At 37.9% G+C, this 115,343-nt stretch carries 103 protein-coding genes, 2 tRNA genes and 1 pseudogene (1 of these 106 running past the window's edge); 32 read left to right on the top strand and 74 right to left on the bottom strand.

Features of this window, described 5'->3' with window-relative positions; translation table 11 throughout:
• The 17 genes from I6F40_RS09280 to I6F40_RS09200 all read right to left on the bottom strand — a co-directional run.
• Positions 1 to 2,038, bottom strand: the 5' portion of a protein-coding gene (locus tag I6F40_RS09280; RefSeq protein WP_197192809.1) for a hypothetical protein. The gene continues 17 nt to the left of window position 1, outside the view; only the first 2,038 of its 2,055 coding nucleotides appear in the window; the start codon lies at positions 2,036 to 2,038; the stop codon falls past the left edge of the window.
• A 138-nt stretch (positions 2,039 to 2,176) separates the two neighbouring features.
• Entirely contained in the window at positions 2,177 to 2,374 is a 198-nt protein-coding gene (locus I6F40_RS09275; protein WP_197192808.1) for a hypothetical protein, read from the bottom strand.
• Positions 2,375 to 2,452: 78 nt separating this feature from the next.
• Positions 2,453 to 3,172, bottom strand: a complete 720-nt coding sequence (locus I6F40_RS09270) for a hypothetical protein (protein WP_197192807.1) — start codon at positions 3,170 to 3,172, stop codon at positions 2,453 to 2,455.
• A gap of 79 nt (positions 3,173 to 3,251) precedes the next feature.
• A complete protein-coding gene (locus I6F40_RS09265; RefSeq protein WP_197192806.1) occupies positions 3,252 to 3,719 on the bottom strand; it encodes a hypothetical protein in 468 nt (155 codons plus the stop codon).
• A 29-nt stretch (positions 3,720 to 3,748) separates the two neighbouring features.
• On the bottom strand, positions 3,749 to 4,084 hold the full coding sequence (locus I6F40_RS09260; RefSeq protein WP_197192805.1) for an IPT/TIG domain-containing protein: 336 nt from the start codon (positions 4,082 to 4,084) through the stop codon (positions 3,749 to 3,751).
• Positions 4,085 to 4,371: 287 nt separating this feature from the next.
• Positions 4,372 to 5,346 (bottom strand): transposase, encoded by a 975-nt coding sequence (locus I6F40_RS09255; protein WP_197192804.1) that lies wholly within the window; start codon positions 5,344 to 5,346, stop codon positions 4,372 to 4,374.
• A gap of 135 nt (positions 5,347 to 5,481) precedes the next feature.
• Positions 5,482 to 5,784: a hypothetical protein gene (locus I6F40_RS09250; RefSeq protein ID WP_197192803.1), complete on the bottom strand. Its 303-nt coding sequence runs from the start codon at positions 5,782 to 5,784 to the stop codon at positions 5,482 to 5,484.
• Positions 5,785 to 5,913: 129 nt separating this feature from the next.
• A complete protein-coding gene (locus I6F40_RS09245) occupies positions 5,914 to 6,699 on the bottom strand; it encodes a hypothetical protein (protein WP_197192802.1) in 786 nt (261 codons plus the stop codon).
• 314 nt (positions 6,700 to 7,013) lie between these two features.
• Positions 7,014 to 7,454, bottom strand: coding sequence for a hypothetical protein (locus tag I6F40_RS09240; RefSeq protein ID WP_197192801.1), 441 nt, complete (start codon positions 7,452 to 7,454; stop codon positions 7,014 to 7,016).
• A 73-nt stretch (positions 7,455 to 7,527) separates the two neighbouring features.
• Positions 7,528 to 8,220 carry a hypothetical protein gene (locus tag I6F40_RS09235; RefSeq protein WP_197192800.1) on the bottom strand — a complete coding sequence of 231 codons (693 nt, stop codon included), beginning with the start codon at positions 8,218 to 8,220 and terminating at the stop codon, positions 7,528 to 7,530.
• Positions 8,221 to 8,258: 38 nt separating this feature from the next.
• Positions 8,259 to 8,882 carry a hypothetical protein gene (locus tag I6F40_RS09230; protein WP_197192799.1) on the bottom strand — a complete coding sequence of 208 codons (624 nt, stop codon included), beginning with the start codon at positions 8,880 to 8,882 and terminating at the stop codon, positions 8,259 to 8,261.
• Positions 8,883 to 8,942: 60 nt separating this feature from the next.
• Entirely contained in the window at positions 8,943 to 9,245 is a 303-nt protein-coding gene (locus I6F40_RS09225) for a hypothetical protein (protein WP_197192798.1), read from the bottom strand.
• 218 nt (positions 9,246 to 9,463) lie between these two features.
• Complete coding sequence (locus tag I6F40_RS09220; protein WP_197192797.1) at positions 9,464 to 9,886, bottom strand: hypothetical protein; 423 nt, start codon at positions 9,884 to 9,886, stop codon at positions 9,464 to 9,466.
• 65 nt (positions 9,887 to 9,951) lie between these two features.
• Positions 9,952 to 11,967, bottom strand: coding sequence for an IPT/TIG domain-containing protein (locus tag I6F40_RS09215; protein WP_197192796.1), 2,016 nt, complete (start codon positions 11,965 to 11,967; stop codon positions 9,952 to 9,954).
• A 139-nt stretch (positions 11,968 to 12,106) separates the two neighbouring features.
• Complete coding sequence (locus I6F40_RS09210) at positions 12,107 to 13,315, bottom strand: ABC transporter permease (protein ID WP_197192823.1); 1,209 nt, start codon at positions 13,313 to 13,315, stop codon at positions 12,107 to 12,109.
• Positions 13,308 to 14,096: an ABC transporter ATP-binding protein gene (locus tag I6F40_RS09205; protein WP_197192795.1), complete on the bottom strand. Its 789-nt coding sequence runs from the start codon at positions 14,094 to 14,096 to the stop codon at positions 13,308 to 13,310. Before I6F40_RS09205 ends, I6F40_RS09210 begins: the two co-directional genes overlap by 8 nt.
• Entirely contained in the window at positions 14,093 to 14,905 is an 813-nt protein-coding gene (locus I6F40_RS09200) for a DUF3025 domain-containing protein (protein WP_166376856.1), read from the bottom strand. The genes I6F40_RS09205 and I6F40_RS09200 overlap by 4 nt, the downstream gene beginning before the upstream one ends.
• A 113-nt stretch (positions 14,906 to 15,018) precedes the next feature.
• Between I6F40_RS09200 and I6F40_RS09195 the strand changes: the two genes are divergently transcribed.
• Both I6F40_RS09195 and I6F40_RS09190 read left to right on the top strand, forming a co-directional pair.
• Complete coding sequence (locus tag I6F40_RS09195) at positions 15,019 to 16,644, top strand: M28 family metallopeptidase (RefSeq protein WP_166376855.1); 1,626 nt, start codon at positions 15,019 to 15,021, stop codon at positions 16,642 to 16,644.
• Positions 16,645 to 16,804: 160 nt separating this feature from the next.
• Positions 16,805 to 17,980 (top strand): putative manganese transporter, encoded by a 1,176-nt coding sequence (locus I6F40_RS09190; protein ID WP_166376854.1) that lies wholly within the window; start codon positions 16,805 to 16,807, stop codon positions 17,978 to 17,980.
• A gap of 70 nt (positions 17,981 to 18,050) precedes the next feature.
• Here the strand turns inward: I6F40_RS09190 and I6F40_RS09185 are convergent, their stop codons facing one another.
• From I6F40_RS09185 to seqA, 7 genes are all read right to left on the bottom strand, one after another.
• Entirely contained in the window at positions 18,051 to 18,416 is a 366-nt protein-coding gene (locus tag I6F40_RS09185; RefSeq protein WP_166376853.1) for a DUF805 domain-containing protein, read from the bottom strand.
• A gap of 148 nt (positions 18,417 to 18,564) precedes the next feature.
• A complete protein-coding gene (locus I6F40_RS09180; RefSeq protein ID WP_166376852.1) occupies positions 18,565 to 20,148 on the bottom strand; it encodes a dihydrolipoyllysine-residue acetyltransferase in 1,584 nt (527 codons plus the stop codon).
• A gap of 8 nt (positions 20,149 to 20,156) precedes the next feature.
• Positions 20,157 to 21,134: an alpha-ketoacid dehydrogenase subunit beta gene (locus tag I6F40_RS09175; protein ID WP_166376851.1), complete on the bottom strand. Its 978-nt coding sequence runs from the start codon at positions 21,132 to 21,134 to the stop codon at positions 20,157 to 20,159.
• On the bottom strand, positions 21,134 to 22,348 hold the full coding sequence (locus I6F40_RS09170) for a thiamine pyrophosphate-dependent dehydrogenase E1 component subunit alpha (protein WP_197192794.1): 1,215 nt from the start codon (positions 22,346 to 22,348) through the stop codon (positions 21,134 to 21,136). The genes I6F40_RS09175 and I6F40_RS09170 overlap by 1 nt, the downstream gene beginning before the upstream one ends.
• Before the next feature lie 264 nt (positions 22,349 to 22,612).
• Positions 22,613 to 23,665 carry a succinylglutamate desuccinylase gene (gene astE / locus I6F40_RS09165; RefSeq protein ID WP_197192793.1) on the bottom strand — a complete coding sequence of 351 codons (1,053 nt, stop codon included), beginning with the start codon at positions 23,663 to 23,665 and terminating at the stop codon, positions 22,613 to 22,615.
• A gap of 121 nt (positions 23,666 to 23,786) precedes the next feature.
• The gene (pgm, locus tag I6F40_RS09160) at positions 23,787 to 25,424 is read right to left on the bottom strand and encodes a phosphoglucomutase (alpha-D-glucose-1,6-bisphosphate-dependent) (RefSeq protein WP_197192792.1); all 1,638 of its coding nucleotides are present in this window, start codon (positions 25,422 to 25,424) and stop codon (positions 23,787 to 23,789) included.
• Positions 25,425 to 25,433: 9 nt separating this feature from the next.
• Positions 25,434 to 26,030, bottom strand: coding sequence for a replication initiation negative regulator SeqA (gene seqA / locus I6F40_RS09155; RefSeq protein ID WP_024589204.1), 597 nt, complete (start codon positions 26,028 to 26,030; stop codon positions 25,434 to 25,436).
• A 220-nt stretch (positions 26,031 to 26,250) separates the two neighbouring features.
• On the opposite strand from seqA, the gene I6F40_RS09150 reads away from it, so the two are divergent.
• From I6F40_RS09150 to fur, 5 genes are all read left to right on the top strand, one after another.
• Positions 26,251 to 27,018: an alpha/beta fold hydrolase gene (locus I6F40_RS09150; protein ID WP_197192791.1), complete on the top strand. Its 768-nt coding sequence runs from the start codon at positions 26,251 to 26,253 to the stop codon at positions 27,016 to 27,018.
• A 95-nt stretch (positions 27,019 to 27,113) separates the two neighbouring features.
• Positions 27,114 to 27,335 carry a DUF2788 domain-containing protein gene (locus I6F40_RS09145; RefSeq protein WP_197192790.1) on the top strand — a complete coding sequence of 74 codons (222 nt, stop codon included), beginning with the start codon at positions 27,114 to 27,116 and terminating at the stop codon, positions 27,333 to 27,335.
• A gap of 2 nt (positions 27,336 to 27,337) precedes the next feature.
• Entirely contained in the window at positions 27,338 to 27,616 is a 279-nt protein-coding gene (gene ybfE / locus I6F40_RS09140) for a LexA regulated protein (RefSeq protein WP_002962928.1), read from the top strand.
• 14 nt (positions 27,617 to 27,630) lie between these two features.
• Positions 27,631 to 28,158 (top strand): flavodoxin FldA, encoded by a 528-nt coding sequence (gene fldA / locus I6F40_RS09135; protein ID WP_007586856.1) that lies wholly within the window; start codon positions 27,631 to 27,633, stop codon positions 28,156 to 28,158.
• Positions 28,159 to 28,344: 186 nt separating this feature from the next.
• On the top strand, positions 28,345 to 28,788 hold the full coding sequence (gene fur / locus I6F40_RS09130; RefSeq protein ID WP_007586857.1) for a ferric iron uptake transcriptional regulator: 444 nt from the start codon (positions 28,345 to 28,347) through the stop codon (positions 28,786 to 28,788).
• A gap of 307 nt (positions 28,789 to 29,095) precedes the next feature.
• On the opposite strand, the gene glnS is transcribed toward fur, so the two are convergent.
• On the bottom strand, positions 29,096 to 30,754 hold the full coding sequence (glnS, locus tag I6F40_RS09125; RefSeq protein ID WP_165721945.1) for a glutamine--tRNA ligase: 1,659 nt from the start codon (positions 30,752 to 30,754) through the stop codon (positions 29,096 to 29,098).
• A 218-nt stretch (positions 30,755 to 30,972) separates the two neighbouring features.
• Here glnS and I6F40_RS09120 point away from each other — a divergent pair, with 218 nt between their 5' ends.
• Entirely contained in the window at positions 30,973 to 32,043 is a 1,071-nt protein-coding gene (locus I6F40_RS09120) for a DUF3083 family protein (protein WP_010552675.1), read from the top strand.
• A gap of 59 nt (positions 32,044 to 32,102) precedes the next feature.
• Here I6F40_RS09120 and sucD read toward each other — a convergent pair whose 3' ends face one another.
• From sucD to sdhC, 8 genes are all read right to left on the bottom strand, one after another.
• Positions 32,103 to 32,975: a succinate--CoA ligase subunit alpha gene (gene sucD, locus I6F40_RS09115; RefSeq protein WP_010552674.1), complete on the bottom strand. Its 873-nt coding sequence runs from the start codon at positions 32,973 to 32,975 to the stop codon at positions 32,103 to 32,105.
• Complete coding sequence (gene sucC / locus I6F40_RS09110; RefSeq protein WP_007586870.1) at positions 32,975 to 34,141, bottom strand: ADP-forming succinate--CoA ligase subunit beta; 1,167 nt, start codon at positions 34,139 to 34,141, stop codon at positions 32,975 to 32,977. Before sucC ends, sucD begins: the two co-directional genes overlap by 1 nt.
• A 177-nt stretch (positions 34,142 to 34,318) precedes the next feature.
• Positions 34,319 to 35,830 (bottom strand): 2-oxoglutarate dehydrogenase complex dihydrolipoyllysine-residue succinyltransferase, encoded by a 1,512-nt coding sequence (gene odhB, locus I6F40_RS09105; RefSeq protein ID WP_166376848.1) that lies wholly within the window; start codon positions 35,828 to 35,830, stop codon positions 34,319 to 34,321.
• 3 nt (positions 35,831 to 35,833) lie between these two features.
• On the bottom strand, positions 35,834 to 38,653 hold the full coding sequence (gene sucA / locus I6F40_RS09100) for a 2-oxoglutarate dehydrogenase E1 component (RefSeq protein WP_010552673.1): 2,820 nt from the start codon (positions 38,651 to 38,653) through the stop codon (positions 35,834 to 35,836).
• Between the two features lie 94 nt (positions 38,654 to 38,747).
• Positions 38,748 to 39,464, bottom strand: coding sequence for a succinate dehydrogenase iron-sulfur subunit (locus I6F40_RS09095; protein ID WP_007375751.1), 717 nt, complete (start codon positions 39,462 to 39,464; stop codon positions 38,748 to 38,750).
• 10 nt (positions 39,465 to 39,474) lie between these two features.
• A complete protein-coding gene (gene sdhA / locus I6F40_RS09090) occupies positions 39,475 to 41,247 on the bottom strand; it encodes a succinate dehydrogenase flavoprotein subunit (protein WP_166376847.1) in 1,773 nt (590 codons plus the stop codon).
• Positions 41,248 to 41,595 carry a succinate dehydrogenase, hydrophobic membrane anchor protein gene (gene sdhD / locus I6F40_RS09085; protein ID WP_007586873.1) on the bottom strand — a complete coding sequence of 116 codons (348 nt, stop codon included), beginning with the start codon at positions 41,593 to 41,595 and terminating at the stop codon, positions 41,248 to 41,250. It lies immediately after the preceding gene.
• A complete protein-coding gene (gene sdhC / locus I6F40_RS09080; protein ID WP_076914908.1) occupies positions 41,586 to 41,963 on the bottom strand; it encodes a succinate dehydrogenase, cytochrome b556 subunit in 378 nt (125 codons plus the stop codon). The genes sdhD and sdhC overlap by 10 nt, the downstream gene beginning before the upstream one ends.
• A 420-nt stretch (positions 41,964 to 42,383) precedes the next feature.
• Between sdhC and I6F40_RS09075 the strand changes: the two genes are divergently transcribed.
• The 3 genes from I6F40_RS09075 (at position 42,384) to I6F40_RS09065 (ending at position 45,462) form a co-directional block, all read left to right on the top strand.
• Positions 42,384 to 43,670 (top strand): citrate synthase, encoded by a 1,287-nt coding sequence (locus I6F40_RS09075; RefSeq protein WP_166376846.1) that lies wholly within the window; start codon positions 42,384 to 42,386, stop codon positions 43,668 to 43,670.
• Between the two features lie 115 nt (positions 43,671 to 43,785).
• Entirely contained in the window at positions 43,786 to 45,012 is a 1,227-nt protein-coding gene (locus I6F40_RS09070) for a SufS family cysteine desulfurase (RefSeq protein WP_197192789.1), read from the top strand.
• A 33-nt stretch (positions 45,013 to 45,045) separates the two neighbouring features.
• Positions 45,046 to 45,462, top strand: coding sequence for a SufE family protein (locus tag I6F40_RS09065; RefSeq protein ID WP_007586879.1), 417 nt, complete (start codon positions 45,046 to 45,048; stop codon positions 45,460 to 45,462).
• 6 nt (positions 45,463 to 45,468) lie between these two features.
• Here I6F40_RS09065 and tcdA read toward each other — a convergent pair whose 3' ends face one another.
• Genes tcdA through I6F40_RS09030 form a run of 7 tightly spaced genes read right to left on the bottom strand, consistent with a single transcriptional unit; the run spans position 45,469 to position 52,930 of the window.
• Positions 45,469 to 46,266: a tRNA cyclic N6-threonylcarbamoyladenosine(37) synthase TcdA gene (gene tcdA, locus I6F40_RS09060; protein ID WP_166376844.1), complete on the bottom strand. Its 798-nt coding sequence runs from the start codon at positions 46,264 to 46,266 to the stop codon at positions 45,469 to 45,471.
• Positions 46,267 to 46,947, bottom strand: coding sequence for a TIGR01621 family pseudouridine synthase (locus I6F40_RS09055; RefSeq protein WP_166376843.1), 681 nt, complete (start codon positions 46,945 to 46,947; stop codon positions 46,267 to 46,269).
• The gene (gene kdsB / locus I6F40_RS09050) at positions 46,944 to 47,705 is read right to left on the bottom strand and encodes a 3-deoxy-manno-octulosonate cytidylyltransferase (protein ID WP_166376842.1); all 762 of its coding nucleotides are present in this window, start codon (positions 47,703 to 47,705) and stop codon (positions 46,944 to 46,946) included. The genes I6F40_RS09055 and kdsB overlap by 4 nt, the downstream gene beginning before the upstream one ends.
• Positions 47,693 to 47,890, bottom strand: a complete 198-nt coding sequence (locus tag I6F40_RS09045) for a Trm112 family protein (protein ID WP_002961789.1) — start codon at positions 47,888 to 47,890, stop codon at positions 47,693 to 47,695. Before I6F40_RS09045 ends, kdsB begins: the two co-directional genes overlap by 13 nt.
• Positions 47,880 to 48,860: a tetraacyldisaccharide 4'-kinase gene (lpxK, locus tag I6F40_RS09040; protein WP_166376841.1), complete on the bottom strand. Its 981-nt coding sequence runs from the start codon at positions 48,858 to 48,860 to the stop codon at positions 47,880 to 47,882. Before lpxK ends, I6F40_RS09045 begins: the two co-directional genes overlap by 11 nt.
• Positions 48,857 to 50,602, bottom strand: coding sequence for a lipid A export permease/ATP-binding protein MsbA (gene msbA / locus I6F40_RS09035; protein ID WP_197192788.1), 1,746 nt, complete (start codon positions 50,600 to 50,602; stop codon positions 48,857 to 48,859). Before msbA ends, lpxK begins: the two co-directional genes overlap by 4 nt.
• A 60-nt stretch (positions 50,603 to 50,662) precedes the next feature.
• On the bottom strand, positions 50,663 to 52,930 hold the full coding sequence (locus I6F40_RS09030) for a DNA internalization-related competence protein ComEC/Rec2 (protein ID WP_197192787.1): 2,268 nt from the start codon (positions 52,928 to 52,930) through the stop codon (positions 50,663 to 50,665).
• Here I6F40_RS09030 and I6F40_RS09025 point away from each other — a divergent pair.
• Positions 52,910 to 53,416, top strand: coding sequence for a DUF2062 domain-containing protein (locus I6F40_RS09025; RefSeq protein ID WP_010552663.1), 507 nt, complete (start codon positions 52,910 to 52,912; stop codon positions 53,414 to 53,416). The two genes, I6F40_RS09030 and I6F40_RS09025, sit on opposite strands and share 21 nt — an antisense overlap.
• Before the next feature lie 119 nt (positions 53,417 to 53,535).
• On the opposite strand, the gene I6F40_RS09020 is transcribed toward I6F40_RS09025, so the two are convergent.
• The 24 genes from I6F40_RS09020 to I6F40_RS08905 form a co-directional block, all read right to left on the bottom strand.
• Complete coding sequence (locus tag I6F40_RS09020) at positions 53,536 to 55,281, bottom strand: DUF3466 family protein (RefSeq protein ID WP_197192786.1); 1,746 nt, start codon at positions 55,279 to 55,281, stop codon at positions 53,536 to 53,538.
• A gap of 11 nt (positions 55,282 to 55,292) precedes the next feature.
• The gene (gene uup / locus I6F40_RS09015) at positions 55,293 to 57,206 is read right to left on the bottom strand and encodes an ATP-binding cassette ATPase Uup (protein WP_010552661.1); all 1,914 of its coding nucleotides are present in this window, start codon (positions 57,204 to 57,206) and stop codon (positions 55,293 to 55,295) included.
• A gap of 15 nt (positions 57,207 to 57,221) precedes the next feature.
• Complete coding sequence (locus I6F40_RS09010; RefSeq protein WP_007586898.1) at positions 57,222 to 57,461, bottom strand: glutaredoxin family protein; 240 nt, start codon at positions 57,459 to 57,461, stop codon at positions 57,222 to 57,224.
• Positions 57,454 to 59,571: a bifunctional 23S rRNA (guanine(2069)-N(7))-methyltransferase RlmK/23S rRNA (guanine(2445)-N(2))-methyltransferase RlmL gene (gene rlmKL, locus I6F40_RS09005; RefSeq protein WP_007586899.1), complete on the bottom strand. Its 2,118-nt coding sequence runs from the start codon at positions 59,569 to 59,571 to the stop codon at positions 57,454 to 57,456. The genes I6F40_RS09010 and rlmKL overlap by 8 nt, the downstream gene beginning before the upstream one ends.
• A gap of 91 nt (positions 59,572 to 59,662) precedes the next feature.
• On the bottom strand, positions 59,663 to 60,193 hold the full coding sequence (locus I6F40_RS09000) for a cell division protein ZapC (protein WP_197192785.1): 531 nt from the start codon (positions 60,191 to 60,193) through the stop codon (positions 59,663 to 59,665).
• 117 nt (positions 60,194 to 60,310) lie between these two features.
• The gene (gene pyrD, locus I6F40_RS08995) at positions 60,311 to 61,321 is read right to left on the bottom strand and encodes a quinone-dependent dihydroorotate dehydrogenase (RefSeq protein WP_010552659.1); all 1,011 of its coding nucleotides are present in this window, start codon (positions 61,319 to 61,321) and stop codon (positions 60,311 to 60,313) included.
• Positions 61,322 to 61,441: 120 nt separating this feature from the next.
• Positions 61,442 to 66,283: an NAD-glutamate dehydrogenase gene (locus I6F40_RS08990; protein ID WP_197192784.1), complete on the bottom strand. Its 4,842-nt coding sequence runs from the start codon at positions 66,281 to 66,283 to the stop codon at positions 61,442 to 61,444.
• Between the two features lie 208 nt (positions 66,284 to 66,491).
• Positions 66,492 to 68,813 (bottom strand): efflux RND transporter permease subunit, encoded by a 2,322-nt coding sequence (locus I6F40_RS08985; protein WP_197192783.1) that lies wholly within the window; start codon positions 68,811 to 68,813, stop codon positions 66,492 to 66,494.
• A complete protein-coding gene (locus tag I6F40_RS08980) occupies positions 68,813 to 69,808 on the bottom strand; it encodes a WD40/YVTN/BNR-like repeat-containing protein (protein ID WP_007586906.1) in 996 nt (331 codons plus the stop codon). Before I6F40_RS08980 ends, I6F40_RS08985 begins: the two co-directional genes overlap by 1 nt.
• 126 nt (positions 69,809 to 69,934) lie before the next feature.
• Positions 69,935 to 71,299: a DUF1329 domain-containing protein gene (locus I6F40_RS08975; RefSeq protein ID WP_024592567.1), complete on the bottom strand. Its 1,365-nt coding sequence runs from the start codon at positions 71,297 to 71,299 to the stop codon at positions 69,935 to 69,937.
• Positions 71,300 to 71,312: 13 nt separating this feature from the next.
• On the bottom strand, positions 71,313 to 73,412 hold the full coding sequence (locus tag I6F40_RS08970) for a DUF1302 domain-containing protein (RefSeq protein WP_197192782.1): 2,100 nt from the start codon (positions 73,410 to 73,412) through the stop codon (positions 71,313 to 71,315).
• A 252-nt stretch (positions 73,413 to 73,664) separates the two neighbouring features.
• The gene (locus tag I6F40_RS08965) at positions 73,665 to 73,886 is read right to left on the bottom strand and encodes a DUF2835 family protein (RefSeq protein ID WP_010552655.1); all 222 of its coding nucleotides are present in this window, start codon (positions 73,884 to 73,886) and stop codon (positions 73,665 to 73,667) included.
• Positions 73,887 to 76,481 (bottom strand): aminopeptidase N, encoded by a 2,595-nt coding sequence (gene pepN / locus I6F40_RS08960; RefSeq protein WP_197192781.1) that lies wholly within the window; start codon positions 76,479 to 76,481, stop codon positions 73,887 to 73,889.
• Between the two features lie 47 nt (positions 76,482 to 76,528).
• Positions 76,529 to 77,992 (bottom strand): Na+/H+ antiporter NhaC, encoded by a 1,464-nt coding sequence (nhaC, locus tag I6F40_RS08955; protein ID WP_007586912.1) that lies wholly within the window; start codon positions 77,990 to 77,992, stop codon positions 76,529 to 76,531.
• 181 nt (positions 77,993 to 78,173) lie between these two features.
• Positions 78,174 to 80,198, bottom strand: a complete 2,025-nt coding sequence (prc, locus tag I6F40_RS08950) for a carboxy terminal-processing peptidase (RefSeq protein WP_165726183.1) — start codon at positions 80,196 to 80,198, stop codon at positions 78,174 to 78,176.
• Positions 80,199 to 80,224: 26 nt separating this feature from the next.
• Positions 80,225 to 80,875: an RNA chaperone ProQ gene (proQ, locus tag I6F40_RS08945; protein WP_197192780.1), complete on the bottom strand. Its 651-nt coding sequence runs from the start codon at positions 80,873 to 80,875 to the stop codon at positions 80,225 to 80,227.
• Between the two features lie 15 nt (positions 80,876 to 80,890).
• Positions 80,891 to 81,169: a hypothetical protein gene (locus I6F40_RS08940; protein WP_002961910.1), complete on the bottom strand. Its 279-nt coding sequence runs from the start codon at positions 81,167 to 81,169 to the stop codon at positions 80,891 to 80,893.
• On the bottom strand, positions 81,169 to 81,627 hold the full coding sequence (locus I6F40_RS08935) for a GAF domain-containing protein (RefSeq protein ID WP_007586917.1): 459 nt from the start codon (positions 81,625 to 81,627) through the stop codon (positions 81,169 to 81,171). Before I6F40_RS08935 ends, I6F40_RS08940 begins: the two co-directional genes overlap by 1 nt.
• Before the next feature lie 128 nt (positions 81,628 to 81,755).
• Positions 81,756 to 82,136 (bottom strand): hypothetical protein, encoded by a 381-nt coding sequence (locus tag I6F40_RS08930; RefSeq protein WP_007586920.1) that lies wholly within the window; start codon positions 82,134 to 82,136, stop codon positions 81,756 to 81,758.
• Positions 82,137 to 82,310: 174 nt separating this feature from the next.
• Complete coding sequence (locus I6F40_RS08925; protein ID WP_165727867.1) at positions 82,311 to 82,556, bottom strand: hypothetical protein; 246 nt, start codon at positions 82,554 to 82,556, stop codon at positions 82,311 to 82,313.
• A 13-nt stretch (positions 82,557 to 82,569) separates the two neighbouring features.
• A complete protein-coding gene (locus tag I6F40_RS08920) occupies positions 82,570 to 83,382 on the bottom strand; it encodes a CPBP family intramembrane glutamic endopeptidase (RefSeq protein WP_007586924.1) in 813 nt (270 codons plus the stop codon).
• A gap of 118 nt (positions 83,383 to 83,500) precedes the next feature.
• Positions 83,501 to 84,349, bottom strand: coding sequence for a LytR/AlgR family response regulator transcription factor (locus I6F40_RS08915; protein WP_231609336.1), 849 nt, complete (start codon positions 84,347 to 84,349; stop codon positions 83,501 to 83,503).
• Positions 84,350 to 84,768: 419 nt separating this feature from the next.
• Positions 84,769 to 84,859, bottom strand: a tRNA-Ser gene (locus I6F40_RS08910).
• An 83-nt stretch (positions 84,860 to 84,942) separates the two neighbouring features.
• A tRNA-Ser gene (locus I6F40_RS08905) sits at positions 84,943 to 85,033 on the bottom strand.
• Positions 85,034 to 85,284: 251 nt separating this feature from the next.
• Between I6F40_RS08905 and I6F40_RS08900 the strand changes: the two genes are divergently transcribed.
• From I6F40_RS08900 to I6F40_RS08870, 7 genes are read left to right on the top strand one after another with little or no spacing between them, the layout of a single operon-like run.
• Positions 85,285 to 85,950, top strand: a complete 666-nt coding sequence (locus I6F40_RS08900) for a Bax inhibitor-1/YccA family protein (RefSeq protein ID WP_007580214.1) — start codon at positions 85,285 to 85,287, stop codon at positions 85,948 to 85,950.
• 55 nt (positions 85,951 to 86,005) lie between these two features.
• Entirely contained in the window at positions 86,006 to 86,359 is a 354-nt protein-coding gene (gene tusD, locus I6F40_RS08895) for a sulfurtransferase complex subunit TusD (protein WP_197192779.1), read from the top strand.
• On the top strand, positions 86,356 to 86,712 hold the full coding sequence (gene tusC / locus I6F40_RS08890; RefSeq protein ID WP_007580210.1) for a sulfurtransferase complex subunit TusC: 357 nt from the start codon (positions 86,356 to 86,358) through the stop codon (positions 86,710 to 86,712). Before tusD ends, tusC begins: the two co-directional genes overlap by 4 nt.
• Positions 86,709 to 86,975: a DsrH/TusB family sulfur metabolism protein gene (locus tag I6F40_RS08885; protein WP_007580209.1), complete on the top strand. Its 267-nt coding sequence runs from the start codon at positions 86,709 to 86,711 to the stop codon at positions 86,973 to 86,975. Before tusC ends, I6F40_RS08885 begins: the two co-directional genes overlap by 4 nt.
• 3 nt (positions 86,976 to 86,978) lie before the next feature.
• A complete protein-coding gene (locus I6F40_RS08880) occupies positions 86,979 to 87,308 on the top strand; it encodes a TusE/DsrC/DsvC family sulfur relay protein (protein ID WP_007580207.1) in 330 nt (109 codons plus the stop codon).
• On the top strand, positions 87,308 to 87,994 hold the full coding sequence (locus tag I6F40_RS08875) for a pseudouridine synthase (RefSeq protein ID WP_007580204.1): 687 nt from the start codon (positions 87,308 to 87,310) through the stop codon (positions 87,992 to 87,994). The genes I6F40_RS08880 and I6F40_RS08875 overlap by 1 nt, the downstream gene beginning before the upstream one ends.
• Positions 87,987 to 88,424 (top strand): NUDIX domain-containing protein, encoded by a 438-nt coding sequence (locus tag I6F40_RS08870; protein WP_197192778.1) that lies wholly within the window; start codon positions 87,987 to 87,989, stop codon positions 88,422 to 88,424. Before I6F40_RS08875 ends, I6F40_RS08870 begins: the two co-directional genes overlap by 8 nt.
• A gap of 45 nt (positions 88,425 to 88,469) precedes the next feature.
• On the opposite strand, the gene I6F40_RS08865 is transcribed toward I6F40_RS08870, so the two are convergent.
• Positions 88,470 to 89,741, bottom strand: a complete 1,272-nt coding sequence (locus I6F40_RS08865) for a sensor domain-containing diguanylate cyclase (RefSeq protein WP_024592557.1) — start codon at positions 89,739 to 89,741, stop codon at positions 88,470 to 88,472.
• A 360-nt stretch (positions 89,742 to 90,101) separates the two neighbouring features.
• Between I6F40_RS08865 and mnmA the strand changes: the two genes are divergently transcribed.
• The 5 genes from mnmA (at position 90,102) to I6F40_RS08840 (ending at position 95,065) form a co-directional block, all read left to right on the top strand.
• Positions 90,102 to 91,202, top strand: coding sequence for a tRNA 2-thiouridine(34) synthase MnmA (gene mnmA / locus I6F40_RS08860; RefSeq protein WP_007580201.1), 1,101 nt, complete (start codon positions 90,102 to 90,104; stop codon positions 91,200 to 91,202).
• On the top strand, positions 91,202 to 91,804 hold the full coding sequence (hflD, locus tag I6F40_RS08855; protein WP_024589171.1) for a high frequency lysogenization protein HflD: 603 nt from the start codon (positions 91,202 to 91,204) through the stop codon (positions 91,802 to 91,804). Before mnmA ends, hflD begins: the two co-directional genes overlap by 1 nt.
• A gap of 31 nt (positions 91,805 to 91,835) precedes the next feature.
• Entirely contained in the window at positions 91,836 to 93,206 is a 1,371-nt protein-coding gene (gene purB / locus I6F40_RS08850; RefSeq protein WP_024589170.1) for an adenylosuccinate lyase, read from the top strand.
• 88 nt (positions 93,207 to 93,294) lie between these two features.
• Positions 93,295 to 94,452 (top strand): ribosomal protein uL16 3-hydroxylase, encoded by a 1,158-nt coding sequence (locus I6F40_RS08845; RefSeq protein ID WP_197192777.1) that lies wholly within the window; start codon positions 93,295 to 93,297, stop codon positions 94,450 to 94,452.
• Positions 94,453 to 94,606: 154 nt separating this feature from the next.
• Positions 94,607 to 95,065 carry a GNAT family N-acetyltransferase gene (locus I6F40_RS08840; RefSeq protein WP_010552647.1) on the top strand — a complete coding sequence of 153 codons (459 nt, stop codon included), beginning with the start codon at positions 94,607 to 94,609 and terminating at the stop codon, positions 95,063 to 95,065.
• A gap of 62 nt (positions 95,066 to 95,127) precedes the next feature.
• On the opposite strand, the gene I6F40_RS08835 is transcribed toward I6F40_RS08840, so the two are convergent.
• The 3 genes and pseudogenes from I6F40_RS08835 to I6F40_RS08825 form a co-directional block, all read right to left on the bottom strand.
• The gene (locus I6F40_RS08835; protein ID WP_007580192.1) at positions 95,128 to 95,574 is read right to left on the bottom strand and encodes a DUF4826 family protein; all 447 of its coding nucleotides are present in this window, start codon (positions 95,572 to 95,574) and stop codon (positions 95,128 to 95,130) included.
• A 117-nt stretch (positions 95,575 to 95,691) separates the two neighbouring features.
• A pseudogene (locus I6F40_RS08830) lies at positions 95,692 to 97,103 on the bottom strand (M28 family peptidase).
• 118 nt (positions 97,104 to 97,221) lie between these two features.
• Positions 97,222 to 97,614: a hypothetical protein gene (locus I6F40_RS08825; protein ID WP_197192776.1), complete on the bottom strand. Its 393-nt coding sequence runs from the start codon at positions 97,612 to 97,614 to the stop codon at positions 97,222 to 97,224.
• Between the two features lie 148 nt (positions 97,615 to 97,762).
• Between I6F40_RS08825 and I6F40_RS08820 the strand changes: the two genes are divergently transcribed.
• On the top strand, positions 97,763 to 98,560 hold the full coding sequence (locus I6F40_RS08820) for a hypothetical protein (protein WP_197192775.1): 798 nt from the start codon (positions 97,763 to 97,765) through the stop codon (positions 98,558 to 98,560).
• Positions 98,561 to 98,566: 6 nt separating this feature from the next.
• On the opposite strand, the gene I6F40_RS08815 is transcribed toward I6F40_RS08820, so the two are convergent.
• Positions 98,567 to 98,971 carry a GFA family protein gene (locus I6F40_RS08815; RefSeq protein WP_165727856.1) on the bottom strand — a complete coding sequence of 135 codons (405 nt, stop codon included), beginning with the start codon at positions 98,969 to 98,971 and terminating at the stop codon, positions 98,567 to 98,569.
• 247 nt (positions 98,972 to 99,218) lie between these two features.
• Here I6F40_RS08815 and I6F40_RS08810 point away from each other — a divergent pair, with 247 nt between their 5' ends.
• On the top strand, positions 99,219 to 100,055 hold the full coding sequence (locus I6F40_RS08810) for a hypothetical protein (protein WP_197192774.1): 837 nt from the start codon (positions 99,219 to 99,221) through the stop codon (positions 100,053 to 100,055).
• Positions 100,056 to 100,204: 149 nt separating this feature from the next.
• Positions 100,205 to 102,052: an ABC transporter ATP-binding protein gene (locus I6F40_RS08805; protein ID WP_165727854.1), complete on the top strand. Its 1,848-nt coding sequence runs from the start codon at positions 100,205 to 100,207 to the stop codon at positions 102,050 to 102,052.
• A 130-nt stretch (positions 102,053 to 102,182) separates the two neighbouring features.
• Here I6F40_RS08805 and I6F40_RS08800 read toward each other — a convergent pair whose 3' ends face one another.
• The 3 genes from I6F40_RS08800 to I6F40_RS08790 all read right to left on the bottom strand — a co-directional run bounded on the left by I6F40_RS08800 (position 102,183) and on the right by I6F40_RS08790 (position 106,518).
• Complete coding sequence (locus tag I6F40_RS08800; protein ID WP_197192773.1) at positions 102,183 to 102,602, bottom strand: MAPEG family protein; 420 nt, start codon at positions 102,600 to 102,602, stop codon at positions 102,183 to 102,185.
• Positions 102,603 to 102,791: 189 nt separating this feature from the next.
• Positions 102,792 to 105,116, bottom strand: coding sequence for a tetratricopeptide repeat-containing diguanylate cyclase (locus tag I6F40_RS08795; RefSeq protein WP_331460300.1), 2,325 nt, complete (start codon positions 105,114 to 105,116; stop codon positions 102,792 to 102,794).
• 292 nt (positions 105,117 to 105,408) lie between these two features.
• Positions 105,409 to 106,518 (bottom strand): endonuclease/exonuclease/phosphatase family protein, encoded by a 1,110-nt coding sequence (locus tag I6F40_RS08790; protein ID WP_197192821.1) that lies wholly within the window; start codon positions 106,516 to 106,518, stop codon positions 105,409 to 105,411.
• Positions 106,519 to 106,814: 296 nt separating this feature from the next.
• Between I6F40_RS08790 and I6F40_RS08785 the strand changes: the two genes are divergently transcribed.
• From I6F40_RS08785 to I6F40_RS08770, 4 genes are all read left to right on the top strand, one after another.
• Entirely contained in the window at positions 106,815 to 109,106 is a 2,292-nt protein-coding gene (locus I6F40_RS08785; RefSeq protein ID WP_197192771.1) for a peptidase U32 family protein, read from the top strand.
• A 13-nt stretch (positions 109,107 to 109,119) separates the two neighbouring features.
• Positions 109,120 to 109,779: a glutathione S-transferase gene (locus tag I6F40_RS08780; protein ID WP_197192770.1), complete on the top strand. Its 660-nt coding sequence runs from the start codon at positions 109,120 to 109,122 to the stop codon at positions 109,777 to 109,779.
• 135 nt (positions 109,780 to 109,914) lie between these two features.
• The gene (locus I6F40_RS08775; protein ID WP_197192769.1) at positions 109,915 to 111,177 is read left to right on the top strand and encodes a valine--pyruvate transaminase; all 1,263 of its coding nucleotides are present in this window, start codon (positions 109,915 to 109,917) and stop codon (positions 111,175 to 111,177) included.
• 456 nt (positions 111,178 to 111,633) lie between these two features.
• On the top strand, positions 111,634 to 112,833 hold the full coding sequence (locus tag I6F40_RS08770; protein WP_197192768.1) for an Nramp family divalent metal transporter: 1,200 nt from the start codon (positions 111,634 to 111,636) through the stop codon (positions 112,831 to 112,833).
• Positions 112,834 to 112,932: 99 nt separating this feature from the next.
• Here I6F40_RS08770 and I6F40_RS08765 read toward each other — a convergent pair whose 3' ends face one another.
• Entirely contained in the window at positions 112,933 to 113,385 is a 453-nt protein-coding gene (locus I6F40_RS08765; RefSeq protein ID WP_197192767.1) for a hypothetical protein, read from the bottom strand.
• Here I6F40_RS08765 and I6F40_RS08760 point away from each other — a divergent pair.
• Positions 113,370 to 114,560, top strand: coding sequence for a PQQ-dependent sugar dehydrogenase (locus I6F40_RS08760; protein WP_197192766.1), 1,191 nt, complete (start codon positions 113,370 to 113,372; stop codon positions 114,558 to 114,560). The two genes, I6F40_RS08765 and I6F40_RS08760, sit on opposite strands and share 16 nt — an antisense overlap.
• A gap of 196 nt (positions 114,561 to 114,756) precedes the next feature.
• Here the strand turns inward: I6F40_RS08760 and I6F40_RS08755 are convergent, their stop codons facing one another.
• The gene (locus tag I6F40_RS08755) at positions 114,757 to 115,188 is read right to left on the bottom strand and encodes a hypothetical protein (protein ID WP_197192765.1); all 432 of its coding nucleotides are present in this window, start codon (positions 115,186 to 115,188) and stop codon (positions 114,757 to 114,759) included.
• Between the last annotated feature and the right edge of the window lie 155 nt (positions 115,189 to 115,343).

The following is a 115,343-nucleotide window of genomic DNA, read 5'->3' as shown; positions in this document are numbered from 1 at the left end:
GTTCACTTTTTAGCTTTTTATATAAATTATCTGCCACTACTGTGGCCTTACCGATAATGCTATAAGAGTCATCTTTTAAAAATACATCAAGCGAGTCTTGCCGCAAATTTTCTTCGTACCAATATTTAAACTCTTTGTATGATACTAAATCACTTATTTTATTTTTTAACTGCGGCACGTCGTCAACTTTATTTTGATACCCAAAAGCACGTAAAACAAAAGATTTAAGCGTACTATCAACACTTAGCTCTATTTGGCTATCATCGGTTATGTAACTTTGAAATAATCGAATGCCGTCTTTGTAATAAAGAGATATATATTCAGTAGTTGAGCTTATTTTTACCTGTGTGTTATTAAAGGCATTTATATCATTAAACTCTCCGTCTAAATTATCTACATAAAAAGGCCCTTTAATATTTAAGTAATCTGGTATAACAACCTTTAGCGATATAACCTGCTCTTTTTTGATACTTGAGTAGTTACTTTCACCATATACATTTTGTAAGCTAAACCAGCCTGTACCAACATCGCTAGGTACAATAAAACTAGCATTAGTATCATTTATATAATCCAACTTTATTGTTGGGCCATCTGCAAAAACTAATGAAGTTCCACTCTCTAATTTTCCACCTATTATTAGTGCTTTATCGCCTTCAACTACATTTCTAGACGGGATATCTGTAATGATTGGTGTTTTTGGATGTAGTAACGTCGCATCAATACTATTGGTTTTATAGCCATCTATAGCTAGAAAAAATGTAATTGGTTCGCCACCTAGGGCAACCTTTGGATAATTACGTATAACAAATTCAATTTTACTATCTGATGTAATCGTCACTGGTAAATTAACGACTGGCTGTTTGTCGTCACCTTTTAAAATTACCAAATGTGCCACATTACCTTTTAAGTTTACTGTGTTTAAATTAGCAGGAAAAAACGGCCTAACTTTGTTAATAAATACTGCTTGTTCACTATGGGAATATGTTGCAGTGCTAATGGCCGGGGTATTTGATGGGTATAAGTTACTTATTTCAATTAGTTTTTGTAGTGGCTGTGGATCATTTTCATCAAACAGAAAATCTCCATCATCGTCAGTATCTAAAAAGTTAGGGATTCCATCACCATCAAGGTCATAACGGATAAATTCAACTAAGTTTAATTCTTCTGAATCTAAAACAGCATTATTGTCACTATCTAAGTCTATAAATGCTGGCTTTTTATCGCCATCTAAATCGTAGGTTGATTCTATATTATCAGTAATGCCATCATCATCGCTGTCTAAATCATGCCAATTTGGAACACCATCATTGTCGACATCGTGGCTAAAGTTAAAGTTAGATGTATAAATATGGTACTCATTACCATCTGGGACTTTATCACTATCGGTATGCTGACCTAGGTAATTCATTTCTAAGGCCTGCTCTTTATTATTAGGGACTCCATCTTTATCAATATCAATAAATGCATGCACTGAATACGTAAAGCTATCTGCACCTAAGTTATTTCTATCAGTAATACTTAAATTATATTCACCCGCTTGCTTAGGTGAGAAAGTAATAGCTTGCCCCACTTTACCAACATGCTCAATGTTGGTTGGTATAGTAGAAATAACATCGCCATAATTATTAATGATGGTTAAAGACGGTGTAAAACGTGAATCATCTTTAAAAAGTACAAACGTCACAGATAAGTTTTCAAATAATATAGAACTAGGTATAACAAATTTAAAATCATCTATATCTACATTTTCAGAAATAACCCCCGCAGCCTTAAAGGGTATATTCCCAACTGGATTTGCTTGGCCAACGTTATTATTAAACTCTTGTTCTTGAACAACCGTAATTGTGGTTTTATCCGCATCAAACGGATAGTCATCCTGTTCATCAGGCACGCCATCGCCGTCTTCATCTTTGTTTTGCCACGTACCTACATGGGAAGTTGATTGAATAGTATTTGCGTGTGATGGTGTTGTATAGGTTAGCGAACTAAAAGCACAAATGGCGCTTAGTAATGAGAGGGAAAATAGTGGTATTTTCAAGAATCCATCCTTGTTGGTTTATCCATAAAACATTTACAGTTATAAACTGTACCTAATTTATATAAAGTATGCAATTTAATCAAAAGTGATTCTTAGAGTAATCAACTGTATATACTTTAAGCTAAATTAAAGTCATATTTAATATGAGTTTTTTGTAAGTCCTTTATAAAATAGTGATAGCAAACCGTACATACTTAAAAGTCCGCCACCAATCATTAACCCAAAAGTAATTGTTTGTGAAAATTCAGGCTGAATTGCAAACCGATATAACCCTACACTTAATAGCGTGATCCCCAATACGGCAATTAAAATAATACTTACAAACCCTTTAATCATAACGTTCCCTCTGTTTTAAACTTTGTGTATTGATGAATACTTTTTAAATAATCATTTAAGCTAAAATTTCTGCTTGAGCTAAAAAATTGACTTCAAATACCCTGCCCCCATCCAATACAAATAAAGGCCTATCATTACAAAGTTTCCACCCATTGACATAACCCGCAGCAAAATGAACACAACACTGCCACCGCCATCAGTAAGGCTATACTTGTAACTCACGGGGTAGTCAAAATAAATGCAAAGATAAAGCAAGTTTAATGTTGCGATGGTATTTGGTTTAATTGTATAGAGTTCATTGTTTTTTAAAACTACAACAGCTTGGGAAATATGTGATTGTTTTGATTGATAGCCTTGCCCGTTTGAGCGCATATACCCGTAGCTAAATTGTATGTAATCTATATCTGCTTTAGCCATAGTTATATGTTGCTGTTTAGATAATGGCTCTGTAACTATAGTTAATTCATCTTTACTTACTTCAAACGCGGCTTTGTAATTAAAGCCATACCGTTGCCAAATTAACACCTTTCGTAAAAGCCATAGCCCTAGAAATAAAGGAATATATATATAAAATAACCCACTAACCCAGTCCTCTTCAACCCAAACATGGCTATACAACGCAAGCGCTACTAATGCGATTGCAAATAAAAGCTCAATTCCTAAATTTAGCCTAAATAATTTAGTCACTACCGGCGTAGTAATTTTACTTGTAGGGGTAAGGGCGTCTTTTTCTGGTAAATTTACGAGCCTAAACCAAAATTTGTCATCTAATTGTATATCTAACTTTTCGCTTTGCATTACCAATCTCAACAGTAAATTATAAAAAAGAGCACGTAATATCAATTACATGCTCTTCTACTTTTAACATGCGCTACAACTAATCTTGCAGTAAATTAACCATATACCAATTGCCGTCTTTTAAACCAAAACGGCATTTGTCATACACTGTGCGCTGCTCTTTAAGTCTTTTGTCATAGGCATCAAATTTGTAATATATAAATGCTTGCTCTTTATATCCCCACCTTTCATACGTTTCTTCTACAACACTATACTTAGTGTCCTCAGAGTAGTTAACAAGCTTTGATTCAACAAGACGAAAGTTTTTTATACCATCGTACTCTTTTCCGAAGTATTTTTTATGTGTACTGTCAATCAGTTTTGTGATTTCCTTATCAGCATTAGGGATTTGGTCAACGGGTGTAAACAGCTGCTTAAATAGCTGTTTATCTTTATTTTTTACTATTTCTACCGCTTTAAAGCAGTTTTCTTTTGGGATTGTTAAATCAAGCTCGGCTTGGCAAGTAAAGCTTGCTAATAACGACAGTGGAATTAGGTATTTATTCATTATTTATCCTTAAAACATTAGGGCCTGAGCTATTCGATTGAGAAGCTAACCGTGTTACTTTTCCCAAACTGGTTACTTACCCAGTAGCGCCAGCCACTTAGTTGACGTGGCGTTTTAACTTTAATAGTTTTTTCATCTATATAAATGCTATTAACAGTCACATTATTAAAATGAACAACCGTCTGCTCATTAAAATTTTCACCTATAAGAGTAATTGTTTCTCCAGCACTGATGCTTCGCTTTTCAGTCCCTAAAAGTGGGGTTTTACTCTGGTTAACTTCAATCGGTAGGGGATCAGTAATAACCTCATCATGAGCTAAATATACATAAGCCTCGCCTATTTTACTTGGTAGCTCTACACTCATATATGTTTTGTTTGCTTCAATTCTAGCTATGGTAGGTTTTAAGTTAATAAGATCATCAGGGTATTGAAAAATAAAAAATTAAACAAAATTAAACTGGACAGCCACTCTAATTGTGCAAGCTAAACTGTGCCATAAAATCTACTTTTTAGGTTAAAAAACTTACCTTTCTTTATCTATTTCTTTTATTTAATTCATTAAATAAAACATTACCGCTGTCAAACCTAAATTACATGCATGAAAATAACTGCATAATTACAGTTTTAATTTTTTACTAAGTAGTTTAAGTTTTATGCGAGTAGCTTTAGGCAGTTACTGATATTCGCTCGCCGCTTTCGGTTTAAGTTTTCACTATAACCCTCCTGTGAGGCTGGCCTGCCCACTGCACCATGAAATACGCGCGAAAACTGGGTTGTAAGCTTTAACCAGTTTTCTGGAGATATATTCACCCTTTCCAGTAAAGGCAAGTGTGTACTTTCAATATACCCTCGCTTGTCTTCTCGTATACAACGTCCTGTTAATTCAACAAGTTCAAGGTACGATTTAAGCTCAAACGGTAATCCTTTTGGCATTATTTGACGAGACATTCCTGCAAAGCGAAGTAGCTGTTTTGGCTGCTTGCCTTCTTTTGCGCATATTAAGCGTACTTGAGCGCTGGTATGGTCTGACTCTTCTGGTGTGTCAGCCATCTTGGCTCTAATGGGGTTTAAATCGACATACGCCATACAGGCGGCAAGTGCTGCTTCATCTAGTAATGCTTGTGACGTAAAACGTCCTTCCCAAAATCTACCTGTGCAGTTATCTTCTTTATTTGCTCTGCGAGCAATGTTTTCATTTAACAACCGCATAAACCAGCTAATACTTGATAGGCGCTCTCGGTATTGCTTAACCGTTTGATTGAAAAAGATGAGTTCAACTTTACTTAGCTTTTCCCCCTGTATGTACTTTTGCGTAAGTACGGTCCCTTTACACAGTTTATGCCAGCGAATAACAATCGCTTTATCATTTAGCCTATTCGCTTTTTTATCATCAACATACAGTACTAAATGGGTATGGTTACTCATTACGGCATAAGCACACACGTCAATACAAAATATCTTGGCTAACTCAAGCAGTTTATTTTCAACCCAGCCTCGTCGATGCTCGTAAGACTTACCTGTAAAGTGGTCTTCACCACATAAAAATGCACGGCGCACGCAACGTGAAATACAGTGATAATATTTTGTATCAACCAAACTTATTTGTCGTTTTCTTGCAATTGCCATGTGATATTCTGCTTACTTTTTACACTACACAAAGGCTAGCCTCTAACTTCGAAAAGTGCAAAATTTAGGATGGGTGTCTTGTTAATAGTTGTATTACACAAAGCTATATAGAAAAAAGTTTAAAAAACTTTATTTTTAATTATCAAAAAGAGGCCGCTGGATAAAGTGGGGATCCCTCAGCCCCTCGGGTACAATCGTAGCTACATCATTATTGTTATTAAACTCTTCTTCTTGGACAACCGTAATTGTGGTTTTATCCGCATCAAACGGATAATCATCCTGGTCATCAAGTACCCCATCACCGTCTTCATCTTTGTTTTGCCACGTACCTACATGTGATGATTGGACTGTTTTTGCGTGAACGTCTGTTGTATATGTTAGCGAGCTAAAAGCGCTGCCTAAGCTCAATAATGAGAGGTGAAATAGAGGTATTTTCAAGAATCCATCCTTGTTTGGTTAGTCCATTAAAATAATAATTACTAGCCTAAAATTTATTCTGTTTTAGTTAATAAGGTCATCGTATCTAATTAATGTCAGGCATTCAAACTTTCACATCTATATAGGTACCTATTTATTGATAGATTTCGCAAACCAATCATGAATTGCAATACTGTATTTTCTTAGTAAGTTGTATCCTAAACAAATCGCGCCAGATTTAGTTAACAGGTAAGTCCTTCGCGCGACTTTGGCAGCGCCCCACACATCGTCTAGCTTTATAACTTTGTTTTTGGCCCCTGTAGCTTTAACTATTAAGTCGCCATTACTGACTTTAAACCGTTTCCGGCCCATAACTAACGTACTTAAATACCCCCCTAACACAATTAATATTACTGATAAAACTGACTGAAAAAATACTGGTAAATATTGAGCCCCTACAAGGTGTTCATGATTAAATAAAAACCAAATAGTAAATAGTGTAAACAACCAAATTAGCATTATGAGCGAGTAAAATTGCGGTGATGTTACGGGTCTGGCCGTTATTATTAACTCACCACCGTTACTTTGTTTTAAGTAACGGTCATTAGGAATATCAGCTGACTCTGTGCTTTTAGTTTTTAAACCATCAATACTTAATTTATGCCTACGATTACCAGCTACTAGCGCCAAATCAGTATCAAAATGCGCCTCTAAAAAAGCAACTGATTTTAAAATATCTGAAAGTGTCGCAATGTTCATTGTGAGCTCTGGATAACTAAAAAATTTCATTGAAAAATGCTCTAGTATCGGTTTTTCTGGATCAAAGAATTTTTCAAACTCACCGGTTGTAAAACCACTTACTTCAACAAGGGATAACTGTGAATTAATAATGTGCTTTTTTTTAGTAACAAAGCCAAGCCAAGAGCGTGTACTCACAATATCTTTATTTTTTGCGTTTAGTATTACTTTATTGACTTTTAACACGGGCGTGCACAGCACCAGGCCCAATAAAATTATTATACTGGACCAAACTAGCTCACCTGTTTCATATATACCTATTACACTAATATAAATTAGCCATGCGCCTAAGCACATCAACAAATAGTGAAATATAACCCCTGAGACACCGCCATTATCTGTAAATATTAGCTGCTCATTGCATTGTTTTTGTAATTTATAACTCATTGATACACCAAAACGACAAATGAATTTTCATGATAAAAAGGAAGGCTAAACCTTCCTTATTGAGTTTAAGGTTTTTGACCTAAATACCAACGGCCATTTTCTGATTGCTTAAAATAACAGAGACTTCTTTTAGACTTATCCATTTCCCCAGCTTTAAATTCAAGCCTAATAGTTTTTGTGGCTTTTCCTTTATAACTGCCTTTTTCTATATTATTACTGATCTCTAAAAATTCATACTCAGTGATTGGCTCGTCACCAAACTTTTTGGTATGGTCGTCGAACCAGCTTTTCTCGATTTTATCTTCCATATTTTTTACTGATTCAGGTAATAAATAAAAAAACAGTGCGGGGTCATTTTTTAAATAACTGTTTACCATATAATCTTTACATACTGATTTTAAATTTTCATCTGAACCATCTTCAAGTCCATGAAAACGTTCCATAGCTACAGTTGATGCACTAAATAAACACCCTACTATGGCCGTTATTAATGTTTTATTTTTCACGTTTATTCCTTGTGTTTATTGTTTTATAATCGTTATGTCAATTTAACTCAGTTACCGTAACGATAAACGCCTATCAACCTAAGTATGTTTGCACAATAACTACGCTTGAAAGTACAGTTAAAAACTGTGCTGCAAACATAATTGCAATAACCTTTATAACCGGTGGGAACAAATAAGATACTTCTACAGGTGTTCTTTTAGTCATGACTTCTACCATTTCAGGTAGCATAAAAAGGTTTATTCGATTAATAGTCAACGTGTCTTTATTAGTAAATAAAAATGTAGCATGAGTAAAAAATGGGAGCTTAATATTTTCATGGCGACTTATCGTTCCGCGGATACGCTTAACTATGGTGTAATCAAACTTACCGACTGTTACTCCTTCAATATCCCGATAGTAAAATTTCTTATTTACATTGCCAGTATCTTTAAATTCAAAATAGTCTTGATACAGAGTAATTGATTGTTTACTGCCACGTTTAAAAAACAAAATAGCGAATAAAAAAGCAAAGTAAAAGCCGGTAAAATAAAGTACAACATATTCAGCTCTTATATTGGTATCAAACACCCCACCTTCGCTTATAAAAAAACAGGTTAATAAAAGACCAACAATGTAAGCTATTACACTGTGTAGGTAGAGTTGTTTTTTAGTGAAATTTTTTAATAAAGGGTACGTTGTTAAATCGGCCTTACTATCTTTCTTAAGGCGTTCATCCGCACAATACGAGTTAGTAAATCGCCTAAATTTATTACACAAAAAGTCCATAAAGCCTCTTTTATAAAATCAAATATCCCTTTGACGGGTTAGATAAAAAATAACAAAATCATTAAGCAAAAAATGGTCAACAATAAAAAATAGAGAGGGAGCTTTGTAATTAAAGATGTTTTAAATTCAATACTTACATCATGCTTTTCTTTTAACCAGTCTACAAATTCAGGAAGCTGTAATATCGATAAGCGATTAAAAACCTGTTTTTGATTGTTTTGGTATTCAACTACCGCCCCGGTAATAATTTTAAATTGAGTACTTTTAGTCGGAAATACTTTTACCGTAACTTTAACTGGCTTCGTTAATTCAATGGGTTCTACACAGCCTGTATGTTTATCAACGGTTAAATCTTTGGCACATTTAATACTATGGTTAACCCATATAACAAAGCGGATTGTATTTATGAGTAATAAATTTAAAACTATTGATTGGATTAGTTGTGGATCTGAATAGGTAGGATACTTGTTAGGGGTAAGGTCTATACCGATTAATCCAAGAATAACGGCAACAAGTGTATTTATTAAAAAAAACATTAGCCACTGTTTAGTCGTTTTTTGTGGCCAGCGCCCCGTATTTTTTAGTTTATAATTATCATTATGTGCAAAAACAGGCATGTTTTTTACATTATTATAAACATATTGCGAGAGTGAGTCTTTCACGTTTTAAAAGCTCCTTTTTTCAATCATACTACTATGTAGTCAGCTATTTAGTAAAACAATTTACAATGAATATTCAAACTCTACAGGGCCAACAGTTCTTGCTTCATAACTTACACCATGATCCGCCACTAATTCACCATGAAAATTAAGCGTGGCTTTATTTCCACCAATAAATTTAAGTGTTGTATTAAAGTACTCTGATGTTATTGGCATGCCGACATTTTTATAGCCATCAAACGAACACCCTATCAATAAGTTGTTAATACCCGGACCATCTATCTCAGTTTTATTTTCAAGGATTTTACCGGGGAAGCTTATTTCACAGTATTCTTGTTTATTATCTCTTTCTAAATCAAAAAACACACTATGGAAAGGGTGACCTTTATTATCAGCTGGTTTAAAATTTTTAAAATGAAGTTATTTTAATTTCATCATTGGTACAACCTGTTAATAAAACTAAAATGACGGTAGCTACTATAATAAAAAAATTTCATATTATTCCTTTTAAAAAATAATATTTTTAAGAATTACAAAGCACCTTACTTATTAATCTTAAGTAAGGTGCTAAATAAATATTCTTATTAAATGCTCGTTTTATACCATTTTTTTGTATCTTTATCCAAACCGAACTCACAAAGAAAATGAGAACGGCCAGTTTTTATATTTAAAAAGCCAATTCCCACTTGAACTTTTTTTTCTATATTAAACAAAAAATTATTTTCTTCTTTATTTATAATTATGAATTCTTCAGGTTCATAACCTGCTGTTTTAATAGACTCATTATACTTAGCTGCTTTTTTTAAAAACATTTTATTTAAGTACTTTTTAGCTTTTTCTTTAGCTTCAGCATTGGGGTGAAAGTCCTTTATATATGAGTCAAAGTCCTTGTTCACAATTTTTATGGCGTTGTCGTAACACTTTTCAACAAAAAATTGTTTATCGGGTACCGCACTCGCGGAGTAAGAAAAAAATAAAAACATTGGTAAAAATTTATAGAGTTTCATAATTATCCTTAACTAAGTTTTGGTTTTACTGTTTTCAAAATAAATAACTTATTGATGCTTGCTTATTAGTTATATATTGAGTTTTTTGAACTCGCTATTGCTTTATTTAACAAAGATTGATATTTGGATGAATTATCATCAATGAAACGAGGGTTACTTAAGTTAGATTCAATAAAGTTAGCAAATACTTTAACGTCTTCGTTCAAAGTTATTGTTTTAAAGGACTCCTTCCACCTTCTCTGATCTATGTTATTTCCTAAAGCACCACTATACCAAACTGAAGATGCGGCTATATGAATTGGCGTAATCACAACGCTTTTATCTGCTTGAAAAACAACTGTATTAAGAAATTCACGAGGATAATCATTTTCATTTTTATCAATATAAAGTGACATAACTACATCGCTTTCGCCACCAAAAGTAAAATTAACACTTAAGTCTTCGCCAAGCAGTTCTTCTTGGTTTATAGGTGTTTTTAAGGAGGTAACTAATAATGATGCTAATGTCTTAGTAGGCATTTTTAATTGGCTATAATCTAAGAACACCTCATCACCAATATTAATTGCAACTGAATTGCTTGTCCCATAGGTTGTTTTGGCTGTTAATTTAGCTTCAGAGCTAGCTCCATCAGGGACAACAAAGGTCAACTTTTCTTCATTTGTAATTGAAGGTTTAACTTCTATATCATTAATAAAAACAAGCGTATCATCAGAAAAATGTTGCCCTGTTAGACTTACAGTGTCACCCACCGAATAGTAATCAAATTCAGGTTTTAATATTAAAGGAAGATTACGGTTTGATTTATTCACATTAATTGAGTTGGAACGCTTACCGTTAGAAAAATAAAACAGAGATTGGGTATACTCTGGGAGTACAAAGGGAGCATCTTGCATTGATGATACTTTTTTATTGATAGGCGGTAAATTTTTAGCTCGTTTGAATACGAGCATACCCTCGTTATCAAGTCCTTTACCCTTTATTTTGTGCGTCCCATTCTCTACAAAAAGCCCATTATACGACTGGCCCTTAAAAATATAATTTATAGTGCTTATTTCTTTATAATCAGCTTCGCCAGGGAAAGTTGAGTCGACTATTTTTAATGGGTTAGCATCATTTAAGTCAAGTAACCCATCGTTATCGTCATCAACATCGGCATAATTTGGTACTCTGTCTCCATCAGTATCGGCTGGGAAAGAAATAAGGATATCCTTAACTTCATTTTTATCGACATTTCCATTGCCATCTGAGTCAAGGTCTACAAAGTTGCCCAAACCATCTTGATCCTGGTCTGAAACACCTTCGATTTTATCTGGTATGCCATCTGCATCACTATCATCATCCAGCCAATTAGGAATACCATCCAAGTCAACATCATGTGAATATGTATTAATATCTAAATAAACATAAAACTCTGTACCGTCGAAAATTCTGTCTTTATCAGAGTCTATATCGTCCACAATTAAGCCAAAAGCAGGCTCTAGACCATCATCTATGTAATCTATATCTACATCAAAAAAGAGTTTTGCTTTATATGAAAAGTCCGTATTTCCTCGCGCATCATCATCCGTAATAGCTAAGTAATAAGTACCTGCAGCTGGAAGTGTAAAATTAGATGCAGCTCCAATATTACCAATAGCAGTAAAGTTTGATTTAATTTCTTCTACCGACGAACCAGTTGAATTGAATATAAAAATGTTAGGCCTGAAAATTGAGTTAGTCGTGTTTAGTACAACAGATACACGCTCAGCCTTATTTGTTGTGAATTTAAATAAATCTAAATCAGCTGTATGCTGCACTACACCTGAAACAAAGTATGGGATCTCTGAAGTCAGGTTTTCTGCTTTGGCTAAATTGTCGTTTAACTCCGTTTCTTGATAGTACTTCGCTTTAGCTAAGTTTGCATCAAACGGGTAATCATCTTGTTCATCAGGCACACCATCGCCGTCTTCATCTTTATTTAGCCAAGTACCTACGTGGGGGGCTGGCTGAATTGTTTTTACTTGTGAAGGTGTTGCAAACGTAAGTAAACTAAAAGTACTGCTTACACTAAATAGTGAGATATATAATAGGTGTGCTTTCAAGAATCCATCCTTGTTTTATAATCCATAGTTCAGCCCATAAATTTAAACTATTTAATCACCGAATACAAACCACTTTAAAAATTGGCTTCAAAAACAAAAAAGCATCACTAAAGTGATGCTTTTTATTACCAATAAATTCTTACCTAAATAATACATCTTCTCGGTTAAACCATTTAACGCAAAATGCCAGTAGCCCTGCAGCAATGATTGCTGTTGCTAAAAATATTAAGCCTACAAAGGTGTAATCAACAGTCCCTTTTACTATTTCTTTAATTGCTAATGCTACGTTTGTAACAGGAATGAATGCTGTTTTAGCAGTAAGCTCCATATTTGGCATTATTGAAATAATAATAGGGAAAAACACGCCCATGCTAAGTGGAGCCATATAGTTTTGTGCTTCTTTAAACGTACGTGCGTAGATAGATATAGCCAAGGCTAAAGCCGAAAATATAGCTGCTACAGGTAATAGCAGTACAAATATCATCAGTAAATCGGTTACCGCTAATGTACTAAATGCCGCTTTAATAAAATCAAGATCAGCAAATGCTAATGCCAGTGCTATCCAACAGCCCATACTTAAGACCGTTATGGTTGTGGAGGCAATGGATGTAGTTAACAAGGTTATAAACTTACCAAGCACGAGCTCTGTACGCGTAATAGGTGTAAGCAGAAGTGTTTCTAGTGTGCCACGTTCTTTTTCGCCTGCGCCTAAATCAATAGCCGGATAAGTTGCTCCCATTAATACCAGAGGAATAAGTAAGTAAGGTAGGAAGCCGCCAATTTTTTCGCCTAGGTTTTCACGTTTATCGGCTGTATCTACTTTTATTACTTCAATTGGGTTAAGAATAGATTTTTGAACAGACTCTTCAATACCAAAACTGATTAGCTTTTGAGTTTGCAGCACGTCACTGTATTCTTTTGCGAGCTCTTTAACGCGTTCGAATAAAAAGTTGATAGATTTTGAATCGTTAAACACAACCTGCCACTGGCTTTGTTCACCGCTATCTAAAGTTTGCTCAGCATGGCTTGGTAAATAAATACCCATATCAATATCGCCAGCTATAACGCCTGCTTTAAGATCTTCAATGTTATTAAAGGTTTTAGCACCTTTATAAAGCTCAAAACTTTTGTGATAAAACACTTTGTCAGTAAATTCTTGTGCGTATTCACCGTTAATAATAGCGTATGTATTTACTTTTTGTTCTGCGTCCATTGCTGCTTGTGAGCTTATAAATGCCATTACGGCAAACAATAATGGAAATATAGCAACAGGTAGCGCTACAACAAACAGTAGCGTTTTTTTATCGCGAAGGAGTTCTCTTAATTCCTTTTTAAATACTTCAAACATCATGTTTCTCCGTTAATATATTCATAAAGGCTTGGTTTAGCTCTTCGCTATTACCTGCTTGTTTAAATTCTTCTACTGTCCCGTCAAAGCAGCTAACGCCTTCGTTGATTACAGCAACTCGGTCACATAAAAGTGCAACTTCATCTAAATGATGGGTAGAAAAAATAACAGGAGTACCTTGCGCCTTTAAACCCTTAATAAATTGAATAACGGTTTGCGTGGTCATTATATCGAGACCCGTTGTTGGCTCATCAAGCACCACTACTGCTGGGCGATGTACAACAGCACGCGCTATATTTGCTTTTTGCTTCATACCTGTTGATAGGTTTTCTGCGCGTTTATCTACAAACTTACGCATATCAAGCAATGTAAATAGCTCATCACAACGCGATGCAATATCGCTTTTGCTCATACCGTGGAGCTTTGCAAAATACTCTATGTTTTCTTTTACAGTTAAGCGGCCATACAAACCGGTAGAGCCCGATAAAAAACCGATAGACTTACGCCCCAGTAGCGGTTTTTTTACAATGTCGTTTCCGGCAATTGTTATTGAACCTTCATCGGGCTTTAACGCGGTTGAAATCATTCTAAGTGTCGTTGTTTTACCCGCACCATTTGGGCCTAGCAACCCAAGTACTTCACCCTTTGCGCAGCTAAAACTCACATCTCGTACTGAGTGAAAGTAATCTTTATCTTCACGAGGGTCGATGTCGTCTATTTTATTTTTTTTGTGATCTTTAGTTAGCTTAAATTTCTTTTTAAGCCCAGCAACTTCTATCATGTTCGTATCCTTCGTTTCGCTCTAAAATAATCTGTATTGTTGTAAAATGAGTCGTCTTTGTTTTCGTCATACCAGCCCGGCACACCTAATAAAGGCAATGGCGAAAGTTTTTTGTTATCAGCTAAGCAGTTGTCTGTATTAATCATCTCATAAAGGGCTTGGTCAAGGTACTGGTATTGCGTTACTAAATCTTTACAAAATATTTCATTAGGTACACAAACAAATAACGCTTTACCTGTTAAGCCTATATAAGGTTTAGTAAGCATTTCGTAATTTGCATGACCAAACATAAAAGGCTTTATTGTTTTACCCCACTCATGTTTGTGTTCAACAAATGCTGTTTTCCATTGATGATCGCAAAGCCACTGCTGCCATTTACTCTCACTTATAGCTAATACAACACCACATTCATCAAAGAGCGTTAGCGCATTACGATGCTTAGTACGCTGTTGTATTCCATGTTCAGCTATATCTTGCACATGACGCTGGTTAATAAGTGCTTTGGTTTTAGGAAATAAACACCAAATAAAGCCACCAAATAAGTCATGCCAATTCTCATTGCGTGTAGGTACAACACCCGTTTCAAAAATAACCTGTTCGTAATAACGATCGCCAAAATCTACCTTTGCATCATCTTCAAAAGTAATAGGTATATTATTCGCATTAATAGCGGTTAAAAATGGAGTAAACCACTGCGGCGCAGGCCAATCTGTTAGCTCGTTAACTTTAAACAGCTCACGTAAGTGCGAAAATGCACCGGTTTCTAAACTGCTGATTTGCCACTGCTCGGGGGGAGTAAAACGCTTCATTTAAACCTTTAACAATTTATGCCTATAATTTACGAGAAGTTTACCGCAAAAACTGGTTCTACTTAATAGAAGTTAATATACTAATCACAACTTAAAACAAGAAAAGAGCTGACATGAAACATTATTTCTCTCTCACACTCCTTGCCACTGCTGTTTTAGCAGGCTGTGCAACAACAAGTATTACGCCTACTGATGTAACCAATGGTTATAACAGTATTCAAGCTGATGAACTGGCTAAACATGTAAAAGTACTCGCTTCAGACGAATTTGGTGGCCGTGCTCCTTCATCGCCTGGCGAAAAGCTAACGCTTGATTATTTAACTGCGCAGTTTAAAGCTTTAGGTTTGGCTCCTGGTAACGGCGATAGTTACTTACAAGAAGTGCCACTGGTTTCACTTGAAGCAGATGCGAACATGGTGCTTAGTATTGGTGGTAAAGACTATCAATATAAAAAAGACATGGTTATGGGCAGTAGCCGCATAAGCGCACAAGAAGGCATAGAAAACTCTGAACTTGTATTTGTGGGGTATGGCGTTAATGCACCTGAATACAACTGGAATGACTACGAAGGCTTAGACGTTAAAGGCAAAACAGTGGTAATGCTGGTTAACGATCCGGGCTTTGCAACAAAAGATCCCGCTTTATTTACTGGCGATGCGATGACCTATTATGGTCGTTGGACATACAAATACGAAGAAGCGAGTCGCCAAGGTGCCGCTGGTGCAATTATTATTCATGAAACAGCACCTGCATCTTACCCTTGGTCGGTTGTTGAAAACTCTTGGAGCGGCGAGCAGTTTGGTTTTCAAAAAGAAAACAACAATATGGACCGCGTTGCAGTTGAAGGCTGGGTTACAACTGACGTAGCAAAAGAACTTTTTACTAAAGCCGGTTTAGATTTTGATACTGCGAAAGTAAACGCAGCTAAAGGTGCTTACCATGTTGATATGGGTGACTTAACCGCTTCTGTTAGTATTAAAAACACAATTAAAAAATCAGTGTCGTACAACTTTATCGCCACTTTACCTGGTAGTGAAAAACCAGATGAGCATGTTATTTACTCGGCTCATTGGGATCACTTAGGTACAGACAAAACACGTAAAGGTGATCAAATTTATAACGGTGCACACGACAATGCAACGGGTACCGCTGGGCTAATTGAAGTAGCCGAAGCTTTTACTAAATTACCAAAGCACCCTAGCCGCTCAATGACTTTTTTAGCGGTAACTGCTGAAGAGCAAGGTTTATTAGGTTCTAAATATTATGCGGCAAATCCAGTGATCTCAGCTAATAAAACAGTGGCTAACATAAACATGGATAGCTTAAATTTATTAGGCAAAGTAAAAGACATGAATGTGGTTGGTATTGGTAAATCACAAATGGATGAGTTTTTAGAAACTGCGGCTAAAGAGCAAGGCAGAACAATATCTGGCGATCCTAAACCATCATCAGGTGGCTATTACCGCTCTGATCACTTTGCATTTGCTAACATGGGTATTCCAGCCATGTACGCAGGTGGCGGTACTGTTGCTGCTGATGAAGAAACAGCTAACTACCGTAAACGTATGAGCTTAGTACTTCGCGGTTGTTACCATCAACCATGTGACCGTTACCGCGATGAATGGGATTTATCGGGTGCGGTTCAAGACTTGCAGTTGTTTTATAAAGTAGGTTTTGATATTTCTGAGCAAGCGCAATGGCCAACATGGAATGCAAACTCTGAATTTCAGCGTAAGTAGCACTATTTAATCACAGTCTTAAATTCAAGTTTAAAGCAACTTGAGTTTAGCTATCGAAAAACTCAAACAGAGTAATCGATTTAAATAAATGTAAATGATATTGATTATCATTTAATTAAAATATACAGTGTGACCTAGTTAATTTATTAGGTCGCATTGTATGATTTCACTCCCTCACATTGGTTTTATTACTCCTGCCTCAAAACGATTTTTGAGCCAAAATAAACGCTTACTGCTGCCTTTATTTATTTTAACTTGCCTTGCAATACCGCAATTACGTGAAATAACAATGACCGCACTGAGTGATGCCTTTTTTCAAGTGAGTGTATTTGTTGCTGCAACCCTTTTAATTTATTACTACGCTATAGAACACTTACCTCAATTAGAGCTTAGTTATTTAAGCGCAAAATCACCGGTTCTAGAAATAAGCTTTGCCGCTATTTTAGGGGCATTACCAGGCTGTGGTGGTGCAATTATTGTGGTAACTCAATTTACAAAAGGCCAAGCAAGCTTTGGTGCTATTGTTGCCGTATTAACAGCCACAATGGGCGATGCTGCATTTTTATTACTTGCTACCCGCCCCACTGAAGGCCTGTTAATTATGGGAATAGGGTTAGTTGTTGGTACATTTAGTGGTTTACTGGTTAATGCAATTCACAAAAGTGATTTTTTACGCCCTACAGCGCAAGAACAAAAGCACCAAATTAAAATACTCTCAACTAATATTATTAAAATCAGTAAACCAGTTTGGATGATAGCAATTATCCCAAGCCTTATTATTGCCTTTTTAATCGCCTTTAATATTGATTTTAGTCAGTTTGGTAAGTACACAAATACAACTATTAGTATTTTTGGCGCTGCTATGGCTTTGTTTATTGTTAGTATTTGGGCACTTTCGTCAAGAGGTGAAAGCTATCAAGAAGTAACGTCAGAAGACGATGCATGTAACCCCACCTCTAAAATAATAAAAGTATTACAAGATACCCATTTTGTAACGGCATGGGTTGTAGCCTCTTTTATGCTATTTGAGATTTTGGTTAACATTGCAGGACTTGATTTAAAAACGTGGTTTGTACATTACGCCTATTTAGCCCCATTAATTGCAGTGCTTATTGGATTTTTACCCGGCTGTGGCCCGCAAATAATTGTTACAACGCTTTATATTCAAGGCATTATTCCCTTTAGTGCTTTAGCAGGAAACGCAATTTCTAACGATGGTGATGCGTTATTTCCAGCAATAGCAATGGCGCCCAAAGCTGCAGTTATAGCTACACTTTATACGTCTATTCCCGCATTAATAGTTGGTTATGGGTTGTATTTTTTTGCTGAAATTTAAAAGAATGAGAAATAAAAAAACAAAAAAGCTCAGCAATTGCTGAGCTTTTAACATGTTAAGTTATTCTTACTTATACAGTAGTTGGTTCTACTGCTAATTCTTTTGGATTTGGACCAAAATCGTTCTCACCTTCGTGCGAATCTTGCGCAAGGAAAACAATTAAAACAATCCAGCCAATTACTGGCACTAACCAAAGTAGTTGCCACCAGCCTGAACGGCCTGTGTCATGAAGACGACGAGCACCAGCACTTAAGCCAGGAATTAATAGCGCTAAGCTATAAATAGAGCCAATGAACATTGTACCTAGTGCACCATCAATCACATTACAAACTACTGAAAAAATAGTATTAAACAATACAAACATCCAATATGCTTTACGACGATTACGACCTGAAAAATCTGCGTAGCTGCGCAACGCGTTCATATAATGTTCCATGAAATTTCCTTAGTGTTATTTTTTATATTCCCTAACGGGGTTAATCTAATTACTTTTAGTAACATTTGTATCTTAATTAAAAACAGCTGACATTAAAACAAAAAACCAGCTAAAAGCTGGTTTTTATTACATATTAACAATTTAGCTATTAACTCATAGCCATCATCATTGCCGATGGGTTTTCTAAGTACGACTTCCATAGGTTATTAAAACGAGCAATAGTGCCCCCATCAATAACACGATGATCGCCAGACCAACTCACTTGCATAATAGCTTTACTTACAACCTGCCCACTTTCATCAAAACGCGGTAGATGCTGCAGTTTACCTAGCGCAACAATAGCCACTTCTGGTTTATTAATTATAGGGGACGCGATAGTGCCGCCAATAGCACCAATGTTAGAGATGCTAATTGTCCCACCTTTTAAATCATCCGGTGCAACACGGCCTTCTCGCGCTGAATGAGTTAAGCGGGTTAAATCATTTGCCACATCAACAATGCTTTTACTCTGGCATGATTTAATATTAGGCACTAACAAGCCAATTTTTGAATCAACCGCTATACCGATATTATGATCGTTATAATAGGTAAGCTCTGAACATTCATCGTTCACTTTTGAATTAAGTACTGGGTACTCTTTCATTGCTAGCGAGAGTGCTTTTACAAAAAATGGCATCATGGTGAGCTTAACGCCTTGTGCTTTGTACTGCTCTTTTAAAGCGCTACGCAAAGCTATAAGCTGTGTTAAGTCTATTTCATCACTAAACGTAAAGTGCGGAATAGTTGAAACCGAAGCTACCATTTGCTTGGCCATGGCCGCTTTAATGCCTTTAATTTGCTCTACTCGTACGCCACCGCTTTGATTCTGTGTTTGGTTTTGCACTGCACTTTGAGAAGCATCGCTATTAAGCGGTGAAGTATCAATAGTATTTGGCACTTCGCCTTTTACATACTCTTCAATATCTTGCTTGTAAATACGGCCATTTTTACCACTACCTGGTACACAGGTTAAATCAACATCTAGCTCACGAGCTTTACGACGAACCGCGGGGGATGCAACCGCTTTTTGATTGATAACTTTAGCAGTTTGCTGTGTTTTAACAGGGGCAACTTTTTCCGCGACGGCATTAGTTTGAGCCTTTACGACCGCTTGGTTTATATCAACATTTGGTTTTGCTGCACTGCCTGCAATTGTCATTTGAAACAACGGGCTATGTACTTTTGCTATTTCACCTTTCTGGTAATATAGTTTTTTTACTGTGCCTGTATATTTTGCCGGAATTTGTACTAATGCTTTGTCGGTCATTACGTCACAAACCGCTTGGTCTTCTTCTATTTCGTCGCCTTCAGCAACTAACCAATCAACAATCTCACACTCAACAATACCTTCACCAATATCCGGTAATATAAAGTCCTCAACCACATCAGCTGCATCATTAGTTTTATTTTCAGCTTGTACTGGCTCTTGTACTACTTCATTGCTAATGCTTTCACCTGCTACATCCATAGCGAATAAAGGGGCATGTACTTTAGCAATCTCACCTTTTAGATAATATAGCTTTGAAATAACGCCATCATGCACTGCCGGAATTTGTACTAATGCTTTGTCTGTCATAACATCGCAAATTGGCTGATCCTCAGATACGGTATCGCCTTCTTGTACTAGCCATTCAACTACTTCGCATTCAACAATGCCTTCACCAATATCGGGTAATATAAAATCTTTAGCCATGGTAACCCCTAAAAATCCAATGATTGTTTAATTGCAGCCAACACTTTTAGTGCATCCGGTACGTATTCTTTTTCAAGTGCCAGCGGGTATGGCGTATCTAGACCACATACACGTAAAATTGGCGACTCTAAATGCAAGAAACACTCTTGTTGTATTGTCGCGGCTATCTCTGCACCAAAGCCATTGGTTATAGGCGCTTCATGACTCACGATTAAACGGCCGGTTTTAATAACCGATTTAGCAATCGTTTCAACATCCCATGGTAAAATACTACGAAGGTCAATAACTTCACAGCTTATACCTTGCTCACTTGCTTGCTTTGCTGCATCTTCAATAATCTCCATTTGAGCACCCCACGCTAAGAGCGTAATATCGGCACCCTCTTGCACTACTTCAGCCGTGCCTAATTCAATGCTGTAATCTTCTTCTGGCACTTCGCCAATTGATGCACGATATAAACGCTTAGGCTCAAAAAATATGACCGGGTTATCGTCTTTAATTGATGCACGTAATAAACCTTTAGCTTGATAAGGGTTACGCGGTACAACTACTTTCAAACCCGGTGTGTGCGCAAAATACGCTTCGGGTGATTGTGAATGGTATAAACCACCGGCAATACCGCCACCATAAGGTGTACGAATAGTTAAGTTACCTACATTAAATTCATTACCACTGCGATAACGAAATTTAGCGGCTTCATTTACTATTTGATCAAACGCTGGGAAAATATAATCCGCAAATTGAATTTCTGCCAATGCAGGTGCACCAAATGCCGCTAAACCATTAGCAAAGCCTAAAATACCTTGCTCGGTTAAAGGCGTATTAAAAACACGATGTTTACCGTACTTCTCTTGCAAGCCCGATGTTGCTCTAAATACACCACCAAAGTAACCAACATCCTCACCAAAAATACAGGCTTGAGGGTGTTCATTCATCGTAATATCGAGAGCAGAGTTAATTGCGTGGAGCATGTTCATTTTAGCCATTACTTAATTCTCCCTGCGGTTACTGGGTAAGCATCTGGATGCTGTTTTATATGTTCTTTTAGTTGCTCGTACTGGCGTTGCAATAATGGAATTGGTGTATCGTAAACGTCAGATACCAGTTCTTCTAAAGCGGGCTTTGCAACAACTTCAGCACGTTTAAGCGCTGCTAAAATGTCTTCACGAATCGACTCTTTTGCTTTTATATCGTCTTCTTCGTTTAACCAGTCTTGCTTGACCAACCATTTTCTAAATTTATCAATAGGGCACGTTTGATGATTAGCTTCTTCATCTTTAGAGCGATAACCACTTGGATCGTCTGACGTAGAGTGCGCACCCAAACGATAAGCAATCGATTCAATGAGTACAGGCTCACCTTGTGTTGAGGCTATTTCGCGTGCTTTTTTAGTTGCCGCATACACAGCAAGTGCATCTGTGCCATCAACACGAATTGTTTTAATGCCATAACCCACACCACGCGAGGCAATACCATCGCCTTTAAATTGCTCATCAGCAGGGGTTGATATTGCATAGCCGTTATTACGTGCAAAAAATATAACCGGCGCTCTGTGAACAGCAGCCATATTTAAGCCAGCATGAAAGTCACCTTCCGATGCAGCTCCTTCACCAAAGTAACAAATAGTCACATTATCAATCGTGCTGGCAAGCTCACCTGTTTTAGTGTCGATGTGCTTTATTTTTTGGCCATATGCATAACCCGTTGCCTGTGGTATTTGCGTACCCAATGGCGATGAAATAGTCATGTAGTTTAGCGCTTTAGAACCATAGTGAATTGGCATTTGACGACCTTTGCCTAAATCCAATTCATTTGAAAACATTTGGTTCATAAATTGATCAAGCGTAAAGCCACGATAATGCAGGGCTGCCTGTTCACGATATTGAGCCATGATCATATCGTCTTGATCAAGTGCAGCAGCAGAGGCTGTAACTGCGGCTTCTTCGCCTAGGCATTGCATATAAAAACTTACGCGGCCTTGGCGTTGTGCGCCTTGCATACGTTCATCTAGCAAGCGAATAAAACGCATGGTTTCGTATAATTTAAGTGCGGTATGTTTTGAAATGTCAGGTGCGGTTGCACTAGGATGAATGTCGCCGTCCTCAGTTAAAATACTAAGGGTTGGAATATTAAGCGCATTACCATCTATAAATTCTAGATCATGATTAATATTCAGCGATACGTTATTGGGATTACTCATAACCTACCTTCTTTTGTTGTCGGAAAAACAGCGCCCCTGTGGATTATTATTATGGGTGATGGTTGCGAATAAACTTTGCAACATCTGCACTGTCTTTAATTAAAGCTGCCAACACTTTACGTTAACGTAAAGTGTTATTCAACAGATCTGTGACGAAACAAAAACAAATACTGATTAAAAAACTGGCAAGTTAACGATACGCTTACTTTAATTAATAGTAATCATATAGTTAACTTTAAGTTAATAGTGGTCTGACGAGTTAAATTAGACGAAATTGCTATCAATATCCATTGGAATAACAGTAAGGAGTGCTCTTTGCCCTAATGCTACGCTCGCATTTGGAAAAATAATAGCCTCTCCTTCAACGTCAGCGTAAATCGCTGTATCACCGTCGGTTGCAAGTAGTTCACCTTTAGCAAAGCCAGTAAAGTTCTCGGCATCGTCAGAAAAAGGAAAGCTAAAATCGTTCTGCGTTCTATTAATTGTGCGATGGACAGCAAATAATTCAAAATCGTTTGCATTAAATTCAGGATATTTAACTTCATTTTGACTAATTAATGCAGTTAAGGTTTGCTTTGTTTTTTCAAAGCGAGCCATATCGTTTTGACCAAATGGCTTAACTTGACCCAGCTCTACCGTAAAAGAATCAGCACCGTGTATAAATGACGAATAATAGCTAAATGTGGTTGCAGGAGATTTCATCATAAGCACGGTATTTACACCACAACTCAATAAAAATTGTAACTGCGACTTTTTCCATGGCTTACCATGTAAAAATGGATACACAGCAAATTTTTCGTTTTTAGAGCCTCTAATTGCAGTGTGTAAGTCGTAATGACATCGCGTACTGCCTTGCTCGCCACGTGTATAAAAATCGCTTACGTATTGCTCAAGCTTTGCAGCGCGGTTTCGCTCATTATTCATTGGTACACCTTCAACTGTATGGTGACCATTAAATAATCTATTTAAGTTTTCTTCTACAAAACGCAGGCCAATATTAATTGATTGTGGATTACCGTAAATAAACAAAGCGCGCTGCTTAAGTATCAGCTCGCCTTTTATAATTTGTTTAATAAGTGCATCACAAATTTCAATTGGCGCAGTTTCGTTACCGTGTATAGCGCTTGAATAAACTACATCTTTTGACGTTGTAACAGCAGGTTGAAACTCAATGACTCCGGTATCGTGTATATTTACACGAGTCCCATTATCTAAAACAAACTCACCTGCATCTAAATGCCATTCGTTGTCACGACTAAGCGTTAAAAAGTCGCCAGTGTGTTTTAATTCATTTAAGTAAGATGGATTGGCTGACATATAATAAGCCCTTTAAAAATAATGTGAGAGTAGACTCTTATGCATATATTTTTATAAATACACAAGGTATAGAAACGAAAACGGCTGAATAAATCAGCCGTTTTAAAATTATTAGATTAAGTTAGCTTATAACTGAATCTACAAGCTTTTTAGCTTCTTTTTCAAGTAACGCTAAATGCTCTTCACCTTTAAATGATTCAAGGTATATTTTATAAATATCTTCAGTACCTGATGGACGCGCTGCAAACCAGCCATTTTCAGTAACCACTTTTAAACCACCAATGGCGGCATCGTTACCTGGTGCATGTGTCAATTTTTGCAAAATAGGCTCGCCAGCAAGTGTATCTGCTTTAACATCAGAAGCACTCAATGCTTTTAAACGTGATTTTTGACCGCTTGTGGCTGGTGCATCTAGGCGTTTATAAATTGGAGAACCAAACTCTTGTTCTAATTCTTTATAAAGCGCTGATGGCGTTTTACCTGTCACAGCAAGTATTTCTGCAGCGAGTAGACCCATAATGAAGCCGTCTTTATCTGTACACCATACAGAGCCATCAAAACGTAAGAATGCAGCACCTGCGCTTTCTTCGCCGCCAAAGGCAAGCTTGCCTTTGCTTAGGCCTTCAACAAACCATTTAAAGCCTACTGGTACTTCTTTAACCTTACGGTTGTTACGAGCAGCTACTTTGTCGATCATAGAGCTAGAAACCAATGTTTTACCAATTTCTATGGTTTCATTCCAATCACGGTGTTTAAGTAAGTAATCGATTGCCACTGCTAAAAAGTGGTTTGGATTCATTAAACCATCTGGCGTTACAATACCGTGACGATCGTAGTCAGGGTCGTTACCTATAGACACATCAAAATCATCTTTTAGTGCAATAAGATTTGCCATTGAATAAGGTGATGAACAATCCATACGAATTTTGCCGTCTTTATCAAGTGGCATAAAAGCAAAACGTGGATCAACAACATCATTAACTACGGTTAAATCTAAATTATATTTTTTTGCAATGACTGGCCAAAAGTTGATGCCTGAACCACCTAATGGATCGATACCAATTTTAATACCTGCATCGCTGATTGCTTTTAAATTAACGATATTTGCTAGGTCATCAATATAAGGAGTCATTAAATCTTCGTAGCGGATAAAGCCAGAACGCGATGCTTTAGCGAATGGGAATAACTCAACTTCAACTAAATCTTCTAGTAAAAGTTGATTAGCTCTGTCTTCAATCCATTTAGTGACGTCGGTATCAGCTGGTCCGCCATTAGGTGGGTTGTATTTAAAGCCACCATCTTCAGGAGGGTTATGCGAAGGCGTAACAACAACCCCGTCTGCTAATTCATTTGGGTGTAGCTTATTGTGGCTCACTATGGCATGGCTGATAACTGGCGTTGGTGTAAAATCACCGTCTTCTTGCGTTATCACTTGCACTTCGTTAGCAACTAATACTTCAATAGCCGAGTTAAATGCGGCTTCACTCAATGCGTGTGTGTCTTTGCCTAAAAATAACGGACCAAATATGTCATTTTGTTTTCTGTAATCACAAATAGCCTGAGTAATCGCTAAAATGTGTGACTCGTTAAATTTAACATCGTAAGAACAACCACGGTGGCCTGAGGTACCAAAGGCAACACAATGCTCTGGATTTTGTTCAAGATCTGGTTCGTTTAAGTAATACGCAGATACTAATTTAGGTACGTTAACCAGTGCCGATTGTGGAGCAGTTTTGCCTGCGCCTGGGTGAATAGCCATTATATTTCCTTACAGGTAGTCGCGAATTTTTTCAGCTTGCTCTGCACTATATCCAAGGCAAAGAGCAACTTCATGAAGCATCATTTTTTTACGCGTTGTATTAGAATTAGTCATAACCCAATATTCACTATCGGTTATGTTTTTAGGATTCATACTACTACCGCTATTTACTAAAGCTTCTTTACTAGTAGCAAAGTAAACACGGTCACGCCCTTTTATGTCTAATACCGCAGAAAAATCAGTTTTATGTGTGCGGTAAAATGCACTTAAAATAAACAAAAAGCGTCCAACAACACCTTTTTGCATTGCCAGCTCTTCTTTATTTAATACATTAAAAACATTATCGCTTTTTTGCTTCACGGGTGCGTGAGCTACAGGCGTTTGTTTTTTTGAAGTCTCAGCAGCAGATGGCTCTGAGCTTTTTAATGTGGCGGTAGACGTAGTCGCAGTTTGATTATTTTGAGTTAGCTCTACGTTTGCGGTTTGAATTTTTTCGCCGCTCAGATTTAATAAACGACGTAAAATAGTGGATGCACTTTCACCAATACTTTGCGTATTGCTTGCAATATATTGATATAACTCGTCGTCTATGTCGATTTGTTTCATGTTCTTCCTGTCATTACGGGTCACATTTTTTTCTCCCGTGTGATTATACCCAAACCAATCAGAAATGCGAGTTACAACAAGCACTCCCGTAAACATATTAATATTTACCTCATTGTTGTTGATTTAACAAACAAAAGCCCAATTTAATAAATAGTCGCTGTATTTTTTGCTTTTTAGAGCAATGCTCGGCAAACTATGGCGAAATTTTCAGGAGGCGGGTATGCAGTTAAATTACAAGCAACAAGGGCAAGGTCCTAATGTTATTTTGATACATGGGCTTTTTGGATCATTAGAAAACCTAAATGTAATAGCAAAACCATTAAGTAAACACTTTAATGTTATTAACGTTAATTTACGTAACCACGGGCTTTCTCCTCATAGTGATGAAATGAACTACCCGGCAATGGCACAAGATATTGTTGAGTTATTAGCACATTTGAACATAGATAAAGCACATTTAGTTGGGCACTCTATGGGTGGTAAAGTGGCAATGGAATTAGCGCTTACACATCCTGAACTTGTAAATAAGCTTGTTGTACTTGATATAGCACCTGTTAGTTACCCTGCTCGGCACACAAAAATATTACAGGCATTAAAAGCGGTTTCAGCACAATCAATTGACGATAGAAAACAAGCTGATGCTCTAATGCAGCCTTACATAGAAGAACTGGGAGTTCGACAGTTTCTACTTAAAAGCCTCGCTAAAAATGAGGAAGGTCATTTTGCATGGCGATTTAATTTAAATGTGCTTGACGAAAAATATTCTACAATTACATCCAATGTTAATGAAAACAATTCTTGTTTATGCGATACTCTTTTCATTAAAGGTAATGATTCTGACTATATTTTGCCCGAGCATCGTACTGCAATTAAAGCCCGCTTTAAAAATACCAAGGCTAAAATAATTCATGGCGCAGGCCATTGGCTTCATGCTCAAAAGCCACTTGCCGTAAATAAAGCGATAAACGACTTTTTAACTGCGGTTTAAAGCAATTTTAATCGCGTGTTTTTGATTTTGCGCACTAAATATATGAATAATTATATGCTATAGTACGCGCCGTTTAATTTAAAGGTTATACGTTGATGGTCAGTCAGTTAATTAACGAATTTGATACCCTAGGGTTGTATTTTGGCTTAGCCGGTATTTTCATATTCATCGGCATGGCAATTAAAGACGTACTAAAAAGTGGCAATGTGCCTAAGTTCGGACAATACATTGTCTGGTGCGTGCTCTTTTTAGGTTGTTCAGGCTTTATTGCTAAAGGTCTTATTCAAGTATTTTGGCAAGGCGCAGGTGTAGGTTAAGCATGGCGAAGTCAGAAACAGATAGAACTACACTCGATTTATTTGAATACGAAAAACGCCCAGGCAGACCTAAAACCAATCCCCTTTCAAGGGATATGCAGTTAAAGGTAAATAAACGTAATCAAATAAAAAGAGATAAAGCACGTGGCTTAAAGCGTGTTGAATTTAAAGTTTCATCGCAGTTATATCAAGCATTGAGTGATATGGCAGATGCACAAAATATTAGCCGCAGTGCGCTGATTGAAACGATTTTACAAGAAAGATTGGCTATTGATACATAAAAGGTTTTAAATCCATGGCAAGTGTAGGCATTTTTTTCGGAAGTGACACAGGTAACACAGAACACGTAGCAAAAATGATCCAAAAAGAATTGGGTAAAAAGCTAGTGGCTGTTCATGATATTGCAAAAAGCTCTAAAGAAGAGATTGCTGAATTTGATTTAATCTTATTCGGTATCCCTACTTGGTACTACGGCGAAGCACAATGTGACTGGGATGACTTTTTTCCAGAACTTGAAGAAGTAGACTTTGAAGGTAAACTTGTTGCTATTTTTGGTTGTGGAGACCAAGAAGATTACGCTGAGTACTTTTTAGATGCGATGGGCATGATCAACGATATCGTTACTGAACGTGGCGCTATTGTTGTTGGTCATTGGCCGAGCGAAAGCTATGACTTTGAAGCATCTAAAGGCATGGCTGATGATAAGCATTTTGTAGGTTTGGGTATCGACGAAGATCGTCAACCAGAGCTTACAGAACAACGTGTTAAAGCATGGTCTGCTCAAGTATATGAAGAAATGTGTTTAAGTGAATTAGCTGACTAATTTACTGCATATATCGCTAGCTGTTTAAATAATTATCAAACAGTTAGCGTTTTAAGCTTTAGTGGCAATATAAATCAATTGTTCTTTGCACTTAAAGCTTAGGCACGTTATCCTGTTTGTTGCTAATGTGTCGTGTACATCTTTGCAAGATGTCTAGTATAACCAAATAAAATTGAGACAGATTTAATGACTGATCATAACTTGGAACTTAAAAAAGCCGGTTTAAAAGTAACTTTACCGCGTATTAAAATATTAGAGATTTTACAATCTCCAGATAACCAACACATCAGTGCTGAAGATGTTTACAAAATTCTTTTGGATCTAGGTGAAGAAATTGGTCTTGCAACTGTATACCGCGTACTTAACCAATTTGATGATGCGGGTATTGTAAGCCGTCATCACTTTGAAGGTGGCAAATCAGTATTTGAACTTTCAGGAAGCACACACCACGATCATTTAGTATGTTTGAAGTGTGGCAAAGTTGTAGAGTTTGAAGATGAGATGATTGAACGTCGTCAACTTGAAATTTCTGAAGAAAATGGTATTACACTTACAAACCATTCTTTATATTTATACGGTGAGTGTAATGATAAAGCAGCGTGTAAAGAATTTAGCGACGCTAACAGCTAATACCGCTTTAAAAAAGCAATAAAAAACCTGCTAAGTGCAGGTTTTTTTGTGTCTAAAATACGCTTGTAATGAATATACCCAGTAAAAACTGGGATATTAAACCTGAACTCTGGTTAAGAGATTTACCAACGTATTGAATCATGGTGATATTTAAATTTATTTTCTCTAGCCAGAGATTTTAAGTGAAAACAAGGCGAATTCACGCGTCAATAGCTGGCCTATTGCAAGTAAATTCAACGCAGTTAGCGCTGAAAATAGCTGCTCGAGATAGATTTATTATCCAGAGTTCAGGTTTTTTAGATATTACTTATTGGGTTTTAGACCAAGAATCACGAAGACCCACTGTTTGGTTAAATACAACGTTCTCTGATTTAGAATCACGAGAGAAATAACCTGTACGCTCAAACTGAAAGCCCTGCTCTGCTTGTGAATTAGCAAGCGATGGCTCTAATTTAGCGTTTGATAAAACAACCAGTGACTCTGGATTTAATGTTGTTTCAAACTCATCAGCGGCTGCTGGGTTTGGAACACTAAACAAACGATCGTATAAACGAACTTCTGCCGTAATACACTCTGGTGCTGAAACCCAGTGAATAACACCTTTTACTTTACGTCCATCACTTGGATTTTTACCAAGTGTTTCAGTATCGTAAGTACAGAAGATAGTTGTAATTTCACCATTTTCGTCTTTTTCAACACGCTGTGCTTTAATAACATAAGCACCACGTAAGCGTACTTCTTTATCAAGCACTAAACGTTTAAACTTGTTATTCGCTTCTTCTTTAAAGTCTTCTCGCTCTATATAGATTTCACGAGTAAATGGTACATCACGACGACCCATTTCTTCTTTATTTGGGTGGTTAGCCACAGATAAAACCTCAACCTTGTCTGCATCGTAGTTTTCAATAACAACTTTAACAGGATCGAGTACGGCCATTGCACGTGGTGCATTTTCGTTTAGATCTTCACGGATACATGCTTCAAGCATACCCATTTCAACCATATTCTCTTGTTTTGTTACACCAATACGCAAACAAAACTCACGGATTGAACCTGGTGTATAACCACGGCGACGTAGGCCTGCAATTGTAGGCATGCGTGGGTCATCCCACCCTTCTACATGGTTATTTACCACTAAATCGCTTAGCTTACGCTTAGACATAATTGTGTATTCAAGATTTAAACGTGAAAACTCAATTTGCTGTGGGTGACACTCTAAACTAATGTTATCAAGTACCCAGTCGTATAAACGACGGTTATCTTGAAACTCGAGTGTACATAATGAATGTGTAATACCTTCGAGTGCATCAGAAATACAGTGCGTGAAGTCATACATTGGGTAAATGCACCACTTGTCAGCTGTTTGATGATGATGAGCAAAACGTACACGGTAAATAATTGGATCACGAAGCACCATAAATGAGCTTGCCATATCAATTTTAGCACGCAGTACACATTCACCTTCTTTGAATTCGCCAGCGCGCATTTTTTCAAATAACGCTAGGTTTTCTTCAACTGAAGTATCTCTGTACGGGCTATTTTTACCTGGCTCTTTCAATGTACCACGGTATTGGCGTGCTTCGTCTGCTGTTAAAAAACAAACGTACGCTAAGCCTTTATTTATAAGCTCAACAGCGTAACCATATAAAGTATCAAAATAGTTAGAAGAATACTTTATATCGCCATCCCAGTTAAAACCTAACCACTGTACGTCTTCTTTTATAGAATTAACGTAGTTAATGTCTTCTTTTTCTGGGTTTGTATCGTCAAAACGTAAGTTACATAAACCGTTATAATCTTTTGCGATGCCAAAATTTAAACAAATTGATTTGGCATGACCAATATGCAAAAAGCCATTTGGTTCAGGTGGAAAACGTGTATGCGTTGTTGCATGCTTTTTACTTGCTAAGTCTTCATCAATTCGGGTTCTAATAAAGTTACTTGGGCGATTCTCAATTTCCGCCATAGGAGTGCAGTCCTCTAAATATTACGTAATAACAAAACTAATGCATTATTACAAAAACATACACTAACATACAGCACTAGATTAAGGTTTATTTTTGATATTGCTTAACTTTAATTCAGCTGAACCATTGTTTATGAATAAAATTTGTTTTAACGCAATATTTAAGTCATCTAAACAGTTTATAGTAGGTAAATAACCTACATTATAAGGATTTAAAGATGGCGACACTTAATCAACATCGTGTATATATTCCAACTAATGCACGCGCTAACCACTACCTTTTAGCTGAAATAACCCCTAATCACGATTTTTATAAAAGCTTTAGTGATATAAATTGCTGCTATGAACGTATTGCACGCCAGCTGTTTGCTTCTTGTGATGAGTACGAGCTTTATAATGTGCACTTATTAGCGAATGATAAACTACCCGTTGTAAGATTCAATGATGAGTCTTATCAATTAGAAACAGATAAACAAATGCTCTTTTTTTATAATCCCCGTTATCACGAAGCGCATAAGATTTATTACACTGAAGGTACACCGAGTAAAAAAATACGCATTCTATTTTTAGCAACAGGCGATGATTTACGAGCCAATTCTGCAGAATTTCATAATAAAGTCCAAAAAGTGTTAGACACTTTACAAGGACAACTCTTAATAAATCAGCCCCAGTTTAAACTACGCGACCATCAACACTTAACGTATGACCTATTTGCTAAAGAAAAAGGCAACAAGGAAAGCTATGGTTACAAATTAAGAAGTCTCTACCCTCGCTACCAATCAAGACAATGCAGCATACCCAATGATTATGCAGAGATGACTTACGCCACTTTTACTATACCGGTTTCGCGCGCTATTAAAACGCAGTTTCAAACACTAATGAACACAAACGATTATGCTAAATTTTATGACTACTTTGCTTATGCATTTATACGTGCGTGTCAAAATAATAACTTAAACCATGGCGCTATGGTTGCTAACGGCGCAACGCCTATTATACGCAACAGTAAAATAGATAAAAGTGAAGGCAATGATGAACTTCAAAAGTTAAGTTTTGATATTGAATCTAATGAAAATCAAATTAAGCATTTTTATGAAGCAAGTAAATTAGTAGAAACGCTGCATTTTGTAGTGGTCGCAACGCAGCAGGATAAACATGAAATGGGCTACGGTCGATTTATGAACCAAGTAGAAAAAACAATCCATACTCTGTGTAATGAACTGGCTATAAATAAACAACGCCAAGACTTATCTGTACGTTTTTTCCAGCATATTAGTTACCCGTTCTAAATTTTCAACTAATAACAAAAAGGCCCGCATATGCGGGCCTTTTTAAAGAAAACAAGCGATTACCAGCCTGTTTTCTCTTTAAGTGCTTTACCGATATCAGCAAGTGAACGTACAGTTTTTACGCCCGCAGCTTCTAATGCAGCAAATTTCTCATCAGCAGTACCTTTACCGCCAGCAATGATTGCGCCAGCGTGACCCATACGCTTACCTTCTGGTGCAGTAACACCAGCAATGTAAGATACTACAGGTTTAGTTACGTGAGCTTTGATGTACTCTGCAGCTTCTTCTTCTGCAGTACCACCAATTTCACCAATCATTACGATTGCTTCAGTTTGTGGATCTTTTTCGAACATTTCTAGAACGTCGATAAAGTTAGTACCTGGAATTGGATCACCACCAATACCAACACACGTAGACTGACCAAAACCAGCATCAGTAGTTTGCTTAACTGCTTCGTACGTTAAAGTACCAGAGCGAGAAACAATACCTACTTTACCAGGTTTGTGGATATGACCAGGCATGATACCAATCTTAGTTTGACCAGGAGTAATAACACCTGGGCAGTTAGGACCGATCATACGAGTACCTGTTTGATCTAGTTTGATTTTAACATCAACCATATCAAGTGTAGGGATACCTTCAGTAATACAAACTATTAGCTCGATGCCAGCATCGATAGCTTCTAAGATTGCATCTTTACAGAAAGGAGCTGGTACGTAGATAACTGAAGCAGTTGCGCCAGTTTCTTTTACAGCATCACGAACTGTGTTGAATACAGGAAGACCAAGGTGCGTTTGACCGCCTTTACCTGGGCTAACACCACCAACCATTTGTGTACCGTACTCAAGCGCTTGCTCTGAGTGGAAAGTACCTTGGCCACCAGTGAAACCTTGACAGATAACTTTTGTATCTTTATTGATTAATACAGACATTATTTGCCCTCCGCAGCAGCAACAACTTTTTCAGCAGCGTCTGTTAGTGATTCAGCAGCAATGATATCTAGACCAGAGTTCTTAAGAACTTCACGACCTAATTCAGCATTAGTACCTTCTAAACGTACAACTACTGGTACGGTTACGCCAACTTCTTTAACTGCGCCAATGATGCCTTCAGCAATCATGTCACAACGAACGATGCCGCCAAAGATGTTTACTAAAACAGCTTTAACATTGTCGTCAGAAAGAATGATTTTGAATGCTTCAGAAACACGTTCTTTAGTAGCACCGCCACCAACATCCAAGAAGTTAGCCGGCTTGCCGCCGTGTAGGTTTACGATGTCCATAGTACCCATTGCTAGGCCTGCACCGTTAACCATACAACCAACATTACCGTCTAGAGCAACGTAGTTAAGCTCGAAGCTTGCTGCGTGTGCTTCACGAGCATCTTCTTGAGATGGATCGTGGAATTCACGGATTTTAGGTTGACGGTAAAGTGCATTACCATCAATACCGATTTTGCCGTCAAGACAGTGAAGGTTGCCTTCGTCTGTAATTACTAACGGGTTGATTTCAAGTAGTGCGAAATCAAAATCAGTGAACATTTTACCAAGACCCATAAAGATCTTAACAAACTGTTTCATTTGTACTGGGTTAAGACCCAACTTGAAACCTAGTTCACGTGCTTGGTAAGCTTGAGGACCTACTAACGGGTCGATCTCTGCTTTGTGGATAAGCTCTGGTGTTTCTTCAGCAACAGTTTCAATTTCAACGCCGCCTTCAGTAGACGCCATGAAAACGACTTTACGAGATGCACGGTCAACTACTGCACCTAGGTACAATTCGTTAGCAATGTCAGTACAGCTTTCTACTAAAATTTTAGCTACTGGCTGGCCTTTCTCGTCTGTTTGGTAAGTAACTAGGTTTTTACCTAACCAGTTAGCTGCAAACGCTTTTACTTCTTCGATAGTTTTAACTAGCTTTACACCGCCAGCTTTACCACGTCCACCTGCGTGAACCTGAGTTTTAACAACCCACATATCGCCGCCAATTTTTTCAGCAGCTGCAGCAGCTTCTTCAGGTGTATCGCAAGCGTAACCTGTAGAAACGGGTAAACCATATTCGGCAAAAAGTTGTTTTGCCTGATACTCATGCAAATTCATGATGCTTTATCCAATTTTTTATACTAAAAGAGCTGAATATTTTTTCAAATAAACAACTATCCCAAATTGCGCACCTAGTATAGATCCCAAGGCTTAACATGAAAACCCCAGTACGACCAAAGGCGCAAAAAAAAAGCTGTGAATGTTCATTCACAGCTTACATTTCATACAACTAGATTAAACATCTAGCAATAAGCGAGTTGGATCTTCAAGTAACTCTTTAATAGTTACTAAGAAACCAACAGATTCTTTACCATCAATGATACGGTGGTCATAAGAAAGTGCTAAATACATCATAGGTAGTATTTCAACTTTACCATTTACAGCCATCGGACGGTCTTGAATTTTATGCATACCCAAGATTGAAGACTGTGGCAAGTTAATGATAGGTGTAGATAGCAATGAACCAAATACGCCACCATTAGTAATAGTGAAATTACCACCCGTCATATCAGCAAGCGTAAGCTTACCATCACGACCTTTAAGTGCTAACTCACGAATACCTTTTTCGATTTCAGCAACAGATAGTTTGTCACAATCTTTAAGTACTGGAGTAACTAAGCCACGTGGAGTAGATACTGCAATGCTGATATCGAAATAGTTATGGTAAACAATATCGTCACCATCAATTGAAGCATTTACATCTGGGAAACGCTTAAGAGCTTCAGTTACAGCTTTCACATAGAAAGACATGAAACCTAAACGAATGCCGTGACGCTTTTCAAACGTTTCTTGATACTGCTTACGAAGGCTCATGATTGGTCCCATGTTCACTTCGTTGAATGTAGTTAACATTGCAGTTGAGTTTTTAGCTTCAAGAAGACGTGTCGCAATCGTTTTACGTAAACGAGTCATAGGTACACGTTTTTGAGTACGATCGCCCATTGGTGCTGCAGGAGTAGAAGTTTCTGCTTTTTTAGCCGCTGGCGCTGGTGCTTTTAAGAAAGTATCAACGTCTTCTTTAGTCACACGACCATTTTTACCCGTGCCTTTGATTTTAGAAGCGTCTAGGCCTTTCTCAGCAATTAAACGACGAACTGATGGTGTTAACACATCTGAACTTTCGCTTGAATCTGCTGCTGGCGCTGCGTCTGCTTTTGCAGCTGGAGCCGCTGGTGCACCGCCTGCTTTAACCGAACCAATTACTTGCTCGCCTAGTACAGTATCGCCTTCGCCGTGAATGATATCACCCATGATGCCATCTTCTTGAGCTACTACTTCAAGAACAACTTTATCTGTTTCAATATCTACCAAGTTTTGGTCGCGTGTTACCGCGTCACCTGGTTGTACATGCCATGTAGCAATTGTTGCGTCTGCAACTGATTCTGGAAGTACAGGTACTTTAATATCCACTTCTTTACCTTCTGATGCTGATTGCGCCACTGGCGCGTCTTCTGATTTAGCTGGTGCTGATTCTTCTTTAGTTGAACCTTCACTTGCTGGCGCTGCATCAGCATCACCAAGTAAACCCATAACTTGGTCGCCAAGTACGGTTGCACCTTCTTCTTGTGATATTTCTGTTATTACACCGTCATGCTGTGCAACAACTTCTAAAACCACTTTATCTGTTTCAATGTCTACTAAGTTTTGATCGCGAGTTACTTTGTCGCCAACACTTACATGCCATGTAGCAACGGTAGCATCTGCAACCGACTCAGGAAGAACAGGAACTTTAATTTCTGTGCTCATTGCTTATCCTTTATTTTCTATAGTAAGCGCGTCGGCAACGAGCGCTTGTTGTTCTTTAGTATGTACTGACATGTAACCACACGCTGGTGATGCAGACGCTTTACGTCCTGCATATTTTAATTTAGCACCTTGTGGGATTGCATCAATAAAGTGATGTTGTGAACAGTACCATGCACCTTGGTTTTGTGGCTCTTCTTGACACCATACAAAATCAGTTACGTGTTGGTAGCGCTCTATAATTGTTTGCATTTCATCGTGTGGGAACGGGTATAACTGTTCAACACGTACAATTGCAATATTATCTTGCTCAAGCTTACGACGCTCTTGTAGTAACTCGTAGTAAACTTTACCGCTACAAAATACAACGCGCTCTACTTTCTCAGGATTAATATCATCAACTTCGTCGATCATATTATGGTAAACACCGTGTGAAAGCTCTTCAAGTGATGAAGTTGCAAGCGGGTGACGAAGTAGCGACTTAGGCGTCATAACAATCAGAGGACGACGAAGTGGTCGAACTGATTGACGACGAAGCATAGCGTAAACTTGCGCCGGCGTTGAAGGAACACACACTTGCATGTTGTGATCAGCACATAGTTGCAAGAAACGCTCTAAGCGCGCTGAACTATGCTCTGGGCCTTGACCTTCGTAGCCATGAGGTAACAAAATTGTAAGCCCACATAAACGGCCCCACTTTTGCTCACCAGAACTTAAGAACTGGTCAAATACAACTTGTGCACCATTGGCGAAGTCACCAAATTGCGCTTCCCATATTACGAGAGACTTAGGTTCAGCGGTAGCATACCCATATTCGAACGCAACGACAGCTTCCTCAGACAAAACAGAATCAAAGACTTCAAATGTGCCTTGATCTTCACTTAAATGCTCTAAAGGAGTGTAAGTTGTACCATCAGATTGACCATGAACAACAGCATGACGATGAAAGAATGTTCCTCGACCTGTGTCTTGTCCTGTTAAACGAATGTCAGTACCTTCAGACGCAATTGTTGCATAGGCAAGTGTCTCTGCCATACCCCAATCAAGTGGTTTTTCACCTGTGGCCATTAGCTTACGATCGTCATAAATCTTTTTAACGCGAGATTGAGCTTTATGTTGTTCTGGGTAAGAAGCTACTTTCTCACCAAGAGCTTTAAGCTTCTCTACAGATACGCTAGCATCGTAGTCAACATTCCATTCATGACCAATATATTTGGCCCACTCAGAAGAATGCGACGTCTCTGGCTGTATTTCTGAAACAACACAGCTGCCTTCATCTAGTGCATCACGGTACTCATCAGCTAAGGCTTTAACTTCTTGTTCAGAAAAAGAGCCTTCAGCAATAAGTTGGTCTGCATAGATTAAACGCGGCACTGGATGCTTTTTAATTTTTTGGTACATGACAGGCTGAGTTGCATTAGGCTCATCAGCTTCATTGTGACCATGGCGACGGTAACAAACTAAATCAATTACTACGTCACGCTTAAACTGATTTCTAAAATCAAGAGCAAGTTGAGTAACAAATGCAACGGCTTCAGGATCATCAGAATTAACATGGAATATTGGAGACTGAACCATTTTAGCAATGTCAGTACAGTATGGCGTTGAGCGAACGTCATCTTGCTTAGAGGTTGTAAAACCTACTTGGTTGTTGACAACAATACGAATACTACCACCACAACTAAACGCATTAGTTTGTGACATGTTAAACGTTTCTTGAACAACACCTTGTCCAGCAATAGCAGAATCACCATGGATGGTAATAGGTAGTGCTTTAATGCCTGATTTATCACCTAAACGGTCGAGACGACCACGTACAGAGCCCATTACAACAGGGTTTACGATTTCTAGGTGAGATGGGTTAAACGCAAGCGCCATGTGTACATTGCCACCTTTAGTAGCAAAGTCAGACGAATAACCCATGTGATATTTAACATCACCAGAACCTAACGTTTCTTTATGTATACCAGCAAATTCATCAAATAATTCTGATGGATTTTTACCAAGTACATTAACTAAAACGTTTAAACGACCACGGTGAGCCATACCAATAACAGCTTCTTGTTGGCCGCTTTCACCAGCGCGGTGAATAAGCTCTTTAAGCATTGGAACTAACGCATCGCCACCTTCAAGTGAAAAGCGCTTAGCACCAGGGAACTTAGACCCTAAATATTTTTCTAGACCATCTGCTGCAGTAAGCCCTTTAAGGATACGTAGCTTTTCATCTTTTGAGAATTTAGGCCTAGACTGGACAGATTCTAGACGTTGTTGTAACCAACGTTTTTCCTCTGTTGATGTGATGTGCATATACTCAGCGCCAATTGAACCACAATATGTAGTTTTTAGTGCTTGGTATAGTTCACCTAAAGGCATAGTATCGCGCCCTACGGCAAACGATCCTACGTTAAACTCGCGGTCAAAATCACTTGAAGATAGGTCGTGGTACTCTAGCTCTAAATCTCGTACACGCTCTCGTTGCCAAATACCTAATGGATCTAGGTTTGCATTTTGGTGCCCACGAAACCGGAAAGCATTAATAAGTTGTAGAACTTTAACCTGTTTAAGGTCACCGCCACTACCCTCTGCTACCACTACTTCTCTATGCTTGTTTTTTGCAAGCTGTGCAAACTGTGCTCGAACCTCTGAATGTTTTACTTCAACATCCACACCATCAACTTTAGGTAATTGTTCAAACACTTCTCGCCATTCGTCTGGCACAGAAGTCGCATCGTCTAAATACGCTTCATAAAGCTCTTCTACATAAGCAACGTTGCCGCCGTTTAAATGTGAAGATTCTAGCCATGCCTTCATCACACCTTCGTGCATTTATAAGCCCTTTTTTTTAGCGCAGAAATTAATAGTTATTATAACAAGACGGCTAATATAATTTAATATTAGCCATCTTACCTTTACTAAGCTATCAAACCGCTCGGTTTAGTAACATAGATTTGATTTGTCCAATTGCTTTGGTCGGATTAAGACCCTTAGGACAAACGCTAACACAGTTCATGATACTGTGACAACGGAACACACTGAACGCATCGTCTAAATCCGCTAAACGTTCTTCAGTTGCTGTATCTCGGCTATCAGCCAAGAAACGGTAAGCATGAAGAAGGCCTGCTGGACCAATGAACTTGTCTGGATTCCACCAGAACGAAGGACACGATGTTGAACAACATGCACACAAAATACACTCATAAAGCCCATCTAATTTATCACGTTCTTCAATAGTTTGAAGACGTTCGCCTGCTGCAGGCTGATCATTAATTAAATAAGGTTTAACTTTTTCGTACTGAGTGTAGAACTGACTCATGTCAATAACAAGGTCACGAACCACAGGTAAACCTGGTAATGGACGTACTACGATTTTACCTTTGCCATTTTTTTGTAGCGTAGATAAAGGAGTAATACATGCTAAACCATTTTTACCATTCATGTTAACACCATCAGATCCACACACACCTTCACGGCATGAACGACGGAAAGATAATGTAGGATCTTGTTCTTTTAGAAGAATAAGTGCATCCAACACCATCATGTCGTGACCTTCCTCTGTTTGCAAGGTGTATTCTTGCATACGAGGAGCGTTGTCAACATCTGGATTATAACGATAAACTGAAAATTGTACTTGTGCCATCGTCTATCTCCTAGTAAACACGTGCTTTAGGTGGGAAAGCTTCACGCGTTTTAGGCGCATAGTTTACATCACGCTTGCTCATTTCATCCGTTATAGGATTGAATACTGAGTGACATAACCAGTTTTCGTCATCACGATCTGGGTAGTCAAAGCGAGAATGTGCACCACGGCTTTCTGTACGGAAGTTTGCAGCTACTGCAGTCGAGTAAGCTGTTTCCATTAAGTTGTCTAGTTCAAGACATTCGATACGCTGCGTATTAAAGTCTGATGATTTATCATCAAGACGAGCATGTTGCAGACGTTCGCGAATTTCTTTAAGTTCTTGAAGACCTGCAGCCATTGAGTCACCTTCACGGAATACCGAGAAGTTAAGCTGCATACATTGTTGTAGGTCTTTTTTGATTTGAACTGGATCTTCACCTTGGCCAGCCGTTGAATTTTCCCAACGATTGTAACGTGCAAGAGACGCTTCTAAGTCTGATTCTGAAGCCGCTTTAGATATTTCAACGTCATTCAGGTACTTACCTAAGAAGTTACCCGCAGCACGACCAAACACAACTAAATCTAGTAATGAGTTACCACCTAAGCGGTTTGCACCGTGTACAGATACACAGGCAATCTCACCTACTGCAAATAAACCTTGAACTACTGTTTCGTTGCCTTGAGCATCGATTTGTAGCGCTTGTCCATTTACATTAGTAGGAACACCACCCATCATATAGTGACAAGTTGGAATTACTGGAATTGGCTCTTTTGCAGGATCAACGTGAGCAAATGTTTTAGCAAGGTCACACACGCCTGGAAGACGTAAGTTAAGCGTTTCTTCACCTAAGTGGTCAAGTTTTAACTTAAGATGTGGACCCCAAGGACCATCACAACCACGACCTTCACGGATTTCAGTCATCATTGAACGTGCAACAACGTCGCGAGACGCTAAGTCTTTTGCGTTTGGTGCGTAACGTTCCATGAAGCGTTCGCCATCTTTATTTAAAAGATAACCGCCTTCACCACGACAACCTTCAGTTACTAGCGTACCAGCACCTGCGATACCCGTTGGGTGGAACTGCCACATTTCCATGTCTTGCATAGAAATACCAGCACGTGTTGCCATACCGACACCGTCACCAGTGTTAATGTGAGCATTAGTGGTTGATGCGAATATACGACCTGCACCACCAGTAGCTAATACAACAGCTTTAGATTTGAAGAAGGTAACTTCGCCTGTCTCAATCTCAATTGCAGTACACCCTACTACATCACCATTATCGTTTTTAACTAAATCAAGTGCATACCATTCAGAGAATACATTTGTTTTGTTTTTAACGTTTTGTTGATATAGAAGGTGTAATAAAGCATGACCAGTACGGTCAGCAGCTGCTGCAGTACGTGCGGCTTGTTCACCACCAAAGTTTTTCGATTGACCACCGAAAGGACGTTGGTAAACACGGCCATTTTCAAAACGAGAAAATGGTAAACCCATGTTTTCTAATTCGGTAATAGCTTCAGGGCCAGTTTGACACATGTATTCAATAGCGTCTTGGTCACCGATAAAATCGGAACCTTTAACGGTATCGTACATATGCCATTCCCAGTTATCTTCGTGTGAATTACCAAGCGCAACCGTAATACCGCCTTGAGCAGATACAGTGTGTGAGCGCGTTGGAAATACTTTAGATATTAATGCACACGTTTTGCCAGATTCTGTAATTGCTAAAGCAGCGCGCATACCTGCACCACCTGCACCAATTACTACGGCGTCAAATTCACGAACAGAATATTTCACTTAAACACCCCATAATACGATTAGACCAATAGCTACGTAAGCAACGGCCATTAGGTTTAATACAAAACCTAAAACTGCACGAAGCTTTGCGCACTTAACATAGTCTGTAAGAACTTGCCAAAGGCCAATGCGGGTATGAACCATAATGCAAACAAGGGTAATTAACGTAAACCCTTTCATTGCTAGGTTAGAGAAGAGGCCTGTCCAGGCTTCGAAAGTGACTTCTGGCGTCGCTAAAAAATAGCCGATAATAAAAATCGCGTAAGCGCTGATTATTAATGCCGTGGTACGTAAAGATACGAAATCTTGTACACCATCACGTTTTAGAGTTGCTTGATTTAAAACCATATCCACACCCCTGCCAATACGGCAAACACAACACCAAGAGCCATTGAAACTTTAGCGCTGAGGTTACCTGATTCAAGTTCTTCCCAATGTCCCATATCCATAATCATATGACGGATACCACCAATAAGGTGATAACCTAATACAGAAACAGTGCCCCAAGCTATAAATTTGGCAATGAATCCGTTAAACAGACCCTTGACGAATTCAAAACTTTCAGCTGAAGAGAGAGACTCAGACCAAGCCCAAATGACAAACGTTAAAGCAAAAAATAATGCAACACCGGTGACGCGGTGAAAAATTGAAGCTTTAGCCGTTGCCGGCATAGATATAGTTGTTAGATCTAGATTTACAGGTCTTTGCTTTTTCACAGTTACTTGCCCATCTTTGCTCACAGTGGAGCTCATCTACTTGTTTTTCTAAAAACCCACCAAATATTACTGATGGAACTATCAAAATAAACGTACCAAAACAATTAAAGTTCACAAACCTGTAAATTTTAAGCTGTTAAGAATATGTTTACCCAAATACAATACGGTTTAAAACCACCGTTAGTATATATACCCACAGGGCTTTTTACAATTCTTGTTTATTTAGAGATGTTTGCGAATTAGCCAATAGTATTATATTTAATTAATACCGAATATTTATTATACATATATGCATAATGTTTATAAAAATTGACTTTAACCCCCTCTTTCACGTTAAAATGAGAAGATGTGCTTAAAACAGATTTCAGAACTTTAAAATCTAAAAATCAGAATAGATATCTTAATAGGAGATACATAACGATGGCAGATAAAAAAGCCACAGTCCAAATTGATGGACTAGATCCAATCGAACTTCCAATTTATCAAGGCACTGCTGGCCAAGATGTAATCGACGTACGTACGTTAGGTTCACACGGTCACTTTACTTATGACCCAGGTTTCATGTCGACTGGTTCTTGTGAATCTGCAATCACCTATATTGATGGTGGTAAAGGTATACTACTTCACCGTGGTTACCCAATTGAGCAATTAGCTGAAGACTCAAATTACATTGAACTTTGTTACTTACTTTTAAATGGTGAGTTACCTTCTAAAGAACAATATGAAGTTTTTAAGAATGAAATCACTACAAGCACTATGCTTGACGAGAAAATTGCTAACTTTTTCCAAGGTTTCCGCTTTGACGCTCACCCAATGGCAATGCTTTGTGGTGTAGTGGGTGCATTATCATCTTTCTATCATGAAGACCTTGATATTACTGATGCTGAACAACGTAAAACAAGCGCAGTTAAACTTGTTGCTAAGTTACCAACAATCGCAGCAATGGCTTATAAAACAAATATCGGCCAACCGTTTGTATACCCACGTAACGATTTAAGCTACGCAGAAAACTTCTTACACATGATGTTCTCTGTACCTGCTGAAGAATATAAAGTTAATCCTGTAACTGCAAAAGCAATGGATAAAATCTTTATGCTTCATGCAGATCATGAACAAAATGCATCAACTTCAACAGTTCGTCTTGCTGGTTCATCTGGTGCTAACCCGTATGCATGTATTGCAGCTGGTATTGCATCTTTATGGGGACCTGCTCACGGCGGCGCTAATGAAGCATGTTTAAACATGTTAGAAGAGATTGGCTCTGTTGACCGTATTGATGAATACGTAGCTAAAGCTAAAGATAAAGCTGACCCGTTCCGCCTTATGGGCTTTGGACACCGTGTTTACAAAAACTTTGACCCACGCGCTACAGTAATGCGTCAAACGTGTCACGAAGTTTTAGCTGAGCTGAACATCCAAGATCCACTTCTTGATATTGCTATGAAGCTTGAGCAAATTGCGCTTGAAGACCCGTACTTTGTAGAGAAAAAACTATACCCTAATGTAGATTTCTACTCTGGTATTATCTTAAAAGCGATTGGTATTCCAACAAGCATGTTCACTGTAATCTTTGCAATGGCACGTACTGTTGGTTGGATCACTCACTGGGATGAGATGCTATCTCAACCTGGTCATAAGATCAGCCGTCCTCGTCAACTTTATACTGGTTACACTCAACGTGACTACGTATCAACTGACAAGCGTTAATTAACGTTGGTTAGTTTAAAAAGGCCGCATTTTGCGGCCTTTTTTATTAACAACACTTGAGAATTATCATAAACCGATTACAATTCCTGCCTTAAAAACACTATGTAGATGAGCCATGCTTGCTTTAAAGTTTGATATAAATAAAATTAGAAACGACTTCCCAACATTAAATCAAACAATAAACGGCTGCCCGCTTGTTTATTTAGACTCAGCAGCAACCTCACAAAAGCCTCAATCAGTTATAGATACAATTACTGAATTCTATACGTTTCAAAACGCTAATGTACACCGTGGACGCCATACACTTAGCGAGCAAGCAACTTATTCATATGAACAAGTACGGGATAAAACTGCAGAGTATTTCAATGTATTTAGTAAAGAGATTGTATGGACTAAAGGCGCTACAGAAGCCATTAACTTGGTTGCTAACGGATTAAAAAAGCGCTTAAATGAAAGTCATACCATAATGATATCTCCGCTTGAGCATCATGCAAACATAGTGCCTTGGCAAATAGTGAGTCAACAAACGGGTGCTAAATTAATAGCGCTTCCACTAAATAAAAATGGCACGCTGAACACCAAAGAATGCTGTGAATTTATAAAAGAAACAAAACCTGCCCTATTAGCTATTACACAAGCATCTAACACACTGGGTAATATAACCGATTTAAAACCACTAATTAGAGCTGCAAAAGACGTCAATTCTCTTGTTTTAGTCGATGGTGCACAAGGTGCACTGCATTTAAAACCCGATTTACGTGAATTAAACTGTGACTTTTATGTCTGCTCAAGCCATAAAATGCTCGGACCAACAGGATTAGGTGTGCTTTATGGTCGATATGAGCAATTAAATACCCTTGAGATTTACCAATCAGGTGGTGAAATGATCGATAAAGTGTACTTAACTCACAGTACTTATCGTCCTGCGCCTGCAAAATTTGAAACTGGAACACCAAATATCTCTGGAGTTTTAGGCTTTGGTGCCGCATTAGACTATTTAAATGAATTAGATCACGCAAAAATTCAGCAATATGAGCAAAAATTGTTTAGTTATGCAGCTCAAAAATTGGTAAAGGTTAATGGTATTACAATATATAGCAACCTATCTGACAATATTGGTACACTCTGTTTCAACTTAAATGATGAACATCCTTATGATTTGGCAACTTTACTTGACGGGTACGGGGTTGCAGTAAGGAGTGGACACCATTGTACACAGCCATTAATGACACATTTAGGGCTTAATGGAACGCTAAGAGCGAGCTTTTGTTTTTATAATACCTATGAAGATGTAGATATATTCATTGATTCACTTAAAAAATGTATCGCTTTACTGGACTAAACGTCACTTTAATAGAATTAATTAGGATAACTCATGACAAATACGTTTAACAAAGTCACAGAATCTATAAAAAATGCGCCCGCTTGGCAGCAAAAATATCGTGAGATAATGCTTTTAGGAAAAACTTTACCTGTTTTAGCTGATGTTTTGAAGACTGATGATGCACTTGTACCAGGCTGTGAAAGCAAAGTATGGATGTTTGTTGAATTTGATTTAACAGAAAATACACTTGTTGTAATTGGTGACTCAGATACACGTATAGTAAAAGGATTATTAGCCATTATTTTAGCGCTTTACAATGGCCTCACACCAGAGCAAGTAGTGAATAAAAATGCGTATGAAGAATTTGAAAAGCTCGGCCTTATAAGCCACTTAAGCGCATCACGTGGTAATGGTATTAAAGCCATGGTTGATAAAATACAAACAATGGCACAACAAAAGCTTAGTTAGCAAAAACTAAGCTTGCGAGCGTTGTTTTTTATCTAGATATTTACGCACCGCTTTTGCCGCAACAAAAAAGCCGAAGCTTCCTGTGATCATAGTCACAGATCCAAAACCATTATTACAATCCATATTCATCGAGCCATCAGCGCTTTGCTTTGCATGACATACGCTGCCATCGCTTCCCGGGTAAACCAGTTGCTCTGTTGAGTAAACACAATCAATATTAAACTTACGTTTAGGATTATTACTAAAATTATACTGCTTACGCAAAATATAACGTACTTTTGCAAGTAATGGGTCTTGCGTAGTTTTAGCTACATCACCAAAGGTTATTTGGCTAGGATCTGTTTGTCCGCCAGCACCACCGGTAGTAATTATAGGAAGTTTATTACGTTTGCAATGCGCTATTAATGCTGCCTTTTCTTTAACTGCATCAATACAATCAATCACATAATCAAAATCTTGAATATGCACTTGGATATTTTCAAGTGTAATAAAATCATCAATCACATTAATTTGGCACTCTGGATTAATAAGCTCGCAGCGCGCTTTCATTGCCTCGACTTTAGCTTGACCAATAGTTCCCGTTAACGCATGAATCTGCCTATTGACGTTAGTGGCGCAAATATCATCCAAATCAATCAATGTTATTTTACCAACACCAGTACGTGCAAGTGCTTCAGCCGCCCAGCTTCCTACACCACCAATACCTACTACACAAAAGTGTGCTTCTTGAAGCCAATCAAATTGTTGATGACCATACAAACGCTTAATTCCGCCAAAACGTATATCTGTAACTTTTTCGCTCATTTACCAATCCAGTTGCCATGGCGATTGCCATGCTTGAAAATCTTGATGTTTAATTAACGCCAAATACTCATCACCATTATCGGGTAATAAAGTTAGCTGTATTTGTTCACCTTGCCATACAAAACTCAAGGCATATGCATGTAAATAGGTACGATTTGATGGCGTGCCTGAATACATTGCATCGCCTAAAATAGCAGAGCCAATACTTTTTAGTGCCACTCTTAATTGATGCGTCTTTCCTGAATAAGGCTTTAAAATATACCCTCTAAATCCCGGTTTATAACTCAGAGAATAGAATCGGGTGATTGCAGGGTTAAGCTTACTCGTTAGTAACTTAAACGAGCCACGGCGAGACTTAGCCATATCGCCTTTTATCCACCCTTGCTTCTTTTTAGGTTTAGCATCACTAATCGCTAAATAAAATTTATTAATCGCATGCTCAGTGAACATAACAGTAAAGCTGGCCGCAGCGGCCTTGTTTCGCGCTAAAATAATCAGCCCTGATGTCACTTTATCTAAACGATGAACGGCATAAAGCTTTTGCGATAATTGTTGTTCGGCTAACACAACAAAGCCGGGGCCATCTTCTGAATGAAAATTAAGACCCGCTGGCTTTTCTAAAATATAAAAATCGTTATGTGTAAAAATGATTTTTAATATTTTACTTACTTGTTCACTCACGCGCCTGTACTTTTAATATGCGCTATCACCTTCGCTAAGTCATCTGCCGTATCAACTCCAGCATGGGGTGTTATTTGAGCTTGCTCTATTTTGATTTTATAACCATGATACAACACACGTAACTGCTCAAGCGATTCGATTAGCTCAAGTGGCGATATGCTCAATTCTATATATTGTTTAATAAAACCCGCTCTGTACGCATAAATACCTACATGGCGCTGGAACGGTTCTAAATTAAGAGCACTGTTGTTATTCATCATTGTGCTTCTATCAAACGGAATACTTGCACGAGAAAAATACAGCGCATTTTTATTTATATCGCTAACCACTTTAACGGCATTAGGATTAAATACTTCATCACGCTCTTCAATAGCAACACTTAACGTTGCCATTGGTGCTGTTGAATCACTTAATAATGCAGCAACTTGAGATACATTTTCTGGCGCAAGTAAGGGCTCATCGCCTTGCACGTTAACCACAATTGTATTGCTGTCGAGATTAAGTAAATCAACCACTTCAGCTAAACGCTCAGTACCCGATTGGTGATCTTCGCGAGTCATTACAACATCACTAGTAAATAAACTTACCGCATCAAACACTTTTTGATGATCAGTTGCTATAACAACTTTGCTAGCCCCTGATAAACATGCTTTTTCGTAAACATGTTGAACCATTGGCTTACCGCAAATATCAGCAAGCGGTTTACCCGGTAGTCGGGTTGATGCAAAACGTGCAGGTATTACAACTACGAATTCCACTTTTCAACCTCTTCTAGAGATAGTTCACGTGCTTCGTTTTCAAGCAATACTGGAATATCATCTTGAACGGGGTAAGCAAGCTTAGCTGCAGTGCTAATTAGTTCGTTGTTTTCTCTATCAAAGCGTAATTTACCCTTACAAACTGGGCAGGCAATTATCTCGAGTAATTTTGTATCAAAGGCCATTGAGTATTCCTTTTTCTTTTAATAATGAATTTAATGTGTTTATTACGCTATCGGAAGGCTCTGCATCTACAGGTAAATAATACCAATTAGGTTTTGCAAAGGACTTACATTTAACCGCGTCTTTTTCGGTCATTATAATGCAATCATCACCAAACTGAATAAAATCATCTGCAGTATAAGCATAATGATCTCTAAAGTGATGAGTCGATAATAACTTAATATTTTGTGCTTCTAATGAGTTTTCAAACCGTTTAGGGTTCCCAATTGCACTTATTGCATGTGCGTGAGTTACCGTATGTTTTGCATCATCACCTGAATTAACTAAACGAAGGTTACTTACTTGCAGCACGTAGCTATTATTAGCCTCACCGCCATTTTCAATTACTATATCAACACTTTGTAAGCGTTTAGTTGTTTCACGAAGTGGCCCTGCGGGCATAACAAAACCATTACCAAAACGACGTTCACTATCAACAATACAACACTCAATGCTACGAGGCATTTTATAATGCTGCATCCCATCATCAGAAATAATGACATCTAGCGTATAATTTTTTTCTAATAAATCGATATTGTGTTGTCTATTAGGGCCAACTGCTATTGGGCATTTTAAACGATGGTATAAAAGCACAGGCTCATCTCCAGCCTTTTGGGAGTCAACAACTGAAGTGACTAACAGCGGGTAATTATCTGATTGCCCACCATAACCTCTACTAATAATACCCACTGATAAACCTTGCTCGGTCAAATACTCATACAACCACAAAACAAAAGGTGTTTTACCATTGCCGCCTACGCTTATATTGCCGACTACAATAACAGGCGTTTTGCACTCAAAAGGTTTAAGTATTTTAGCGCTGTACAAGAGTTTTCGAAATGCCGATACAACCCAAAACAAAGCACTTAATGGTAATAACAATAAAGTAATTAGACCAAATGGTTTATACCAGCTTTGCTCTATTTTGCTCACGCCTGATCACCAAACTGCATTTTGCAAAGTGCTGAATAAGTACCGTCATTTGCTAATAAGCTACTATGATCGCCACTTTCTATCACCCGACCGTTATCAATAACATAAATTCGGTCACTGTTTTCAATAGTAGATAAGCGATGTGCTATAACAATAGAGGTTTTATCTTTCATCAGCGTTTCTAACGCTTGCTGAATAAGCTTTTCAGATTCGGTATCAAGTGCTGATGTCGCCTCATCTAAAATCAAAATAGGTGCATCTTTTAATATTGCACGCGCTATTGCTATTCGCTGGCGTTGACCACCTGAGAGCATTACCCCATTTTCGCCTACCATGGTGTTTAATTGCTCTGGCAGGTCTTTAACAAATTCCCACACGTGCGCTTGTTTGGCAACTTGTTCTAACTCTTCAACAGACACATCGTGCTTTATGCCATAACAAATATTGTTGGCAATCGTATCGTTAAATAACACGACTTGCTGGGACACTAAAGCAAATTGGCGACGCAGATCAGTTAATTTATAGTCCTGCAGTGCTATGCCATCAAGTAATATTTCACTCGGTAGTTCTAAATCATAATAGCGGGGTAACAAGTTAGAAATTGTGGACTTACCTGAGCCTGAGCGCCCAACTAAAGCAATACTTTCACCCGCCTCAATCGTTAGCGACAAATCGTTTAATACGGCTTCATCTTTCGTTGGGTACTTAAAGGTTACGTTCTTAACTTCAATTAAACCTTTAACTTTATCAACCGAAACAGTGCCTGTATCTTTTTCCATTTCTTCGTCTAAAACTAAAAATATACTTTGCGCTGCAGAGATACCACGTTGCATATCACTATTCACATTGGCAAGTTGTTTCAGCGGACGCAGTAACATCATCATTGAGGCAATTAATGCCATGAAGTCACCAGATGTAATCGTATCAATCATTGATGGCAACGACACCGCCCACAAAATAACTGCCATGGCACTTGCCGCTAAAATTTGAATTATAGACACACTAAGCGCTTTAGTTGCGTCCATTTTGATACGTTGCTGACGATTATGATTATTAATTTTCGAGAAGTGATTAACCTCTTGATCTTGACCACCAAAACCATGAATAACTTTATGTCCGCTCAGCATTTGTTCTGAGCTACGGGTAACTTGCCCCATGGCAGATTGAATGTTTTTAGAAATGTGGCGAAAACGTTTAGAGACGACGGCGACAATAATAGCAACAAGTGGGATGATCACTAAAAATATCAGTGATAGTTGCCAACTGGTATAGAACATTACCGCAAGTAAAAATACAACAAATGCCCCTTCACGTACGACTATTAGCAAGGCTTTAGTAATCGCTTGTTGAACTTGTTCTGTATCAAATGTGATTTTTGAAATTAAATCTCCCGTTGAGTTTTTGTCATGAAAAGAAACGGGTAAGTGCAATATGTGCTCAAATAACTCTTGGCGTAAAGAACGTACAACTTGGGAGCCTACATAACTTAAGCAGTAAGAAGACATAAAGTTAAAAACACCACGCCCTAGAACTAACGCGATAACGACAAAAGGTGCGTACTTTAAAACTTCTGTATTACGCTGGTTCAAACCTTGATCAATAAACGGCTTCATTAATTGAATAAATAAAGCATCCATTGCTGAATAGCCTATCATCCCAATAATTGCGACAAATGCGACGCTTTTGTAAGTGCCAACATACGAGACAAGACGTTTATAAATTTGTGTAGTACTTTGATCCATAACACTCTCTAAATACAGTAACAATCTGTATTGTATCCTCCGATGAGATAAAACTAAACGTCAATCTTTGATAAACCAGTAACTTTCCTGCCCTCTTGCTGTTTCTATAGCCAAATTCTTTGCATAAAATTTAATACTAATTTGCCCTTCAACGCCTGTCGTAAATTGCTGAGCGTTTATTTGGTTATAACGTTCGACGACAAGAGGCTTGGGGAATTCCCACTGCCCTTTATAGGCACTTGAATGAATAACTACTTGGGGAGCAACGTTATTTATAAAATTAACACTTGAGGATGTATCGCTGCCATGATGCGGGCTTAACATTACTGTACTTTTCAACGATTTATTATCCGCTAATAGCGATGCTTCACGCGCCTTTGATATATCACCGGTAAATAACACGCTATGAGTATTACTCGATATTCTAACAACGCATGAATCATCATTTTCATTTCCAAACCCTTTTGTACTAAAGCTTTGTACTTTTAATCCAGCAAAATCAATGTTTATGACTTCACATACATTATGTGTATTTTTAGGATGAAATTGTTGTAATGTTTCACCAAAGCCAGCATCTATGAAATGCTGTAATCCCCCAGCGTGATCATTATCTTCATGACTTAGAATCGCCGTTTTCACTGTTAAATTATTTGCTTTAATATAAGGCAATAAAATACTTCGCGTACGGCTAAAGCGATTGAAATAACTGGGGCCAAAATCATAAATAAGCACTTGTTTATCTTTTTCAATTAATGCCATAAGCCCATGCCCTACATCAAATACATGTAGTTGCCACTTAGACTTTTCTGTTAGCAAATAATTTAATAAAAGCGTTATTGCTGGAATATAAGCGAGCCATTTATAAGGAAGAAAATAAACCATCAACATAATAATATAAGTAAAAACGACAAATATTGAGTCAATTCTCCCAGTTGTTATCCACCTTAACGATTCTGGTATTTCATTAAGCAATTTAAATAGCGCATATATGCCAGTATCAAACAGGTTTATTAAAATACTTATATCTAAGAAAATACTCAGTAATGTAAAAACAATTAAAAAAGGTAAGATAATGATTGAAAGCAGCGGTATAGCAATTAAGTTTATTATCAAACCTGCAATACTTACCCCATTAAAAAAATAGAGTGAAAGTGGCAATAAACCAATAAATAACGCTATTTGAATAACAAACAGTGAAATAACTTTGTTTTTTATGCGAGTGTTTAATATTGGTAATTTATTAATAACTGTAAAAATGATAGCAACCGCTAAAAATGAAAAGTAGAGACCTGGATTGAGTAAATTAAATGGGTTAACAATAAGAACAATAACCAAGGCAAATAAAATGCTCCGCCAACGCAGCGGCTGCTTAGCAAGAAAATACAATAATAAATAACAACCCAGCATGATAAGCGCTCGCGTTGCCGATACTAAAAAGCCACTTAAGTACACATAAACCAAGGCTACTAAAAATCCACATGAACTGTAATAAAGAGTCAGGTTGAATGATTGCAAAATCGAAGAATTAATTTTTGCAAAAATGAATCGAGTAAATAGATAACCGAAGCTAAAAATCAAACCTATATGTAACCCCGATATAGCAAGTAAATGACTTAGCCCAAGAGATTGCATTAATTGTTTGTCAGCGTAGCTCATCAAAGATTTTTCACCGCTAAGCAATGCATAATAGAGCCACTGTAATTTTGTATCCGTATAAGTGTTTTTAAGGAAGTGTTGATAATCTAAAATTATGCTTCGTTTGTCGCTATTTATAATATTAAGATTTTTATTAAGCACTTTACCTTTAAATAATATTCTATTTATAAAAGCATAACGTTCATTATCAAATACATTAAAATTTTTATTACTACGAAAATGTTTTAAATGAATTAAAGCAGAAAATTCATCACCTACTATTAAAGGCTGTGTAGAATTAACACTGAGCATTGCTTTGGGTGCTCTAAAATCCGAAAAATCACTCCCTTCTAATGCCACTATTTTAACTTTAATATATTGAGGTTTTTTGTCAGAAATAACCTCTTCAACAATTAATGTAGAATCAAGTGCATACTTTTCATCCGGTTTTGGTATTTCAAAACTATAAAAAACGTAAAAATGCAGACCAACGAAGCAAATTGCACAAATAAAGCCTAACAATACATTTAAAAACGGCTTAAAATAAGCGCTCACTATAACAATGAAAATTGTGAATACTGTAAATTCGAGAGTTTGATAATAAAATACGGTTGCTATACAGCCAATTACAAACCCAAGACTTATCCACACTGATGTAAATGGTTGCTTTAAATGGCTAAAAAAACGATCCAAAGATTTTTACCTGATCCAAATAAAATTAGACATCATAAATCACTAAGAATATTTGGACGCCTTTTACAAGATGCAAATCTTTGGCATTTAAATAGACGTTCTGCTCGAGGTGCATTTGCAGTCGGGTTATTTTTTGCTTTCATCCCTGTTCCTTTTCAAATGGTTTTAGCAGCAGCCGGTGCTATATTATTTAGAGTTAATTTACCTATCTCAGTTGCATTAGTATGGCTTACAAACCCTCTAACTATGCCACCTATTTTTTATGGCTCATACTTAGTGGGTACATTAATACTTAATCAGCCTGAGCAACACTTTGTATTTGAAGCTAGTTGGTCTTGGTTTCTAGAGAGCATAGAAACTATTGGTCCTGCATTTTTACTAGGTTCGTTAGTATGTGCTTCTATTGCATCAATTATCGGCTATTTTAGTATTGATATTATTTGGCGCCGTTCTGTTAAAAAAGCATGGTTATCGCGAAATAATTAGTAGCCTTAAAGCTAAATAATAACTATAAGATTCATGGCAATCCTAATCTTATAAAATATTATAGACGAAAAAAAACCAACTTTATTAAGTTGGTTTTTTATAATCAATATTAGTAAACTTTAAAAGCGAAATATACGTCTTAAGCCAACTAATGGTAATAGCAATAATGTATACCAAGGAAAGCTAGCAGAGTTACGTTCATAAACCTCTGCTTCTGGTGGAGCACAGTTTTCTACTTCACCATTTGCAATTGGCGTTAATTTAACTGCAATAGCAATACTCTCGTATTCAATTTCACCATTGATATCAGTTACAACACCGCCTAAAGAATCAAGTTTTTCAACTGTCTTAGTCGCAGTACCAAATATTTCATTATTTTCATTGATAGCTGTTGCTTCAACCATAGAATAAGCGTAATCAGTTTCGCCATCGGTATCATAACAAGGCAGTAAATCGTTTAGATTAGTGATTTTATCTTCACCAATTTTGTAAATAAAGGCTTCTTTAAGTCGTGAGCTATCAGATACACCCACTTCACCTTCGCCTACAATATACCCTTGATTATTTATATCGTTACCATAAGAACTTGAGCTTGAGAAATAATCAGTTGGGAAAACTGTATTACCTGTTTCGATGTCATGATAGAAGAATTTATTACGAAGAGTGCCTTCAATACGCTTGGTCGCATAACCTGTAATTACATCATTATCATTAATAGCAATTGATTTACCAGCCTGCCAATCATCTTCTTGATCAATAAAATCAGTAACTGCACCGTCTTTAAAATAAACTGGCATTGTAATAATCGTATCGTCATTTTTGTAATAACGCGTATTTGATGAACCAACTACAGTGCCTATTGCATTAATAGCTAAAGCTGTACTTGTAAATGCATCATCTTCCGTTTCACCTTCATCAGGTGTAAGTGCCATACCAAGCTCTTCAACAGAAATAACATTCAGTGATTCGTCAAGTTCCCATTTAACAGCACGCTTATTAAATAAGCCTCGTGAAATATTAGAATTTAATAAATTGATACACACTGATGTTGGTTCGTCTTCATTATCACAGTTATCATCAATATTATCTTGTCTGTCATCAGGAATACTTGTAGAGATATTACCTACAACAGTGTAACCACTATTTGTTTTGACTATATCGTTAGCGCGGCTTGTGCCACCGTATTCATTAAACTCTGGTTCTAATGGAACTTTGATCATGCCATCAGCGCTTATTACAATCCCACGCTCTATAAACTCATGTGTGAACCACGTTTCTGCTTCATCTTCACCATCAGGTGTAAAAGATACTTTGTCATAAGGTGCACCGCCCCAACCAACAGTAACGCCGTCTTCACTTACAGCATTAAAAAGGTTAATAGTTGAACGCGTTAAGCCATCATAATCAACAGATGCAACATCAAATAACGGTTGCTCTGTTACTTGTGTGTCATTGTACTTTATGCCAACTAATGAGCTTAATTTTTGATATTCAAAATTTGTAGAAATTGAAGATAAAAAACTAACCATGAAAGTATGTGCATCAGAATTAGTAAGTACTGCATCATTATTTTCAATGTCATCAAGTGTAAAGGTAATCTCTTTATCACTTAAATCAAATGCAGCTTCTGTATTATCGTAGCTATTTTCAATAATATTTTCAGTAAAATCTATATAGCTGATATCAATAGGTAAATTGTATAAACCATTTGCGAAACCAATAATATGCCCGCTTTCGCTTACATCTGTTACATAAGAATATTTAGCGTCTTCAAGAGTCCCTAATTCACTTAACTGGTACGTAGCACTTGTTGCTGAAGTGCTTAATGTCGCTAAAATACTGGCAGCGAGTAATTTATATTTCATTTTAGTCCTTACTACTGATTCTGTAATTCTTCAAGTTCTTCCCAGCGCTCAAGCGCAGCTTCAAGGTCAGACTCAAGTTGTGCCAAATGGTTCAATGCTTTAGTTGTTACATCACTCTCTTGTTTAAAAAAGTCTGAGTCACTAACTACAGCTTGTTGAGCTTCAATTTCAGCTTCTAGTTTTTCCATTTTATTCGGTAGTTGCTCTAATTCAAGTTTTAATTTGTAAGAGAGTTTATTTGTTTTAGCTGCAGGTTTAGCAACTGGAGCGACTACTTTTTCAACTTTTTTTACTGGTTGCTGCTGCGTTTTTTTTTCTTGTTCAGCTAAATAGTTAACGTAAGCCTCATAGTCGCTATAGCCACCTACAATATCTGTAACTTTACCGTTACCTTCAAACGCCCATACACTTGAACATGTATTATCAATAAATTCACGGTCATGGCTTACAATCAGCACTGTACCTTGGTATTGATTAATGATGTCCTCTAGTAACTCTAACGTTTCAATGTCCAAGTCATTCGTTGGCTCATCGAGAACAAGTATATTAGATGGTTTTAAAAACAGTTTAGCTAATAGCAGTCTATTTTTTTCACCACCAGAGAGTGCTTTAACAGGGGTTCGAGCGCGTGCTGGCGGGAATAAAAAGTCTTGTAAATAACCTAAAACATGACGTGAGCGGCCGCCCATCATCACTTCTTGTTTACCTTCGGCAACGTTATCTTGAACTGTTGCTTCTTCATCAAGCTTTTCACGATATTGGTCAAAGTAAGCAAATTCTAAATTAACACCTTGCTTAGTTATGCCGCTATCTGGTTCTAAATCACCAAACATTAGCTTTAATAGTGTTGTTTTACCAATACCATTTGGGCCTACTAGACCGATTCTGTCACCGCGCATTACCAGTGTAGAAAAATCATCAGCAATAACTTTGTCTTTAAATGCATGACAAAGATGTTGAGCTTCAAATACTAACTTACCAGAGCGATCTGCTGTTTCAATATTGAAATCAGTTTTACCAACTTGGTCAACACGTTGCTTACGCTCTGTACGAAGCTGTTTTAACTCTCTAACACGTCCTTCGTTACGCGTTCTACGCGCTTTAACACCTTGGCGGATCCATGTTTCTTCTTCGGCTAAACGCTTATCGAACAATGCATTTTGGCTTTCTTCTACTTTTAAATCATGGGCTTTTTGCTCTAAGTACGTAGCGTAATCACCAGGGTACGAAATAAGCTTACCACGGTCTAAATCTAAAATACGCGTAGCAACAGCGCGAATAAACGCACGGTCATGCGATATAAATACGATTCCGCCCTTAAACTCTTTTAAAAATTGCTCAAGCCACATGACGCTTGCCATGTCTAAATGGTTTGTTGGCTCATCAAGTAATAATAAATCAGGCTCACTAACAAGTGCACGTGCAAGTGCTACTTTACGTAACCAACCACCAGAAAGAGACTCAAGTTTAGCTTCTGGCGTTAATTCTAATTGTGTTAGCACTAATTGAATTCGGCTATCAAAGCGCCAGCCATCAGCCGCTTCTAATTGATTTGATAAACGTTCAAGCTTGTTTAATAACTTATCAGTACACACTGTTTGCAACTCATTACTTACATGATGAAAATCAATTAGTAAGTTTGCAATCTCAGGCATACCTTGCGCAACGTAATCAAATACAGTGCCATTTGCGCCTTTTGGTGGATCTTGTTCTAAACGAGAGATTCTAATCCCGCCTAGCTGATTTATTTCACCATCATCTAATACAACTTCGCCATCAAGCACTTTTAATAGAGTTGACTTACCCGCGCCATTTCGACCAACAACACATACTCTTTCGCCACTTTCTATAACGGCATCTGCTTTGTTAAGCAAAGCATGCGTACCAAAAGCAAGTTGTGCTTTTAAAATTCTAATTAAATCCATAGTTCTTATTTGCTCTTATTCTGCTTGTGCTAAAAATTCGCGCACAGTGTGTAAAGTAAAAGGCCAAAATAATTGCTCGCCTTTTTCACTTTTTAATACAGGAATCGTAATTTGATACTCAGCTATAAGCTGCTCATCAGTCATAATATCGATTAGTAATAACTCACTCGTATTACTAAGTACCTCAGTGATAAGTTGCTCAGCTTGCTCGCACAAGTGGCAACCATCAGTGTGGTATAAAACCCATTTAGCCATGTGTGATTAACCAGCTATTATGGATTTTTTTATTACGTTTAAAGTCTGGTGATAACGTTTTATCTGAAATATTAATGGCTTTTAAACCTAAACCAATCAGACCAACTTCATCTATCACAAAGCCACGTTTGTTATTAGAGAAAATTAAGGTACCTGATGGGCTTAAAATCTTTTTAACCCACGTTAATAATTTAATGTGATCGCTCTGTACATCAAACGCGTCTTTCATACGTTTTGAGTTTGAAAACGTTGGAGGATCTAAAAATATCAAATCATATTGTGCTGTCGCGTGCTCTAACCATTTTAAACAATCAGCTTGTTCAAAACGGTATCGTGTATTACTAATACCATTTAAATCAAAGTTATCTTGGCCCCATTTTAAGTAGGTCTTTGATAAATCGACTGTAGTAATGGCTTTAGCACCACCAAGAGCAGCATGTACAGAAGCTGTACCTGTGTATGCAAAAAGGTTTAAGAAACGTTTATCTTTAGCATTTTCTTGAATATAACGGCGCATTAAGCGATGATCTAAAAACAAGCCTGTGTCTAAGTAGTCAAATAAATTAACTTTGAACTTAGCACCAAACTCTTCAACAACCATAGTACGGTTTTGTTTAGACATAGCGGTGTATTGATCTTCGCCCTTCTGCTTTTTACGTACTTTTACAGCAATGTTTTCAGGTGAAATCTCAAGCTGTTGAGCCGTTAAACTTATTACGTCTTGCAGGCGTTTTTCTGATGTTTTTTCATCAATTTCTTTAGGCGCTGCATATTCAAAAATTACAGCAGAGTCGCCATAAATATCTACAGCAACATTGTATTCAGGGATATCCGCTTCATAGACGCGATAAGCATCTATTTTATTTTGTTTAAGCCAGTTTTTTAAGCCTTGCTTATTTTTTTTCAATCTATTTGCAAATGACGTTGAGCCTTCAAAATTGAGTGCTTTTTTGTCATCTGTGGTCAAACTTACTTGCTTATCATCTAATTGATATAAGTTAAGTTCTACATCAAGCGGGCCATTTTTAAATTTATAACGCTTAAGGCGCACAAGTTTTAAAAGTTTAAATAAGCTCTCGTCCATACCCAATAAGGCAAGTTTCCAGTGATTGAAGTGCTTTTTAAAGCCAACGCCTAAATTACGGTGTAAATCAACAAGCTCAGCCATAGAGCCAATACGCTCACCATAAGGTAAGTTTGAAATTACAACACCCGGTAATTTTGCAACAGCTGTAAGTTTAGTTGCATCACTTTGCTTAAACTTAATCACGTCGTCAAGCTCGGCTCGTTTAGCATTATCAATTGCTTTACTTAATACTTGCTCATCGTAATCGTGGCCAATTAACCACAATTTAGGATCAGTAATATTAGCGAGTAACTCTTCTTTAAGCTCTTTAAACTTAGCGGCTCTAAAACTGGGTAAACGCTCAAAAGCAAAACCTTCACGGAATAATCCTGGCGCTTCGTTTCGCGCCATACCGGCAGCTTCTATCAAAATAGTACCCGCACCACAACATGGATCGAATAAAGGCTGTTTTACATTTTCAAGCCAGCCACTTCGCTTAATTAATGCAGCAGCTAAGTGCTCTTTAATTGGCGCTTTACCTTGGCCTTGGCGGTAACCACGTTCTGACAAACGAGGACCTGAATAGTCAATATACATCGATACGCCGTAACGATTTAATCGTGCAACTACGCGCACGTTAGCATCTTGCTTATCAACGTTAGGACGTTGCTCGTATAAATCATTAAAATAGTCAACAATCGCATCTTTGATTACAAGACCCGAAAATTGCGTGTTTTTTAATGAGTCATTGGTACCGTTGAAGTCGACAGCGAATGTTTGCGTAGGCCCAAACCATTCTTGCCAAGGTTGCGAGCGCGCAAAATTATACAGGCTATTTTTGTCATCTACGCCTTCTTTTTCTTCAATAAGCATAAGCACACGCGTTGCAAAACGAGTTGATAAACAAACCTTTTGCGCAAGTAATGAGTCAGCCTCAAAACGAACAGAACCAACAGTTTGCTTAGACACGGTTGCGCCAAGCTCTGTTAGTTCATCAACCAATAAATTTTCGATTCCGATAGAAGTAAGTGCGATAAATTGCAAAGTAATAACCCTTAATAGCTAATTGCGCAGGATTATAACATAGGTTGGGCGACAAACACGCCATAAAGACACGCTTAAGACTTAAATTTGGTTAGGCGGTTTGACTTTTATATTGCTGATTTAGGATAGGGTGTACTCGATTATTCAAAATACGGATTACTTCAAATTGCGCTAAAGATAAGTTTTCGTCTAATTTAAAGGTTTCACTTAAATTCAAACAAATAGATGCATCAGGACAATGCTCTACAATTAAAAAATCACCTGACTGCGCTTTAGATGTTAATTTTACTATTGCCTCTACGCTTGGCTCTGTCCCGGTGTATTCTTCAAAAAACCAACTTTTTGCTAAAACGGGTTTTAAGTGATACTTAACAGCAGTTGCATTTAATGATATTTGACAAATTTGAGCCGCAGACCACAATTCAAATCCATCCAGATAATTATAAACCTGTTCGTAAAATGCAGCATCTTCGAGACTAAAACGTGGATTTTTAAAAACAGAATCGGTGAGCTGTCTTAATTTATAAGGCGTGCATAATTGCATGTCGTCATTTAAATCAAGTAACAAACGATTTTTATCAGGACAAGTAATCCACTGCCATTGCTTTGATGCTTGTAACATTTACTCCTCCTTGGGTATGTTGAATAATTATTGCTCAGAGTATAACCGCTTTTGACCACTTTTAAAATGTTTGCTTAGAACATTTAGCTAACGATCAAAAGCTTAGATAACTGATCCTTATAAGCCGTTAACGATCGACTTTACCAATTGTGGACCTTTGTAGATGAACCCAGTATAAACCTGAACTAAATTTGCGCCTGCATCTAACTTTTCTTTTGCAGATGTAGCATCATCAATACCGCCGACTCCGATGATTGGTAGCTTACCTTGTGTTAAGCGTTTTAGCTCACTTACTACCTCTGTAGAGCGCATTCTAACAGGGTGACCTGATAAACCGCCCGCCTCTTGTGCATATTGCTGCCCCATGACTGCGGCTCGCTCAAGCGTTGTGTTTGTGGCAATTACACCATCAATTTTATTATTTAAAAGTGACTCACTTACTTGCTCTATTTGTATTTGATCGAGATCCGGTGCAATTTTTACAAGCATAGGAACTTGCTTATTATGCTTTGCAATTAAATCTAACTGTTCATTTTTAAGACTTTGCAATAAATCATCAAGTGCAGCACCATATTGTAAATCACGAAGCCCTGGGGTATTTGGTGATGAAATATTTACCGTAATATATGAGGCATGCTCAAATACTTTACGCATACAATGAATGTAGTCATCTTTACCTTGCTCGTTAGGTGTATCTTTATTTTTACCAATATTGATACCGAGTATGCCACTGTACTTTGCTGCTTTTACATTTTCGACTAAATTATCAACACCTTTATTATTAAAACCCATACGGTTAATAATTGCGTTTGACTCTGGAAGTCTAAAAATACGTGGCTTGTCATTACCAACTTGAGGACGCGGTGTAACCGTTCCAACTTCAATAAAACCAAATCCCATTTGGCTAAATGCATCTATACATTCTGCATTTTTATCCAGGCCAGCGGCAAGCCCTACTGGATTTTTAAATTCAAGACCTAAAAAGTTTACGGGTTTATCTGAAACACTTTGTGACCAAGCTATATTTAGAGGCGTATTAGCAAAACGACGAAGATTATTAAGTGCAAACTCATGCGCCCACTCCGCATCACGGGTAAACATAAAACGGCGAGCTAAATCATAAAACATCAATATAATCCTCTTTTTAAATTTCAGACAAAAAAATACCTCAGACAAGGCTGAGGTATTGTATAACAATTTTAACAATCAGTTATTTATTTACTAAACAAATAACTGATTAAAGCTAAATTATTTTCCTGATGTATTGCAATTATGACTTAGTAGCATTAGTTCACGCAGTGCAACTGAGAACTTAGCAAAGTCATGGCTTTGTGATGTTTTAAACTCAGCCAACATTTGTTTCCAACGTTGAAGTAATAAATCTTGGCTATCCATCCACTCATCTATTTGACTATCAACATCGCTTTCATCACCTTCAAAGCTATTTAATACAACTTCAGACAATGTACGTTGTTGCCAATCAAGCTCTTCACGATAAGATGAACGAGCAAGTGCTTGCCAATGATTTGCTACTGGTTGCTTAGTTATTTGCTCTAAGAACCAATGCAGTCCCATTCGCGCACCTAGTTTAAAGTAAGTATTCGATACCATTGAAATATTTCTACCTGAACTATTAGCAACTTCTGCTAAATCCATCACAGAAAATAAGCTTGATAACGAGACAATACGATTAGCGATATCTGCTGGAACGCCCGCATCAATTAACTTATTAGCTTCAATTACAATGCGGTCATTTTCTTTTTCAATCATGTACGTATTTAAATTATCGCTTAAATCTTTAAACGTTGGAGCGAAGAATTCAATTCCCTGTTCAATCGTCTGAGACTTATTGCGATGACGTAAGAACCAACGTGTTGCACGGCGAACAGTACGACGAAGTTGGTAAAGCATTTCGGTCTGAACTGCTGCTGGTATTTTATTATCAAGTGCACTAATAGAAGACCATGTATCGCGCATTTCAAATATTTCGCTAGCAATTGAGTAACACATTGCAATCTCAGCTTCATTAGCACCAGTTTCTTCATGCATACGTACCATGAAGTTTAAGCCCATATCGTTAACGATGCTGTTAGCGAGCTTAGTTGCAATAATTTCTTTACGAAGCGGATGATTATTCATCGCATCATTAAATTTCTCACGCAATGGCCGTGGAAACGACTTGACAAGCAATTGACGGTAATACGGGTTTTCAGTAATTTCATCACTTACTAAAGACTCTTTTAATACCATTTTTGCATAAGACACTAACACTGAAAGCTCAGGACGGGTCAAATCTTTACCCGCTGCTGCGCGCTCTGCCAACTCTTCATCACTTGGAATAAACTCGATAGCACGGTTTAATTTACCATCTTTTTCAAGAGCATGGATGAAACGAATCTTCTCTTTAAGCGTCGAAGTGCCCTTAGATTGCGTAATTGAAATAGTATGAGTTTGGCGGTAACAGTCTTTTAATACTAATTCAGATACTTCATCAGTCATTGAATAAAGTAACTCATCACGTTGTTTACGTGTTAGATCACCTTCAGCTACTAGGCCATTAAGTAAAATCTTTATATTTACTTCGTTGTCAGAACACGCAACACCACCAACATTATCAATAAAGTCCGTGTTTACGCGGCCACCTTTACTAGCAAACTCAACGCGACCTAATTGAGTTACACCTAAGTTTCCGCCTTCACCTATGATTTTGGCGCCCAACTCTTTACCGTTGATACGTAACGCATCGTTCGCACGATCCCCTACATCAGCATCTGTTTCTTTAGAGTTCTTAATGTATGTACCAATACCACCATTCCACAATAAATCAAATTCCATCATTAATGAGGCTTTGATCAATTCGTTAGGCGTCATGCTTGCTTTTTTAGTGCCTAACATTTTTTTCATTTCAGGACTAAGCGTAATTGACTTAGCAGCACGAGAGAAAACCCCACCACCGGCGGAAATTAATTCTTTGCTGTAATCATCCCACGATGAACGCGGCATATTAAATAAACGTTCGCGCTCAGGGTAAGAAGTAGCAGCATCTGGGTTTGGATCAACAAAAATATGCATATGGTTAAAGGCAACTTGTAAACGAATATGCTTAGATAACAACATACCATTACCAAATACGTCACCCGCCATATCGCCAATTGCCACTGCTGTAAAGTCAGTCGTTTGACAATCGATGTCCATTTCACGGAAATGACGTTTAACTGATTCCCATGCACCTTTAGCTGTAATACCCATTTTCTTGTGATCGTAACCAACCGAGCCACCTGATGCGAATGCATCACCTAACCAGAAATTGTATTCATTAGCAATGCCGTTTGCGATATCAGAGAAAGTCGCGGTACCTTTATCGGCTGCAACTACTAAGTAAGCATCATCTTCATCGTGGCGAACAACATCACGAGCTGGCACTACTTCACCGCGCTCTATGTTATCTGTAATATCTAAAAGACCACGGATAAAGATTTTGTAACACTCTTGGCCTTCTTTGATAAACGCTTCGCGCTCACTAGGTAGTTGTTTACATACAAAACCACCTTTAGAACCAACTGGCACAATTACTGTATTTTTAACTTGTTGTGCTTTAACTAGGCCAAGTACTTCAGTACGGAAATCTTCACGACGGTCAGACCAACGCAGTCCACCACGCGCTACTTTACCGTAACGTAAATGCACACCTTCAACGCGCGGAGAGTATACAAAAATCTCAAACGCAGGAAGAGGAAGCGGTACATCCGGAATTAAACTAGGCTGTATTTTAAACGAAACATAAGACTTAAACTGACCTGCATCGTCTTTTTGGAAATAGTTAGTACGTAGCGTAGCAACAATCATATCTACGTATAAACGTATAATACGGTCATCATCAAGGTTTGCTACATTTTCGAGTTCTAAGTAAATTTGCGTACTTAACTTTTCAAGTGTTTTAGCACTTGCAGGGTTTTTAACCGAGAACTTTTTAGCAAATAAATTAACAATTTGCGCAGCAATATTTGGATAGTTAGCAAATGTGCTCTCAATGTAAGTTTGAGAGAACGTTACACCAATTTGGCGCATGTACTTAGCGTAAGCGCGTAAAATAGAGGCTTCACGGCCTGTTAGGCCACCTATTAACACTAAACGGTTAAAACCATCATTTTCAAGGCGGTTGCCCCAAACGTTTGTTAATGCAGCACGAAAACGTGCTGAAATTTTATCAAAATCTGCCATCCCTTTGCTATCAATAAGCATAGAGAAGTCCATAATCCAATTAATACGACCATCACTGGTTTTAACTGAATATGGTGTTTCACCAACAACTCGAAGGCCAAAGTTTTCAAGCATCGGCATAACATCAGATAAGTGAATTGGCTCATCTTTATGGAATAAGCTTAATCGTACAATATTACTGTTTGCTTCTTCTTGAGGACGGTAGAACAGCATTTCTAGCTTGTTTTCATCGCTAAGTAGTTCTAACTTTTCGATATCAACAACCGCTGCACTTGGAAGCACTTCGTCTTTGTATGAGCGTGCAAACGCATTACAGTATTTACGATTTAAATCGTTACCACGTGCTTCACCCGCAGACTCTAAAAGTGCAGATTGAAGTTTATCTTCCCACGTACGTGCAGCTTCTACTAAATTGTTTTCGATGTCTTTCACGTTATATTCGATCTTGTTGTCGGTCACACGAACGGTGTAATGAGTACGCGCCAGTGTTGACTCAGAGAAATAAGTAGTAAATTCGACTTTATCGTCAGAATTAAATGCATTAGCTAATATATCTTGCGTTTCACGACGAAGAGCCGTGTTATAGCGTTCGCGAGGAACATAAACCATGCAAGATAAAAAGCGACCATACGCATCTTTACGTACAAACAAGCGACACATATCGCGCTCTTGTACTTGTAAAACACCCATAGCAACTTCAAGTAGCTCACTTTCGCGCGCTTGAACTAGCTCATCACGTGGGTAGGTTTCTAAAATATTTAAAACAGCTTTGTAAGCGTGTGTACCTTTAGCAAAATCACACATTTCCATAATGCGGTTGATTTTACTTTTTAAAACAGGCACATCAGTAGCACTGTTATTGTAAAAGCTTGATGAGAACAAACCAATAAAGCGGTCTTCACCAATTACATTGCCTTCATCGTCAAAACGCTTAATACCTACGTAATCAATGTAAGCTGGACGGTGAACGCGAGAAACAGAGTTTGTTTTTGTCAAGATCAGTAGATTGCTGCTGCGGGCTTCTTGGCGAGCAACTTCTGGTAATTCTGATAATAATCGTGTGTGTTCTTCAGTAGAGTTTTTCATCAAGCCAAGGCTTGATTCCATTTTACCTTTTAATTGGTAATCACCTTGAACTGGGCTTAGCTCATATTCACGGTAACCCATTAGGGTAAAATTATCTTTCGCTAACCAATCTAAAAACTCAGTTGTTTCTGAAACTTCTTCTGTCGTTTTATTATGATGACGTTTAGGTAACTCTTTGGTTACTGCAATCAATTTTTTACGAATTGGCTGCCAATCATCAACAGCAACTGATACATCAACAAGAACCGACTCTAACTCTTTCTTGAAAGACTCAATCACAGAAGAATCTGTTTGACGGTCAATTTCAATAAAAAATACTGTTTTAGTAGATGAGGATTCTTGCTCTGCTTTTAAATTTGATAATCCAGAAATTTTAGCGTTTTCATCGCGCTTAATTTTTAATGGGCAGTGAAGTAATAAGTGAGAGGCGATATTTTCACGAGTCATGGCCATACGAACAGAATCAACTAAAAACGGCATGTCTTTAGTAATAATCTCTACGATTGTATGTGATGACTGCCAGCCATCTTTTGCCACTTCAGGGTTGAAAACGCGGATAACAGCGTCGTCGGTAGTATTTTTTTCTAGCGAGTTCCAAAGGCTTAATGCTGCGCCATATAGGTCACTATCGTTGCGGTTTGCCAAATCCTCTTTAGACATATTGCTGTACAAGGCTTTGGCGAATTTCTCAACGAGTAACACATTATCAGCGCGAACTTTTTTCTGGATCAGCTTACAGACATTATCTAGGATAACCGAGGCTTGGCCTTCATTTCGTGTCATTGTATGTTCCTTAATCTATTACTGCTCAGGAGCAGGAATTTGTACAGCTATTCATTAGCGTGGAGTCAACCAAATTCTAACCCTTTTACAGTTAATAAACAGCCCTTTCGATGAAAACATTTTAAGCATTTCAGCTATTTGGTCATCTATTCACAAATTGTAGATATAAATGGCCTTTACAGGCCATTTAGGAGCAAAATTATTCACATTATTTTTTCTGGTCTGTCCAGAGAAGGCTGCCAATAGCGGGTAATAACAATAACGCACCTAACATATTTACTAAAAACATGAAGGTTAACAGTATACCCATATCAACTTGGAATTTAAGATCTGAGAATATCCACGTACTCACACCAATCGCAAGTGTAATACCGGTAAATAGAACCGCACTTCCACGTTCAACAAGCGCATTTCGATAAGCAACACTTAATGGTACATTTTGCTTAAGCTGCCCCATCATCGACGACAGTATATAAATGCCGTAATCGACCCCAATACCCACTCCTAGAGCAATAACTGGCAAAGTAGAAACGGTTAAGCCTATTTCTAATTGCACCATAAGTGCTTGTGCCAGTGTTGATACGATATAAAGCGGCAATACCACAGCAATCGTTGCTTTTACGCTTCTAAAGCTCATTAAACATAAAATGATAACGGCACCATAAACATAAAGCATCATTGGTATTTGCGCTTCTGCAACTGACTCATTAGTCGCGGCCATTACGCCAACAGGTCCTGACGCTAATTTAAATGCTAATTTATCAGTGCCCTCTTCTTGCGCAAATTGCTTAACACTCTTAATTACAGTATCGATAGTTTGTGCTTTATGATCATCTAAAAATATAATCACTGGCATAACTGAACAATCACCGTTAAGTAAACCTGTACTAGTTTCAACTCGAGACGTTGACTGTACTAAACTTGCTGAATTTCGTGGCAAGCTTTGCCATTTCAAATTGCCTTCGTTGTAGCCTGCGTTAACCGATTGAGCTACAGAGCTCAAACTTACAGCAGACTGCACACCTGCTACATTCTCTACTTTGTACTGAAAACGGCTTATACGCTCCATCACATCATGCTCAGTACATGCTGCAGGATACGCTTCTACAATTACCTTTAAGATATCAGACGAGATAGTGTACTTGTCTGATATTAAAAACGTGTCTTGGTTATAACGGGCATCTTGATGCAGTGATGGCGCGCCTGCATGTAAGTCACCTATACGCATTTTATCTGCTTGCCAGTAGCCTAAAGCAAATAGAACAAGTGTAAAACCAATAATGATTTTAGCTACTTTAGGATCAGTCGCTTTAACAAGTAAGTCGCGGATTTTATCGAGCATGTTTGGTTTTGCTGCATCACCAGATTGAATATGTACACTGTTTTCAAAGTTCATATACGAAGCCCAAACTGGCAATAAAATTAAATTAGTAAATATAATTACTGCTACACCTAAACTCGCTGTAATGGCAAGTTCACGGATAATACCAATATCGATGGTAAGTAATGTTAAGAAGCCTACGGTGTCTGAAAGCAGTGCAATACCGCCTGGCACTAATAAAGCCCTAAAACTTGACTGACAACAAATACGTGTTGTTTTACCTTCACCTACTTTTTTACCAATCGCATTTATCATCTGCACACCATGGCTTACACCAATAGCAAATACTAAAAACGGTACCAAAATAGACATAGGGTCAAGGCCAAAACCTAAACTTGAAAGCAGGCCTAATTGCCAAATAACAGCAATAATGGAACATGCGATAGGCAAAATAGTCAGCTTTAAACTGCCACAAAATAGCCAAACCATAATAAAGGTAAAAGCGATAGCAATGGCAAAAAATACAACCACCCCTTTTGCGCCTTCAGCTATATCACCAGCCATTTTTGCAAAGCCAATAATATGAATACTTACTTTGTCTGTACTTAAAGGCTCTCTTAAATCACTTTCTAGCTTTTGTGCAAAAGCTAATGTGTCTAAATTTTGTTGTGTTTGAGGATCAGTTTCTAAAAGTTGAGCAGTTACCATTGCACACGAATAATCGCTGGCAATCATACGTCCTACAACTTTTGCTTTTTCAATGTTTTCCTTTACTACACCTAAACCACGCTTATCTGCTTTAAAGTTAGCAGGAATAATTGGGCCACCGGCAAAGCCATCCTCCACTACTTCAACAAAACGAGCACTGGGTGAAAATATTGAGTTAACTAATGGACGATTTACGCCAGGAATGAAATAAAGCTGATCGTGAACCGCTTTTAATTGGGTAAAGAACTCTGGATTAAATATATCACCACTATCATCACACACTGAAATCAAAATACTGTTTGCACCACCAAACTGCTTTTCATGCTTGGTATACACTTTCATATAATCGTGGTTTAACGGGATATTTTTATTAAACGATGCATCTAATTGAATTTGAGTCGCTTTGAATACAAGTAAACAAGTTATAAGTGCAAAACTTATAAGCATAATTAAGCGATGTCTAAAAATCGCCTTTTCAATAAAATCGAGTAGTTTATGCATTAAGGGGTTAACTCCTTCACTTTAATGCCATCTTCTGTAGCCATAATCAGCCTGTTATCTAAAATTACACCATCAAGAATCGCTTTACCGTCAGCAAGCTGCTCATGGGTGAGTAACCCATCTTGAAGATGAAAAATAACGCCACTATTGGCAAGCATAAGCCATTGTTTGTTATTATAATTAATAATGTTGTTAATCGTCGCTGTTTTTACATTTTCGAAATGCTGCCACTGCTGTTCACCATTTTGCTTTGCAAAAACATTACCTCGAAGCCCTGCCACAATTTCTTGTGTGCTATCTGATGCAACAGCAAAGAATGAACCAGGATAAATTTCTTCTATCCTTTGCCAAGTTTGACCATCATCAATGCTTCTGGCCATCAAGCCCATCTCACCAACCAGCATTAAACCATTATCTGTTTTTTCGATTCGATTAAAGTGCGGTAAAATTGAAGCAGTTTCGGCTTCGTATCCTTCAGGATCATTTTCTTTTAAATCGTTCAAGTAATCACGATCATCACTAAATAATAGCGAATCTAAAAAGCGTTTTTGCCAATGTTTACCACCATCGGTGGTTTGATAAAACATACCATATGCGCCCACTGCAAAACCTTTTAAATCATCTTCAAATAGAATATCTAAACATGGTTTGTCTAATTTTGGTTGTGCTTGTTGTAGTTGCCAATTAACACCACCGTCAGTAGTATTTATTATTGTTGCATCGTGGCCACACGCCCATCCATTATTTTCATTACTAAAATCAACGGCAGTTAATAGCACTTGAGTTGGGACTAGCTCAGCTTGTTGCCATTTATCACCCGAGATACTTTTAATAACAGTACCGTGTTTACCTACTGCAATTAGACCATTGCCTGTGTTGGTTATGTCGGTGAGTAAGGTTTTAGCTGCATTTGTTGCACTGATTGCATTGTTAGGGGCTTCTTGTGCAACACTCGCACCGCTTATTATCAGGCTGGCATATACCAAATACTTCATAAATTTTAATCGCCTTGTACGAGAGAGTTGTTTGTCTTTTTACTGGGGAAAGCGTTGCGCGCTGTAAGACAAACGCGATGAGAAAGGAAAAGGCACTTAACAAATTGTTAAGTGCCTAGTTTAATACTATCTACCTGCGCGACGTAAAGCGCTTGAAGTAAATTCGTTATCGTTAAATGACTGTGAAAAATCGTACATTTTTTCTTGGTTATCTAAACCAATTGCTAAATAACGACGAGAATTCAAATCATGATAAACCTCAAGCGTACTCCACTGTGTAGGTACTTCGTAGTAGTTAAGGCCATAAGCCATTGCTACACGGTAAAGTTGGTCGCGGTTATCATAAATATCAGTAACCTGTACTTGCCAGCTATCTTCATCGATGTAAAACACACGTTTTTTATAGATATGACGTGTATCATCTTTTAAGTTAGCTTCAACAACCCAAACACGGTGTTTTTCGTAACGTGTATGTTCTGGGTTAATATGGCCAGGCATTAAAATATCATCGTACTCTAGCTTATCACTATGAAGTTTATAGCTGTTGTAAGGTATATATAACTCTTGCTTGCCTTTTAGTGTCCAGTTGTAACGATTTGGCGAGCCATTAAACATATCAAAATCATCGGTAGTACGCAGGCTATCTGCAGCTGTGCCTGGTGCATCATATGCAACATTAGGTGCACGACGAACACGACGTTGTCCCGAGTTATAAGTCCATGCTTGGCGCGGCGTTAATATTTGATCCATTGTTTCATGAACTAATAATGCAGTACCCGCTAAACGAGCCGGTTCTGTAACGCTTTGTTTAAACTTAAACAAAATATTTGAGTCTTGCAGCTCTGCTGGTGTTGCACTAGGGTCTGAGTATTTAACTAATAACTGCTCATCAAAGCCAACATAGTTATAAGAACCAGATGCAGTCGGTGCAGCTTGACCACCAAAACGCTCAATAGACTGGCCACGGTAACGTAATAAGTGATTCCAAATTGCCTCTAAACCCGTTTTAGGAATAGGGAAAGGAATACCAATCGCCGTATTTTTAATACCGTTACCGCCTTCAATTAATTCCGCAGTTGGTGCAAACTTTTTAGTCGCATCATATACAAACTGAGGGTAAGACGCAGAACGACGTGTTTCATACACTGGCATTTTAAATGTGTCTGGATATGCTTCAAATAAAGCGATTTGACCCGGACTTAAATTAGCTTTGTACTTTTCAATATTACTTTTATCAATAGTGAAAAGCACTTTATCAGCTGTAAATGGGTCAAGGTGATGCATACCAGCTTCATAACCTGCTGGTGCAGAAGTAATGCCATTATTCCATGCTGGAATAGAGCCATCAGCATTAGCTGCTTTTTCTGCGCCCATTGGCGTTAAGTTTTGACCTAATTGAGCAACTTCATCAGCGTTTAATTTAGCTAAAGCTGCGCTGCTTGCAAACAAGCTACAAAAAGCTGTAGCGATGAGGGTAGGTTTTTTAATCATAATAATGTTACCCCTAAATAGAATATTTTAAGTTAAAAGAAACGTAATCGCGATCTGAGAAAGTATTAATATCGCCGCCGCCCCAAAACGAGTTATAGCTCACATCAAGTGACCACGCATTTTGGTAGTTAAAGTTCATGGTTGCACCTAAAGATTTACGATCTTCGATAAATAAGAACATAGGATCTGGTGTATTACCATTTACGTCATGAGAAAATACAAAACGTGGAGAGAAGTTAATACCTTTGTAAAGGTTAAAATAATCACCTTTAGCAATTAGGCGGTAACCCCAAGAAGATGCTGTGGCGAATGATTTTTCTTCAGCGCCATTTGATAAACCAAGTTGCAATGTTGAATAATCAGTAGTACCTGGGCCTGTAATTGTGCCACTACGGCCAGTACCGGATACATTTAAACGCATTTCGTCATATTCTGGCATGTTATGAATTTTTACAGCACCCACTTCACCAACAACAGCCCAACTATCAGCCCCTAATGAAGGTCCAAATAAGTGAGTAGCCGTAAATTGAATTTGCGATGTATCACGTTCAATATAGCCTTGAGCAACTTCACCCGCACCAACAGAACTAATATCATCGCCAAAACTCATTTGCGAAATACCTGCAAAATCAGGACGAAGACCTGCAAGAGCTAACTGCTCAGGCATAGCTGTATAAAGTAACTCTACATCATCAATTTGCAGTGGTTCATCTTGGCGAAACGCAAATTCACCTGCAAAGGCTGTTTCACCAATAGTCGTGTTAAAACTTAAACCATATAGTTTAATATCTTCAGGATAGTCATTTTCAGCTTTTGAGAAAGCGGCTAAATCAGCAACATTATCTGACGTGATTTCTGTTGTCATGATCATTGCTAAATCTTGAGCAATTGCTGCCTGTGAAAAGTTTGATACACGACCAGATATAAGCGGACGACGACTGTGGTAGTTCACGTGGTATAACGCAATTTCAGTATCATTAAATTCAGGTAAAAATATACCTAAACGTAAACCGTACTGGCCGCCATCTTCAGGTTCTGTTTTACCATTATCCCCTTTGCCTTTTAATGCAACCTTAGTTGGGTAAGCAAGATACATTTGGGCTAATAAAGCGCTTCCTTCAGCACTTGAAGGATCAATACCTTGAGCAGCTGCTGCTAATGCAAAATCAGATGTTAGGTTATTTAAACTATCCGTTAAAAAAGCAACATCAATATCAGGATTAGACGTAAAGCCTAATTGAACATTCTGCTGATAACCATTTTCTGCTGCAAAGTCATTAGTAGAAAAGTATGTACCTGCTGCTGGTAAACGTGTTTCTTGCCATTGATATTGGTAGAAACCTTCAAGCGTAATATTCTCAGTAATTCCGAGCGATGCCCAAAGCATACCGATTGGTATAAATGCTTCTTTTAGCTCAGCGCCAGGTGCTTTTAATCGATCTATATCAACTGGGTTTACGTTAATACCATGAGATATAAGCGTACTTTCACCCCAGTTAACTACTTGCTGGCCTAAACGGACAGATAAAGGGTTATTACCATCATTTAAATCAAAATCGGCCCATACAAACGCGTCTAATAAACGTATGTCGGCACAACTTTGTGCTTTGGTGTCTTTATCGTCACATGGATTAACACCCTGCCCTGATGTAGGATTTGAATATGCATGATTGCCATCCATCAACGCAAAGTCATAAAAATACATGAAGCGAGTGAACAAACCGTAGTTATCTTTATTTATTGAAAGGTCGTGTGTGCCCTTCAATAGTTTTGAGAAGGAGTCACCACTATCAAAATTTAAATTACCCGCATCACCATTGTTTGAGTAAGAGCCCGGTTGTGCCCATACATCTTGTGATGAGTAAATAGTATTACTTAGCGCTGGGTTGTATCCTGTCCAATCAAATGCTGGGTTATTACTTTTGCCAATTAGGTTAAAGTCTCTGTCTTCTACACGAACACTTTGCCCATATGAAAAGGTTGAATCGAAGGTAATATCAAAACCTCCAGCTTCAAATGTTACAGCTTGAGTACTTGCTGCAGATAAACCTAAACTAGCGGCTGCTAAACCTATAGCGATTCTATTTTTAACAAAAAGCGATCTTCTTATCATTTTGGTTCCCCCCTGTCGCGGGTCATTTTGTGTGATCAAGTTATTGTTTTTAGTGTAATCATAACGATAGAAGCGAATCAGTAAAATTACAAATACTCGCTCTAATCTGTCATATACTTCTTATTCTGGTTAACGCTTACGTATTGGTAAGACGTCGTACCAGATAATTTATACACGTAATTTAACAATAGGACAAATTGAAATTAACAAAAATACAATATTTTTATGTATATATAACATAAAAACCGAGTGTCAGGCCACTCGCTCTAGGCGGATGAACTTGTTTTCGGGGGTTAATAAGAGTCTAAAACGGCCACGTACACCCAAGCTCGAAATGAAGGGCCTCAAATGCGTAGCAGCAAAACGAATTGTTTTACCGCCATCCTCTACAACTTGTAAAGAGCTAAAACGGCCATGGTAGTAATCCATGCACTCGTTATAGCTCAATCTTAAGGTAAAATAATACTCAATCATTTATGCGAGCGCTTTTTCAACCTTTTCATACAAGTCAGCACTTAGGCCATCTAAGTTGGCTAAGCGTTGTAATTGCAGCTTCATTGCTTGTGAGCGTACATCATCGTAACGCTTCCACGACATAAACGGTGTTAACATACGAGATGCATTTTGTGGATTAATTGCATTAAGTTTTATTAATAAATCACCTAATAACGCATAGCCTTGAGCATCTGCTCGATGAAATTGTGCTGTATTAAAGTGGCTAAAACTTCCTACAAGTGCACGTACACGGTTAGGATTTGAAAAATCAAAACACGGGTGTTCGTAAAGTGCCTTAATATCATCTATAGCAGTACTGCCTGATTGCATAGCTTGTAGTGCAAACCACTTATCCATGACTAAAACATCATGACGCCACTGACTATCAAAATGACTCAAAAGCTCATCTCTAACAGGGTGTGAAGCTTTTACCACAGCGCTTAAGGCACCAAGTACATTAGTCATATTAGTCGAGCTTGCAGCTTCTTGAATAAAGGTTACAGCTTCTGGACTTTGTGTTTTAGCAAGGTAGTGCAGACATATTTGCTTTAAAGCACGATTCGCAACAGCGCTTGCACTTATACTGCCATCATCTTCAAGAGATTCGTAACAACTAAGCAGCTCATCAGCAAGTTCATCAGCAATTTGTTGCTCAAACTTTTCTGTTATTTCAATAATGTCATCTACAGGTATTACATCAAATTCAGCAGCTAACGTGTCAAAACTCGGCAATTTAAACAGCTCTGCAATTAAAGCTAAATCGCCCTCTTTGGTGTTTATAAGTACACGTAGCGCATTTATAATTTCGCTGCTTAATACGCTATTCGTTGCATCGGTGATTTGAGATTTAATCGCCTTAATGAATAGCTGCTGTTGTGCATCCCAACGTGAAAAATCACTGCGCGCAAAACGCATAATATGCAATAGTTCGGGCTCTGTTGTTTGCTGGTTTAAAATACAAGGTGCAGAAAAGTCTTCTAGCAAAACCGCAACAGGCTTTTCTAAAATATTATCAAAGCTAAATATTTGAGTCGCATTAGTTACATCGAGTACATGATCTAGCTTTTTACCTTTATATTGCAGAGCAATACTTTGTCCATTGGCATCAAGTAGTTCAATAGCAAAAGGTATATGAAGCTTTTTATTCTCTGGCTGATTAGCTGGCGCTGTTTGCTCGATTGTCAAAGTGTATGTATTTGAGCTACTATCAAATTCTTGAATTGCATTTAAACGCGGTGTACCTGATTGGCTGTACCATTGTTTAAATTGCTCTAAATCAACACCTGATGCATCGCTCATCGCACTTACAAAGTCATCACATGTAACTGCTTGCCCATCGTGGCGCTCAAAGTAAAGCGTCATCCCTTTTTGAAAATTAGTTTCACCCAGTAATGTGTGCATCATACGGATAACTTCGGCACCTTTATCGTATACAGTTACTGTATAAAAGTTATTCATTTCAATAACTTTCTCAGGGCGAATTGGGTGAGCCATAGGGCCTGCATCTTCGCTAAACTGATGCGTACGCATAACTTTGACCGCATCAATTCGGTTAAGTGCACGAGAGCCTAAATCACTACTGAACTCTTGGTCTCTAAATACAGTTAACCCTTCTTTTAGCGATAACTGAAACCAATCTCTACAAGTAACTCGGTTACCTGTCCAGTTATGAAAGTACTCATGCCCTACAATGGATTCAATCGTATGGTAGTCTTTATCTGTGGCTGTTTCTTGATTAGCTAATACGCATTTACTATTAAAAACGTTTAGCCCTTTATTTTCCATCGCGCCCATGTTGAAAAAATCGACGGCTACAATCATATAAATATCAAGGTCATACTCTAAATTAAAGCGTTCTTCATCCCACTGCATTGCCTTTTTGAGTGAGGCAATAGCATGAGGAGTTTTAGATAAATTACCTTTATCAACAAACAATGCTAATTCTACATTTCTGCCGCTTTTAGTCGTGTACGTATCTTTTAAAACATCAAAATCGCCCGCTACAAGTGCAAATAAATAGCTCGGCTTTTTAAATGGGTCTTGCCATTTAACAAAATGACGACCATCTTGTGTTTCACCACTGTCTACTTGATTACCATTAGAAAGAAGTTGTAGATACTTTTTATCGGCAATAATAGTTACATCAAACGTGGCAAGTACATCAGGGCGATCCATGTAATAGGTGATCTTTCTAAAACCCTGCGCTTCACACTGCGTGCAATACGCGCCACCTGATAAATACAAACCCTCTAAAGAAGTATTCGTCTCAGGCGATATCTCGGTCACAATACTTAATTGACAACTATCCGGTAGGTTATTAATTATTAGCTGCTCGCCAATAATTTCATAATCAGTTATATCAACCGTATCAATAGATAAAGACAGTAAGCGTAAATCAATACCATCAAGCACTAAAGGTGCTTTTTTATCACCAACACGCGTAAGCGTTAGCAAAGAGCTTACTTTGGTTGATAATGGCTGTAAGTCAAAGGTTAGCTCTGTGTGGTCAATTAAAAAATCAGGAGCTTTATAGTCTTTAAGATATTGTGCTTGAGGTTTACTTGATTCAGTCATAGATACTCCAAAACAGCTCCTTTTAAGTTAAAAGGAGCTGTTTAAAATTAGGCGGATTGTTTTGGCTTAATACGTAAAATTTTAATGCCCAAGTAGGCATAAACCACCGCTAAAACAGGGTTAATTAAGTTAAAGAAAGCGTAGAGTGCATAATCAAAAGGATTTATTAGTAAAACGCTTTGCATATATGCGCCACACGTGTTCCATGGAATTAGTGGGCTGGTAATTGTACCGCCATCTTCCAATGTACGAGATAAGTTAACAGGCTTCAAACCACGTTTTTCATATTCATCTTTAAACATACGACCAGGTACAACAATTGCAATATATTGATCGGCCGCTATCACGTTAGTACCAATACACGTTGCTATTGTTGCCGCAATTAACGATCCCGTACTTTTAGCTATTTTAAGTATGCTTTTAACAAAAATATCCAAAAGGCCTGTTTTTTCCATAATGGCACCAAACATCAGTGCAGTCATAATAAGCCATGTGGTTGTAAGCATTCCAGACATACCGCCACCACTGAGTAGGGAGTCCATTTTGTCATCGCCTGTACTTATGCTAAAACCATCAAAAAACGTCGTCCAAACAAGCTTAAAATAGCCAACTAACTGCCCTTGAGAAACATCAATTTGACTAGCAATTAAATCAGATTGAAACAACATGGCCCAAACAGCGCCCACAACAGCACCGATAGAGATAGCAGGAAAGGCTGGCATTTTTTTAATCGCTAAAACTAAAAGTACAATTAGCGGGATTAGCATTTCAAAACCAATATTAAAGTTTTGCTGTAAAATAGCCGTTATTTCATCAATGCGCCCCGCTTCGCTTGAAGCAGTTGCGTTAAAGCCCATGAATATAAATATAATCAGCGCAATTACAAAACTTGGTACTGTCGTCCACAGCATATGTTGAATATGCTCAAATAAATCAGCGCCTACAACTGCTGGCGCTAAATTGGTTGTTTCAGACAGCGGGCTTAACTTATCACCAAAGTACGCGCCAGATATAACAGCGCCTGCTGTAACTGTTTGTTCAAGTCCAAGACCCGTTGCAACGCCTAATAAAGCAACACCTATCGTAGCGGCAGTAGTCCAAGAACTACCTATACTCATAGCTACAATGCCACAAATTAAACAACTCGCTGCATAAAACCAACTTGGGTTTATAACTTGCAAGCCATAATAAATTAAAGTTGGTACAGTTCCAGAAAGTAGCCAAGTGCCAATTAACGCACCTACCATAAGTAAAATTAGGATAGCGCCAAGTGAAAGCGTTATACCTTCGATCATAGCTTGTTCTAATTTTTTCCATGTATAACCGTTTTTAAGCCCAATTAAAGCCGCTGCAAAAGTAGCAAATAAAAGTGCAATTTGGTTAGGGCCTGATGAAGAGTTATCACCAAATAAGTAAACGGCAGCACCAAGTAAACAAATTAATACAGAGATAGGAATTAATGCATCAAAAAACGAGGCGGGCTTGATTGGTTTGTCATCCAATAGCTTCAAAGTAGAGACTCCTAGACACACTTACTGTGTGTTTAATTATTATTTTTAGCACGTAAAGCGCATTAATTGAGCATGATTGTTCTAGCTCAACTTTATGTAATCAAATATTATAACAATTTAGTAAATTTTAGGTAGTAAAAAAGGCGCTAATGCGCCTTTTTTATAGAGGTAAAACCAGTTGTTACTTCTTAGCTATACGACCATAATTAATATAATCTTGAGTAATTAATGCAGCTTCTTCCAAAAATGGGTCAAGCTCTTCAATTACTTCAGGTAAATCGTCTAAGTTTTCTACCGGATCTTTACCTAAACGCTTAAGACGCTCGTTAGTACGTACAAGTGCACGTGCTTCACCTTCATCTTTTTCTTTAATACGGTCTGCTTCAACTAAAGAGATAGTTTTACGGTCTTTCTCTTCGTTGTATAAGGTAATGTCATTAAATACATAACCAAATTCTGGTTCTGATTTAATTCGTACTTCGTGTTGTTTCTCAAGGTACGTAATAATAGGTGTTAAATTACCTAATTTTTTGTATTTCGCTTTAACAATGCTGTCCCAAGGAAGTGCATTATCTTGCTTACTTTCGCCCCACTCTGCAGGATCAATTGCTGATGGAAACGAAATATCAGGGATCACACCTTTATGTTGCGTACTACCACCGTTAATACGATAAAACTTAGCAATCGTATACTGTACGCTACCCAGCGCATTATCGTATAAATCGTAAGCGCGGCCTAAGCCTTTGTGCTGCTGTACAGTACCTTTACCAAAAGTCTGCTCGCCAATAATAACCGCACGGCCGTAATCTTGCATAGCTGCTGCAAATATTTCAGAAGCAGAGGCACTGTAACGGTCAACTAAAACAGTTAAAGGACCATCGTAATAAGTTATACCATCGCGATCTTTTTGCTCTTCAATACGGTTATTTAAGGTATGAATTTGAACAACTGGACCTTGGTCAAAAAACAAACCAGACAGTTGTGTTGCTTCATATAAAGAACCACCACCATTTTGGCGTAAGTCGATAATAATACCATCAACTTTTTCTTCTTTAAGCTTAGCCAGCTCAACTTTTACATCTTTCGAAAGATTATTGTAAAAGCCTGGAATTTCAATCACGCCAACTTTACTTGTTAAATCAGAGTATTTTGCTTCAAATACTTCTGATTTAGCCGCTCTATCTTCAAGTCGAATTTTATCACGCGTGATTTCAACAACTTTAGGTGCGCCGTGAGCGTCAACACCTTTTAAATACTGTAGACGTACTTTAGTCCCTTTAGGACCTTTAATTAAATCAACTACGTCATCTAAACGCCAGCCAATTACGTCTACAAATTCTTCGCCATCTTGGGCAACACCAATAATGCGGTCATCAGCTTTAATTTGATCTGTTTTATCTGCAGGGCCTCCCGGCACTAAGCTGCGAATAACAGTGTAGTCTTCATCTGGGCTTAGTACGGCACCAATGCCCTCAAGCTCTAAGTCCATATCCATTTTGAATTGCTCTGCACGACGTGGCGATAAATAAGACGTATGCGCCTCAATACTGCGTGCTAGCGAATTCATAACAATTTGAAAAGCATCTTCTGAATTAGATTGTACTAAACGCTTTTCAGCATTTTTATAGCGTTTGGTTAGTACCTCTTTAATGCCTTCCCAATCTTTACCCGTCATTTTTAAACGCAGTGCGTCGTACTTTACACGCTCACGCCAAATTTCATCAAGCTCAGCTTGTGACACAGGCCATGCTGAATCTTCACGGTCAAAAAAGTATTCATCTTCTTTATCAAACGTCATTTCTTTTTCAAGTAAAGTAAGTGAATACTCGTAACGTTCAAAACGGCGTTTAAGACTTAAGTTAAAAATATCAAACGTAAAGTCTAATTTACCGGTAGTAATAGCGTTATCAAAGTCATCACGATATTGCTCAAAAGAAGCGATATCGCTGGCTAAGAAAACGCTTTTATTAAAATCAAGGGATTCGATATAACGATCGTACACTTTACTAGAAAGCTCATCGTTAAATCGAACCGGTGTATAGTGTGAACGAGCAAATAAGCTAGCCACTCGTTTGCTAGCAGTACCATGTTGACTCTCTTGCTTAAGCTGGGGTAAATCGTCAATTGTAACGGCTTCTACAGCAGCAAATAATGAACCTGAAAACAGGGCAGCAACTAACGGAATGAGCGTAAACTTTTTACTCATACACAACTCCTTAATTTATTTACAACTTAAACGATGTATAAGCTGTCAGCTTTGGTTTTAACTTGCATACCTGTCACTAATTCAACATGAACGTCATCTTTGTTCACTTCAGTGATTACTGCATTTACAAGTGCTTGGCCAAGTTTAACCTTAACCTTATTATTAACCTTGACCTCAGTTGCTGGTAAAGGTTCAATTTTTCCTGAACGTTTAACTGGCGCTTCTTTAGCAGGTTTGTTAGCAGCAGGTGCGTTTTTATCGCCTGCTTTGCTAGCATGAGCTGGTTTTTTCTTGAAAGATTTAGAATCAGAATCTTGGCGAGGACGCTGTTGCTTTTTACGTTTTGCCATTTTAGCGCGGCTTTCTTCCAATGCCTTTTGTGCATGGTCGATATGCTCTTGCTCAACTTTTTCACCTTGATTACCATCAAGATCAATACGAAACTCTGACTTTGTCACAGCTTCTAAATAACGCCAATTAGACGTGTATTTTCTAAGCGCTTGACGAACTTGTGTCTTACTTACTTTTTCAGACCCTTCAATACGCTCAGCAATATCTTTAAAAATACCTACTTTAAGCGGCTTGATGCCATCTTTTTGTTTAAAACATTGTGGGAATTCTTGATATAAAAATTCCAACACTTCATTAATATCTTTTAGCTTGTTTGTGGTTTCCATTTTAGAACCTATTTTTCACATCTTTTCATCAAGGGACGAATCGACGTAGTGTGTTACCCAGTCGACCAACTCTTCGAAATCGGCTTCAATTACAGCCATATCACCCCGAAGGTGTTCCCAAATACCATTAATTGTTTCATCAATAAATTCACATTCTGAATCATCAGGAAGACGATCCCATGCAATATGAATTAAATCATTGAGCGTTTCCGCTACATGCTCTTCTTCGCCTTCCCAGTCGCCAACATCTTGCACAGCAAATAGGTAGTCTTGAACATTTAGCAAATCTTTCATTACAGGCTCGCCTCTAAGCATTTCACTAATGCTTCAAGGCCAGCTTTATCATCAGCATCAAATCGGCCAATACTTGGACTATCAATGTCTAGTACTGCGAATACTTTACCATGTTTCATGATAGGTACAACCACTTCAGAGTTAGACGCTGCATCGCAGGCTATATGCCCGTCAAAAGCGTGAACATCTTCAATTAATTGTGTTTCAGCGGTTGCCGCAGCTGTTCCACATACCCCTTTCCCAACGGGAATACGGATGCATGCAGGATTACCTTGAAACGGACCAAGTACTAATTCAGTAGGAGAATCCATAAAGTAAAAGCCCGCCCAATTTACATCTTCTAAAGAGGTAAATAACAGCGCGCTTATGTTTGCCAAATTGGCAATTACATTAGATTCACCAGCTATCAGCGATTCAGTTTGCTTAACTAATGACTGGTAAAAATCGTGCTTTTGCATACCAAACTACTTCTTATTAAACATACAGTAGCTAAAGGTACTCTTTGTCGTGAAAAATTGGAACCTTTTGGAGGTAAAAAAAAGGAAATCGCACCGTTTATCAGCGTGCTTGGTTAATAATGCTGCGATTATTTTTTTACCGATTTGCGAAGACCAAATAAAAACAGTCCGGCTGCAAATGCTGACATAACACTATTAATCAAAAATATCTCGCCAGTAGAGGCACTTAATAAGTAACTAAATATAGCGCCACCTAACAAACCAAGCGTTAATACACCTGAATAATTAACTTTAGAATACTTAAACATTAGTAAATACCCTGGCACAACAAAGGCCGCCATAGTTAAGCCTACAATATGTGCATTTGAGATAGCAGTCATCAACAGTTGAAAAAATACGGATAGGAAATCCCCCTGTAGCGTTAGTGCATAATACAATCCTAACAAGCTGCCAATAATTACCGGGGACAATAATGAAAGCGCGACGCTTTTTGCGAGTTGATGTTTCATCTAATAATCCTTAATACAGAGTATAAATTTTAATGTATTAAGCATGCACCAAGATCTAAAGCTTAGAAATAGAGACTATGGTCGTAATTTATGATTAAAAATAAACCTTATTGCAGTATGAGCCTATTAATAAATTAATAGGCTCATACGTTTGGGTCATACTTATCAAAGTGCTTATAACTGAGCTATTTTATTTGATAACTCAAAGTGGCGAGATGTTACTATTTCCTCTAGCACTGCCAATCTTTTGTTCAACATCGCTGTTTGTTCCTCTAATTTTGTTATCTTATTATTACTCAGTCCTTTAAATTTTGCTTGCGCTGCCATTATTGTAGTTTTATAGGTGAAATAACGTTTAGTAATAGTAAGAATCACAAAGGGTGAGCTAAATATAGTTATTACAATAAATAGTTCTAGCATGGTCGTTTCCCAATCAATTTAAGTTAGCTTGTTGCGTATAAAGGCCACTTTTAGTGCATTGAAATAATTTTGATAATGTAACTTCGCGCTGCTTTCCTCGTCGAATTAGCATCTCAACATACACAATACTTAACACAATGGCTGTTGCTTTAAACAAGTTACCTTGTAGATCACCTACTGCGCCACCCGACATACCAAATATTCCGTAAGCTGCATTCATAAAAATATGCATCCACATAGGAAACCAAATACGATAACCACATTCACAATATAGCCACGCAAACCATGTACCTGCTACAGTAGTGATCGCAACCGCCATCAATGCAGAAATCGCATCATTACCTTGATAAATATGACCCAGGCCAAATATTACTGAACTAATTAATGCCGCAGGCACAAAGCCCCATCTACAATATTTAAATAAAACACCAAACAATGCAGCCCTAAAAATTAGCTCTTCAAAAAAACCCGCATAAACTGAGCCGGTGATTATTGCTGGTATTGATAGGTTAAGTTCATCACTCAAAAATCCATAACCTATTGCCATAGGAGCACAACAAATAATTGCTGCGAGTGCATAGTTAATAAAACCAGAAGAATTAAGCCCTATAGATTCAAAAGGCTCACTTTGTTTAAACAAAATAATAGCCGCAATAACTAACGGTCCATATAAAAAAGTATATTTAGCGGGGGTAAATAAAATGCCAGTTAGATTATCAAGTTCAGACAACCAGCTAGACCAACCTTCTCCCCAAAACTGCCTCATTACATAGTGGCAAAATACAAATATAGAAATTATTACAAGTGCCTTGATAGCGTATTTCATATCTACTTTCCTCGTTAAGTTGTAAATTTCAACTTAATCTTGGCAATAGTAAAAATACAAAGCGACTTATTAGGTCTCAATTACAAGACGAGGTATAAAGCCCATGTTTTAGGGGGGATTAACATGTTTTTGGGATTAATGACAAAGCATCTTTTATTACTTTTACATAAGAACGAGACACCGGTATTTTAATATCAATTGTATGCAGCGATAATTGCAACCCTCCAGCATTACCACTGTAGTGCTGAATGTTTTGCAGGTTAACCGCATAAGAACGGTGGCATCGTAATATAATTGTATTTTCTGGAAGCTGCTTTAATAAACCGCTAAGAGATACACGTAATAGTTTACGTGAAGTTGAAGCTCCTTCCAGTATTGTTATTTCACAATAGTTGTCTGAAGATTTAATAAATAAAATATGGTGATGAGCCGTGTTAATTTCGTCGTTTTTATTATCGCCTTTAAGAGTAATTGTCTTTAATTCAACTTCTCTCAACTGCTCTTGATCGACGCTAACTGTACTTGGCTTAGTTAAATCTATTACATGCCTATTTACCACAAGTAAAAAAATAAGAGGAAATACACCAATACAAAAAATATACCCTACAAAAAGTAATTGATTCTGCCAATGCCAAGACCCAAGTACAGCAACCACAAAATACCCATGATTGAATAACGCAGTAATTAAAATATATGTGATAGGAATAATAATTAAACGGCTTAATTTACTTAGCTTAAACTTAAGTAACACTATTTCTATAAAACCTGACAATAGCAAAGCACAAAAGGTTACTAACCCATAGCCAAAAAGCCGCAGAAACTTGTAAGACTCGGTATCGCTTGAAGTGCCAAAAGGTTGAAATACAAAAAGTACAAAAAGCGCTATAAACGAAAACATGACGGCACGATATACAACTAACTTTCTCGAATCTAGATCATCTTTGAGCCACAACATCCTATTTTGCATACCTTTAATCCACCAATATTTAAAAATAGCACACATTAATATGTGCATTCCAACTCATTTAAAATTTTTTGTGATGGTAGTTTTATTAAAAACAAAAAAAGGAAGAGAACATCAACGTTATTTAACAGCAGAAGATGGTGTGTGAGCAATTCTATCTGCTTTTAAGATTTTACTAATGAGAGATAAAACATGTAATACCAATTCGCTTAATTAAGTGGTCTATTTTGAGGGCGGAAAAACGTGTTGATAGCTAGGCAAAAAATCCGCTATTTAGTTGTTCTAAATGAGAATTTTTTAACGCAGGGAGCGGCACGTTTAGCCCCGCAAAATGATTAAGTATTATTGCGGATTGGTATAAGTGCACTGATTTTGTTCCAAACACAAAAAAGCCCGCTAAATTAGCGGGCTATTTTGTTATATGGTGGAGAGATAGGGATTTGAACCCTAGATGGGCTATAAACCCATGCCGGTTTTCAAGACCGGTGCATTCGACCACTCTGCCATCTCTCCGATACTGCTAAGTTAAAAGTAAGAGTGTACTAATAACTATTTAAATGAATGATACTTTAATTACCACACACTTATTAAATAAGTGGTGGAGAGATAGGGATTTGAACCCTAGATGGGCTATAAACCCATGCCGGTTTTCAAGACCGGTGCATTCGACCACTCTGCCATCTCTCCGCACGGCCTGCATAATAGGGAAACCCATCCCTTTTGTGAAGCTTTTTTTTAAATTAATTGTTTAAGTGCTTAAAAAACAATTAATTTGTCTAAAGTTAGAACAAAGTGTTTTTAATTTAGCCGTCAATACTCTTTTATTTAAATATTTAACTCTATTGATCTACAAAGGTTTGCCCAAACATATAAGAGTTGGTAATCTAATTTTAGTTAAATTATCGAAACACACACGTTTCACTTAAAGGAGCTCTACAATGGCGTTTAATCAATCGTACAATACCGCGAAACCGGTAATGTCTACCATTGAAACAAACAAGGTACTTAAAAACACCTACTTTTTACTAGCTATGACACTTGCTTTCAGTGCTGTTACAGCCGGTATTTCAATGGCACTACAATTACCTTACTTTATGGGAATTGTGTTTACACTTGTTTCGTTCGGTTTATTATTTGTTGTAAATAAAAAAGCAGATACAGCATCTGGTGTATTTTGGGTGTTTGCTTTCACAGGTTTAATGGGGGCTGGCTTAGGTCCATTACTTAACCATTATGCTGCAATGCCTAATGGCCCAATGCTTATTATGCAAGCGTTAGGTTCTACGGCGCTTATCTTTTTTGGTTTATCTGCTTATGCACTGAACACTAAAAAAGACTTCTCATTCATGGGTGGCTTTTTAACGGTTGGCTTAATAGTTGTGATTGTAGCTAGCATTGTTAATATTTTTGTTGGCAGTTCGCTGATGTTTATGGTGCTTAATGCGGCAGTTGTATTGATCATGTCTGGTTTGATTTTATTCGATACAAGCCGAATCATTAATGGCGGCGAAACCAACTACATTCGCGCAACAGTGTCTTTATACCTAAGCGTATATAACTTATTTACGTCTTTACTTGCTCTACTTGGCGCAAGTGATGACTAATTAAATAGTTCTGTTAAAATAGCCCCTTAATTGGGGCTTTTTTATTGGAATTGTTTTGTCACGTTTTGTTCTTTCATTACATACACCACCATCCGATCACGATACAACGCAAAGGTTAGTTAAGTTTGCGAATGCATGTTTAGCCCAAGGGCACACCATTAATGCTATTTTTTTATACCAGCAAGGTATTTATCATGCATCTACCCACTTTGATTTATCCTCAGACGAACTTCAAATTTCAGCACTTTGGCAGCAACTCGCCGATCAAAAACTAAATTTAATGCTGTGTGTTACCGCCGCTGAAAAACGCGGGTTTGATATTAAAAACACAGGTGTATTTGCAGTCGCAGGGCTAGCTGAATTTGCAATGCTTGCAAGCGACGCTGATAAATGGGTGCAATTTAAATGATAAACGTATTAGTAATGAGTCAGTGCAGTCCATTTGACGATTTAAATATTCGTGATGCACTTGATATGACATTGATATTTGCTGCCGTTGACCAAAATGTGAGTTGGTTGTTTAGCGGCCCCGCCGTTTTAGCTTTAAAAAAGCATCAACAACCAAACAATATTGGATTAAAAGATTTTTTTAAAAACATTAAAACACTCGAAATCTATGATGTTGAAAACATCTACGTGTGTGAAAAGTCATTGCTTGATTATGGTTTAAATAAACATGATTTACTCATAGAGGCAAAAGCACTCAACTTTAGCCAACAACAAACATTAATTAAAGCGCAGCAACATGTGGTGAATTTATGAGTACATTACATATTTTTTCTAAGCCGCTTAACTATTACTCGGCAAATCAGCTAGAGAACTTAATTTTATCAGACGATAACGTGCTACTTGTTGGTGATGCCTGCTTTGCAAAAAAACAATTTAGGCAATTTGCAGATACACTGTTAATACTTGAACAAGACGCGCAAGTACGTGCAATAAAATTAACAGATAACGATAAAGCCATTAGCTATGAAGATTTTGTGGCACTCACTTTATCAACTAATCAATCAATTACGTGGTAACTCATGCTTGAATTTAACAACCAACAAATTGAAACCGACAAACAAGGCTACTTGCTTGACCATACTTTGTGGTCAAAGGAGCTTGCACCTGTAATTGCTATCCAAGAAAACATTACCCTTAGCGTTCAACACTGGGAAGTCATTAACTTTGTTCGTGATTTTTATATTGAATATAACACCAGCCCAGCAATTCGGATGCTTGTAAAAGCAATGGCAAAAGCACTCGGTGAAGACAAAGGAAACAGCCTTTATTTATATAAATTATTCCCTAAAGGCCCTGCTAAGCAAGCAACAAAAATCGCCGGATTACCAAAACCAGCTAGGTGCATATAATGAGATCTAAATCAGGCAATAATCAAGTAACTGAATCCAAGCCAAAAAGAAGTACAGGGCGTACTTATTCACGCAGTGCACTTAACAAAACGCCTTCAGGTAAAAGAGAAATAAAGCCGCAAATAGCATCTAAAGACAGAAAAATTGTGTTATTCAATAAACCATTTGATGTGCTATGCCAATTTACGGATGACGCAGACAGAAAAACTCTCGCTGAGTTTATACCTATTAAAGAAGTTTACGCAGCAGGAAGATTAGACAGGGACAGTGAAGGTTTATTACTTTTAACAAACTGTGGAAAATTGCAAAATACCCTAACGGCACCTGATAAAAAGACGAATAAAACCTACTGGGCACAAGTTGAGGGTGAACCAACAAGCGAATCAATTAATGATTTATGTAATGGCGTAGAACTTAAAGACGGGCTTACACTCCCCGCTAACGTTAAAATAATTGATGAACCTACAATTTGGACTCGTAATCCGCCTGTACGCGAGCGAAAAGCAATCCCTACCACTTGGCTAAGTATTACAATTAATGAAGGTAAAAACAGACAGGTTCGTCGAATGACCGCGCATATTGGCCACCCTACACTTCGCCTTATTCGCTACAGTATTGGCAACTATACGTTAGATGATATTAATTGTGGTGAATACAAAGTAATTAAGGGTGTAGTTGATGCATAAACCGCATGTAACAGTTGCGGCAATAGTAAAAAAGCATAATGAGTTTTTACTTGTAAAAGAGCGCGATAAATTTACACAGCAGGTTTGTTACAATCAACCTGCGGGTCATTTAGAGCAAAACGAAACTCTTGCACAAGCTGCAAGCAGAGAGCTACTTGAAGAAACAGGCTTAGCGCTTGAGCCAGTCGGCTTTTTAGGTGTGTATAATTTGCATGCCGAAAATGGAGTGCACTATTTACGATTCTGCTTTTTATTTGAAGCGCCTGATAATATAAAAGCGCCAACGCCAATAGATACCGACATTATCAGCGCTAACTGGTACACATTAGAGCAAATAAAATCACTACCGCTTAGAAGCCCTTTAGTATTGAAGTGTATTAACGACAGCCTGAATCGACCAGTATTAAGCCTAGAAACTATTTATAATTAGCTATATTGGGGAGTAGCTTAAATAAAATAATTAACTCTATTTTATTTACTCTGAGCTTAGCGCTATACAGTTACGCCCTTGTTTTTTAGCATAATACAGGGCGTTATCAGCGGCTTTTACAAAGCTGATTTCATCACTATTTGTATAGTCACTGATGGTATTAATACCCATACTTATAGATAAAAATCCGGTAAAGCTATCCTGGTGTGCAATAGCTAAGTTTTCTACAGCTTTTTGTATTTGTTCAGCTATAAACAACGCCCCTTGCCTATCGGTTTGAGGTAATAAAACAACAAATTCCTCTCCCCCATAGCGAGCAACAAAATCTTCTGGGCGACTAACCGTTGAAGCAATTGTTTGAGCCACATCATATAAACACGTATCGCCCGCTACATGCCCATACCGGTCATTAAATTGTTTAAAATGGTCAATATCGATAATAATCATCGATAGCATGCCTTCGCATTCTTTTGCTCGTTCGTACTCATGCGTTAGTTTTTCATCAAACCGACGCCTATTTGCAATCTTGGTTAATGCATCCAAAAAGGCCATATCCCTAAGTATATCCTCTGCTTCTAAACGCTCTGTAGCATCATTAAAAACAGCTAAAAACTCTTCGCCTATATCAATCCCTGAAATTTCCATCATCACTTGTGAACCATCACGACATGAAACTCGATAGTTATTTGCGGGTATATCGTTATTATTATTCAGCGCCTTTTCAAGTGAGTCTTGCCACAGATCTTTTACAAGTGCTCTATATTGCGGATCTGGATACGCTTTTTCCCACCACGATTTAAGATTAGGTACATCCTCTACTGTATAACCAAAAACATCTACAAAGCGTTGATTAACTTTCAAAATATCACCCGTTTTGGCACACACATTACATACCGGCATTGGCAAAACGGTAAATAATCTAGCGTAATGACTTATCTCATGTTTGCGCATAGGGTTGAGCGTACTTTGAGGTAAGTAACTCATTGGCATATCACTTTTTTCAATACTAAGCTTTTCGTCCATTTCTAAAGCAAAATACCATTCAAGCCACCAGTGCTCTACATGCTCAAGCACCTTTAGCTCAATGTTCTTTTTAGCAGTTGAGCCCTTAATTAAACTAAATAACTCATGTACATGGTTTGGTTCTTGGAAAATGTGAGGGTTTTTGAGTTTTATTAACTCATAAAAAAGGTGATAGGCTGACTTTTTAAACTCTGTCGTTTTACTAGAGAGTAATTCACTATCCACAAAATCAGATTCGTTTGTGTAGTGTTCAACTAAAGAATTTATCTTGTTTATTTGATAGGCGTAATTCATATATTCATTCCATTGACTATATATCAAGCGACTTAAAGTGGTTTACATTCATATACTCACCACTATTTTTATTTTATTAAGTGTATATTTACTCTAGTAGTTTTAAAAGAAAATACTATTAATAAAACTCAATAACTACATGAATTATTCTATAGTCTTAATTTATTAGTAAAGATCACTTTAATATTACTAAAGTTACAGCCTGATAACGCGCTTAAGTCTAGTTTGCTATTTGTTATATAAATAAAATACTGACTAATTCCCCTCTTTGCGCCCTTAGTCTCTTTAAGCACAAACAAAATACATGCTATAATCGCTGCCTTTCCAAGTTAACAGCAATCTGTATAAGCGAAATTATTCATGAGTGAAAATAGTCACATTAAAGTCATTGTTGGCATGTCCGGCGGTGTTGATTCTTCTGTATCTGCATATTTATTACAACAACAGGGCTACCAAGTAGAAGGCCTGTTTATGAAGAACTGGGAAGAAGACGACAATGATGAATACTGTGCTGCCGCTGATGACTTAAAAGATGCACAAGCAGTGTGTGATAAGTTAGGCATTGAGCTTCACACTGTTAACTTTGCAGCAGAATACTGGGACAACGTATTTGAGTACTTTTTAGCTGAGTACAAAGCAGGTCGTACACCTAACCCAGATATAATGTGTAACAAAGAAATTAAATTTAAAGCCTTTTTAGAATTTGCTGCTCAAGCACTCGGTGCTGACTTTATTGCAACAGGTCACTATGTTCGCCGTGAGCTTCGCGATGACAAATACGTAATGTGTCGCGGACTTGATAACAATAAAGATCAAAGCTACTTCTTATATACTCTAAGCCATGAACATATTGGCCAAACGTTATTCCCTGTAGGCGATATCGAAAAACCAGAAGTACGCCGCATAGCAGAAGAACAAGACCTAATCACTCACGATAAAAAAGACAGCACAGGTATCTGCTTTATTGGTGAGCGTAAATTTAAAGACTTTTTACAAAAGTTCTTACCAGCACAACCTGGCGTTATCGAAGACACAGACGGTAATAACGTAGGCGAACACGAAGGCTTAATGTACCACACACTTGGACAACGCAAAGGCTTGTTAATTGGTGGAATGAAAGAAGGTTCTGGTGAGCCTTGGTACGTAGTAGATAAAGACCTTGAGCGAAATGTACTTATTGTGGGCCAAGGTAAAGATCACCCTCGCCTATACAGCAACGGTCTTAACGCAAACCAACTTCACTGGGTAGACCGTATTGGCCCTAAAGGCACAACTCGCTGCACAGTAAAAACGCGTTACCGCCAAGAAGACTTAAGCTGTACCCTACTTGTAGGTGAAGACGGCATGGCCCGCGTATTGTTCGACGAGCCACAAAAAGCAGTGACGCCTGGTCAATCTGCCGTATTTTACGCAGAAGATATCTGTTTAGGTGGCGGTATTATTGATTCGGTGATTAAGTAATGAATGAACACCAAGTCATGGCGCTTGCCGCCATGTGCCAGGCTGCTAAACAAGTTCAAAAAATTGCCCAGTACGGCAACAATAACGAACATGATTTAGAAATCTTACTTTCAAGTATTATTCAAACATCTCCGGCATCGCCAGAAGATGTTTACCAAGGTACTGACAACTTACGTGATGGTTACAAAACATTAATGGCGCAGCTAACCGCAGGCGCTCAAAAAGATGTTGAAATTGTAAAGTACGTAGGTGGTTTAATGCAGCTTGAGCGAGCACTAAGTGCAAACGACAAAAGCTTAAACGAATTAGGTAAACGAATTGATGATATTCATCGTCGTTTAGACCACTTTGCTATTACCGACGAGAGCGTTGTTGCCGGTTTAGCAGATATATACTCGTCGGTGCTGAGCCCCCTTGGGCACCGAATACAGGTTTATGGCAAACCCGAGTTATTAAAACAGCAACTCACTCAAAATAAAATCCGTGCGTTATTACTCGCCGGCATTAGAAGTGCAGTATTATGGCGACAAATGGGCGGTAAACGCCGTCACTTTTTCTTTGCAAAAAGAAAAATACTCGCCATTGCTAAAACAAAAATTTAACTATCGTTCAAACTAAAATTTAGGAGTTATTATGGAGCTTTCAGCGTTAACGGCTATCTCTCCAGTGGATGGTCGCTACGGCAGCAAAACCACTGAACTACGCAGTATTTTCAGCGAATTTGGCTTAATCAAATACCGCGTAATTGTTGAAGTGCGTTGGTTGCAAGCGTTAGCTGCAGCAAGCGATATTAAAGAAGTACCTGCATTTAGCGAAGAAGCTAATGCACTTCTAAACGCCATTGTAGATAACTTCAGTGAAGCTGATGCACAACGCGTTAAAGATATAGAACGCACTACAAATCACGATGTTAAAGCGGTTGAATACCTACTAAAAGAAAAAGTAGCCGATAACAGTGAGCTTCATGCAATAAACGAATTTATTCACTTTGCTTGTACTTCAGAAGATATTAACAATCTATCTCATGGTTTAATGCTAAGCGAAGCGCGTAAAAATGTTTTACTTCCTTATTGCGATGAACTTTTAAGCGCAATTAAAGCTAAAGCAATTGAATACAAAACAATCCCAATGATGACTCGTACGCACGGACAACCTGCTACACCATCAACTATGGGTAAAGAGTTTGCTAACGTATATATGCGCTTAAAGCGTCAACGCGGGCAAATTGCACAAGTAGAGATGCTAGGTAAAGTTAATGGTGCTGTTGGTAACTACAACGCTCACCTTAGCGCATACCCAGATTACGACTGGCATACACATGCAGATAAATTTGTATCAAGTTTAGGCTTAACACTAAACCCATTTACTACACAAATTGAACCGCATGACTATATTGCAGAATTGTTTGACGCAATTGCACGTTTTAACACTATATTGTTAGATTTTGACCGTGACATGTGGGGTTACATTGCCCTTAATCACTTTAAGCAAAAAACAATTGCTGGCGAAATTGGCTCATCAACAATGCCACATAAAGTTAACCCAATTGATTTTGAAAACTCAGAAGGTAACTTAGGCTTAGCAAATGCTATTTTTGCTCATCTTGCACAAAAATTACCAGTTTCTCGCTGGCAGCGTGACCTTACTGATTCAACCGTATTACGTAACCTAGGTGTAGGTATGGGTTATGCAATTATTGCATACCAATCAACACTTAAAGGTGTAAGTAAGCTTGAAGTAAACGAGCAACGTTTAGCTGACGAGCTTGATCAAAACTGGGAATTACTAGCCGAGCCGATTCAAACGGTTATGCGTAAATATGGCATTGAAAAACCATACGAAAAACTTAAAGATTTAACACGCGGTAAACGTGTAAACAAAGAAATAATGGCTGACTTTATCGATGGTTTAGACCTTCCAGAGCATGCTAAAGTAGAAATGAAAAAACTAACACCTGCTAATTACATTGGTCGTGCTGTTGAGTTTATTGATGATTTAGTTTAAAAACTAAATTGCTCTTTTAAAAAGCGAAAGGATCATCCTTTCGCTTTTTTTGTTTTAACCCCATTGCACTAACTAGTAGGCATAATGTATGTATCAATTAAAAATAAATAATTTGTCTGAGCAAGATTTTTTAAGCCATTTTTGGCAAAAAAAGCCGCTTTTAATCAAACAAGGTTTTGCTAATTTTCAAGACCCGCTTGATGCTAATGAACTTGCCGGCCTAGCAATGGAAGAAAGCATAGAGTCACGTATTATCACCAATCATAAAAATGACTGGCAAACGCACCAAGGTCCATTTGAAGACTTTGAGCAGTTAACCGACGATCACTCTACTTTACTCGTGCAAGCAGTTGATCACTGGCATAGCGATGCTGCACAACTGCTAGAACCATTTAGGTTTATTCCCAACTGGCGCATAGATGATTTAATGATCAGCTATTCAACGCCTAATGGTGGTGTTGGTCCACATTTAGACCAATACGACGTATTTATTATTCAAGGCGAAGGTAAACGTCATTGGCGTGTAGGCTTACCCGACCCAACACTTAAGCAGTTTGCTCAAAACAAAAAATTACTACAAGTTGAACCTTTTGAAGCCGTAATTGATTGCATATTAGAACCAGGCGATATTTTGTATATTCCACCAGGGTGCCCTCACGAAGGTTACGCTGTAGAAAACGCACTAAATTATTCAGTTGGTTTTAGGGCGCCAAATCAACAAGATTTATTGTCGAGCTTTGCCGATCATATTATTGATACCGAAAGCGGACAAAAACGTTATACCGATCACAACATCACACTAAGAAAATCAAAAGGTGAACTTACAAACCTTGAAGTTGATAAAGTTAAAACACTGATGGCGGCACTTTTAGAAAATGACGATTTATTTAAACAATGGTTAGGCTCAACGCTTAGTCAGCCCAAGCATGAAATGGATTTAGCACCAGTAGAACCTCCATTTACACCTGAGCAAATAAGCGATGATTTAAGTGATGAAGAAGCTGTGTTTGAGCGTTTAGGTGGCACGCGTGCTATTTATCAGCAGCTCGATACCGAAGTGTTATTAAGTGTAAACGGTGAAAATTACGCTATGCCATTAACTGACTTAGCGGCGGTAAAACTACTTACCGATAATACTGAATTTGAAAGTTCAGCATTAAATTTAACAAACCCAAGTTTAGTTTTTACTCAAACTTTTACTACACTTGTTAATGAGGGGCTTTGGTTTAATATAGACCAAGAGTAATAATACCAATTTTATTAATAATGGTGAGCATTTTGCAGCGTAAAATATTATGTATACAGGTTAGTTAAAAATTTTAATTTTCACCTGATATTGGCTTAAATAATTTTGCTGTGATTGCTTACTCATTTTAATTGGCTATCAATAGGAGTTTGCAATGGGCTATCTGGTTGATAAGGTTGAATGGGATATAAAAAAAGATATGCTACAAAAAATTCGAGAGCGAGTTTTTGTTTACGAGTTACATATCCCCAAGCACATCGAATTTGATAGCCTAGATAAAATTGCATTACATGTACTTGTTACAGACGATGCAAACTGCCCTATTGCAACAGGTCGGCTGTGTACAGATGGCTTAATCGGCAGAATAGCGGTATTACCCGAGCACCGTAATCGCAAAGTATATAAATCGCTTCTTAACTTTATTGTTGAATTAGCTTCCAACCAAGGTATAGAAGAAGTAAGCATTAATTGTATTTTAAATGAGGTAGAGCGTTTTAAGCGAAATGGCTTTATTCAGCAAGGAAATGTTTTTATGGAGGCGGGAATTCCTAGGCAACGTATGCAATGCTCTGTTTCGGCGTTTAATACAACCCCCTTCACACTTGTCCATTAGATAAAGAAAAGGGCAATAAATAAGCTATCACCCTCTACATTGTTACTTAACCCAAACTGTAGTTACTTTGGTTCATTTGCCCACAGCGGTTCATTATCATACATTTCGTACAAGCCATGTGCTCTATTTATAAGTAAGTTAGCAAAATCTACCTGCGTTTTATCACGCGCGCCTGTACTCATAATTTGATCCGCTTTTAATTGCCACTGCAAAGAAAAATAACGCATTGCATCGCGAGCATCTGTAGCTGCACTTACTTCAGCATGATCTGTAGGTAAGCGCCCTGTTACTACCCAATATGTTTTACCGTTTTGGGCTTTAAACTTCCACATTGCACAAAGTGGTGCTAAAAATCGGCTGTCTTTATCAACTACTGATTTTGGCATAATGCCCTTTTCGGCTAAATGTTTTTGCGCTGCTTGAAAACATTCGCGTTGCCACTGCATTCTTTGCTCATCAGTTATAACTTGCTCTTTTGCTGTTAACGGCTTTTTTTCTTGTTGTTGCATTTTTAATAACCTTTTACTTCTTTTTTAACACTCTAAGGGCTTAGTAAATAAGGTGCAAGTATAAAAAGGTCGTTTGCACCTTAAAGCGCTCTGTTTGCTGTGTTTTTAGCCAAACTATTATTTTATATTGTGATCAAACGAACCTACATCACCCGGAAAAACTACTGGAGACTCAATACCGTCTTTACTAACAGAAGCTACACCAAAGTAATAATTATCAATCACTACGTTTTTAAGTGTGTACTGTGAAACCTTACCAACGTATTTACTAAACTGCCATTGCGGCTCGCTCGTGTAACGCCAATAAATTTTATAGCCAGCAATATTTTCATCACTGCTTTGTTGCCATGAAAACGACGTATCAGCTGTAACAGCGCCCTTTATTTTAACTTCTTTTGGCGGTGCGGGTGCCCACGCCATAGACGCCATCGTTACCGCATTAAGTGAAGTTAACTTAGCCGTATAATCAAAATCAACACCTTCAATGGTATCACCATACTCAACACCATTTTCAGTGCGTAAATCTTGATGCTGACGATCGTAGTGCTCGTTAGTTTCCATAATACGCACTGCTGCAAAACCTGCATCATTAAATGGGCGATGATGCCCACCACGACCAAATCTATCTAATCGATATACAAGCATTGTATCTAAATTAGGAATGTATCTGTCAGCAATAGTATCTATGTAGCGAGCTAAATTACGACTCGCAGAATCGACTTCACCACCTGTAAAGCGCCGAGTATTAGCTTGCTCTTTTGTTTCTACAACACGGGTACCTTCTGAAAATATACGTGCAGTCGTGTTATTAGTTACCCCATTAATACCGGTAATATTGCCAATCATATCGTTGTTTAAAACGCCATGAACTTGCCAGTTATGCTTTTGTGCATAAGCCGTTAATATTTTACCGCCAAACAAACCTTGCTCTTCGCCCGAAAGCGCCGCGTAAACTACCGAACCATTAAATTTGTATTTACTTAAAACACGAGCTGCTTCTATTACTCCTGCCACGCCCGATGCATTATCGTTAGCACCCGGTGAATCACTCGTAAAGTCCATAACATCACTTACACGTGAATCTATATCACCCGACATCATCACCATCCGATTCGGCTCGCTCGACCCACGTTGAATAGCCACTATGTTAACCACTTCAACAGGATTAGGAATGCGTTTTTCGCCCGATATAGTGTCCTTTACTTCAATAATTTCCAGACAACCACCACACTGCACAGATATTTTTTCAAATTCTTTTTTTATCCAACGCCTAGCCGCACCAATACCTCGCGTATCCGATTTAGTCTCTGAAAGCGTATGGCGAGTACCAAAATCCACCAGCGTTTGAATGTCACTACCGATACGGGTAGCCGACACTTCACTTGCTATATCGTGTAACTTTTGTTGGTCGGTATATTGTAATTGCGTTTCACCATGTGCTGATAATGCAAGTGAGCAAGTGAGCAAGCGCCTGCAATTGCAGTAAATTTGAGTAACGTTGTTGTGATTTTTAAAGGTGTTTTAAGCATCTATTAGCTCCTAATTATTATGGTGTAACCATTACTTAACTAAGATTTTATGGCAATACATTTGAGGTAGATGTAGAAAGGAGCACGCTAAAGCGCAGTTATAGTAATACTTAGAGAGTTAATTGAGTCGTACAATCAACATAATACCGGTCATAGGAATTAACCCAAACATCCACAGCTTTATTCCTAAAATATATTTTTTAAAGCTCCCTTTATTTATACAAGATCTAACTCTACTTCTATAACCGTTAAAATCACCCAAAATTAAAAACACAATTCCAATTACGATTGCGTAAAATAGAGCACCAATAAGTAAAGGGTTTTGCTTAAAAGTACTGATTATTTTATCTAAGTAGTGAATGTCAAACGTCATAGCTAAAAGAAAACTATATACAGTAGATATCATAGCTAACAATGCTGCAGCATTAATCGCTGTATTTTTATTTCTTGAATCTAACTTTTTTATCCACTGAGCGCATACAAAATGTACTGCACAAATAAATGTTCTCATTTTCAATCCTTGAATAACGTTTAACTTGTTAATTGCTAATACAATATTATATTTAGAGGTTAAATTACAAACCTTGTTACACAATAACTATTAAAAAATGTGTTTTTCGTGGCACACTAGCATTGTGTGTATATTAATAGTTTAAGTTATGCGTCAGCTAAAAGAAGATACAGTTAAAAGTAACCTTATTGAGTCGCAGCAAAGTGCATACGGCCCCGTATGCGTGTATCAAAATAAAGAATACCGGTGGTTAACGCTTGCACAAAAAACCAATGAAGATATAGGCATTCAAGGCGTTATGAACCTTACACACACTGAACAACTAACAGTGCCTGTAAACCAATGCACGCTGTTGTTTTTACTTAAACCGGTAGATACACTAAATATACTAAATTTAGGCCTCGGGACTGCTGGGTTTGAACGAATCATGTATTACCTGCAAAGTAATACACCTTACATAAACACTATAAACACATTTAATACAGTAGAAATAAACCCAAGTATTGCCTTAATTGCTGCCCAGCACTTTAAGTTACCAATTAAGCACAGCACCTATTTACAATGCGCCGAGCAATATATTTCCCAATGCACTGATCACTTTAACGTAATCACTATCGATATTTTTAGTGGTGAATATCACCAGCCTTTTTTAACCAGCGATAGCTTTTGGCAAAATATAAATAGCTGCAGTGAGCAAAATACGCAAGTAATCATTAATTTAAACCCACAAACTGGCCAAGAGCTGCAAATGCTTTTAGTACTTTTAAGGCAACATTTTAAGTGCTTAGCTATAATAGAGTTTAACGAATACAAAAATATAGTGATCATACTAAGCCAGCAAACATTAATGCACATAAACGTTGATGAAATACAAAACTCACCTGTGTTTATAAATTTTGCACCAAACCTTTATAAAAGTATTAACAGCATTTACCACATTGAATAAAACGCGTTACCGTCCAGGTTCATGTTTTTCATAGCACGGTAAGCTTGTTTCTAGCTTCTCCCAGTTAGCTTTAGACGTAACAAAATTATGCGATAAAACCTGCTCAGTAATATCGCTATCAAATATTCCTAAACGAATTCGTATTCTGCTTTTGTCATCATTATTGCTACTGTAAACCGGCGAGCCACACCACTTACAAAAGTAACGAGTGCGCCCTGGTTTAAAACTAAATTCACTAAGTAATGCTTTTCCTTTGGTTATTGTGAAGTCATCTGTATTTACAAAGCCATTGGTTGCAAATGCAGTCCCGCTGTTTTTTCTGCACAGTGAACAATGACAATGAATAATGCTGGTTATACTACCCGACACTTCAACCCTTACCTCACCGCACAAACACGAACCCGTATACATATAACATCCTAACTATTAAATTATTTTAAACTCAGCTGAAATTTGCTGAGTTGATTTAATGGATAAGTTTACTGGTTAATTTTTTGAATGGAATAATAATTTTTGTATCTTCGCAGTTCCCACGCCATTACCTATTGCTTTAATGGTTGACATAAAAACATTAAATTGGTTACATAACTCTCAATAAAAACTATAGCCAAAATTTAAATTGGTTAACCAAATATCAATAATATTACGAGAGCCAATTATGTCTTCCAAACACATTTTAATTCTATGTTTGTTTAGCACGCTATCAGCATGTTCAACCATTCAAAAAAGTACATCGAGCGATTGGCTACTTATTGATAACTTTGAAAATTCACTTAGCAAGTGGCAAAGTGTCGATACCCAAAATGAAACTAAACCACCGGTTAAAAACCCACAAATAACAGTTATACAACCAGAACAAGCAAACTCATCAACAAATCATTATTTACTAAAAAAACCTGCAGCTGAGGGCATTGTAGGAAATCGTAAAGCGCTTTCTTATACAAAACTTCCACAAGCGGTTGAAGTTGGTCAAACCTACACATTTTATATGCGTATAAACGTGGCTGCTTTTCCTAATAACCATGCTTTTGGATTAAGCAACCTTACGCCAGAGCTAATTAATAAACATGCGTACGATGCGTTTGAGCCTACACTTCGCGTAACCGATAAAACAGAATCAAACGGGTTTGTAAACGATGGCGCTTTAATGGTTAAAACCGACAGCGGGTATAGCAACATTCAAAACTACACTACCAAACAATCGGCCAAGCCACTGCAAACAAATACCTGGTACGACGTATGGTACGTTGTTAATAACGCAGCAGCCTCAGAGCAAGGTCAGCAATATGATGTTTACGTAAAAGGTGGTGAATTTAGCAAGCAAACACTGGTGTATAAAAATGCACAATTTAGAATGAAGCGCGAACAACCTCTTATATATTTTTTAGCAAACTGTAATACAGGCCCAATTAAAAAGCCTTACGGAAATGGTGGTCTCAGATATGACGATTTATACATGAGCAAAGGTACAAACCTAAATAACCCAATGCTATAAAGTAAGTGAAGTGTTTTTAGGTGTTCTTTTATACATAAGTTTATATTAATAACGCTCTAGCATATTCACAATTAATACCTTACAAACCTGCATTTAAAAATACTTAAATGGTATAATAGCCACCATTATTTGCCATTTAAGTTTTTAAAATGTATCGATTATTTGAAAAAATGACAAAAGCATTTCCTGAGGATCAACCTACTCAGCCGCCTTCGACTTTATTTGCTTTTTGTCGTCACTACACCAAAGGAATGGAATTGTCGTTGGTGCTAATGTCAATCAGCGCCGCCATGCTCGCTATTTTAGAGGTTTCTTTATTTAGCTATATGGGGCAGCTTGTTGATTGGTTAACGGCCTACACACCCGAAACCTTGTTTGTAGAGCAAAAATCAGAACTTATCAAAATGGCTGTCATGCTCTTACTGGTATTGCCCGTAGTCGTATTTTTTCATTCTGCTATTTTGCACCAAGCATTACTGGGCAATTACCCTATGTCGATTCGCTGGTTAGCGCATCGTTATTTACTGCGCCAAAGTGTGAGCTTTTATCAAAATGAGTTTGCAGGAAGAATAGCCACCAAAGTATTACAAACCTCTTTAGCCGTTCGCGAAACAGTGACCAAACTACTCGATGTATTAATGTACATAGTGGTTTATTTTGGCTCAATGGTATTTTTAGTTGCCGAAGCTGATTGGCGCTTAATGATCCCTTTACTGGTTTGGTTAGTTTTATACATTTGCGTACAGCTTTATTTTGTACCTCGCCTTAAAAAAATTGCCAGCTCACAAGCTGATGCGCGCTCAGAAATGACCGGTCGAATTGTTGATAGCTACACAAATATTTCTACTATTAAATTGTTTTCGTATACCCAGCGTGAAGAGCAATACGCAAAACAAAGCATGGATGTATTTTTGCAGCCTGTGTACAAACAAATGCGCTTGGTAACCAGCCTAAACTTTGTTATTCAAAGCTTAAATTATTTATTAGTATTTTCGGTTACCGCAGTATCACTTTATTTATGGTCGCTTAGTGCAATTAGCGCAGGTGCCATTGCAGTTGCTGTTAGTTTAGCGCTTAGATTAAACGGTATGGCGCAATGGATCATGTGGGAAATAAGCAGCTTGTTCGAAAACATTGGCACCGTAGCCGATGGTATGAAAACACTGTCTAACCCTATTGAAGTTGCCGATAAACCAAATGCCGATACACTTAACGTAAGCCAAGGTGCTATTGAGTTTAACAACGTACATTTTAACTACGGCAAAGCTGCAAACGAGACTAATCGCAGCCCAGTAATGAATGGTTTAAACTTAAACATTAAACCTGGCGAAAAAATTGGTTTAGTCGGTCGCTCTGGTGCAGGTAAATCAACACTTGTTAACTTGTTACTGCGTTTTTACGATACTGACTCAGGAACAATAAAAATTGATGGGCAAAACATCACAGACGTAAGCCAAGAAAGTCTACGCCGCTACATAGCGATGGTTACGCAAGACACTTCCCTGCTTCATCGCTCAGTAAAAGACAACATTTTGTATGGTCGCCCTGATGCAACACAAGACGAAATGATCAACGCGACCAAACAAGCTAAGGCACTTGAGTTTATAAACGACTTGGTAGATAGCAAAGGTAACAAAGGCTTTGATGCACAAGTGGGCGAACGCGGTGTTACTCTTTCAGGCGGTCAACGCCAACGTATTGCTATTGCACGTGTGCTACTTAAAAATGCACCCATACTTATACTCGACGAAGCCACCAGCGCACTCGACTCAGAAGTAGAAGCGGCAATTCAGGCAAGTCTTGATGACTTAATGACAGGCAAAACAGTAATCGCCATAGCGCATAGGCTCTCAACCATTGCACAAATGGACAGATTAATTGTACTTGATGACGGCGGCGTAGTTGAGCAAGGCACTCATGAAGAACTAATCGCTAAGGGTGGGATTTACGCAGCCCTGTGGACACATCAAACAGGCGGGTTTATAGGCGTCGATTAGCCATTAATATTACCTTACTGTAGACGTGGGTTATATTCTGCTGCTACCTAAACAAAAAAGCAAAGATGCCTTAAAGGCTCTTCGCTTTTTTGTTTAAAGTTATAAATAGAGTTTATAACTTTTTTATAAATTAAGAGATTAGTCTTAACCCTATCATTATCAGCATAACCACATTAGCAAGCACACCAATTAAAAAGAAGTAACTACGTGGGCTTGGGTTTTTCTCCGTTGCTATAGCGTAGTACAGCGCCATGTGAATTAAACGCGCAATTAAGTACACCCAAATACACATTGCAAAAATCGGGCTTTGATAATTAATTACAAACGCAAATAACACCGTACCTATAAATAATGCGCTGTTTTCAAGCGTATTATGAAACGTACGATGCGCTCTAAATATAAAGCTGCCGTGCGATAAATCCTCGTCAATTTTACCTGGCACAGCATTTGGCTCTTTAGCTTTGCTAAACGTAGCCACAGCCCACTGTACAAGCAACATAATTAAATAGAGGTAAAATGCCAAATAGGCCGAAAGTGCAACTTCAGTCATAATTAAATCCCTTATTTTGTTTTTTAACTTAGTTTAGAGTGCAATTTTAAAGCCTAAGTTAATGCACTGATATTTAAAGGGTTAATTTAATAAGCCTAATTACATATGTAAGTAACTCACGGCGTTGTATAAAGTTTACTTGTTATGATTTTAAAAATGACATCAAAACTGAGCTGTATACTGCTGGGTTCACTCCGATCTGAAAAGCTTAAACTCTTCAAACGCACAATCCCACAACACAACTTGATTACGACCCAAAGACTTAGCCTCATAAAGTGCTAAATCAGCCTGTTCAATTAACTCAGAAGGTGTTCTGGCTTTAAATTTAATAGACGTAACCCCAAAACTACACGTAACAGGAATATCATCAAATATCGCTTTTTCTACTTTAATACGAATAGCCTCAGCAATACGTATTGCTTGCTCTTGAGTCGTGTTGGGTAAAATAATACAAAATTCTTCGCCACCAAAACGTGCAACGCTATCGCTCGTTCGTATATTAGCTTGTAAAAGACTGGCAACGCCACAAAGTACGGTGTCGCCAATGCTGTGCCCATAAGTATCATTAACGCTTTTAAAATGGTCAATATCGACCATTAAAATACAATATTCTTCAGTCTGAGGTAAATCCAAAAAGTCGCGATTCATAATCTCAAATAAAATACGGCGGTTATAACAATTGGTTAAAGGGTCTCGCGCGGCCAAATAGTCTAACTCTTCATTACGTTTTTTAGAGGCAATGAAGCTTCGATAAACCAATAAAACAATAGCTAAGCAAGCGGCTAATAAAAATGCGAGCGCAATACTCGCGTATTTGTTTTTTGCAAGCTCTAGCTCTGATATAACCCTAGCTTGGCCTGATATTTCAATTTCATTGTTTTTCTTTTCAAGCTCAAGTTGATGGAGTTTTTCTTTTTCTCTTAACGTCTCCAGCTCTATTTCCATTTTGTGAGAATGCAAATGTGCTTTTTCAAGAGCAAGCTTACTTTCGTCTCTTTCGTATTGAATGATTCCGGTCAGGGCAATTTCTTCTTCTGCGTAACGTAGTGATTCATTTATTCGTCCACGCTGTTTTTCTGCTATTCGAATTTCACGATAAGCGTATAGCTTATGTAACTTATCATCTATTTCAGTTGATAAAGCGAGTGATCTTTTTAGTAAAGAAATCGCCTCATTTGTATCAATACCAATTAAAACCGACGCAAGCGCTGTTAGCGATTTTATCTCATAAAGCTTACTGCCCGTTTCTCTAGCGAACGACAACGACTCTTTGTAATACTCTATAGCCTTGTTGTTATCTCCTTGGGCGCGATAAATATTAGCAATAATACGCGCAGTTATAGAAATGTAGGATGTAAGGTTTTTAGTTTTATAAGTAACATAAGCTTTCTGAGCAAATTTAATCGCTTGTTTTAAGTCGCCAGACTCATAGTTAATAACAGCCATTTCTCTAAAGGCCGACGCGAGCGTTTTTTCCTCGACCATACCTTTTGGTAAATCAATAGTTATTTGATAGAAAATTTCAGCCTGCTCAAACTGCTTTAGTCGTGTGTATAGCAGTCCCATTTGATTCGATGTTTTAGCAATTCCAAGCACGTTATTTTCTTTTTTATAATATAAATATGCCTCATTTATATGCTTAAGTGATTTTTCATAAAGGTTGATGTGGCGATAAATAATACCTGCACCTAATAATGCTTTAGCCAAGCCAACAGGATCGTCAATTTTTTTATGTATTTCTAATGCGTGAGTAGAGTAATCAAGGGCTAAAACTAAGTTGTCTAAATAGCGCTGCGCTTCTGCTAGTGTATTTAATGTACGCGCCATCAACTTTAAATCATCTAAATTAATATATATCTCTAAAGCTTTGGTATAAAAATGAGCCGTTTTCTCTCTATTTTTAAGGCGCTTATACGATTCAGCTAATTTTTTATACGTTTCACCTAACTTTTTTTGTATTTTTTTGTCTTTATTTACAAGGTATTTTAAAGCAGATGAATATTGCGTGATCGCGTCATTATATTTTCTTTGTTCATAAAACGAATCCCCCTTAGTTAGGAGTACTTTTGCTATAAAAAACTCATCGCCATACACAAGCGTTGTTGGTAATAAAGTTTCAATGCGGTTAGCAAGTTCGTCATAACGTTTTTCATCTAATAATATTTTTATATAATTAATAGACGCCTTTATTTGGTTGCGTGAATCATTTAATTTACTGTAATAAGCCGAGGATTGTGAAAAGTGATGAAGCGATTCATTAATATTGTTATTTTTTTTATTCGCTTTACCTAATAAGTTGTGTAATTTTGCACTGAGTAACGTGTCATCAGCACTTTGCGCTTGTAACAACAACGCCTTACTTAGTTCGATACTTGTAATAACGTCAGTATCCATAAGTAATTCGGCTCTTTTTAGCAGCCCTGCATTAGATTCATTGATTAAACTGTATGAGGTGGTTTCTTGCGCGTAAGCACTACTTAAGCTAATAAACAAAACAAAAAGCAAAGCTTTCACTAAAAATTTAGAATTATAAATTCGATTTACGAAGAAAGTATGTACTTGCGAAGTTAAGTCCATCTTTCGCGTGTGATACGAGTAAGTGTAAAATTCCATATTTACCATTTTAGTGATTTGTTATTAATTTAATGCAAAAATTCTGGCGATAAAATATACACATAAAGACTGCAGGTCAAGTTTCGCTGCAATATGGGTAATTGTTAATTTATGATTTTAGCATAATTATGCATATTGCAGCTTAATTCTTTTTTAGCTTAATCGTACGCTGTAAGTTATTAAATGAGAAAACCTAGCTTCTTAGTTTAAGGGTAACCAATACAACACCGTGGTCGGTAGTTAAATCATCACGCTCATACTCGGGGTTTATTAAGTGCCTGTCGTAAGTGTTATGAGCGCTTACTTCAAAAAAGCTGTCATCGTAACTAGCGTCAAACTCACACGACAATAAAATGTAATCAAGCACAGAGCTGCTCGCGCCATAATAATGTGTTGGCGGTCTTAACGGTGCTGGCTTTGTTATATTTATATTTTTTACTTGGCTTTTATCCGCTGAATCAACAATCTCGCTGTTATTGCTATCACAATCACTTTGTTCATCGTTTGTTATTGCTTCATCGCTAAAAACCTCATCATTACTTAGCTGCGACTTAACAAACAAATCCCATGAATCATTTAGACAATATTTAGCGAGGTAGGTTTTAGCATCAAACGCAGGTGCAAAGCGTAGCGTACTCGTCAGTAAATGGCTTAATACGCCATCCGCTAGTTCATTATTGAAGTCCCCCATTAATAGCATGGGCTGTTGCGTAGCTTCGCGGCGAGTAATCATTTGTATCATTAGCAATGTAGCTTCACTGCCACGCTGAATAGTTGATCCCCAACCACCCGCTACATTCGCTTTTAAAATCTCAATTATGTTTTGCTCGGGCGTAAGCTCTTTATTATGCTCATCAACATTAATCATCGGGCGCTTAGATTTAAAATGCACCACATAACAATCAGTATTGCCTATGTGCGGTAAAGTAACGGTCGCTCTCAATACCTTACGACTAAAAGTAAACTCACTATTAAGGCCAAGCGTACTTGCAAGCTCGCTGTCATGCTCAACCGCTGCTACCTCAACTATGGGATATTTAGAGGCAATCGCTACCACGGGGCGTTTATAAATAAAATCATCAAACACCTCTGGCGTATCTACCACCGCAAAGTAATCATAACCCTGCCCGCCCACTAACTCTTTTAACGAATCAATACTAAACACTTCCTGAAACCCAATCACATCAGGGGCATCTTCTTTTAAGTAATCAACAATCCAACGCTGCTTTTTAGTCCACTGCTGCGCGGTATAAATTTTCTCAAACTCATAATATGCATTGGGCGGCTCAAGATAGTTAAACAGGTTAAATGTGGCTATTTTTAGTTGGGTGTTAATAATTACAGATTCATCACGGTTTAAATCTGTATCTAACTGTTTAAGATCTTGATTACTGATGGGTATCGCCTAAGTAAAGTTGAAAATGTTGCTTGCTTATAAACTATCATTTTATTACATGTTTACGTAATAAATCAGCCAGCTTAATAACAATTTTATACAGTCTTTTAATTATGTATTTATTATATCCCTCAATAAATAGCATTAACGCGCCTAAACAGATAAAATTCGCGACAATTAAATATGAGCAAAGTGAAGTTGTAATGAGTAGAAAGATTGAACTATTAGCCCCAGGCGGTGATGTAAACGCGGTAAAAGCCGCCATTGTAGCCGGTGCTAATGCGGTTTATTGTGGGTTAGATACCTTTAATGCACGTAACCGAGCGTCTAATCTTTCGTTTGATGAGCTTAACGGCGCACTTCGCCTAGCCCATGAATACGGCTGTGAAATATTTTTAACCCTAAATGTAGTTATATTAGAGCACGAAATGGGTGCGCTATTTAAGCTATTAAACCAGCTAGTAAATACCACGCTTGATGGCATTATTGTGCAAGATTTAGGGTTATTCAATATTGTTAAAAAACACTTTCCTACTTTGCATATTCACGCATCAACGCAGTTAACTACGCATAACGAATCACAAGTTGAATTTTTAGCGCGCATTGGCGCTACACGTGTAAATTTATCGCGCGAGCTTAACTTAACTGAAATTAAAATACTGACCGACGTAGCACATAAATGCGATGTATTAACCGAAGTATTTGTACACGGCGCCTTATGTATTGCGTTTTCAGGGCAATGTTATTCAAGCTCAGTAAGTGTGGGTAACTCGGGTAATCGTGGTCGCTGCTCGCAAGCGTGTCGTGATGAATACGAGCCAACGGCTATGGGTAACAAACATCCGTTAAACTTAAAAGATAACTCAGCTTATTTCGACCTGCCAGAGCTAGTAGCTGCAGGTGTTGATTCGTTAAAAGTAGAAGGCCGTATAAAAGGCGCTAACTACGTACATACGGTTATTGATAGCTGGCGCAAACAAATAGACACGTTTGTGCAAACCGGTAACCTAATTGAAGACGATTCAAGCTTGTATAAAGTGTTTAACCGTAACTTTACCAATAAGTTTTTAACCGGCGACATGACCAAAAACATGTTTACCGATAACCCGCGCGACCATAGCTTTGATCACGCAAATGAAAAAAACAACGCAATTTCAGTGGTGCAAATTTACGATGCACAGCAAGAGCTTTCCACTCAAAAAAGTGAAATAGATTCGTTAGTTAAAAAGAAAATTGAATTTTTAGATATTTCAAAGCGCGAGCTTACATTAGAATTTACAGGGCAATTAAATCAGCCATTTACTGTAAACATAATTATTGAAGATAAAAACGATATTACGCTTTCGAATAAAAACGAAAAAGAGCCTCTACGCTTTGAAGTTCAATCGCAAATGCTTATGCAAACCGCCGATAAATCGGTTGTTGATATTGCTGCTATTGATAAACGCTTTAAAAGCTTTAGTAATGCCAATTTTGAAATTAAAAATATGGATTACTCAAACTTAGGCGACAACTTAAGCATTCCGTTTAAAGAGCTCGCCCGTATTAAAAAGCAAGTCGCGTTTTTATTAAACGAAGGCAAAGACGTACTCGCGCCTGTTGAATTACCAAAACTAGTAAACCACGAAAAAGCAGATAATAAAACAACACTCTCCATTTTAATATCGGACATAAAAGACGTTCACCTTTGTGATTTAACAGATGGCGATGTTTACTTTAAATTACCTGAGAGCTTTAGAACCGATAACGATAAATACATCAACGTATTTTTAGAGCACCCGCAGTTAATTCCGTGGTTTCCGGCGGTATTAATTGGTAAAGATTTTGAAGAAGCAGTGCGTTTGCTCGAGGTTGTAAAACCCAAGCTTATTATTAGTAACAACACAGGGGTTGCATTTAAAGCGGTGCAAATGGGCATTGACTGGATTGCAGGCCCATTATTAAACACTACAAACTCTTATGCGTTACTAACCCTACAAGAAGATTTAAACGCAAAAGGCGCGTTTATTTCAAACGAAATAAACAAACAGCAAATGCGTAGTATTAAACGCCCTAACAACTTTAAAGTGATGTACAGCATTTATCATCCAATACTAATGATGACCAGCCGACAGTGTTTTTTCCAGCAAACCGTTGGCTGTAAAAAACCACGTATTGACGCAAGCTGTATGTTGAGCTGTAAAAAAGAAACAACCGTTACCAATGTTAAAGGCATTAGCTTTGCAATTGATAAACAAAAAGGCGGCTACCCGAGCATTTATAACCATGAGCAATTTTTAAATATGGATATTGTGACCGATTATGCTGACAAGTTTGACGAGTTTATGATTGATTTAACCGACATTGGCTCAGGCGATAAAGAAAAACTCGATAAAGCCGTTTTACTTGCGCATTTTCAAGATTTAATTAGTGGGCAAACACAAGCAGCTGATCAGTTAAATCACATGGTAAAAGTAAAAACACGTCAGCAATATGTTGAAGGCTTAAATAGCTAAGGTAAGTAATAAAATGACACTGCCATTATTGTATTCATTACAACACTGCCCATACGCAATGCGTGCACGAATGGGTATTTTAATGGCAGAGCAACCCGTTTTACTACGCGCTATTAAAACTAAAAACAAGCCACCGCATCTTTTGCAAATATCGCCAAAAGGCACGGTGCCTGTTTTATTACTGCCGAATAATCAAGTTATAGATGAAAGCCTAGATATTATGCTGTGGGCTTTAAAGCAAAATGATTCGCATAATTTACTGCATACTCAAGACCCATTAGCACTTGAGCGCATGCTTGAATTAATTAAGCTAAACGACACGCAATTTAAACCGGTGCTCGAAAAGTACAAATTTTATGCTCGCACAAAAGACATGGCACAAATTTATTACCAAAAAGCCTGCGAAGAGTTTATTAAGCAATTTGAAGCAAAGCTAACTACCCATAAATACCTAATGGGCATTGAAAAAAGCCTAGCCGACTATGCTCTGCTGCCATTTATTAGACAGTTTGCCCGCGTAGATAAACACTGGTACTTACAAAGTGAATACACGCATGTACGCGCATGGTTAAACGAATTTTTACACGCCCCCATGTTTACCAAAGTTATGACCAAATTTGATTTGTATATGGACTGCGGCGAAGAGTTTTTATACGGCGTTAAAAAATCTTAACTTAGCCTTTGTTTTATAGAAATTTTATTGTCATAGCTAGCTACAAAGCTAAGCATTGAATTATTCTCATCATCGAATTTAAGCCCTTTATTTACGCTATACTGCCCTCCCCATTACTAACAAACGCTATGCATTATGAACTACTCAAACTTTGGCACTAAATTTACACAACCCAACGGCATTACTCAGTTAATGGAAGATTTAGGGGGTGCTAAAAACAGCAGTAATCCTAATATTGTTATGCTCGGTGGCGGTAACCCCGCATTAGTACCACAAGTAAATGAGGTTTTTTTAAGTGAATTACAAAAACTCGTTGCCAGTAACAAGGTATCGCAAGTATTTGGCCTTTACGACGGCCCAACCGGTAACGACGAGTTTAGAGCGGCATTAGCAGGCCAGCTAAGTAAAGAGTATGCATGGGATATTAGCGCCGATAACGTAGCACTTGGTAATGGCAGCCAAGCTAACTTTTTTGTATTGTTTAATATGTTGGCAGGCGAAATGCCGGATGGCAGCCATAAAAGGATTTTATTTCCCCTTGCGCCAGAGTACATAGGTTATGCCGACCAAGGTTTATCGGCTGATATGTTTGTTGCCATAAAGCCTGATATCGAAATTTTAAATACAGGTAGCACATCAAAACAGTTTAAATACGTAATTGATTTTAAAGCAGTTGAAAAAGTACTAGCAAACGACAGCAGCATAAGCGCGCTGTGCGTATCACGCCCTACCAATCCAACAGGTAATGTAATTACCGACGATGAAGTAAAACACCTTGATTTGCTCGCTAAGCAATATGGTATTCCCCTCATTATTGATAACGCGTACGGCGATCCGTTCCCAGGTTGTATTTACACCGACGCAAACCTAACGTGGAACTCAAACATTATTTTATGTATGTCACTTTCAAAACTTGGCCTACCGGGTTTACGCAGCGGTATTGTGGTTGCAAACAATGAGATTATTAAAGCAATTGGCCGCGTAAATGGCAGCATGGTGTTATCGCCAAATAGTATTGGTCCAAGCTTAGTGACACGCTTAATTAACGACAACGAACTACTCCCACTGTGCCGCAACGTTGTACTGCCCTTTTATCGTAATAAAGCACACATAGCGATTGAGTTGTTTGACGAAGTATTTGCCGAACTGCCTGTTTATTTGCACAAACTTGAAGGCGCATTTTTTATGTGGCTGTGGTTTAAAGATGCAAAAATGACAAGCGAGGTGTTGTATCAAAAGCTTAAAGAGCAAGACGTGTATGTGATCCCAGGTCATAACTTTTTTATCGGCATTGACGACAGCTGGGCGCACAAGCACGAGTGTATTCGTATTAACTATGCTACCGATGCAGATACCCTGAAAAAAGGCTTTGAAGCGATTAAAAGCCTAATAAAGTAAATATAATGATGCCGATATAAATATCGGCATCAGTCATTTAACTCGCTTATATATACGTTTAAAATTCATGCAAACGCACTGTATCCCCTTTAAATTTATATACAAGTTGGTATCCTACTCGACCTTTTTTAATAGCAATTCGCTTAATTAAGTGATCTATCAGAGGTGAGAAAATCGTGTCGATAACCAGGCAAAAATTTCGTTATTTAGTTGTCCTATATCAGAAATTTTTAACGCAGTTAGCGTCAGATTTAATCCCTCAAATTGATTAAGTATTATTGCGGATTGGTATAACATATGCTTATTAAAAAAGAACCAGTCAAGGGGCGACTATCGCTGCAGGGCACTTAGTTTAAGTGGCAGCAATAACACAATCGGCATCGCGTATAAATATTGGTTTTAAACGTTAGATGTAACTTTAAATAGCAACATGCAATAGCACTATTAAGGTCAATTATGCGATTAGGACCAGGACTACTCGTCACCGCTGCCTTCATTGGACCAGGGACCATTACTACCGCCAGCGTGACAGGTGCAAACTTTGGTTTTGCACTTATATGGACATTACTGTTTTCAGTAGTTGCTACTATATTATTACAATCTATGGCGGCGCGCCTTGGCGTTGCTACCGGGCAAGATTTAGCTCAAGCACTCAGAGCACATATTCAAACGCCTTTATTTAAATCTTTAGCTATATTTTTAGTCATTAGCGCCATTGGCGTGGGCAGTGCAGCTTATGAAGCGGGTAACTTAAGTGGCGCTAGCATGGGGCTAATTGAAATATTCCCTCAAGTTAGTCCTCAACTATGGACACCACTAATTGCTCTTTTAAGTGCTGCTTTACTTTATAGCGGCAAACATAAAGTGGTTGAAAACGCGCTAATTTTACTCGTTATTTTAATGAGCTTAGTGTTTATCTCAACACTTGTAATGGCAGCCCCTTCACTGGGTGATGTATTTGCTGGTTTTATTCCTAGTATGCCTGAGGGTTCGATTACAACCATACTAGCTTTAGTTGGCACTACCATTGTGCCATACAACTTATTTTTACACTCCGGCGTGCTCGCTGCTAGACACGACAGTAACAGCGACATGCAAAAAGTGATTAAACAAACAAATGTTGATACAGGTCTATCAATCACTTTAGGCGGTGTGATCACTTTAGCTATTTTATCTACAGCTTCAGTTGCATTTTATGGCACCGATGCGGGGCAAATTAGTGCGGCTAACATGGCCGTGCAGCTAGAGCCATTGCTTGGTGACGCCGCTCATTACTTTTTTGCTATTGGTTTATTTGCTGCAGGTTTAACAAGTGCTATTACAGCGCCACTTGCGGGTGCTTATGCTGTGTGTGGCATGTTAGGCTGGTCTAACGATATGAGCAACACGCGCTTTAAAGGCGTCGCTATTGTTATTTTATTGTTTGGTGCTGCGGTGGCGTCACTCGGTTTAGACCCTGTCGCGGTAATTATATTCGCACAAGCGGCTAACGGTTTATTACTTCCTATTGTTAGCACCTACCTTGTATGGCTGGTTAATCAAAAAGGGGTTATGGGAAACTACACTAACTCTTTGCTATTAAACCTGGTTACCCTACCCGTTTTAATCCTAATTTTTGGGCTAAGTAGCTACAAACTAATTAGTTTAATTTTTTAATTAAATTCTAAAGGTCATATTTAAAGGCCGCTGTTTACAATAAACAGCGGCCTTTATTAATCACCAAATAACGTATAGGCCGTACTTATATTCACACAGCTAACACGCTTTTTGGGTTTTAGTTGCCTTAACTAATTGCGAAAACGCCAAACCACCTACCGCGCCTGCAAGCAGTTGAGCATAAAAACCCCAGCCTCTTGCGCCCGCTATAATATGAATATTCATAATTGATTCAATAGCAATTAACACAATAGCAAATGCCACAATGCCAGCAATAACAAATAGCTGAGCACTGTATTTTTGAACCTTTTTATTAAGCTTTGCGGTAACAAAAAAAGCGATGGCAAGTGCTACGGCAATAATAGCGCCGTAGGTAGGTAATAGGCCTAACCAATCATCAAGCGTTAAACTAGCACGATCACTAAAGCCCACCACTACACCTACATTAACTAATTGATTGACAACGTATTGGCTATGAAACAAGCTAGCAAGTGTGAATGTAAGTAACCAAGAAACTAAAAATGAAGGCAATATACGTGTTAAAAACGACATGGTTATCTCAACTTAAAATAAAGCTTTTTTCTTATACTAGTCATGCTAGCAAAGGCTTGCCCCGTAAACAATGTATCTCTTTTTTTACTTTGCTTTCGCTTTTTTCGTTTTCTGTTAATGCAGATGCTACGTTACCAAAGGAGCAATACAGTACAAAAACACTGGCTACGCAATTACAGTCTCCGTGGAGCATGGTTGAACTACCAAACGGCACATGGTTAATTACAGAGCGTGATGGTCACGTAGTTATAGTTAAAAACAACGCGCAATCAAGAGTAAAATTAAACCTAACAGGTTTATACGTTGCAGGCCAAGGTGGTTTACTCGACATTGTATTATCACCAGATTATAACGACTCCAAAGAAGTTATTTTTACCTATGCCCAAGGTGATGCAAGCGCAAACAGGCTTGTTGTTGCCAAAGCCACGTTTAATGGCACTGACTTTTCAAAGCCTAACGTTATTTATAAAGTAGCGACTGATAAAAACACACCGCAACATTACGCAGGACGCGCCCTTGTCCTACCCGACAATACGTTATTAGTTTCAACGGGCGATGGGTTTGACTTTAGAGAGCAAGCACAAGTTATCACCAGCCAACTCGGTAAAATATTACGTATAAACCTAGATGGCACCATACCAACAGATAACCCATTTATTAATCACAAAAACCTAAATGCACATGCTGTTTACTCACTTGGTCATCGTAACCCTCAAGGCTTAGTTTATGATTACGATACGCAGCAAATTGTTAGCCACGAGCACGGCCCTGCAGGCGGTGACGAGCTAAACTACTTAACCGCTGGGACTAATTACGGCTGGCCGGTAATCACCTATGGCAAAGATTACTCGCAAGCGCGTATTTCACCATTTACCGAATATAAAGGCATGCAAAAACCAAGTGTTAATTGGACGCCATCAATAGCGCCGTCAGGTATGGCATATTACGGCTCTAAACATAACGCCTTCCCTTCACTGCAACAACATGTGCTCATTACCACACTCGTTGATAAAAAGCTCTACAGCGTTAATCTGGCCAATGGTGAATTTACGCAGTCTCACGTATTTCCCAAGGCCGCAGGCAGGTTAAGAGATGTGTTTATAACTAATAAGGGTAACGTCGCGGTATTAACCGACGGTAAAGAGGCAAAGCTAATGTTGATGACATCAAATTAATTAACAAAGGGGATAAGAGCCGCTGCGCTTTTAAAGTAAGTAGCGGCTTTAAATAAGCCACTTTGGTTAATTAAGTAATTTGATTAGTAAGATCAGGGTTTAACCCCTTTAGTTTTAAGATTAAGGGGAGCGTCTTTATTATGTTCTTAATAACGTTCTTCTCTCCAATTGCCTTTGCATATACTTACTGTGCTTGTTATTTACCCGATTCCAATTGCTGTTTCAATAACTCAATAAGTTGAGTGTTAAGCCCTGTAATTTCGGCTTCTAGTAATTTCACTTTAGCTTGTGACTCTTCATCATCTTTACTGCGTAATAATGCAGTTTCCTGTAGTAGTTTTTCTATCTTTTCTTGTATTTCAGCAATCTGTTCATCAATAGGATCTTCTTCAGATTGTGATGCCTGACTTGCATCTTCATTGCCTGATAATTTACGTAACGCTTCACGATTTTGATCTTCCAGACTTTTTTCTTTTCCTTCTTCGGATATATCCACTTGGTCACTTTGAACCGCTGCTTTGTGCACAGTCGCTTTTTCGGTTACTTCATCAGCTACCACCTTTAAAGTTTGTTTTTGCGGGTAAGTTTCTAAAGGTTTAGAGGTTATGTGAACTGACATTTTATCCATTTTAATATTCCTTGTTCCGTCAATTATTAGCGAGATGTAGTGGTCAATAAAATTTGGCCACAGTTTTAGAATCTTGATATCTAACCTCAGATTCATTTGGCGCTAAACCGGCATTATAATGATGCGGCCTAACGTTGTTGTAATATCCGTTGATA

The organism is Pseudoalteromonas sp. SWXJ133, assembly GCF_015864365.1.
Lineage (GTDB): Bacteria > Pseudomonadota > Gammaproteobacteria > Enterobacterales > Alteromonadaceae > Pseudoalteromonas > Pseudoalteromonas arctica.
This window is presented reverse-complemented; position numbering and strand designations above follow the sequence as displayed.

Coding starts and splice junctions, on each gene's coding strand:
- uup (WP_010552661.1), bottom strand. CDS start 57,206: ATGGATTTAATTAGAATTTTAAAAGCACAACTTGCTTTTGGTACGCAT.
- sucC (WP_007586870.1), bottom strand. CDS start 34,141: ATGAATTTGCATGAGTATCAGGCAAAACAACTTTTTGCCGAATATGGT.
- I6F40_RS08865 (WP_024592557.1), bottom strand. CDS start 89,741: ATGAATTACGCCTATCAAATAAACAAGATAAATTCTTTAGTTGAACAC.
- fldA (WP_007586856.1), top strand. CDS start 27,631: ATGGCAAGTGTAGGCATTTTTTTCGGAAGTGACACAGGTAACACAGAA.
- I6F40_RS08815 (WP_165727856.1), bottom strand. CDS start 98,971: ATGTATACGGGTTCGTGTTTGTGCGGTGAGGTAAGGGTTGAAGTGTCG.
- I6F40_RS09145 (WP_197192790.1), top strand. CDS start 27,114: ATGGTCAGTCAGTTAATTAACGAATTTGATACCCTAGGGTTGTATTTT.
- I6F40_RS09205 (WP_197192795.1), bottom strand. CDS start 14,096: ATGATAGAAGTTGCTGGGCTTAAAAAGAAATTTAAGCTAACTAAAGAT.
- I6F40_RS09120 (WP_010552675.1), top strand. CDS start 30,973: ATGGCGACACTTAATCAACATCGTGTATATATTCCAACTAATGCACGC.
- I6F40_RS08935 (WP_007586917.1), bottom strand. CDS start 81,627: ATGCAAAAGCACGATTTTTACCAGTCATTAGTTAAGCAAACTGAATCG.
- purB (WP_024589170.1), top strand. CDS start 91,836: ATGGAGCTTTCAGCGTTAACGGCTATCTCTCCAGTGGATGGTCGCTAC.
- I6F40_RS09070 (WP_197192789.1), top strand. CDS start 43,786: ATGCTTGCTTTAAAGTTTGATATAAATAAAATTAGAAACGACTTCCCA.
- prc (WP_165726183.1), bottom strand. CDS start 80,198: ATGAGTAAAAAGTTTACGCTCATTCCGTTAGTTGCTGCCCTGTTTTCA.
- pepN (WP_197192781.1), bottom strand. CDS start 76,481: ATGACTGAATCAAGTAAACCTCAAGCACAATATCTTAAAGACTATAAA.
- I6F40_RS09255 (WP_197192804.1), bottom strand. CDS start 5,346: ATGGCAATTGCAAGAAAACGACAAATAAGTTTGGTTGATACAAAATAT.
- I6F40_RS08915 (WP_231609336.1), bottom strand. CDS start 84,349: ATGCAAAATAGGATGTTGTGGCTCAAAGATGATCTAGATTCGAGAAAG.
- sdhD (WP_007586873.1), bottom strand. CDS start 41,595: ATGGTTTTAAATCAAGCAACTCTAAAACGTGATGGTGTACAAGATTTC.
- I6F40_RS08845 (WP_197192777.1), top strand. CDS start 93,295: ATGTATCAATTAAAAATAAATAATTTGTCTGAGCAAGATTTTTTAAGC.
- I6F40_RS09275 (WP_197192808.1), bottom strand. CDS start 2,374: ATGATTAAAGGGTTTGTAAGTATTATTTTAATTGCCGTATTGGGGATC.
- I6F40_RS08840 (WP_010552647.1), top strand. CDS start 94,607: ATGGGCTATCTGGTTGATAAGGTTGAATGGGATATAAAAAAAGATATG.
- I6F40_RS08980 (WP_007586906.1), bottom strand. CDS start 69,808: ATGAAGTATTTGGTATATGCCAGCCTGATAATAAGCGGTGCGAGTGTT.
- I6F40_RS08930 (WP_007586920.1), bottom strand. CDS start 82,136: ATGAAACATCAACTCGCAAAAAGCGTCGCGCTTTCATTATTGTCCCCG.
- I6F40_RS09200 (WP_166376856.1), bottom strand. CDS start 14,905: ATGAAGCGTTTTACTCCCCCCGAGCAGTGGCAAATCAGCAGTTTAGAA.
- I6F40_RS08990 (WP_197192784.1), bottom strand. CDS start 66,283: ATGACACGAAATGAAGGCCAAGCCTCGGTTATCCTAGATAATGTCTGT.
- msbA (WP_197192788.1), bottom strand. CDS start 50,602: ATGGATCAAAGTACTACACAAATTTATAAACGTCTTGTCTCGTATGTT.
- I6F40_RS08775 (WP_197192769.1), top strand. CDS start 109,915: ATGAACTACTCAAACTTTGGCACTAAATTTACACAACCCAACGGCATT.
- I6F40_RS08800 (WP_197192773.1), bottom strand. CDS start 102,602: ATGACTGAAGTTGCACTTTCGGCCTATTTGGCATTTTACCTCTATTTA.
- I6F40_RS08965 (WP_010552655.1), bottom strand. CDS start 73,886: ATGATTGAGTATTATTTTACCTTAAGATTGAGCTATAACGAGTGCATG.
- I6F40_RS08975 (WP_024592567.1), bottom strand. CDS start 71,299: ATGATTAAAAAACCTACCCTCATCGCTACAGCTTTTTGTAGCTTGTTT.
- I6F40_RS09000 (WP_197192785.1), bottom strand. CDS start 60,193: ATGTTACAAGCATCAAAGCAATGGCAGTGGATTACTTGTCCTGATAAA.
- pyrD (WP_010552659.1), bottom strand. CDS start 61,321: ATGTTTTATGATTTAGCTCGCCGTTTTATGTTTACCCGTGATGCGGAG.
- proQ (WP_197192780.1), bottom strand. CDS start 80,875: ATGGAAACCACAAACAAGCTAAAAGATATTAATGAAGTGTTGGAATTT.
- I6F40_RS09195 (WP_166376855.1), top strand. CDS start 15,019: ATGAAACATTATTTCTCTCTCACACTCCTTGCCACTGCTGTTTTAGCA.
- ybfE (WP_002962928.1), top strand. CDS start 27,338: ATGGCGAAGTCAGAAACAGATAGAACTACACTCGATTTATTTGAATAC.
- I6F40_RS09235 (WP_197192800.1), bottom strand. CDS start 8,220: ATGGACTTTTTGTGTAATAAATTTAGGCGATTTACTAACTCGTATTGT.
- I6F40_RS08805 (WP_165727854.1), top strand. CDS start 100,205: ATGTATCGATTATTTGAAAAAATGACAAAAGCATTTCCTGAGGATCAA.
- sucD (WP_010552674.1), bottom strand. CDS start 32,975: ATGTCTGTATTAATCAATAAAGATACAAAAGTTATCTGTCAAGGTTTC.
- hflD (WP_024589171.1), top strand. CDS start 91,202: ATGAATGAACACCAAGTCATGGCGCTTGCCGCCATGTGCCAGGCTGCT.
- I6F40_RS09190 (WP_166376854.1), top strand. CDS start 16,805: ATGATTTCACTCCCTCACATTGGTTTTATTACTCCTGCCTCAAAACGA.
- I6F40_RS09095 (WP_007375751.1), bottom strand. CDS start 39,464: ATGGCACAAGTACAATTTTCAGTTTATCGTTATAATCCAGATGTTGAC.
- I6F40_RS08875 (WP_007580204.1), top strand. CDS start 87,308: ATGAGATCTAAATCAGGCAATAATCAAGTAACTGAATCCAAGCCAAAA.
- I6F40_RS08785 (WP_197192771.1), top strand. CDS start 106,815: ATGAGTAGAAAGATTGAACTATTAGCCCCAGGCGGTGATGTAAACGCG.
- I6F40_RS09020 (WP_197192786.1), bottom strand. CDS start 55,281: ATGAAATATAAATTACTCGCTGCCAGTATTTTAGCGACATTAAGCACT.
- I6F40_RS09025 (WP_010552663.1), top strand. CDS start 52,910: ATGGCTAAAAAAACGATCCAAAGATTTTTACCTGATCCAAATAAAATT.
- I6F40_RS08970 (WP_197192782.1), bottom strand. CDS start 73,412: ATGATAAGAAGATCGCTTTTTGTTAAAAATAGAATCGCTATAGGTTTA.
- tusC (WP_007580210.1), top strand. CDS start 86,356: ATGATAAACGTATTAGTAATGAGTCAGTGCAGTCCATTTGACGATTTA.
- astE (WP_197192793.1), bottom strand. CDS start 23,665: ATGTCAGCCAATCCATCTTACTTAAATGAATTAAAACACACTGGCGAC.
- I6F40_RS08755 (WP_197192765.1), bottom strand. CDS start 115,188: ATGGATAAAATGTCAGTTCACATAACCTCTAAACCTTTAGAAACTTAC.
- I6F40_RS08880 (WP_007580207.1), top strand. CDS start 86,979: ATGCTTGAATTTAACAACCAACAAATTGAAACCGACAAACAAGGCTAC.
- I6F40_RS08940 (WP_002961910.1), bottom strand. CDS start 81,169: ATGAAAGATTTGCTAAATGTTCAAGACTACCTATTTGCTGTGCAAGAT.
- I6F40_RS08820 (WP_197192775.1), top strand. CDS start 97,763: ATGCGTCAGCTAAAAGAAGATACAGTTAAAAGTAACCTTATTGAGTCG.
- odhB (WP_166376848.1), bottom strand. CDS start 35,830: ATGAGCACAGAAATTAAAGTTCCTGTTCTTCCTGAGTCGGTTGCAGAT.
- glnS (WP_165721945.1), bottom strand. CDS start 30,754: ATGGCGGAAATTGAGAATCGCCCAAGTAACTTTATTAGAACCCGAATT.
- I6F40_RS08765 (WP_197192767.1), bottom strand. CDS start 113,385: ATGTCGTTTTTAACACGTATATTGCCTTCATTTTTAGTTTCTTGGTTA.
- I6F40_RS08920 (WP_007586924.1), bottom strand. CDS start 83,382: ATGAAATACGCTATCAAGGCACTTGTAATAATTTCTATATTTGTATTT.
- I6F40_RS09185 (WP_166376853.1), bottom strand. CDS start 18,416: ATGGAACATTATATGAACGCGTTGCGCAGCTACGCAGATTTTTCAGGT.
- I6F40_RS09150 (WP_197192791.1), top strand. CDS start 26,251: ATGCAGTTAAATTACAAGCAACAAGGGCAAGGTCCTAATGTTATTTTG.
- tcdA (WP_166376844.1), bottom strand. CDS start 46,266: ATGAGCGAAAAAGTTACAGATATACGTTTTGGCGGAATTAAGCGTTTG.
- I6F40_RS09265 (WP_197192806.1), bottom strand. CDS start 3,719: ATGAATAAATACCTAATTCCACTGTCGTTATTAGCAAGCTTTACTTGC.
- I6F40_RS08985 (WP_197192783.1), bottom strand. CDS start 68,813: ATGCATAAACTACTCGATTTTATTGAAAAGGCGATTTTTAGACATCGC.
- I6F40_RS09170 (WP_197192794.1), bottom strand. CDS start 22,348: ATGAGTAATCCCAATAACGTATCGCTGAATATTAATCATGATCTAGAA.
- I6F40_RS08825 (WP_197192776.1), bottom strand. CDS start 97,614: ATGAGAACATTTATTTGTGCAGTACATTTTGTATGCGCTCAGTGGATA.
- I6F40_RS09175 (WP_166376851.1), bottom strand. CDS start 21,134: ATGGCTAAAATGAACATGCTCCACGCAATTAACTCTGCTCTCGATATT.
- I6F40_RS08925 (WP_165727867.1), bottom strand. CDS start 82,556: ATGCTAGAACTATTTATTGTAATAACTATATTTAGCTCACCCTTTGTG.
- I6F40_RS08900 (WP_007580214.1), top strand. CDS start 85,285: ATGGCGTTTAATCAATCGTACAATACCGCGAAACCGGTAATGTCTACC.
- fur (WP_007586857.1), top strand. CDS start 28,345: ATGACTGATCATAACTTGGAACTTAAAAAAGCCGGTTTAAAAGTAACT.
- I6F40_RS09075 (WP_166376846.1), top strand. CDS start 42,384: ATGGCAGATAAAAAAGCCACAGTCCAAATTGATGGACTAGATCCAATC.
- I6F40_RS09210 (WP_197192823.1), bottom strand. CDS start 13,315: ATGTTTGAAGTATTTAAAAAGGAATTAAGAGAACTCCTTCGCGATAAA.
- I6F40_RS08770 (WP_197192768.1), top strand. CDS start 111,634: ATGCGATTAGGACCAGGACTACTCGTCACCGCTGCCTTCATTGGACCA.
- I6F40_RS08780 (WP_197192770.1), top strand. CDS start 109,120: ATGACACTGCCATTATTGTATTCATTACAACACTGCCCATACGCAATG.
- pgm (WP_197192792.1), bottom strand. CDS start 25,424: ATGGCTATTCACCCAGGCGCAGGCAAAACTGCTCCACAATCGGCACTG.
- I6F40_RS09270 (WP_197192807.1), bottom strand. CDS start 3,172: ATGCAAAGCGAAAAGTTAGATATACAATTAGATGACAAATTTTGGTTT.
- sucA (WP_010552673.1), bottom strand. CDS start 38,653: ATGCACGAAGGTGTGATGAAGGCATGGCTAGAATCTTCACATTTAAAC.
- mnmA (WP_007580201.1), top strand. CDS start 90,102: ATGAGTGAAAATAGTCACATTAAAGTCATTGTTGGCATGTCCGGCGGT.
- I6F40_RS09180 (WP_166376852.1), bottom strand. CDS start 20,148: ATGGCTAAAGATTTTATATTACCCGATATTGGTGAAGGCATTGTTGAA.
- I6F40_RS09045 (WP_002961789.1), bottom strand. CDS start 47,890: ATGGCCTTTGATACAAAATTACTCGAGATAATTGCCTGCCCAGTTTGT.
- I6F40_RS09260 (WP_197192805.1), bottom strand. CDS start 4,084: ATGAGTGTAGAGCTACCAAGTAAAATAGGCGAGGCTTATGTATATTTA.
- I6F40_RS09065 (WP_007586879.1), top strand. CDS start 45,046: ATGACAAATACGTTTAACAAAGTCACAGAATCTATAAAAAATGCGCCC.
- seqA (WP_024589204.1), bottom strand. CDS start 26,030: ATGAAACAAATCGACATAGACGACGAGTTATATCAATATATTGCAAGC.
- I6F40_RS09220 (WP_197192797.1), bottom strand. CDS start 9,886: ATGAAACTCTATAAATTTTTACCAATGTTTTTATTTTTTTCTTACTCC.
- I6F40_RS08870 (WP_197192778.1), top strand. CDS start 87,987: ATGCATAAACCGCATGTAACAGTTGCGGCAATAGTAAAAAAGCATAAT.
- I6F40_RS08835 (WP_007580192.1), bottom strand. CDS start 95,574: ATGCAACAACAAGAAAAAAAGCCGTTAACAGCAAAAGAGCAAGTTATA.
- I6F40_RS08885 (WP_007580209.1), top strand. CDS start 86,709: ATGAGTACATTACATATTTTTTCTAAGCCGCTTAACTATTACTCGGCA.
- I6F40_RS08810 (WP_197192774.1), top strand. CDS start 99,219: ATGTCTTCCAAACACATTTTAATTCTATGTTTGTTTAGCACGCTATCA.
- I6F40_RS09010 (WP_007586898.1), bottom strand. CDS start 57,461: ATGGCTAAATGGGTTTTATACCACACTGATGGTTGCCACTTGTGCGAG.